The organism is Umezawaea tangerina, from assembly GCF_003002815.1.
GTDB classification, from domain to species: domain Bacteria; phylum Actinomycetota; class Actinomycetes; order Mycobacteriales; family Pseudonocardiaceae; genus Umezawaea; species Umezawaea tangerina.
Map to the genome: position 1 here is coordinate 113701 of NZ_PVTF01000013.1, position 113442 is coordinate 227142.

Consider the following 113442-nt stretch of genomic DNA (forward strand, 5'->3'; position numbering starts at 1 on the left):
TGGGCATCCTGCCCGGACGGAGCCAGGCGGACTGGGAGCCGCCGTCGTGGTGGTCCGATGTGGACGGCTCGCGCCCGGTCGTCGTCGTCACGCAGGGGACGCTGGCCAACCGCGACCTGTCCGACCTCGTCGAGCCCGCGCTGCTCGGGCTGGCGGACCTGGACGTCACGGTGGTGGCGGCGCTCGGCCGCGAGGTCGAGGCGCTGTCCATCCCGGTCCCGGCCAACGCGCGGGTCGCCGAGTTCATCCCGTTCGACCGGCTGCTGCCCAAGGCCGACGTGTACGTCACCAACGGCGGGTTCGGCGGCACCCAGCAGGCGATCGCCGCCGGTGTCCCGGTCGTCGCCGCCGGTGTCACCGAGGACAAGCCCGCCACGGCCGCGCGGGTCGCCTACCGCGAGGTGGGCGTCGACCTGCGGACCGGCAGGCCCACCCCGGAGGCGGTCGCCGACGCCGTCGCCATCGTCCTCAAGGACGACGGGATGCGCGACAACGCGCGCGGGCTCGCCGAGGTCTACGCCGCGCACGACGCGCTCGCCGAGATCGAACGCCTGACCCTCGGCTAGCGCGGTGCTCGGGGCCGTCCGGTGCTCAGGACCGGACGGCCCAGGCCGCGTCGGCGTGCTCGACCATGGCGTGGACGCCGAAGGTCTCGGCCAGTCCGATGAGGACGCGGGTCGGGGTCGACCAGCACCACCCGGAACCGCTCCGCCGGCGCGGGGACGACCAGCAGCCACGGGTTCTGGTCGCAGCCGAAGCCGTGCGCGAGCAGCACCGTCGGTCCGTTCTCGACACCGGTCACGACCACGTTGTCCCCGCCGAGCACGTCCACCGGGCACATCCCGCCGGTCCACACCACAGGGGACCACCGGGGGCGACTACCACCCTGGGGGTCGTCGACCGCCGACCGGTTACTCCACGGCCGTCACGGTGTCCAGCGCCGCGAGCCGCACGTCCTGGTCGTCGTGGCGGCGCAGCTCGCGCAGCAGCGCCCGCCAGTGCTCGGGCCACCCCGTGTCGTGGCCCGCGGCGGCCGTGATCGCCAGCGCGAGCAGGGCCGGGGTGGCACCCTCGCGCGTCAACGTCCCGGCGACCGCGAGCGCCCGTTCGCGCGGCATCCGCCGGACGGCGTCGTGCACACCGGTCGACAGTTCGGCCGCGGCCCGCGCGGCCAGTGCCGGGCGGTCGGCGAGCCGGGCGACGGCGCGCAGCCCCGGCAGCGGGTCGTCGTCCCACGGGACCGCCGCCACCGCGAGCGCCACGGCGGACCCGCGGTGCTCCGGGGCGTGCGCGAGGTCGTCCGACAGCGCGCCCGCGGCCGCGCGCAGCACGGCCGACGGGCGGCCGACCACCATCCGCGCGAGGGCGCCGATCCGCTGCCGGGCGGGCAGGTCGCGGTCGGGCTCCGCGTCGAAGCGGTCCTCGACCGCCAGCAGTCGCGCGGTGGCCTCGCGCAACGGTCCGATGTCGTCGGCGGCCGCGCAGACGTCGACCAAGGCGGCCAACGCGGGCGACCAGGTCGCGGTGTCGTCGAGGTCGGCCACCCGGTCCACCAGCACCGCGGTGGTCCCGGTGTCCCAGCGGGTCCACAGCGGCAGCGTCGGAGCCCTGAGCACTGTCGGGTCGCCGTGCGGAGCCGTGACGACGGCCCGGACGAGCGCCGCGTACCGGGCCCGGTGGCGCGGGGCGACGGTGAACGGCGACCGGTCGAGCACGGTCACCGCGACCGCCTGCTCGTCGGTGGTCGCCTTGGCCAGGAGGTCCCACGCGGCCTCGTCGTCGAGGAACCACTCGGCCGCCCACACCAGCGCGCGCCGCACGTCCCGGTGGCTGTGCGGACCGCCCCACGCCGACGCCAGCAGCGCGGCGGCACCCGGCACGCGGTGCTCGGCCAGCAGCCGGATCGCCTCCTTCCGCGCGGTCACCTTCGGGCCGCCCAGCAGCCGCCCCAGCTGGTCGCCGAGCCGGTCGGGCGCGGTGAACCGGGCGCACCGGGTCGCCGCGTACACCGCCACCCGCGCCCGGTCGGAGTCCACGTGGGACAGCAGGTCGGCCAGCACGTCGCCGGGCTCGTCGGTCCACGCCAGCGCGGCCAGCGCCGCCTCGGCCACCTGCACCTCGCGGTCGCCGGTGAACGCCCGCACGGCGTCGACCGTGCCGGGCACCCGGCCCAGCGCGCGCACCGCGTTCGCCCGCTCGTAGACGTTCGCGCGCCGGTCGCCCGCGAGCGCCGCCAGCTCCGCGGCGTGCGCGGCGGTCTGGCGCGGCAGCCACCGGGGGAAGCAGCCCTCGAACGGCGGCACGTACCGCACACCCCGCTTGAGGAACCGGCCGTGCAGCGGCTTGCCGATCACGTCGTCGAGCAGGTCGGTGCGCCGGAACCCGATGGCGTCGAGCACCGGGCGCAGGGTGATCGTCGACCGGTCGCGGCGGAACACCCGCTCCACCCGCTCGTTCCGGGTCGCGGGAGGGGCGAGCCACAGCCCGACGGCGCGCGTCACCACGGAGTCGTCCTTCGCCGTGCACGCCTTGGCCAGCAGCTCGTGCAGGTCCGGCATGCCCCACGCCCGCTTGCCCAGCCCGGCCGCGAGCGCCAGCAGCACCGCGTACCGGCCGCGCGCCGCGTCCGCGGCCATCCGCCCGCGCAGCGCCTCGAACACCTGGTGCTCGGCGCCGTGCGGCAGCGCCTCGTCGAGGCGGCTCAGGTCGATCCACCCCAGGTGCCTGCCCAGGCCCTCCAACCCGGCCATGCCCGCGTCCAGCAGCTCGGGGCGGCGCGACACGACGCCCTCGCGCACCAAGGCGCCCGCGAGCGTGCCGACGGCGTGCTGCGTGCTCCACGAGCAGTCCCGCGCCTGGGCGGCGTCGACCATCAGCTTGACCAGCGCGTCGGCCTCCGACGGCCGGAACAGCCACGACGGCACGGCCGCGAGCGCGGTCAGCGCCGCCGCCCGCACTGGGTCCTGCTCGTTGGGCAGCCTGGTCAGGGTGCCCAGCAGCCCGGCGAACACCTCGGGGTCGCGGCTCGCCGCCCCCGCCGCGACGTAGAGCGGGTAGGCCGCGGCGCGCTCGTCCGCGGTCGCCCGCTTCGTCGCCTCGCGCAGCACCGGACCCGCCTCCGCCCAGTCCAGCCGTGCGGTCACCGCGAGCCGCCGCGTCGGCTCGTCGGCGTTGGCGCGCAACGACAACAGCCTGCGCGCCTCGGCCGCCCTCGCGGCCCTGGGCAGCTCGTCCAGCGCGGCCAGCGGCACGTCGGCCCGTCCGCCGGCGCCCGCGTAGACCGCGGGGCGCCGCGACGGTGCCAGGACGTGCAGGAACCGCACCAGCGGAGCCCCGTCGAGCAGGCGCGCGAGACCGACCAGCTCCGCGTCGCCGAGCCCGGACAGCGCCCGCCACAGCGAGCGGCGGTCCGGGGTGCTCCCGGTGCGGCGCGGGTCGAGCAGCACCCGCACGACGCGCTCGGGGGAGTGCCGGGCCAGCACGCCCATGGCGGCGGTCAGGCTCCACGGCAGCGGCGCGTGCGGCAGCGTCCGCTCCACCAGGTCCAGCACCCGCGCCGGGCGCCACTCGGCCGCCGCCGCGATCCCACCGCCCAGCCGGGCCCACACCTTCGGCCACCACGCGGGCGTCATCGCCGCCAGCTCGGCGTCGACCAGGTCGAGCAGCTCCGCGGAGTGGCGTCGGCCGATCGCGGTCCAGTTCGCGACCGCGTGCGCCAGGTCCGGCAGCACGCCCGCGACCACCGGCGTCGAGCACGCCACCAGCAGCGCCGCCGCCTCCTGGTCCCCGAACCGCGCCCGCACCTCCGGCAGCAGCGCGTCGGCCAGCCCGGTCGCCCGGCGCCGCCGGACTCCGTTGTAGAGGGTCCGGCGCAACGCGGTCGGCAGGTGCGGCAGCCTCTCGACGAACACCTCGGCGGGCAGTCCCAGCCGGACCGCCGCGCCCAGCGCGTGCGCCACCACGGCCGTCTCCCGCGCCGCCAGGCACTCCGCCACGAACCCGCCGTGCCCGGCCACGTACGCCATCTGCAGCGCGATCCGCCGCGAGTGCGCGTCCCCGGCCAGCTCGCGCAGCAGGTCGTCCAGCTCGGCGGTCCCCGTCAGCCGCCGGGCCGTGTCGGACAGGACCTTCTGCCGGACGCCGAAGGGCAGCGGGTCGATCGTGCGGAGCAGACGTCGCGCGGAAGTGGTCACGGCCCGTGATTCTCGTGTCCGGACGGGCCGGTCGCCAGTCGTTTACCCGGACCCACCAGTCCCGCGGTCGCTCACAGCACGGCAGGTGTGGGAGTCAGACCCCGGTACCGCAAGAAGTACGCCAAGCACTGGAGGTGACGCCGCCGCGCCCGGCCCGCGGGAGCGGACCGGGCGCGGCGGGTGTCGGGTACGGGTCAGCTCGGACCACCCGCCTTCGCGGGGCGGCCGGCAGCCGAGGCGCCGCCGGTGATCACGAAGCCCGAGCCCGGCTCGACCAGGATGTCGCCCTGTGCCGAGTTGGTGATCGTGACGTTCGTGAGCGTGGCGCTGCCGCGGGCGCCGCTCATCGCGAGGATGCCCGAGCCGTTGTTCGACCTGTCGATCCTGACGTTGCTGATCGCGACCCCCGGCATGGTGCCGCCGCCGGTCTTGAACTGGATCCCGTCGTAGGTCGAGTCGGAGATGTCGGTGTCCCGGATGGTCACACCGGTGATGTCCTTGCTCGCCGCGAACAGGGTGAGCGCCCCGAACTCCTGGTCCTCGCCCCAGAACACGCCGCCGCAGCGGTACAGGGCGTTGTTGGCGATCAGCGTCGTGCCGGAGAACGGCAGCGGGTCGTGGTCGGTCGCCAGCATGATGCCCGGGTAGTTCATCGTGTCGTACACGAGGTTGTTCTCGATGGAGTTGCCGTAGCCGCCGTAGATCGCGATGCCGGTGGCCCGCCACGGGAGCTGGACGGTGTTGTTGACGAAGTGGTTGTCGTGCCCGATGTCGACGTTGGGGTCCTTCACGTACCGGTTGGCCCACACCGCCATCGCGTCGTCGCCCGTGGTGCGGAACGACGAGTCGAACACCTTGGAGTTCCTGGTGCCGTTGGAGAAGTTGATGCCGTCGGCGTAGGTGTCGCGGATCCGCATCCCGCTGAACTCCAGGCCGTCGGCCGGTCCCCACAGGTCGGGGATGTTGTCGTAGTCGCGGCCGACCCAGACGCCGACGTTGGCGTGCTCGATCCACACGTTGGAGATCTTCGTACCGGTGCCGAACCGGCCGTTGAGGCCGACCCCGCCCTCGGCGTTGCCGTCGCCACCGCGGATCCGGCCGGAGCCGAAGATGGCGATGTCGGAGATCTGGGTGTTCTTGTCGATGTCGAAACCGAAGTTGCCCTCGTGCGGGTGGTTGATGCTGCCGACCGCGTTCTGCGGCTCGGTGAGCGTGTAGAGCTGGGAGCGCCACATGCCCGCGCCGCGGATCGTGACGTTGCTGATGCCCACCTGGTTGTACTGGCCCCGGTTCAGCGGGTCGTCGGTCAGGATCTTCTTCTCCTGCCGCCACTGCCCTTCCGGGATCCACACGCAGCCGATCACGCCGTTCTGGTCGTCGGTCACGGCCCGCTGGATGGCGTCGGTGTCGTCCACGCCGTCGTTGGGCACCGCGCCGTAGGACGTGATCGACGTGCAGCCCGCGGGCTGGCTCGTCGCGGGCGCGACCTGCTCCAGGTCGACCAGGTCCAGGATGTAGAACGACGCGGTGTCCGTCGCGTCGCGCTGGAGCTTGAACCTGGTGCCGGGCGGGTAGCTCGTGGACAGCAGCGCGTGCGACTCGTCGAACAGCCGGCGCGCGTCGGCCTGCGGGGTGTTGGTCAGCGCCTCGGGGCCGTCCACGTTGCCGTAGAGCCAGCTGTGCCTGGACGACAGCGTCAGCTTCTGCGCGAACACGTCGTTGACGTAGAGGCTGATCGTGGCGTCGATGCCGCCGCCACCGGGGGCGTCGGGGATCGAGTTGCGCACCACGATCGAGTTGGCCTGGTTGGTCGAGGTGACCTCGACGAACTGGCCGGTGCCGGTGAGCCGCACCGACTGGCGGCCCGACGACTCGGTCGCGAAGTTGGTGTGCCCGAACGTGCGCACCGCGTCGGCCGTCAGCAGGGTCCCCTGGTAGCGCCCCGCCTCCGCCTCGTACTCGGTGTAGGGCACCGCCGCGCCCCGACCGACCACGATGGACCGGGTGAACGAGTTGTTGTTCTCGTTGGTCTCCGCGACGGTGTTGGTGGCGTCCGCCGTGGCCGTGATCGTGGCCCCGCCGGAGGTGGCCGTCCAGGTTCCGCTGACGGCCACGGTGACCGTCGCACCCGCGGCGACGGCTCCCGCGGTGCCGTTGAGCGTGGTGCCGCCGACCGCCACGCGGGTGACCGTCCCCGCGGCGACCGCGCTGGTGCCGCGGTTGTTGACCGCCACGGTGAACGAGACCTGGGCACCGACGGCCGGGTTCGGCGGGGTGGTGGTGACGCCGGTGACCTGGAGGTCCGGCCCCGGTGCCTGCGCGACGACCAGCTGGGTGGCCGCGGTGAACCGGTTGTTGGTGTCGTCCTGCTCCACGACGGTGTTGGTCGGGTCGACCAGCGCCGAGACGCTGTAGCTGCCCATCGGCCGAGTGCCGACGGCGGCCGAGACGGTGGCCGAGGCTCCCGCCGCGAGCGCGCCGACCGGCGTGCTGCCGACGACCGCACCCGCCAGGCTGAAGTCCACCGTGGTGGCCGCGGCCGCCGCCGTGCCGTTGTTCTTCACGGTGGCGGACAACGAGATCGCGCTCGTCTCGTTCGGCGACGCCGGTGTCCAGGTGGTCGCGGTGACCACCAGGTCCGGGTTGGGCGCCGGGGTCCCGACGACCTGGAGCTCGGCGACCTGCGCGCCCGGAGCGCCGCTGTTGGCGGTGAAGCGCAGCCGCAGGTCGGCGACCCGGCCGGTGACCGGGATCGTCACCGTGTTCTGCGAGGCGGGGGTGAACGTGTAGGTCGCCAGTGCCTTGAGCGAGCCGAACGACGTGCCCGACTGCTCGCGGCCCAGCACCTCGAAGCTCTGCGTGCGTGTGCCCCACGCCGAGTCCGGGTTGAGCTTGACGACCACCGACGAGACGTCGGCGTTCGACCCGAGGTGCACGGTCAGCGTCGACTCGAAGCCCGCGGACTCCCAGTAGGTGGTCGTGCTGTCGTCGTTGGCGTTGGCGGCGACGAACGAGAACGCCGTGGACGACGCCTCGATCGCCTTGCCGCGGGCCAGGTTCGAGCCCGAGCCGACCTGGCCGGTGCGGGTCACGTGGTTGCTGTCGGGCGACTGGTTGCCCGCCGCGTCGCGCGCTCGGACGTAGTACTCGACCGTCGCGGTGGTCGGCTGGGTGTCGGTGAACGTCAGCTGGGTGCCGGCGACGGAGGTGGCCTGGCCGTTGACGAAAACGTCGTAGCCGGTCACTCCGACGTTGTCGGTGGACGCGGTCCAGGTGAGCCTGATCTGCCCGGTCGTGGGCTGGGTGAAGGCGAGGTTGCCGGGTGCCGTCGGGGCGGTCGTGTCGCCGCCGCCCTGGCCCGCACGGGTCACGTGGTTGCTCTCGGGCGACTGGTTGCCCGCGGCGTCGCGTGCCCGGACGTGGTACTCCACCGTCGAGGTGACCGGTTGGGTGTCGGTGTAGGTGAGCACGGTGCCCGCCACGGTGCCGCGCAGCTGGCCGTTCGCGTAGACGTCGTAGCCGGTGACGCCGACGTTGTCGGTCGAGGCGACCCAGGTGAGCTTGACCTGGCCGCTCGTCGCCTCGGTGAAGCCCAGGTCGCCCGGCGCGGTCGGCGCCTGCTGGTCACCGGAGGTCGGCCCGTAGACCTCGAGCTCCGAGACTTGGCCGCCCGGCTGCACGGAGTTGGCCGTGATGGCCACCCGGACGTAGCGGGTGGTCGTGGCGGTGAACGGGATCGTCACCGCGTTGCCGTTGGCCGGGGCGAAGCTGTAGGCCGCCGAGCCGACCAGGTCGGTGAACGACGTCCCGTTCGCACTGCCCTGCACGGCGAGGTTCTGGGTGCGCGACCCCCAGGAGGCGGGCAGCCGCAGCACGACCCGGTTCACCCCGACCGAGGCGCCGAGGTCGACCTGGAGCCACTGCGGGAACGCGTTGTTGGTGCTCTCCCAGTAGGAGTTCTGGTTGCCGTCGCCCGCGTTGGAGGCCGGGTACTCGCCGTGGGAGCTGCTGGCCGACATCGGCCTGCCCGCCGCGAGGTTGCCGGTGGCCGCGTTGGCCCCGTGGACCTCGAGCTCGGAGATCTGCGCGGCGGGCCAGCCGGTGTTGGCGGTGACGTCCACCCGCACGTAGCGGACGCTCGCGGCGGTGAAGTCGATCGTGGTGGTGTTGCCCGCGGCCGGGTCGAACACGCGGGCCGCCGATCCGGCCAGCGCGCTGAACGCGGTGCCGTTCGAGCTGCCCTGCACGCTCAGCGTCTGCGTCCGGGCACCCCACGACGAGGGCAGCCTCAGGACGACCTGGTCGACGTCGACGGAGCCGCCCAGGTCGACCTGGACCCACTGCGGGAAGGAGTTGGACGGGCCTTCCCAGTACGTGTCCTGGTTGCCGTCGTTGACGTTGGACGCGGGCTGGTTGGGGTTGGCCGCGCTCGCCGCGGCGGTCTTGCCCGAGGCCAGGTTCGGGCCTCCCGCGGCGACCGCGGTCGGGGGCGAGATGCCAAGGGTGACCAGGCCGACGGCGAGGAAACAGCCGATCAGCCGCCTGCTGACTTGCTTCCGGATCATGGCGTCTTCGTCTCTGTCGAAACGGCAGGGTGGGTGCCGCGGCACCCGTCCCGCGTGACGCGTTGGGCGGATGGGCGCGGCGTTGCGCGTGCTGTCGTGCGCCGGGTGGGCGGGAGGTCAGGGGCGCCGTCCGGCGGCGGGGTGGGGGTTCTCGCAGGTGCGGGCCTTCGCTGGGCCTCCTGGTTCACGGAATGGTGACCAGGATGCAACAGGACGTGAACTGAACGCAATAACTTGACTGGATGACGTAATTTTGCGACTGCCCGGCTGGCGGGTGCGCTCCTCCGTTCGCCGTCGCGAAAATTGTCGGACCCCGTCGGTAGCTTCCGTGCCATGCCGACCGCGTCCTCCGCCACGCCCTTCGCCGACCGCTCCGACTTCGACCGAGCACGACGTGCTGGTGCAGCGGGATGACCACGAACCTCGACCAGGGAGCCTCGCTCTGCCTGTCGTCCCCATCTAGCGCGGACGGCGGGCAGAGCGGGCGGTCGCCGGTCGGGGATCCTGGTCGACAGACTGGCCTCGTCGCAGCGGCGGACAGCCCGTCCCGCCCCCGTGTGGTCGTCTCGGTCGTGGCGACCGCGGACGGGCGGGTCGCGCTGAACCGCGCGGAGCGGCTGCTGGACGAGGCCGTGAATCGGCGGTGGAGTGGTGCGTGGCCCGCTGACGCCGCACAGTTGGTGGCGGCGCGGTCGGCCGCGATCGAGCGGCGGCACCACCCGACCGTCGTCCTGGAGGGCAGCGGCACCTTCGTGGGGGACCACGAGGAACCGCCGCCCCTGCCGTCGACCACGGCGCCCGCCGCGGAGCTGCGAACGGACTTCCTCCCGTTCCGCACCCCGCGGTGGTTCGTCGTGGTCGACGGCCGAGGACGGATGAGGTGGACCCGCAAGGGCGACGCGGAGACCAGCCTGCTGGTCCTCGTCTGCGGGTCCACGCCCCTGCCGTACCTGGCCTACCTGCGCGCGGAGCGGATCCCGTACCTCGTCGCGGGCACCGCGCGGGTCGACCTGGCGGCCGCGCTGGGCAGGCTGAGGTCGGAGCTGGGCGCCGGGTGCGTCGTGTCGCAGGCGGGCGGTGGCCTCAACGGCGCACTGCTGCGCGCGGGCCTGGTCGACGAGCTGCACGTGGTGACCATCCCGGCGCTGGTGGGCGGGCTGGGCACACCGTCCGTCGTGGACGGGCCGCCGCTCGCACTGGGGGAGGCACCGGTGCGGCTGCGCACGGTCGACGTCGTGGTGGGTGACCACGGCACCGTCTGGGCGCACTACGAGGTCTCCGGCTGATGCGATGATCCCCGCCGTGCAACGACTGGCGGAGTTCGTCGAAGCGGAGGTCGCGGCCGACCGGCTGCCCGGCGCGGTGGTGGGGGTCGTGCACCGCGGGCGCGAGGTCTTCTTCGAGGCGTTCGGCTTCCGGGACAGGGCGAGGGGAGTCGCGATGACGACCGACTCCCTGTTCTGGGTCGCGTCGATGAGCAAGCCGATCACCGCGGCGGCCGCACTGCTGCTGGTAGAACGCGGCAGGCTGGCGCTGGGCGACCCGATCGGCGCCTACCTGCCCCAGTTCGCTGGCCGGTCCGTGCAGCCGACGGTCCTCGACCTGCTCCGGCACACCGCGGGCATGCCCGAGGGGCTGCTCGGCGACTCGCCGGTGCACGAGCTCTACGCGGACGCCGTCGGCGACGGGATGACGGACCTGACCGGCGCGGAGTTCGTCGACCGGCTCAGCCGCTTGCCGCTGCTGCACGTACCGGGCGCGGTGTGGCACTACGGCTGGGGCGTCGACCTCGTGGGGCTGATCATCGAGTCGCTGGTGGGCACGTCGCTGGGCGACTTCCTGCGCGACGAGGTGTGCGGGCCGCTCGGCATGACCGACACGACCTTCGGCGTCCCGGACGGGCACCGCGACCGGTTCGCCCGCCCGTCGCCGCCGCACGTGCTGCCCGACCTGTCGGTAGCGCGGTTCCACTCCGGTGGCGCGGGTCTGGTGAGCACGGCGGGGGACTACCTGCGCTTCGTCCGGATGCTGCTGGCCAAGGGCGAACCGCTGCTGGGCCGCAAGACCGTGGAGTACATGCTGTCCGACCAGCTCGCCCCCGGCACCGACACCAGCCGCCTGGAGCGGCCCGGCTGGAACCCCGGCCACGGCTTCGGCATCGGGCTCGCGGTCCGGCGGCGGGTCGGCGGCGTCCCCGTCCCCGGATCGGTGGGCGAGGTGACCTGGCCGGGTGCGGGCGGCACCACGTGGTGGGCCGACCCGAGCGAGGACCTCGGCGTCGTCGTGATGGCGCACACCACGGCCGACATCGAGCCCCGGATCCAGGGCACTCGTGCTCGGCTCCCTGCCGTAGCCGCGTCCGACCTGATGCGGCACCACCCCGCCTGCCGACAACGTCCCGGCACGCGGCGGCGTGCGGACACGGGGCCGCACACCACCGCGTGGCGAGGTCAGACCTGGTTCTCGCCGCCGTCGACGTACAGGTTGGCGCCGATGACGAAGCTGCTGTCCGCGGAGGCGAGGAACGCCACGGCGGCGGCGACCTCCGCCGGGTCGCCGACCCGGCCGATGGCGATCGAGGCGCCCGCCTGGGCGGTGAAGTCGGCGTAGTTCTCCTCGCCGACGAGCTCGGAGACCCCCGAGGTGCCGATCGGTCCCGGTGAGATCGCGTTGACGCGGATGCCGCGGCCCGCGAGCTCGTTGGCCCAGGTGCGCGCGAACGAGCGGACGGCGGCCTTGGACGCCGCGTACGCGCCGAACGCCGCCCGACCGTTGTCGGCGGCGGTGGAGGCGTTCAGGATGACCGATGCGCCCTCGTTGAGCAGGGGCAACGCCTTCTGCACGGTCAGCACCGTGCCCTTGACGTTGACGCCGAAGATCTGGTCGTAGTCCTCCTCGGCGAGGTCCTCCAGCGTCGCGAACGAGGCGGTGGCCGCGTTGGCGAACAGCACGTCGAGGCCTTGGCCGCGCTCGCGGACCGCGTCGTAGAGCCGGTCGAGGTCGGCCGGGTCGGTGATGTCGCCGGGCACCGAGGTGACGCCGGGGCCGATGAGCTCGACCGCCTCGTCCAGCTCGGCCTTGCGCCTGCCGGTGATGAACACGTGCGCCCCCTCGGCGACCAGCCGCTTGGCGGTGGCCCGACCGATTCCCCGCGTGCCGCCGCCGGTGACGACGGCGGTCTTGCCTTCCAGCTGCCCCATGCTTCCTACCTCCGTGAACTTTCGTACCGAACGGTACCGAAAGCGACCGTAGCACTTCCGGACCGTTCGGTGCGGAAGGGGTAGGCTCGGTGCCGTGGACACCAACCGGAAGGCGCCGATAGGCAGACCGAGGGGGTTCGACGTCGACGAGGCCCTCGAGCGCGCCGTGGTGGTCTTCTGGGAGCGGGGCTACGAGGGCGCCAGCCTCACCGACCTCACCGACGCCATGGGCATCACCCGGACCAGCATGTACGCGGCCTTCGGCAACAAGGAGGAGCTGTTCCGCAAGGCGTTGGAGCGCTACACCGAGGGGCCTGCCGCCTACGGTGCCCGAGCCCTGGAGGAGCCGACCTCCGAAGCCGTCGCCACCGCCCTGCTGAACGGCTCGGTCCGGGCCGCCACCAGGCCCGGTTTCCCCGCGGGGTGCCTGGGCGTCCAGGGCTCGCTGGCCGCGGGTGATCCCGGCCGGGCCGCCCGCGACGCGCTGATCGACTGGCGCAACGTCGGCTGGAGCCGCCTCGACGAGCGGTTCCAGCGGGCGGTGGACGAGGGGGACCTGCCCCCGCACGCCGACGCCGGGGTGCTCGCGCGGTACGTCATGACCGTGGCGAACGGCATCGCCGTCCAGGCCGCCAGCGGCGCGACCCGTGAGCAGCTCCAGCCCGTGGCCGACGCGGCACTGCGGAACTGGCCGCCCGTCTGAGCGTCCCGGTCGGACCTACGATCGGGTTCCACCCCGCCCGGTCGTGGGCGGGTCGAGGAAGTCGGGGTGCCCCATGACGACGTTGGCGGACGCGGCCGCGCTGTGCCGGGCGGACGAAGGGCTCGCGGTGGTCTCCACGCTGAGCGCGGACGGCGGGATCCAGTCGACGATGGTGAACGCGGCGTTCACCCGGCACCCGCTCGACGACACCGAGGTGGTCGCCTTCGTGACCTACGGCCGGGTGAAGCTCGCGAACCTGCGGGCCAGGCCGCGGATCAGCGTGACGGTCAAGTCCAGCTGGCAGTGGGCGTCGGTCGAGGGCGAGGCCGAGATCGTCGGGCCCGACGACCCGGACGAGCGGATCGACGCCGAGCGGTACCGGCTGCTGCTGCGGGAGGTGTACACCGCGGCGGGCGGTGTCCACGACGACTGGGAGGCCTACGACCGGGTGATGGCCGAGCAGCGCCGGGCGGTGGTGTTCGTGCGGCCCCTGCGGGTCTACAGCAACCGGTGACCCACGCCTCCACTGGTTGACTATCTCCATGAACTGCTCAATCATTTAACTGAGCAACTCAAGCATGTGGGATGGAGCCGTGGTGGACCGGAGTGGTGTCGTGCTGGTGGAACGGACGTCGGTGCGGGTGGACGGTCGGGACCGGACGTTCACGGTGGTGAGCCCGCACGAGGTCGTGCCGGGCGCGCCGGTCGTGCTCCTGTTCCACGGCTCCAACCAGACGGCGGAGGTCATGCGGGCGTTCGCGGGCGGGACGCTCGACCGGTTCGCCGAGCACGGCGGCGCCGTCGTGGCCTACCTCGACGGGTACCGGAGGAACTGGAACGACGCTCGCGTGTCCTCGGCGTTCCCCGCCCGCCGGGACGGCGTCGACGACGTCGCCTTCACGCGCGCGGTGGTCGCACACCTGCGGGAGCGGTTCGCCGCGGACCCGGCGCAGGTGCACGCCGTCGGGTTCTCGGCGGGCGGCGCGATGGTGATCCGGCTCCTGCACGAGGCCCCGGCGCTGCTCGCCGGTGCGGGGCTCATCGGGGCGACCCAGCCGGAGCCCGCGAACCTCATGGCGTTCGACGTCGAGCCCGAACCCGTGCCGGTCGTGCTGTTCCACGGCACCAAGGACCCGCTCGTGCCCTACGACGGCGGCATGGCCAGCCTGTGGGGGTTCCGGCCGCGCGGCCTCGGCCTCTCGGCGCGGGCGACCGCCGCGTACTTCGCCGCCCGCAACGGCATCACCGCCGAGCCGGTGTCGCACGACCTCGGCCACGGGCCCGAGGACGCGAGGACGACCGTCGAGCGGACCGACTACCGGCAGGACGGCCGGTCACCCGTCGCGCTCTACACCGTCCACGGCGGCGGCCACGTGATCCCGAACCCGAAGAAGGCGGTGCGGATCATGGGCCGGTCCACCCGCAACCTCGTCGCGGCCGACGCGCTCGGCGAGTTCTTCGGCCTCAAGACCGGCTGACGGTCAGCGCACCGCCTCCGCGGGCCGCTCCGCCGCGGGGGCGGCGCGCCTGCCGGAGGCGGCCATGACCGCGAGGACGACCAGCAGCAGGGCCGACACGACCAGCACCGGACCGTTCGTGCCCCGCCAGCCGAGCAGCAGGAACACCGTGCTCGCGCTCACCGACGCCGCGACGCTGCTCAGCGACGTGAGGCCCTCGGCGACCGCCTGGATCCGGCCGCCGCGGCCGGGCGGGTAGCAGCGGACCAGGAACGCGGTGCCCGCCAGGTAGAGGAAGTTCCACCCGACGCCGTTGAGCGCCAGGCCGACCAGGAAGTTGACGAACGCCTCGCCCGCGAGCCCGACCAGCGACCCGACCAGGAACAGGGCGGTGCCGATGGCGCTGGTCCACCACGGCCCGATCCGGCTCAGCACGGCGCCGCTGACCACGGCGGGCGCGAACATCCCGACCAGGTGCCACTGGATGATCGCCGCGCCCAGGCTCTCGGAGTGCCCGGCGTGCTGGCTGCCCAGCGGACCGACCGCCATGATCATGGTCATCAGCGCCCCGGACCCGGCCAGCGCGAGCAGGGCGGCCACGAAGTCCTTCGACCGCCGCACCCGCGCGAGCGGCACCGGCTCGGGCTTCTCGGCCTCGACGTCCGGGCGCACTTTCCCGGCCCGCAGCGCGAGCAGGAGCGGCACGTTGGCCAGCGCGTACACGCCGACCATGAGGTAGGCGCCCGCGTACCGGGCGCCGAGGAGGTCGGAGCTGAGGGTGGCGACGAACGGGCCCGCGAACGCCGCGACCAGCCCGCCGTAGAGGATGAACGACAGCGCCCGCTCGCGCTGCCCGTCCGGCGCGCGGTCGGCGGCCATGTACCGGATGTACCCGCCGGTCGACCGGTACGCCCCGACCAGCCCGGTGCCCACGCAGAGCAGCCAGAACGAGTGGGTGGACACCGCCGCCACCGACAGCCCCGCCCCGGCCACGGCGGTCACCGCGCCGCCGACCATGACCGCGATGTAGCCGAACCGGGCGGCCAGCAGCCCGGCGGCGACCGAGCACAGCGTGCCCACGACGGTGATCGCGGCCAGCGGGAGCGTCGCCAGCGCCGGTGTCGGCGCCAGCGACAGGCCGACGATCGCGGTCAGCGTCAGGTCGATGCTGACACCCATGAAGTAGAACGCCTGGCACACCACCAGCAGCCAGGTGCTGCGCCCCACCCTGAACCAGTCCCCGCCCACCGCGTCCCCCGGATCGTCCTCGCCCCTCCCGAAGACCCTTCCACGTCACTCGGACGGGTGATTCGCGGGGGCTTGGTCCGCGTGCTGTGCTGGCGGCCTCCGAGCACAGTGGACGGTGGCCCGATGAGCAGCGCCGGATTCCTCAGCACCCCCGAACCCGACGAGGCGGCGCGGCGCCTGTTCGACGAGGACGTCGCCGACGTCGGGTACGTCATGAACGCGTCCAGGCTGTGGGCCTACCAGCCGGCGACCATGACCGGCCTCTTCGACCTGCTCGGCGAGACGGCGCACGGCCTCACCTTCCGGCAGCGCGCGGTCATCGTCTCGGCCTGCGCGTCCGCGCACGGCGACTCCTACTGCTCGCTGGCCTGGGGCAGCAGGCTGGCAGGCGCCACCGACGCCGAGACGGCGGCAGGCGTGCTGCGCGGTGACGACGGGGGACTGACCGACGCCGAGCGGGCGCTGGCCGCGTGGGTCCGCAAGGTCGTCCGCGATCCGAACAGGACGACCGAGTCCGACGTGCGGGCGTTGCGGGACAACGGCTTCACCGACCGGGAGGTCTTCGCCGTCACGGCGTTCACCGCGCTGCGGTTGGCGTTCTCCACCGTCAACGACGCGCTCGGCGCCCGTCCCGACGCCGCGTTCCGCACCAGTGCGCCCGCGGCCGTCCTCGACGCCGTCACGTTCGGCCGCCCCCTCGACGACGCGTGACCGCGAGTACCCTCCTCCGATGACACCACGTGCACGGACCCGCGGGTGAGCGCCCGGTTCGAGGAGCTCGACTGGCGCCCCACGCCCCTGGGCGAGCTGGTCCTGCGCCGCAGGCGCGACCCGGTGGACGGCAAGGACATCCACGAGATCAAGCTCGGCGGCGAGTTCCTGATGTCCAGCCTCTTCACCGTCGCCGAGGAGGAGCTGTCCCGCCTGGCGCTCGCGGAGCTGCCCGGTACCGACCTCGACGTCGTCGTGGGCGGCCTCGGTCTCGGCTACACCGCCCTCACCGTGCTGGAGCACCCGGCCGTCGGGTCCCTGACCGTGATCGACGCACTCGGCGAGGTGATCGAGTGGCACGAGCGCGGCCTCATCCCGGCGGGCACCACGCTGACCGCCGACCCGCGCTGCGCCCTGGTCAACGGCGACTTCTTCGCCCTCATGCGGTCCCCGGAGGGCCTGGTCCCGGCCGATCCCGGCCACCGCTTCCACGCGATCGTCGTGGACATCGACCACTCGCCGAGGCACCTGCTCCACCCGGACAACGCCGACTTCTACGAACCCGCCGGGCTGCGCCGCATCGCGGCCCTCCTGCACCCCGGCGGGGTCTTCGCGCTCTGGTCCAACGACCCGCCGGACGACGAGTTCACCACCGCGCTCGGCGGCGCGTTCGTCGACGTGCGGGCCGAGGTCGTCAGCTTCCCCAACCCGTTGCAGGACCGCGAGGCCACGAACACGGTCTACCTGGCCAAGGTGCCCTGAGGGCAGACTGCGGGGCATGACCACGTCGAAACCGAAGTCGGACCTCCACCGCTACCTGCAGACCGGGCGCGACGCGCTGGTGTGGAAGCTGCAGGGCCTGTCCGAGTACGACGTCCGCCGCCCGCTCACCCCGACCGGCACGAACCTGCTCGGGCTCGTCAAGCACGTGGCGAGCTGCGAGCTGGGGTACTTCGGCGACACCTTCGGGCGGCCCTCCGGCGAACCGCTGCCGTGGTACGAGGAGGGCGCGGAGACCAACGCGGACATGTGGGCCACGCCGGACGAGTCCCGCGAGGACGTGGTGGGGCTCTACCACCGGGCGTGGGCGCACGCCGACGCGACCATCGAGGCCCTGGACCTCGACGCCCCAGGCCGGGTGCCGCACTGGCCGGACCACCGCGCCGACGTCACATTGCACCAGGTCCTCGTCCACATGATCGCCGAGACCCACCGGCACGCCGGGCACGCGGACCTCGTCCGCGAGCTCGTCGACGGGGCGGCCGGACTGCTGCAGGGCAACGACAACATGCCGCCCGAGGACCAGGCGTGGTGGGCGGACTACCGCGCCAGGCTGGAACACGCGGCGAAGCGGGCCGACGGCCGCTGACCCGCCGTCCCGGCACGCCGCGGCCGGCAGGCGGAACGGGTGCCGGGGCGGAGCCGGTCCACCTCTCCCGCGGCGGACCGCCACGTCGGCGGGCCCACCGCGGGGGTGCACCGGGCCCACCCCGGCGGACCGCCGGTGCCGCGGGGGCGGGAAGCCCTCGCGGCACCGGGACCCTAGGGCGTGTGTCGAAGTCCGTGTTCGCGGTAGCCGGGCCTCAGGCGCGACTCCCATCGAACGAGACTTCGACACACGCCCTAGGAGACGGGCTCGATCCAGATGTTGCGGAACCGCGGGTTCTCACCGGCGTCGCCGTGGTCCTGCAACCTGATGGGACCGGGCGAGGCCTCCTCGGGGGAGCTGTCGCCGGTGGTCCCGTTGATCTCGATGTTGTCGTGCACCACCGTGCCGTTCCACACGACGGTCACGCGGGCGTTGTCGGTCTTGGTGCCCGCGCTGTCGTAGCGGGCCGCCCGGAACGTGACGTCGTAGGTCTGCCACGTCAGCGGCGCGGTCGCCATGTTCCGGTCCGGGGCCTTCTTGGTGTAGATCGCCCCGGCCTCGTCGTTGGCGAGGGTCGTGTCCCCGAAGGAGTCCAGGACCTGCAGCTCGTACCGCTCCTGGAGGTACACGCCGCTGTTGCCGCGCGCCTGCCCGGTGACCTCGGCCGGGTAGTTCGGCTCGTACCACTCGACGTGCAGGCGGAAGTCGCCGAACTTCTGCTTGGTCCGGATGTCGCCGCCGTTGGACTCCATCGAACCGCCCGACACCGGCCAGGTCGCGGCGCCGCCCGCGCGTTTCTCCCAGGCGTTCAGGTCGGTCCCGCCGAAGAGCTGGATCCGCTGCACCGCGGTGACGGTGATGCTGTCCAGGTTCACGTTGCCCGCGTCGGCGTCGTCGAACCGGTACGCGACGGTGTTGGCGCCCGCGTTGAGGGTCACCGTCTCCGGCTGCGCCAACCACGTGTCCCAGTTCGTGGTGCCGGCGAGCCGGACCTGCCTGATCCTGGTGCCGTTGACGTACACGCTCAACGACTTGGCCCCCGGTGCCGGGTCGGGGCCGTTGGAGTAGCGCAGGGCCACGTTGTAGGCGCCCGCCGTGGGGGCGTTCACCGAGAACGTCGTGGTGGCGCCCTTGTTCCAGTAGCCGTCGACGAATCCGGTCGCCGAGTAGCCGGCGTGGTTGGTGTTGATCCCGGCGCCACCGCTGAGCGCGGCGCGCTCGGCCTCGTAGGTCACCGCCGTCGGCACGCCGCCGACCTGCGAGTTGAGCGTGTACCAGGCTTCCGTGCTCCACAGCGGCGTCCCGGCCTCGGAGGAGAACGGGCGCGGCGAGCGGACGTGCACGACGCGGCCCGCCAGCAGACCGGGGATCTGCAGCGTGACCGTCTTGCGGTCGGCGGACACGGTCGCGGAGCTCACCGACAGGGTCTGCTCGTCGACCTTGGGGCCGCCGTAGGCGACGGTCGGCGTGTAGCGCCACTGCCTGACCTGGTACTTGTTGACCAGGTCCTGCACGGTCGCGGCCGACAGCGGCTGGGTGTACTCCAGCTGGAACCCGCCCGCCACCGCCCGCATCGCCAGGATGTCGAACGCGGTGGTGCCGTTCGGGGTCAGCTTCTGCAGGCCGTAGGCGAGCTTGCCGGGCTGGCCCCAGTTGCCGCCGCCGTCGATGCCGCCGGTGTAGATCGCGCCGTCGGGACCGACGCTGATGCGGCTCACGCCGGACTCGAGGCCCTGCGTCATCCGGAAGACGGCGCCCTGGTACTCGCCGTTGACCTTCTCCATGAACACCCGCTGCAGACCGCCGTAGGTCACGTCGCCGTAGACCATCTGACCGGCGAACGGGCCCTGCGTGAGCTGCACCGGGTTGCTCGGCGAGTTCGCGATCTCGTTGTGCGGCAACCACACCACCGGTGCGGTGACCGGCTGCGAGTCGAACGGGCCCGCCGGGTTCGTGTAGTGGTTGAAGAACCTGTTCTGCTTGACCCGCACCAGCTTCGACGCGGGCAGCCAGCCGCCCTGGTTGTCGGTGACGAAGACGTCGCCCTCGGGACCCCACCCGATGCCGTGCGGGGTCCGCAGACCACCGGCCACGTAGGACACCGCGCCGGTGTTCTTGTCGATCTTCAGCGAGGTGCCGCGGTTGGCCGCGGGCTGCGGGTCGGTCGTCGCGCCGCCCAGGTTGATGGCCACGGACAGGTTCAGGTAGAAGAAGCCGTCCTTGTACAGCAGCCCGAACGCGAACTCGTGGAAGTTCCCGGAGAACGGCCACGTCGCGACGGTCCGGTAGCTGTCGGTCACCCAGTCGCCGTTGGTGTCGTTCAGCTCCACGAGCCGGTTCTTCTCCGACACGTACAGCTTCCCGTCGACGTACTTGATCCCCATCGGCTCCTTGAGCCCGTTGGCGATCCGCTGCGTCTGCACCCGCGACGGGTCCGTGCCGCCCGTCGCGTTGGTGACCAGGTACACCTCGCCGACCGTCTTGTCCGAACCGCCCCAGGTCGCGATGGCCAGCCTGCCGTCGGGCAGCCAGTCCATCCCGGTGACCTGCGGCTGGAAACCGCTGGGCCGCAGGTCGGTGAGGGTGAAGCCGGGGTAGACGCCGTCGAGCGGGAGGCCGTCGCCGGGGGAGTCGGTACCGCCGACGCAGTCCTTCTTGCCCGGCGCGGTCACCCGCACCACACCGGCGTCCGTGCTGAGCACCGACGCGGGCACCAGCACGAAGCCCGACGAGCCGGGAGGCTGCCAGTCCAGGGTGATCTGCTGACCGCCCACGTTCTCGAACTGCTCGATCCGCAGCGAGTGGTACCCCGTGGCGAGGGTGACCGTCCCGGTCACCGCGGTGGGACCGTGCAGACCGTCGTTGTCGATCACGATGGTGCCGTCGACCGACAACCGCGACCCGTCGTCGCTGGTCAGCCGGAACTGGTAGGAGCCTGCGGTGGTGATGTTGATGTTGCCGGTCACCTCGGACACGAAGTAGTCCTCGATGCCGAACTCGCCCGAGGTGGACCAGTTGATCGTCGACATCAGCTTGTCGACGTTGGGCGTCTGGCCGGTCTTGAGCGTGCACAGCCGGCTCATGGCGGTCTGCAGGTCGAAGACCCGCAGCGTGACTCCGGGTTCCTGGGGCGGGACGGCGGCGTGCGCGGTTCTGGGGACGACCAGACCGAGCAGCGCCGTGAGCAGGACTACCAGCAGGGAGAGCGGCCGACCGAGTGGTCGGGCGCGTGTAGCGGCACAAGGAAGCATCGTCGCTCCTCAAGGGAAGGCAGGGATCGCCGCGGCCAGGCTGAAGTTACGAATACTTTCGCTGGAAGTCAACGAAAGTCGGTTGGATCTGGCACAAAGTTGCGGCAAACGGGGCATGCGGAACCGAGGGAGTTCGGCTACCCAGTGAACTAAAAGGCAGGTGCCGGTTCAGGCACCTGAACGGGAGGGCCGCTCGGTCGCCCTCGGCTCCGGTGTCGGAGTGCTTCGCGCTCGCCGGGGTCGGGTGGTCACGGGTGGGCGAGCAGGGCGCGGGGGAGGGTCTCGGCGAGCCAGGCCTCGGACTCGTCGAGCGACCAGCCGAGGTCGTCGGTGCGGATGAAGTACGCCGAGTTGCACAGGTGCAGCCAGAACAGGTCGGTCGCCCGGTCGACGTCGACGTCCTCGCGGAGCGCTCCCATCTCGGCCAGGCGCCCGGCGGCGTAGCCGAGTCCGCCGCGCATGCTCTCGTGGGCGATGCGCTGGGTCTCCCGCACGGTCGGCTCCTGCGGGGCCGCGGCGGCGACCTGGCGCATCAGGTCGGCCCACCGCTCGAACGTCACCCTGGTGGCCCGGACCATGAACAGGACCAGCTCGCGGGGCTCCTCGATCGCCTTCATCGTGGCGAGGATCCCGGCGATGTCCTCGGCCGTCGTGCCGGACTCGATCAGCGTGCGCAGCAGGCCGTGCTTGCCGCCGCCGACCGCGTACACCGTCGCGGGCGCGACCCGCGCCGTCCGGGCGATCTCCTCGACCTTGGTGCCGAAGTACCCCTGGCGCACGAACAGCTCGCGGGCCGCGTCGAGGATCGCCTGGCGCGTGGCCTGCGCGTATTCGGCGCGCCTGAGGACAGGGGTCGCTTCTTCCGGACGAGGGGCCACGCGGTGGATCTTAGCTGCTAGGGTTCATCAGAGTTGACTCTGACGAATCAACCCGACTCCGACGAGTCGACCGCGGTGTGCCGGGAGGCGCCGCCCGCCGCACCGCCCCCATCCGTTCGCGTCGCGTGGTCGACGCACGTCATCCAGGGCTGGCAACAACAATGCGAATGCTCTTCAGCGGAGTTCCCTCGGCCGGTCACGTCCTCCCGATGATGCCGATCGCGGACGCCGCCGGAACGGCCGGGATCGAGACGGCGATGCTGACCTCGGGCGCGCTGGCGCCGATGGTCGCGCCCATGCGCCTGCTGCCCGCCGGACCGTCCACGGAGGACCTGATCGCCGAGACCATCGCGCGGACCGGCTCCGACCCCGCCCAGCCGGGTCCCGGCGCGGTGGAGATGTTCGCCGGTGTCCGGGTCGCCCTGAGCTTCGACGAGGCGCTGCGCCAGGCCGAGGAGTTCGGGCCGGACCTGCTGGTGTGCGAGGAGTTCGACTACGTCGGCCCGATGGTCGCCGCCGCGCTGGGCGTCCCGTGGGCCGCGCACGGCATCTCCGGCGCCGTGCCCGAGGTGCTGCTGGACGCCATGCGGGAGCGCTACTCCCGCGAGTACGACAGCCGTTCGCTCGCGCAGGTGCCCAGGATCGCCGTCGTCGACCCGTACCCGGACGTCCTGCGCTCGCCCGGCGAGCTGCCCGCCGCCGACCGGATCACCCTGCGACCGGTGCCCAACGCGCACGGTCCGGAGCGGACCCCTTGGCAGGCCGTCGAGTCCGACCTCCCGCACGCGCTCGTCACGGTCGGCACCACGGTCCTGGACGACGCCGCGCTGTCCGCGCTCGCGTCGTCGGTCGCCGCCGCGGGCTTCGCCGTGACCGTCACGGCACAACCGCACCAGCTGGCCGCGGACGTCGACCGCGACCGGGTGCGCCCGGTCGGCTTCGTCCCCCTCGCCGAGCTCCTGCCCACCGTCGACCTGGTCGTCACGGCGGGTGGCACCGGCACGCTCCTCGCCGCCCTGTCCCACGGCCTGCCCATGGTCGTGCGCCCCTTCCTCGCCGATCAGCCGTGGAACGCCACCCGGCTCGCCGACCTCGGCGCGGGCATCACCGTCGACGACCCGGCCGAGGCGGGCGACGCCGCCCGGCGCCTGGTGGACGACCCGAAGTACCGCGAGGCGGCACGGGCCGCCGCGGCGGAGCTCGCGTCCATGAGCTCGCCGGAGGCGGCACTTCGCCAACTCCTCACCCGTGCGGGCCTTGCCGTGGACTGACCCACCGCGCTCCGGGCGCCGGTCGACCACTGCGGTCGACCGGCGCCCGAGTGTCAGGGGTCCCGGAGGGTTCCGGGCGTGCGGGCACCGCGCCATGATCGGGGAAGCGCTTCCCCGACCGGTGCCGAGCCCTGCCCCCTGCACACGAGGAGTCGAACCACCATGGACACACCTGCACGCGAGGCGTACACACGACGGCAGATCCTCGGCACCGCGGTCGGCGCGGGAGCGGTCGTGGTGCTCGGAACCGGCACCGCGGTGGGACAGCCCGGTGGGCAGGCTCCCGTGGTGGCGGGGATCGAGCCGTACGAGCCGCTGCACGGCGGTGCGGCGAGCGGACCCGCCGTGCCCGCCTCGCCCGACCCGCTCGTCCGGTACCGGTGGGACGACCCGGTGGCGGCGGACGCGCTCCAGGTGTACTCGCTGCGTCCGGTGGCCGTGCGGGTCGACACCCCCGCCTCCTTCGGCGACGCGGCGTCCGCGACCACGGGGAGGTGCGCCGTCGCGGTCCTGGGCACGGGGTCGATCCGGTTCGACTTCGGCGTGGAGAGCCCGGCGTGGCTGGAGATCGACTCGCCGGACCTCTCCGGGGCCGTGGAGATGAGCATCAGCGAGTACAACGAGCCCGGCGTCGTGTCGCCGGGCCCGGCGCACCCGGTCAAGACGGCCACCCCGGTCCGGTACGGCGGCACGTACCGGCTGGAGCTGAACGCGGAGCTCTACGAGGGCGTCCGGTTCGGGTGGGTCCACGTCCGGGCGTTCGACAAGCCCTGGCGGATCACCGCGGTCCGCGTCGTGTGCCAGGCGAAACCGGTCAACTACAACGGTTCCTTCGACTGCAGCGACCCGATGTTGACCCGGATCTGGTACACCGGCGCCTACATCGTCCGCGCCGGGTTCCTGGCCGGTGCCATGTCGGCGATCCTGATGGACCGCGGCGACCGGTTCGCCTGGGCGGGGGACTGCAACCCGATGCAGTCCGCGGCGCTCGTGGCGTTCGGGAACTGGGACTACGTCAAGAAGAACATCGCCGAGATGGTGAACGCCCACTACGACATCGAGAGCTACGCGCTGTACTGGGTGCTGAGCCTGCTCGAGTACCACCTGCACACCGGGGACGCGGCCACGCTCACGTCGTACCTGGACACCGTGACGGCCCGGCTCGACCACGGCGATGCCGTCTACGCCGACCCGACGATCACCTTCTACGGGTGGGACGAGCGGCTCGGCGCCGGGTTCGAGGCGGGTGACCGGCCGGAGACCAAGCAGGCGTACCGGATGCTGTTCATCAGGACCTGTAGGGAGTTCGCCGACGCGGCCGCCTCGCTGGGCCGGGCCGACCTCGCCGACCGGTACCGGTCCGTCGCCGACCGCAGGACCGCCGAGCTCCACGCCGACCCGGACTGGTCCACGCGGTTCGGCCTGCACTCGCTGGCCGACGCCGTCAACGCGGGCTGCGTGCCCCGCGAGGACCAGGAGCGGATCACCCGCGCCGAGTTCTCCGACCGGCTCAACCGGTTGTCGTTCTCGCCGTTCAACCAGTTCTACGTGCTGCAGGCGATGGGGCGCCTGGGATCGCACGACGACGCGCTCGTCACGGTCGGCGACACCTGGGGCCGTCAGATCGACTACGGCGGCACCACGTTCTTCGAGGTGTTCCGGCCGGACTGGCTCGACGTCCTCGGCCCGAACGACCCCGTCCCCAACAGCCAGTCCGGCTGGACGAGCCTCGCGCACCCGTGGGGCGCGGGCGTGACGTCGTGGCTCAGCGGCGAGGTCCTGGGCATCAGGCCGACCTCGCCGGGGTTCGCGACCGTCGACGTGTTCCCGCACCTCGGCCGGACGCTGACCTGGGTCGCGGGCAGCGTGCCGACCCCGACGGGCAAGGTGAGCGTGCGCCTGGACGTGCGGACCGGGCGCGGCGAGGTGGTCGTCCCGGCCGGGTCCGTCGGCCGGGTGGGCATCCCGTCGGCGGACCGGGGCATCGGGTCCGTCCGGGTCGACGGGCGCGTCGCCCGGCCCGGCGCGCGGCCTCCCGCCGGTGTCGCGAACGTCGTGCAGGACGGTGGGACCGTCGTCTTGGAGGGAGTGCGACCGGGCAGGTACCGGCTGGAGGTCGAGTACCGCCGGCCGGCCCCGCCCGCGTTCGAGGCCGGGTCGCTGGACTACCCGATGCGGTTCGTCGGGCGGGACACCACGACCTCCGGCGACTGGGGAGGTGTGCACGGTCGCGACGGGTACGTGCTGTTCGACTACGACACCCCCGGGCGGCACCGCACGTCGTTGCCGTCCTACGTCACGTCGGTGGTGCCCACGCGCGACGGGGGCGGCGGTGGCTTCGGCAACTGCCTGGACTGCGTCTGGGAGGTCGGCACCCAGGACCGCCGCGCCCTCGCCCCGGACCGCTCCAACAGCGGCCCCCGCAACGCCGGGTGCCTCTACACCGCGACCCCGCAGGCACCGGGGATGACCATGTCCCTCGACCTGACCGTCGCGCCCGGCAGCGCGTACCGGTTGGCGCTGTACTTCGTCGACTGGGACTCCACCGCGCGCCGGTCCCTCGTGGAGGTCTTCGACCACGACACCCGCAAGCGGGTGGTGCCGGTGCAGCTGGTCGACGCCTACCACGGTGGCCAGTACCTGGTCTTCGACTGCGACCGGTCGCTGCGGATCAGGATCGCCCACGTCCGCGGTGACAACGCCGTGCTCAGCGGCCTGTTCTTCGACCCGGCGGGCCGGTAGGACCGTCCGGTGCGGCGGGAGGTGTGAGGCGTGGCGCGCCCCTCCCGCCGCACCGGACGTCGACCTCCGCGCCGGGTTCCGGCAGCACCCCGGCGAGGTCGGCACGGTGGTGGCCGCGACGACGGTGTGCGTCGCCGCCGGGGTCCACCTCGTCCGCCACGGACACCCCGGTCGCGGGGAACCCCTTGGCCGGGCACCCCCTCGGCCCGGTCGTCGGTGACGTCCTCGCGCGGCCTGGGGAACCGCGCTCGGCCTGCGGGTCCACTGTGGACTTCCGCTGTCGGGCAGTGCCAGGTTAGGACGGGCCGACCGGGCCCGGAACCGGTCGATTCCGGATGGGGCCCATCGACCGGCTCGATGGTCGCCGGACCTGCGCGGACGTCCGCGCGACCGTCTCGACAGGGCGGTCGGCACTCCCGGCCGGTGTCACCTGCCGAAGTTCGCCTGGCAGGCACGTAGTCCGCATCTCGAACGTGCGACCCGCCCTTCGTTCGGATTATCGTCACGACCTCCGCCGTGTGGATCGATGGTCCACGGTGGTCGCATTCCGATGAGAGTCCGCTGAACAGGCGTCTTGGTTGCGTCGAGTGGTCGGGTCGTGTCTCCGGCGGTCCCGTAGACACCGCCACTAGCAATCCGTATGCTGAACTCACTGTTCACAGTCCGCACGTTACGGAGGTTCGCCCATGGATTCAGCAGGGGAAGCGCAGCCGGTCACGCCGGCCCTCCTGAACGTCCTGAACGGTGCCGTGGACCTGCACTGCCACTCGGGGCCCAGCCCGTTCCCGCGACGGCTGAACCACGTCGAGGCCTCCTACGACGGAGCGCGCATCGGCATGCGCGCGATCCTCGTGAAGTCGCACCACCACAACACGGTGATGGACCTGCTCGCGATGGGCCCGTGGCTCGCGGACGCCCCCACGCCGGTGTACGGTGGCGTCGCGCTCAACAGCGAGGTCGGCGGCATGAACCCGTCGGCCGTGGCGATGAGCCTGCGGATGGGCGGGCGCTGCGTGTGGGCGCCGACCACGTGCTCCCGGCAGCACATCGACCACCACAGCCACGGCGGCGACTTCCCCGCGGCCGCGATCGACCTGGCCGAGACGGAGGTGTCGATCTTCGACGAGTCCGGCGACGTCTCCGCGGGCACCGTCGGGGTCGTCGACATCGTCGCCGAGACCGGCGCGCTGCTCACCGGCGGCCACCTGGGGGGCGAGCCCGCCAAGGCGTTGTTCAAGGTGGCCGCGGACAAGGGCGTCCGGCGGCTGCTCCTTCAGCACCCGGACTTCATCGTGGGCGCGTCGAACTCGGACATCGAGGAGCTGGTGGCGCTCGGCGCCTACGTCGAGCACGAGATCGCCATGTACCACCCCGAGGTGACCGCGATCGGGTGGCCGATCAAGCAGCTCCTGGACTGGATCGACCGGGTCGGTCCGGAGAGGACGGTCATCTCGTCGGACCTCGGGCAGAAGGGCAACCCGCTGCCCGTCGACGGCTACCTCTACCTGGTCGGTGCGCTGCTCGACCACGGCGTGCCGGAGAAGGACGTCCGGCGGATGATCGCCGACAACCCCGCGTTCCTGCTGGGGCTGGAGGAGAACCCGTCGTGAGGAAGGCCGACCGCGTGATCATCAGCACCGCGGTGACGGGCTCGGTGCACGTGCCGTCGCAGAGCGACCACCTCCCGATCACGCCCGCGGAGGTCGTCGCCGAGTCCCTGGCCGCGGCGGAGGCGGGCGCGGCCGTCATCCACCTGCACGCCCGCCACCCCGAGGACGGCAGGCCCGCGTTCGAGCCGAGCGTCTTCGAGGAGATCATCCCGCCGATCGCGGCGGGCTGCGACGCGGTCGTGAACATCACGACCGGCGGGGCGTCGTCGATGACCATCGAGGAGCGGCTGGCCGCGGCGACCCGGTTCAGCCCCGAGCTCGCCTCGCTCAACATGGGGTCGATGAACTTCGTGTACTCCGGCATCGCCGAGAAGGTGACGAGCTGGAAGCACGCGTGGGAGAAGCCCTACGTCGAGAACACCTACCGCACCCCCTTCGTCAACTCCTTCGAGCAGATCGAGTACGCGCTGCGGGAGCTGGGGGAGCGGGGCGGCACCAGGTTCGAGTACGAGTGCTACGACATCGGCCACCTGTACTCCCTGGCCCACTTCGCCGACCGGGGGCTCGCGAAGCCGCCGTTCCTCGTCCAGGGCGTGTTCGGGATCCTCGGCGGGATCGGCGCCGACCACGCCAACCTCACCCACATGGTGACCATCGCCGACAAGCTCTTCGGCGACGACTACCACTTCTCCGCCTTCGCGGCGGGCCGCCACCAGATGGAGTTCTGCACCCACAGCGCGTGGCTGGGCGGCCACGTGCGGGTGGGGCTGGAGGACAACCTCTACATCGGCAAGGGCGAGCAGGCCATCGGCAACCGCCAGCAGGTGGAGAAGATCCGGGAAGTCCTCGTCGGACTCGGCAAGGAGATCGCGACGCCCGCCGACGTCCGCCGCATGCTGGCGCTCAAGGGCGCGGCCAACACCACCACGCAACGGTCACGAGAGGTGTCGACATGACGATGTACGCCAAGGACGACCTCAGGTCGCAGCTGGCGAGCGTCCCGTCGGAACGGGTGGCGGTCGACCCGTCCACGCCCGTCTCCCCGGCCCAGTACCTGGAGCTCACCCGGCGGCCGCCCACCGCCGTGAGCCCGGCGGGCAGCCGGACGTGGGTGGCGCGCGGCCAGAACGTCGTGTTCGCCTACACCGAGGCGGTCGCGGGCGACTGCTTCATCCGCGACGACCAGCCCGACGAGTACGCGGTCCTGCAGTACTCCGACAGCGCCTCGATCCGGGTGGTCGCCGGGGGCGAGCAGGCCAAGGTGGACGAGGAGGCGTTCGTCGTGGTGCCGCCGGGCGACAGCGTCCTCGAGGCGCTGACCGCGGGGCCGGTCATCCGGGTGTTCTCCTCCGTCGCCGAGGACCTGCGCGACGCCGCGTTCAACGCCGACGCCTACGCCGAGCCCGATCCCCGGTGCGCCCCGCTCGAGCCGTGGCCCGACCCCGCGGGCGGCTTCAGGCTGAGGGTGTACCCGCTGGCGGAGACGCCGATCGCCGAGGGGAGGTTCGGCCGGATCTTCCGGACCACGAACCTGATGGTGAACTTCCTCGCCGAGGAGCGGACGCCGCGCGACCCGCTCAAGCTCTCCCCGCACCACCACGACGACTTCGAACAGCTCTCGCTCGCGCTCAAGGGGGAGTTCATCCACCACATGCAGTACCCGTGGGGGCCGGACTCGACCGCCTGGCGACCCGAGGAGCACGGTCGGGTCGGCTCGCCGTCGATCACGGTCATCCCGCCGCCGAGCGTCCACACGACCCAGGGCGTGGGGCCGCACCAGCAGCTGGTGGACATCTTCTCCCCGCCGAGGCAGGACTTCTCCGCCCGACCCGGCTGGGTGCTCAACGCGACCGACTACCCGGCCCGATGACCGCGCCGCGCAAGAGCCTGTTCCGCGCCGCGCTGGCCCGCCCCGGCGGTCCCGCGCTCGGCACGTGGGTGAAGCTCCCGGTGATGGAGAGCGTCGAGCTGCTGGCGCTGGCGGGCTTCGACTTCGTGGTGGTCGACCTCGAGCACTCGCCGATCGACCTCGAGACCGCCTACCGGCTGATCGGCACCGCCACCCACCTCGGCGTGGCACCGGTCGTGCGGATCCCCGCCCTGGACGCGGGCGTGGTCCAGCGGATCCTCGACGCGGGCGCCGAGGGGATCATGCTGCCGCACGTCGACTCCGTGGCCGAGGCGGAGGCGGCCGTGCGGGCCATCCGCTTCCCGCCGGTCGGCGCGCGCGGTGTCGGCGCGACCAGCCGCGCGGGCGCGTGGGGTGCGATGGACCGCGCCGAGTACCTGCGCTTCGGCCAGGAGGAGGTGGTGTTCATCGCGCAGATCGAGAGCGCGGGCGCCGCCAGGTCGGCGAAGGAGATCGCCTCGGTGGACGGGGTGGACGCGCTGCTCGTCGGCGCGGCGGACCTGAGCACCTCCGAGTCGACGACCGAGGGCGACCCGCGCGTCGTCGAGCTGATCGCGCTGGCCATCGCGGGCGCCACGGCGGCGGGCAAGCCGATCGGCAACGCCGGTGGGGCCACCGAGCAGTCCGTGCGGGCCGCGGTCGCGGCCGGGTACACGTTCACGATGCTCAGCAACGACGCCAGCCTGCTCGGCGCGGCGGCAGCCGCGGCGGTCCGGGCGGGGCGTTCGGTCGGCAGTGGACGGTCCACCGAGGAGCCGAGCTGACGGGCACGACCCCGCGCGCCGTGCCAGGGTCGCACCGGGACCACACCGAGAACCAGGAGGCGGACACCTTGTCCGACAACGCAGGGGCGCGCAGGCCGTCGGGGACGGGGCTGCTCGCGGGCAAGGTCGTCCTCGTGGTCGGTGGGAGCACCGGCATCGGGGCCGACGCCGCGCGGGTGTTCGCCGAGGAGGGCGCCTCGGTCATGATCGCCGCCCGGTCGGCCGACGCGCTCGCGGCGCTCACCGACGAGCTCGCGGGGGAGGGGCACGACGTGGCCCACACCGCGGGCGACGTCAGCGTGGGAGCGGACGTGGCGCGGTTCGTCGAGGCCACCCTCACCCGGTTCGGGCGGCTCGACGGCGCGTTCAACAACGCGGGCGTCAACCAGTACGGCAGGCTCGACGACGTGTCGGAGGAGGACTTCGACCGGATCATGGCGGTGAACGTCAAGGGCGTCTGGCTGTGCCTGCGCGAGGAGATCCGGGCGATGCGCGAGTCCGGCGGGTCGATCGTCAACACGAGCAGCGTGGGCGGGTTCCGCGGCAACACCGGGCTCGGCGCCTACCAGGCCACGAAGCACGCGGTGATCGGCCTGACCCGCACGGCGGCCCACGACAACGGGCCGCTGGGCATCCGGGTCAACGTGATCGCCCCCGGTCCCACCGAGACGCCGATGTTCACGAAGTGGCGGGCGGAGGACCCGGCCGCGGTGGAGCGCAGGCTCGCCGCGGTCCCGCTGCGCAAGGCGGGCTCGACGACCGAGACCGCCAACGCCGCCGCGTGGCTGCTCAGCGACCGGGCGAGCCACGTCAGCGGCGTCGTCCTGCCGGTGGACGGCGGCTACAGCGCCTAGGCGGGTTCGGTATGCGGAACGGATGATTCCGGTCGTCACCGCAGGCCACCCGCACACGACCCACCTGGTGTTCGCGATACGAACGTCGCGATTGCGACCTGAACAACGGCTTGCTTTACTAGCCGTCAGCTTCGAGCCGGAAGGGGACGAGGATGTCCTCGAACAAGATCAGATGGTCGGGTTGGCTCCCGCTCGTGCCCGCGCTCGCCCTGCTGGCCGGTGTCCTGCTGGTGCCGCTGGGCAAGACGTTCGTCCGCAGCGTCTCGAACCCCGACCTCACGCTCGCCAACTACGAGCACCTCTTCACCGACGGCGTCACCATGACGGTGTTGGGGCGGACGGCGCTGACCGCCGCGACGGTGACGGTCGCGGCCCTGCTGCTCGGCTACCCCTACGCCTACCTGATGACGCGGGTGGGCCCCCGTGCGCGCGGCATCCTCCTGGTGGTCGTGCTCATCCCGTTCTGGACGTCGGTGATGGCCCGCAACTTCGCGTGGATCATCATCCTGCAGGACGGCGGACCGGTGCAGAGCGCGTTCGAGCTCATCGGCGTGCACGACGTCGTCCTCTACGGCACGAACGCGGGCGTCACGATCGCGATGACCCAGGTGATGCTGCCGTTCATGGTGCTGCCGCTGTTCAGCACCCTCGGCTCGATCGACCGGAAGCTGCTGCTCGCCGCGAGGGGCCTCGGCTCGTCGCCGACGGCGGCGTTCTGGAAGGTCTTCTGGCCCCTGTCGCGCGGCGGGGTGATGGCGGGCGTGATGCTCGTGTTCACCCTGAGCCTCGGGTTCTACGTGACGCCGGCGCTGCTCGGCTCGCCGCAGCAGTCGCTCGTCGCCCAGCTGCTCGCCCAGCGGACCACCCTCCTGCTCGACTTCGCCGCCGCGGGGGCGCTCGGCATGGTCGTGCTGGTCATCACCCTCGTGCTCGTCGCGTGGGCGAACAAGGTGGGCGGCACGGTCTCCGCCCTCGGCGTGGTCGCGACCGGACAACCCAAGGAGCGCGTGTGACCAGCCAGGTGAAGACCCGACGGCGGCCGGTGGCGGTCGACCCGGTCCCGTGGTGGCTCAAGGTCTTCGGCGGCCTCGTCGTCGCCTTCTTCATCCTGCCGACGCTGTTCGTCATCCCGATGAGCTTCAGCTCGGCGACCACGTTCCAGTTCCCGCCGCCGGGCTTCTCGTGGCGGCTGTACGAGAACTTCTTCACCAACCCCGTCTGGCTCGACTCGCTCGGCAACTCCTTCCTGGTCGCCTCGCTCACCGCGCTGCTGGCCACGACGGTCGGCACGGCGGCGGCCGTGGCGCTGTCCAGGTTGGACGGCAAGGCCGCCCGGTTCGCCCGCACGGTGCTGATGGTGCCGATCGTGGCACCGTCGATCGTCGTCGCGGTCGCGGTGTACATCTCGTTCCTGGGCTGGCGGCTGACCGGCACGGTGGGCGGGTACGTGCTGGCCCACACCGCGATCGCCGTCCCGTACGTGCTCGTCTCCGTCACCGGCGCGCTCGGCGGCTTCGACCAGCGGCTGCTCAAGGCCTCGGCGTCGCTGGGCGCCTCGCCGCTGCGCTCGTTCGTCCGCGTGACGATGCCGCTGATCAGCCGGGGGATCCTGACGGGCGCGATCTTCGCGTTCATCGTCTCGTTCGACGAGGTCGTGATCGCGCTGTTCCTGCGTTCGCCGCTGTTCCAGACCATGCCCGTGCAGATGTACAACAGCGTCACCGTCGAGATCGACCCGACGATCTCGGCGGCATCGAGCCTGATGGTCCTGGCCGTGACCATCATCTTCATCCTGCCCCAGCTGCTGCGCGGCAGGGCGGGCCGCCGACAGGAGCGCCGACCATGACACGTCAGACCACCGTGGAGGCCACCGGATCCCGGCTGGGGACCGGCCTCGGCACCGAGATCCGGCTGGAGGGCGTCACCAAGGACTACGGGCTCGCCGCCCCGGCGGTCGACGACATCTCGTTGACGATCGAGCCCGGCGAGTTCATGACGCTGCTCGGGCCGAGCGGGTCGGGCAAGACGACCACCCTGAACCTGATCGCCGGGTTCGAGACCCTCACCGAGGGCACGATCTCGCTCGACGGGGCCGACGTCAGCGCCGTGCCGCCGCACCGCCGGAACCTCGGCATGCTGTTCCAGAACTACGCGCTGTTCCCGCACATGACGGTCGCGCAGAACGTCGCGTACCCGCTGCGCGAGCGCAAGGTGCCCAAGCCGGAGATCGCCAGGAAGGTCGCGGAGGTTCTGGAGCTGGTGCAGCTGACCGGCCGCGACGACACCCACCCCTCGCGGCTGTCCGGCGGGCAGCAGCAACGGGTCGCGCTGGCCCGCGCGATCGTGTTCGAGCCGAAGGCGCTCCTGCTGGACGAGCCGCTCGGCGCGCTCGACCGCAACCTGCGGGCGGCGCTGCAGACCGAGATCCGGCGGATCCACCGGGAGGTCGGGTCCACGTTCGTCTTCGTGACGCACGACCAGGAGGAGGCCATGAACCTCGCCGACCGGATCGCGCTGTTCAACAACGGGCGCATCGAGCAGGTCGGCACGCCGCAGCAGCTCTACGCCGCGCCCGAGACCCTGTTCACGGCCCGGTTCCTCGGCGACTCGAACGTGTTCGAGCTCGGCGCGGTGGGCACGGGCGGGACGGTCGCGTGGGAGGGCGAGAGCTGGGGCGTCGACCCGGAGACCGTCGCCGCGCACCCCGGCGTGCGGGCCGCGGGCGCGATCGTCGTCCGGCCGGAGGACGTCGAGGTCGCGGGCAGCCGCGACGCGGTGCCGGTCGGGGCCAACGCCGTGCGGGCGAGCGTCCGCGACGTCGAGTACATGGGCTCCTACCGCACGCTCCTGCTCACCGTCGGCGAGCGCGGGCTCCTTGGCCGCGCCCGCGTCAGCGCCCTGCGCGGCGAGTACGCCATCGGCGACGAGGTCGTGCTGTGGTGGCGGCCGCGGGCGCAGCGGATCGTCGCGGCCTGACCCCGGATCGGGGTCCCCACCCCCGTCGGACGCGCGTCCGTCCTCGGTCGCGCGTCCCGTCGGCATGCCCTCGGAAACCCTTGTTGCGCGGTGCTGACTCCGGGCCTCGATTCGGCCACGAAGAGGCCCCGGACGCTGTACCTACCAGGCATTATTAGGTACCGTGTTCACATCACGGAGTCATATGGTCGGATGGTGAACAAGTTCGGAGCTACCGGCTCGGAAGACTTCCCACGAGAGGTTGGACAATGGTGTCTGGATCGAGAACCGCCCTCGCGGGCGCCGCCCTCGTCGCCGCGGCGACGCTGCTGGCGGGCTGCGCGAGCGCCGACGACGGCAGCACGAGCGGTACCGGCGCGCCGGAGAAGCTCACCTTCGTGTCCTACGGCGGCTCCGGGCAGGAGGCGCAGATCAAGGCCTTCCAGGAGCCCTACACCGCCGCGCACCCCAACGTGACCTTCGCGAACTCCTCGCCCGCCGACGTCGCCCAGGTGAAGGCGCAGGTGCAGGCGGGCGTCGTGCAGTGGGACGTCATGTCGGTGGCGCCCGCCGCGGCCAAGCAGAACTGCGGCACCCTCTTCGAGAAGCTGTCCGTGCCGAAGCTGGACCCCAAGGACCTGTCGCCGCAGGCGGTCGGGGAGTGCTACGTCGGCAACTGGTCGAACGCCACGATCTTCGGCTACAACGCTGCCAAGTACCCCGAGGGCCCCAAGTCGCTCAAGGACTTCTTCGACACCGCCAAGTTCCCCGGCAAGCGCGGCGTCATCACCAACCTGCAGAACGGGATCCTGGAGTTCCCGCTGCTCGCCGACGGGGTCGCGCCGGACAAGCTCTACCCGATCGACGTCGACCGCGCGCTGCGCAAGTGGGACACCATCCGCAAGGACACCCTGTTCGCGGCGAACGTGGGCGCGTTGCAGCAGGCGGCGAGCGCCGACCAGGTCGACATGTTCCTGCTGCCCGACTCGCGGATGATCTCGCTGCTCAACGACAAGAAGAACGTGAAGATGGTCTGGGACACCACCGTGATCACCCTCAACGCGCTGGCGGTCCCGCTCGGTTCCAAGCACAAGGCCGCCGCGGAGGACTTCCTCCAGTCGCTGGTGCAGCCCGAGCCCGCGGCGAAGATCGCCGAGGCGCTGGGCGTGGTGCCGGTCAACGTGAACGCCAAGCCGAACCTCTCCGAGAACGCCAGGCAGCTCGAGGTCAACGGGCCGGTCAACACCGGCAAGTCGGTGACCCAGGACATCGACTGGTACTCGCAGAACTTCGACGCGGTCACGACCAGGCTGGGCAACTGGCTGGTGGGCTGAGGTGTGGCACCCAAACCCGCATCTCGCACCGATTCAGTTCTCGATGTGAACTACAGTTCTGCCATGACGAACGTTGACTCGAGCGGCGACGCATCCGGCTCGGACATCCAGGCGGTCCAGCGCGTCGGCCAGATCTGCTCGCTCTTCGGCCCGCACACCACCGAGCTGACCGCGGCCGACGTGGCCGAGCGCCTCGGGCTGAACCGGACGACGGCCTACCGGTACTGCACCTCGCTGGTCACCGCGGGCATCCTGGAGCGCGGGCACCGGCGCGGAACGTTCGTCCTGGGCGGCATGATGCTGCAGCTCGGCATGCACGCCCTGCAACGGCGGGTCATCAAGATCGCCCCGCCGTACCTGGCGGAGCTCAGCGCGGCGGTCCGCACGACCACCGTGCTCGCCGTCTGGGGCGCGCACGGCCCCGTCGTCGCGCTCGTCAACGAGGACCTCAGCCGCACCGTCGTCGTGACCGTGCACGCGGGCACCCAGCTCGACCTGAGCTCGGCGCAGATGCGGGTGTTCCTGGCGTGCCAGGACGAGCAGGCCTTCGAACGGGCGACCGAGGGCATCTCCGACGCGCGTCGGGCGGAGGTGGAGGCCGCGGTGTTCATGGCCCGGCGCAACGGTTACGGCATCGTCAGCCACTCCGACGGCCTGTTCGCCGCGGCGGCGCCGGTGTTCGACGAGTACGGGATCTGCGCCACCATCGCGCTGCTCGGGGCCGACCAGATGGCGGACCTGTCGTCCGGGTCGCCCACGCTCGCGAAGCTGGTGGGCACCGCCGCCGCGATCAGCGACGAGCTGGGCGGGAGCAGGGAGAGGAGTCGGGTTGCCGAGCTATGACGACCTGTCCAAGGCCGTGACCGCCGGGTCGAGCTGGGACGTCTTCGGACGCGGCGACCAGCTCGGCACGGTGAACCTCCTGACCCCCCAACGGGTCGCCGCCGCGGCCCGGCTGGTCCGGACCGGGCGCCGCTTCAACCTCGACTACCCGGTCAACGCGTTCGACCCGTACCCGACCGGGACCAGGCCCCGCACCGAGCACCACGTCTTCGCCAACAACGAGTTCCACCGCGACGACTGGCTCGACTCGTTCTACCTCCAGTCCACCTCGCAGCTGGACTCGCTGCGCCACATCGGACATCCGGAGCACGGCTTCTACGGCGGCCTCCCCGCCGCCGACAACAACGAGGGCTCCACGGAGCTGGGCATCCACCACTGGGCCCAGTCCGGCATCGCGGGTCGCGGCGTCCTGCTCGACGTCCCCCGCCACTTCGCGGCGCGGGGCCTGCCCTACGACTGCGAGCAGACGATCGCCATCGACGACACGGCCCTCGACGCGATCGCGGCGGAGCAGGGCGTGGTCTGGCGGGGAGGCGACATCCTGCTGCTGCGCACCGGGTGGGCGGAGAACTACACCGCGAAGTCCGTCGCGGAACGCGTGGAGTTCAACAAGCGCAACAGGTCTCCGGGGCTGGCGCAGCGGGAGTCCGTCCTGCGCTGGCTGTGGGACCACGAGATCGCGCTCGTCGCGAGCGACAACCCGGCGGTCGAGGCCGACCCCGTGGTCGAGTCGGACTTCCGGTCCGCCGCCGACCGGCCCCCGGAGCGCGGTGTGGACCACAGCGGGATGCTGCACCGCCCGCTGATCGCGCTGCTGGGCATGGCGGTGGGCGAGCTGTGGAAGCTCGACGACCTGGCGGCCGACTGCGCCGCCGACGGCGTGCACGAGTTCTTCCTGACGTGCAAGCCGTTGAACCTCGTCGGCGGTGTGGGCTCGCCGCCGAACGCGCTCGCGTTCAAGTAGGGCCCTACACCGCCGCCAGGGCAGGAGGACGATGAACCACGTCACGACCGGGACGCTGCGGCTCCCGACCCGCGTCCACTTCGGCTACGGGACGCGCGGGCAGCTGGGGGAGGTGCTGGGCCTCAGCGGGCGCCGCGTGCTCGCCGTCGTGGACCCGTTCCTGATCGGCACCCCGGTGTTCGGCGAGATGGTGGCCGGGCTGCGGGAGGGCGGGTTCGACGTCGCCGTGTACAGCGACGTCCTCCCCGAGCTGCCGATCGCGTCGCTGGACGCCGCCGCGGCGTTCGCGCGGGAGTTCCGGCCCGACGTCCTCCTTGCCGTCGGCGGCGGCAGCGCGCTGGACGCCGCGAAGCTGGTCGGGCTGCTGGTCGCGCACGGCGGGCCGTTGAGCCGGTACTACGGCGAGAACCTGGTGCCGGGGCCGTCGCTGCCCCTCGTCGCCATGCCGACGACCGCCGGGACGGGGTCGGAGGTGACCCCGGTCGCCGTGGTGTCCGACCCGGAGCGCGAGACGAAGGTGGGGATCTCCAGCCCCCACCTCGTCCCGACCACCGCGATCGTCGACCCGGAGCTCACCCTCGGTGCCCCGCGGGGCGTGACCGCGTTCGCGGGCATCGACGCCCTCGTGCACGCGGTCGAGTCGTTCACCGCGGCCGAGCTGGAACCCGCGTGGGACACCGTGCTCCCCGTCTTCACCGGGCGGAACGCGTTCTCGGACGTGCTGGCGCTGCGGGCGGTGGAGCTGCTCGGGTCCTCGTTGGCGGTGGCGGTCGACGAGCCGGGGAACCGGCGGGCCCGCGAGGAGGTCGCCTTCGGCAGCCTGCTCGCGGGAGTGTCCTTCGGCGCCACCGGGACGCACCTCTCGCACGCGCTGCAGTACCCGATCGGCGCGGCCACCAAGACCCCGCACGGCCTCGGCACCGGCCTGCTGCTGCCGTACGTGCTGCGGGCGTGCCTCGCCGACGCGGGGGCGGCCGAGCGGATCGCCGCGGTGGGCGGAGCCCTGGGGTCCGCCGCGTCCACTGTGGACGAACGTGCTCGCGACGCCATCTCGTCGATCGTCGCGCTCAACCGCGCGATCGGCGTGCCCGCCTCCCTCCGGGAGATCGGGATCACCGCGGCGCAGCTGCCCCAGCTCGCCGAGCTGGCGTCGCGTTCGGCGCGGCTGGTCGCCATCGCGCCGATCCCGGCACCGACCGCCGTGCTGCTCGACATCCTCGCCGACGCCCACGCGGGCGGCCTCTCGGAACGGAGCGACCGATGACCTACCTCGCCGACCTCTTCATCGACGGCGTGTGGCGCCCCGGCAGCGGCGGCGAGCGCTTCGACGTGGTCGACCCGGCCGACCTGTCCGTCATCACCCGGTTCGCCGTCGCCACCGAGGCCGACTGCATGGCCGCCGTCGACGCGGCCGCCGCCGCGCAGGAGGGCTGGGCCGCCACCGCTCCGCGCGAGCGGGGCGAGCTCCTGCGCGCCGCCTACGACGTGCTCACCGCCGAGGTCGACCAGTTCGCCGAGATCATCGTCCGCGAGAACGGCAAGTCGTGGGTGGACGCGGTCGGGGAGGCCAACTACGCCAAGGAGTTCTTCCGCTGGTTCGCCGAGGAGGCCGTGCGGATCCCCGGCGAGTACCGGCTCTCGCCCGCGGGGGACAAGCGCATCGTCGTGGACCGGCAGCCGATCGGCGTGGCACTGCTGATCACCCCGTGGAACTTCCCCGCCGCCATGGCGACGCGCAAGCTCGCCCCCGCGCTGGCCGCCGGGTGCACGACGATCCTCAAGCCCGCGCGGGAGACCCCGCTGACGGCCGCGTACATGGTCGAGGTGCTGCGGCGCGTCGGCGTCCCGGACGGCGTCGTGAACCTGGTGACCCCGGTGCCGACCGGACCGCTCGTGGCGAAGATGATCGACCGGCCGGAGGTGCGGAAGCTGTCGTTCACCGGGTCGACCGAGGTCGGCCGCGACCTGCTGCACGCCTGCGCCGACAGCGTGGTGAGCGCCTCGATGGAGCTGGGCGGGAACGCGCCGCTCATCGTCCTGCCCAGTGCCGACATGGACGTCACCATCGAGGGGACCCTCACCGCCAAGATGCGCAACGGCGGCGCGGCGTGCACCGCCGCCAACCGGATCTACGTCCACAGCTCCCGGCACGACGAGTTCGTCGGACGCCTGGCCACCGAGCTGGCGGCGCTGTCGGTCGGCCCCGGCCTCGACCGCTCCCGGCAGGTCGGCGCGCTCGTCTCCACCGCCGAGCGCGACAAGGTCGCGGCCATCGTGGACACCGCCGTCGCCGAGGGTGCGACCCTCGTCCAGGGCGGCAAGTCCTCGGAGCTGGGCGCGTTCTACGACGTCACCCTCCTGACCGACGTGCGGCACGGCTCCTCCGTCAACACCGTCGAGATCTTCGGTCCGGTCGTGGCGGTCGTGCGGTACGACGACGTCGACGAGGTCGTGCGGATGGCCAACGACACCATCTACGGCCTCATGGCCTACGTCTTCGGCGAGGAACGCGAGGCCGTCGCCGTCGCCCGCCGCCTGGAGGCCGGCATGGTCGCCGTCAACCGCGGCGTCGTCAGCGACCCGGCGGCCCCGTTCGGCGGCGTCAAGCAGAGCGGCCTCGGCCGGGAGGGCAGCTCCGACGGGATCCTGGAGTTCCTGGAGGAGAAGTACATCGCGCTGAGCGCGGGCGCGTAGGGCGTTCTAGGGAGTTTCCCCAAAGCAGGTGTGTGTGATCTGCTTTGATCTTGTGTCGTGGTGCGTAGGTATGAGTTGACCGACGAGCAGTGGCACACCATCGAGCCCTTGCTGCGACCGTCAGGCGTGAAGGGGCGTCCGAGGGTAGATGTCTGTCGGGTTCTCAACGGGATGCTGTTCAAGGCCAGGACCGGTGTGTCCTGGCGTGACCTGCCGGAGCGGTACGGGCCGTGGAAAACGGTCTGCACCAGGTTCTGGCGCTGGTCGCGGGACGGCACCCTCGCCATGCTCGTGACGAAGGTCCGAGTGGTGGCCGAGGCGGTCGAGGAGTTGGATCGCGAGGTCTCGGTGGACTCCAGCAGTGCCCACCGGCACGCCGCGGGTGCCCGTCGCACGAGCATGTCCCTCACAGGGGGCGGGCCGGTCGTGCGGCGGGCGCAGCAAGCCAGGTGATCATGCCATCGGCCGCTCCCGCGTCGGACCCAGTACCAAGATCCACCTGGCCTGCGACGGCCACGGCCGACCGCTGTCGGTCGTGCTGACCGGCGGCAATGTCAACGACTGCACCATGTTCGAGCAGGTCATGGCCGGAATCCGATTCCCTCGTCCCGGCCCCGGTCGCCCACCGGTGTTCGACCGGACCGCCTACAAGCGCCGCAATGTGGTGGAACGCTGGTTCAACCGGCTCAAGCAGTTCCGCGCCATCGCCACGCGTTACGACAAGACCGCTCTGTCCTACCGGGCGGTGATCGACCTGGCGACCCTCACCCTCTGACATTGAGGACAGGTCCTACGGCACCAGGAGGATCTTGCCGAGGTTGGTGCGGCCGGAGGACTCGGAGAGCTCCATGGCGGCGGCGACCTCGGTGAGGGGGTAGCGGGCGGCGATCTTCGCGGTGAGCACGCCGGTGCGCAGCAGGTCGAAGACGTGGGCCAGGTCGGTGCTGGTCCGGGCGCGGAACGCGTCGCGCTTGGCGGAGCCCGGTGCGCCCGCGCCCGCCCACACGTCGTAGAAGCTCGCGTGCCTCCCGGTCGGCAGGTGGTCCCAGAACGCGAGCTTCGCGAGCAGGCGCAGGAAGCTGAGCAGCACGGGCGTGGAGTCGTCGAGCTTGCTGGCGATGCTGTAGCAGACCAGGGTCCCGGTGCGGTTGAGCAAGCGGTAGGACGTGGTGGTGCCCGCGCCGCCGAGGTGGTCGAACACGGCGTCCACGCCGTCGGGCGCGAGCTCCCGGACCCTGGCGGCGACGTCGGGGTCGCGGTAGTCGACCGGTTCGACGCCGAGCTCGCGCAGGGCGGCGTGGTGGCGCGGGTTCGCCGTGCCGATGACGCGGGCGCCCGCGTGCCGGGCGAGCTGGGTCAGGACGGTGCCGACACCACCGGCGACGCCGAGGACCAGGACGGTCTGGCCCGCCCGCACCTTCGCGGTGCGGTGGAGCATCTGGTAGGCGGTGAGCCCGTTGACGACCAGTGTCTCCGCCTCGTCCGCGCCGACGCCCGCGGGCACCTCCACGAGGTCGGCGGCGGGGAGCAGGACGGCGGTGGCCCAGGCGCCGGTCTTGGTGAGCGCGGCGACCCGCGTGCCGACCAGGGCGCGGTCCACGTCGGGGCCGACGGCCTCGACGACGCCGACGAGGTCGTAACCGGGCACGAACGGGAACGCGGGCTGGCCGTAGTAGCGGCCTCGGCGCATCGCGCTCTCGGCGAAGGAGACCGCCGTCGACTCCACGCGCACCAGGGCCTGACCCGCGGCGGGCGGGGGCAGGGCGCGCCGGGTGGCGAGCAGCCCGGACGGCGGGACCTTGCCGGGCAGCACCATCTCGGTCGCGGTGGTGATGGGGGTGTGCGTCTCGCTCATGACGGGCTCCTCGGGCCTTGCGTGACGATGCGTCGCTGAGTTAATGACCGTAACTATGTATCGATGTGTCATACTGTGTCAACCCGTTGCTCGAGATGAGGTGGCCCGATGACCGATCACCGGCCGAACCGGCGCGAGAGGATCCGGCGCCAGACGGTGGCGGAGATCAAGGCGACGGCGATGGCCCAGGTCCGCGAGGTCGGCTCCGAGCTGTTGTCGCTCAACGGGGTCGGCCGCAGCATGGGCATGTCCACGGCGGCGCTGTACCGCTACTTCGGCAGCCGCGACGAGCTGATCGCCGAGCTGGCCGTGGACGTCCACCTGGAGCTGGCCGACGTGCTGGAGGCGGCCGCGGGCCGGGTCGCCTCGCCCGCGGGACGGGTCCGCTCGGTCGCGAACGCCTACCGGGACTGGGCTTTGGCCAACCCGCACGCCTACCGCCTCGCCTACGGGCCCGCCCACGGTGCGGACCGCGCCCCCGTGGACGACCGGGTCGCACCGGCCGCGCAGCGGAGCATGGGCGTGCTGCTCGCCGTGGTCACCGAGGGCGGGCAGCCGTCGACCGAGCCGGTCCCGCCCGAGCTGGCGCGGCAGATCCGGGTCTGGAGCGGCGGCGACCGGACCGACCTCCCGGTCGAGGTGCTGCGCTTCGGGCTGGTCTGGTGGAGCAGGCTGCACGGCCTGATCAGCCTGGAGCTGGGCGCCCACCTGACGGCCACCGGGATCGACCCGGCCCTGCTCTACCAGGGCGAGGTCGACGCGATGCTCGCCGGACTGGGCCACCGGTACCGCGCCACGGCGTGACCATCCGATCCCAGCGCTACGGGGCGTAGCACTACGCGATACCCGTCCCGCCTCGCACGGGCCGTTACGATGCGACGATGAGCGACCAGGCACCCGTGATGAACCGGCGCGAGCGGCTGCGGGCCCAGACGCTCCAGGAGATCGTGGACTCGTCGTTCGCGATCATCGACGCGGACGGCGTGCACGCGCTGTCGATCGCCGCGCTCGCCAGGAGCATGGCGATGTCCGCGCCCGCGGTGTACCGCTACTTCCCCTCGCGGGACGCCCTGCTCGCGCACCTGATCCTGCTGTCCTACGAGCAGCTGACGGCGGCGATGACCACGGCGGTGGAAGCTGCCGCGCAGGTGCCGCGCACGCTCGTGGGGGTGCTGGTCGCCGCGTACCGCGACTGGGCGCTGAGCCACCGGCGGCGCTACGGGATGCTGTTCTCCGACCGCGACGACAACGTGCTCGCGGGCAAGAGCGTGGAGACCCCGATGCACCAGGGGATGGCGATGCTCGTCGACCTGCTGGTGGCCATCCAGGGCGACGCGCCGGGCTCCACCAGCGGCGACCGCACGCTGGACGGGCAGCTGACCCACTGGGTCTCCTCGAAGCGGATGCCCGAGTCCTCGGCGGGCGCGGCCGCCGCGGCGATCCTGATCTGGACGCGCGCGCACGGGATCATCAGCCTGGAGCTCTCCGGGGTCTTCGAGAACTCCACGATCGAGGCGCGGCGGCTGCTCGACCTGGAGATCGACAACGTCGTCCGCGGCCTGGCGGGCTGACGCACCGGCCGGGATCGTGCCGAGTGGACGGTCCGGCCGGGCCGAGGGCTCCTTCCCGGTGGTGCGACCACGGCAGGCGGTCTCCCCGCTCCGCGGACCCTCCACTCGGCACGGTCGCGGGCCGGGGGACACGCCGACACCACGCCCGGACGCGCGCGAGGACGCGGTGGTGCTGCCAGGCTGGGGCGCGTGACCGAACTGCTCGTCGTGATCGTGACCGCGTTCGTGGTGATCGCCGCCGCGACCCTCGTCGGCCCGCGCCTGCGGATCGCGGCACCGCTGGTGCTCGTCGCGATCGGCGTCGCCGCGAGCTTCCTGCCGGTGTTCGAGTCGGTGCACGTCGATCCCGAGTGGATCATCGAGGGCGTCCTGCCGCCGCTGCTCTACTCGTCCGCGGTGTCGATGCCCGCGATGAACTTCCGCCGCGAGTTCGGGGCCATCAGCGGCCTGTCCGTCGTCCTGGTGGTCGGCAGCGCGCTCCTGCTCGGCCTGTTCTTCACGCTCGTCATCCCCGGCCTCGGCTTCGCGTGGGGCGTGGCGCTCGGCGCGATCGTCAGCCCGACCGACGCGGTGGCGACGTCGATCGTCAAGCAGGCACCGGTGTCCAAACGGGTCGTGGCGATGCTCGACGGGGAGAGCCTGCTCAACGACGCGACCGCGCTCGTGCTGCTGCGCACCGCGATCGTCGCGACGGCCGCGACGTTCTCGTTCTGGGGCGCGGTCGGCACGTTCGCCTACTCGGTCGTGGTCGCGGTCGTCGTCGGCGGCCTCGTCGGGTGGCTCAACCTGGCGGTCCGCAAGCGGGTGGCGGACCCGGCCGTCAACACCGTCATCTCGTTCGCCGTGCCGTTCGCCGCCGCCGTGCCCGCCGGGCTCCTCGGGGCGTCGGGTCTGGTCGCGGCCGTGGTCGCCGGTCTGGTCACGGGGGTGCGCGCGCCGCGCGACCTCTCGCCGCAGAACCGCCTGTCGGACTGGCAGAACTGGCGCACGGTCGAGCTGGTCCTGGAGGGCGCGGTGTTCCTGACGATGGGCGTGCAGATCAAGTCGGTCCTGGCCGACGTCGAGCACGACCACGCCGGGGTCGGTACCGCCGTGCTCGTCGCCGCGGGAGCCCTCGCCCTGACGATCGTGGTGCGCGCGGCGTACATCGCCCCGCTGCTCGGCATCCTCGCCGCCCGCTCCCGGCGCGGCGAGAGGATGCAGACCAAGGTGCAGGACATGCGGGAGCGCATGGGCACGCCGGAGGGCAAGCAGGAGACCTACCGGCAGGTGAGCCCCCGCCGGAGGTCGGTGTCGGAGCGGGAGCTGGACCGGTTCGCGCTGCGGCTCACGCGGGTGCTCGCCGACATCGAGTACTTCCTGCGCGAGCCGCTCGGGTGGCGCGAGGGCACCGCGGTCGTGTGGGCGGGCATGCGCGGCGCGGTGACCGTCGCCGCGGCGCAGACGCTGCCCGAGGACACCCCGCAGCGCTCTGTCCTCGTGCTCGTCGCGTTCGCCGTCGCGGCGATGTCCCTGGCCGTCCAGGGCGGCACCATCGGCCCTCTGCTCCGACTCCTCACGCCCAAGGCGGACGACCCGGCGCAGGACGGGCAGGCCACCGCCGAGCGCACCCGGATCATGGACCTGCTGAAGACGAGCGCGCAGACCGTGCCGGACGCTCCCCGCCCCTCCGGCGACCCGACGCCGGAGGGGTTCTCGGTCGCGAAGCGGCACCGGCTCGACGTCATCGCGGCGCAGCGGTCGGCGCTGCTCGACGCCCGCGACAACGGCACGTTCGACGCGGACGTCCTGGCCACCGCGCTGGCCAACCTCGACGCGTCGCAGATCGCCCTGGAGATGCGCGGCAAGCTCGCGGGCTGACACCGGGCCCGGTCCCGGCCGCCCACGGGCCTGGAGGGCTCAGGTCGCCGGGCGCCAGAACTGGCGCGGGGCGAAGCCGTCGCGGCGCAGCCAGTGTTCGGTGTAGACGATCCTGGTCGCCTCGACGACCACCAGCGGGCCCGCGGGCGGCTCGTCCAGCGGCAGCGAGCGCTCGACGTGGTCGGACTGCCAGCGGAACGCCGACCAGTGGTGCTCGAACCCCTCGTCGCCCCGGTCGAGCAGCCGGGCCTCGCCGAACACCTGCGCGCCGCGGCTGCTGGCCTGCCCCACCAGCGGTGCGAAGACGCCGAGCGAGGCGCGGGGGTCCGCGGCGATGTTGCGCATCTTCGGCGACCGCGGCGCCGCGGTGAACATGAGCGTGAAGTCGAGGTGGTGGTAGCGGACCGGGGTCGCCAGCGGACCGTCCGGACCGGTGGTGGCGAGCACGCACATGTTCTGCGACGACAGCAGGTTGAGGATGCGTTCGGACAGCCGGTCGTGGTCGAGGCGCCGGGTGGGGGCGGGACCTGCGAGCCAGGGGTTCGTCACGGGCATGGGTCACCTTACCGGGGTGGTCGCCGCTCCCCGTCGGCGAGCAGCGACACGATCCGCGCGACCTGGGCGGCGTACCGCTCGCCGAAGTCCGGGGCGTCCACGTCGAGACCGAGGGCGCGGGCGATGTGCGGGAAGCCCACCGGGGCGGCGGCCATCGCGAAGAGGGCCAGCCCGACCGACGCCGGGTCGAGGTCGGCGGCGAGCTCACCCGCGTCCCGCCGCCGTCCGAAGTCCGCCGCCACCTCGCGGAACCGCGCCCGCAGCGCCTCCTCCTCGCCCGCGCTGCCACCCGTGCCGTCGATGCCCTGCCGCAGCACCAGCCGGGTCAGGTCGGGGGAGCGGGCGCTCTGCCGGGCGTACTCGCGCACGACCTCCGACAGCTGGGTGTCCGGGCCCGCGAGCCCCTGCTCGTCGCGGCGCCACCGGTCGCTGATGGCGTCGAACAGCCCCTGTTTGCCGCCGAAGTAGTAGGAGATCAGCTGCTTGTTGACCCCGGCCCTGGCGGCGATGTCGCCGACGCGCGCACCGCTGAAGCCGTGCGCCGAGAACTCGGCCACGGCGGCCTCCAGCAGGACGTGCCTGGTGCGCTCGGCGTCGCGCTGCCGGTCGCCCGGCTCCGGCGAGCGGCGCGGGGCCGCCTTGTCGGTCATGCGCGCACTATAGCCGTGTCATCCGGACAGGTGATATTGTCAACCGTATGGTTGATTGAGGGGGGTGGCCATGGACGGGCTCGAGGTGGTGGTCGTGGGCGCGGGTGTCGGGGGACTCGCGCTGGCGCAGGGACTGGTCGCCAACGGTGTCCGCGTGCGGGTGTACGAGCGGGACCCCGGTCCGCGGCAGCGCGACCAGGGGTACCGGATCCACCTCGACGCCACCGGTGGACGGGCGCTGGCCGAGGTGCTGCCCGCGGAGGTGCGCGGGCGGGTGGTCGAGACCGCCTGCCACCCCGGCGACCTCCTCGCGGGGTTCGACAGCGGGCTCACCCCGCTGTTCGAGCAGACCTTCCCGGTGACCGACCCGGACGCCGTCAACGCCGTCGACCGGTTCGCGTTCCGCCGTGCGCTGATGACCGGTCTGGACGACGTCGTCCACTTCGGACACGAGTTCGTCGACTACACCGAGATGGGGGACGGCCGGGTGGAGGTCCGCTTCGCCGACGGTCGGACCACGACGGCCGACGTGCTCGTCGGCGCGGACGGCGTGGGGTCGCGGGTGCGGGCGCGGCTGCTGCCGGACTTCGAGGTCGTCGACATCGGGATCCGGTGCGTGTACGGCAAGGTGCCGCTGACCGACGCCGTGCGCGCCCGCGTCCCGGACGCGTTCCTGCGCGGCTTCTGCTTCGCCTCGGACGGTTCCGGGCGCGGCGCCGCGTTCGCCCCCGTGCTGTTCCGCGAACCGCCCGCGGAGTACGGCGACTACCTGATGGTCGTGTTCACCGGCACCCCGGAGGCGCTGGGCCACTCCGACGACGAGCTGTTCGCGCTCGACCGGGACGCGTTGTGGCAGGTCGTGGTGGCGGGGACGGAGGGGTGGCACCCGTCGATCCGCGAGCTCGTCGCCGCGGCGGACACCGCTTCGGCGTTCCCGATCACCCTGCGCTCGTGCACCCGGATCGACCCGTGGCGCACCGGCCGGGTCACGCTGCTCGGTGATGCGATCCACCCGATGACGCCGGCCGCCGGTGCCGGGGCGAACACCGCCCTGCACGACGCCGCCCTGCTCACCGCGGCGTTGTGCGGGGGCGGTCGGCTTGTCGAGGCGCTGGCCCGGTACGAACAGGAGATGATCGGGCACGCCAAGGAGGTCGTCGCCGACTCGCTGCGCCGGGCGGCGCGGCTGTTCGGCACGACCCCGCCGGTGCCGGCCGCCGCCGCGGACCGGTCGACTGACGCCCCCTGACGGGGCAGGACGGACGTACTCATGGGCACGGTGTACTGCGACCTCGCGATCTCGTTGGACGGCTACCTGGCAGGGCCCGACCAGACGCCGGAGACCCCGTTGGGCGAGGGCGGGATCAAGCTGCACCGGTGGAAGTTCGACGAGCCGGAGGCGCACGTCCAGGAGATCGCCGCCATCGTCGACGCGGGCGCGTTCATCATGGGCCGCAACATGTTCGCCGGACCGGGGCAGGGGCCGTGGGCCGCGGACTGGACCGGCTGGTGGGGAGCCGAGCCGCCCTACCACGGGCCGGTGTTCGTGCTGTCCCACCACGCCCACGAGCCGATCCCGATGGAGGGCGGGACGACCTTCCACTTCGTCACCGGCGGCATCACCGAGGCGCTGGACCGGGCCCAGGAGGCCGCGGGCGACCGCCCGGTGTCGATCGCGGGAGGGGCGGCGACGGCCAACCAGTACCTGGCCGCGGGACTGGTCGACGAGCTGCGCCTGCACGTGGCGCCGGTCCTGTTCGGACGGGGCGAACGGCTCTTCGAGGGCGTCGCGCCCACCGACCTCGTCCAGGTCGACGGCCGCGCCACGCCCGTGATCACCCACCTGCGCTACACCCGCAAGCCGTCGTGAGCGAGCTGGTCTGCCTGCACGCCGCGGGCAGCGGCCCGGACACCTGGACGACGGTGGCGCCCGTGCTCGGCGCGCTCGGCCACCGCGTCCACTGCCCGCCGCTGCTCGGGCACCACGCGGCGGACCGGCGGCCGACCTACCCGCTCGACGCCTTCCGCGACGCCGTCCTGCACGACCTCGACCGGCGCGGACTGGACCGGGTCACCCTCGTCGGGCACTCCCTCGGGGCCTTCGTCGCCACGACGGTCGCGGCCGGGGCGCCCGACCGGGTGGACCGGCTGGTGCTGGAGGAGATGCCCGTGCCGCCGCGCGACGGGGCCGACGGGCCACCGTCGCGGCGGCGGATCCCCGCGGTGGCACACGCCCTAGCGGGGTTCCTGGGCCGTGGCCGGGTGGACCCTGCGGTGGTCCGGGAGGTCGTCGCCGAGCTCCGGGAGCCGCGGCCGCGGTGGTGGGAGGGGCTGGCGTCGGTCACCGCGCCCACCCTCCTGCTCGCGGGCGGGCCGAAGAGCCACCTCGACCAGTCGCGCCACGACCTCGTGGCGCGCGCGATCCCGGACGCGACCGTCGTCCGGCTCGACACGGGCCACCGCGTCCACTCGACCGCGCCCGAGGCCTGGCTCGCCGCCACCACGCCCTTCCTGGCCACCCCCTGACAGCACTGGAGCCGACCACCCGATGACCCCGTCCGTGCACGTCGTCCGCGTCTTCCCCGCGGGCCCCGGCGGCGGCAACCCGGCGCCGATCATGATCGACGCCGACGGTGTCGCCGACACCGACATGCGGGCGCTCGCCCGGCAGCACGGCCACGAGAGCGGCTTCGTCCTGCCCGCCCCGCCGGGCAGCGGCTGCGACCACGCGCTGCGCTTCTGGGTACCCAACCACGAGATGTCCATGTGCGGCCACGCCACCGTCGGTGCTGCCTGGCTGCTCGACCGCCTGGGCGGGCTCGACGGTGACGAGGTGGTGTTCCACACCCGGAGCGGCCCCGTGACCGCCCGCCTCACCGGGCCAGCCGACGACCGCACCGTCGAGATCGACCAACCACCCGGCCGCGTCGACCCCGTGGACGACGGGGTGGTGCCGTCGATCCTCGCCGCACTCGGGCTCACCGCCGACCAGCTCGCACCGCACCCGATCCGCAACGCCGCCACGAGCCGGGTCAAGACCCTCGTGCCGGTCGTGACACCGTCCGTCCTGGACGGACTGCGTCCCGACTTCGCCCGGCTGACCGAGGTCTGCGACCTGCTCGGCTCGACCGGCCTCTACCCCTACGTCCCGTCCGACCCGGACAACCAGGTGTTCGACGCCCGCCAGTTCCCCCGTTCGTCGGGTTACCCCGAGGACGCCGCCACCGGCATCGCCGCCGCGGCGTTGTCCTTCGGCCTGCTGGAGGCGGGCCTGGTCGCGCGGGACGACCGCCCGATCCGGGTGCGGCAGGGGCGGGCGATGGGACGGCCGTCGGAGATCGTGCTGCGGTTCGCCGTGCGCGACGGCGGGATCGACGGCGTGTGGCTGGGCGGCCGGGTGGAGCTGTGAGGAGCCGCTGACGACGGGGCGGCCTCACCCCGAGGGGGACCTCCCGGCCCGCGCGGCTCATCCCGCGGGCGATGTCGGGCGTCCTGGCGGATGGCGAGCATTGGGGGCGACCGCTCGAACCGCAGGACGGACCACGGAGGCAGCATGAGTCGCCACGAGATCGGCCCCAGCTCACCGGCACCCCGACCGAGGAGCCTCGCGAGAAGGGTCGCGGTGCTGCTGACCGCGGTCGCGGGGATGCTCGCCCTGTCCACCGGTGCGGCCGTGGCGGGTCCCGAGCACCACAACACCGACCCGCTCAACACCGGGTGCGCGGCGAACGCGACGACCATCACCAGCGGCACGGTCGGCGGGATCTTCTACGAGATCCGCTACTCGGCCGCCTGCGGCACCAACTGGGTGCGGGTGCCCGCGCTGAACGGCACGGTGTACATGGTCATCAGGTCCGACTGGGGTGGCGGTGCCGTCGGCGGCCAGCAGACCGGGAGCGGCGGGTCGCACTGGACCCCGCAGGTCTACGCGCCCGGCAGCACGTGCGTCACCTACTGGGTGCAGCGCGTCGGCAACGGTGACCCCGCCACCGGCAACGTCCGGCTCTGCTGACGGCTCCACCCGCCTGACGTGCCGCCGGGGCGAGGGGTCCCGGCGGCACGTCCGCGCGGACTACTCCGCGCGCAGCGAGGTCACCTTGGTGACGCCTCGCAGGAACGGCAGCGTCATCGCGGTGACCGCGAGGGTCACCAGCGCCGCGCCGCCGGAGAGGGCGGCCACGCTGGGCCAGTCGACGGTGAGCGGCAGGTCCAGCATGCGCAGGACCAGCGTCGCCATGCCGAGTCCGGTGAGCACCGCGACCGCGACACCGAGCACGATCGGCACCGCCACCTGCCAGAGCAGGGAACGGGCGAGCACGCCGAGGCCGACGCCGCTGGCGACGAGCATCGCCAGGGGCTTGCGGCGTTCCTGGATCTGCTCGAACGCGAGCACCAGCAGGCTCAGCCCGGCGACCAGCAGCGTGACCGTCGAGCCGGTGTAGAGCGCGTCCTGCAACGCGCCCATGGACTGCTGCTCCACGATCCGCTCGAACGGCCCGCCGGGGTAGACGAACGTCTGCCACGGGTGCGCGGCGAAGGCGTTGCGGATCTGCTCCAGCTGGTCGGCGGTGGGGCGGTCCACCTGGGCCTGCACGGTGGCGCCGACGTCGGCGGGGAGGTCGGGGATCGCGCCCGGCGTGGCGATGATCGTCGCCCGCGAGGAGGAAGCCGGTCCGCTGCCCGCCGCCGTGCCGGAGGCGGGTGGTGCCAGCTCGGTCTGGTCGAGCCGGTCGGGCACGGTCCACGTGCCGACCACCTCGAAGTCCGACCTGTCGCCGCGGGAGTGCCGGAACTCCGCCGGGGAACCGGGACGCAGCACCGTGCCCGCCACCGCGAACGCCTGTCCGTCGGTGCACTCGCGGGTGGTGGTCAGCCGGGTGATGACGGCGCAGTCCGCGACCAGGACGCTGTCGGGGGACGACTGCCCGGACCCGGCCGGGTAGGCCTCGACCAGGCGCGTGGCGCGCACCTCGCCCACCGCGGGCGTGGTGGCCAAGCGGGCCAGGACGTCGTCGAGCACCTTCGCGTCGACCGAGGCCAGCAGGGTCGACGACGGCGAGCCGGGTGCCTCGGCGCGCGCCTGGTCGGCCACCACCGTCAGCACGGTGAGCAGGGCGATCGCCCCGGTGAGCACCACCGCGATCCCGCCGACGACCCGTGCGGACGTGCCGCTGTCGAGCTGGAGGCGCCGGATCGCCAGCTGCCAGGACGGCGCCCCGCCGCGGATGCGCCCGGAGACGCGTTCGACCAGCCACGGCAGCATCACCGGCACGCCGATCAGGAGCAGTGCGGAGCCGAGGACGACCACGGTCGTGGAGTCGGTGTTGTCGGGGTCCATCGACCCGGCGGCGACCATCAGCCCGACGCCCGCCGCGACCAGCAGCAGCCGCCACCACACCCGCCTGCGCACCGGTTTGCCCTGGCGCACCACGCCGAGCGGCTCGACGATCGTGCGGCGCAGCGCGGCCAGCGTCGCGAGCAGCGACACCGCCGGGACGGCGAGCACGACCAGCGAGGCTCCCAGCAGGTCGGGGGTGAGGTCGCTCGCGTAGAAGCTCGTGCCGAACAGCTCCACGCCCTCGATGAGCTCGCGCACCACCAGGAACGCCGCCGTGCCCACCACGAGCCCGGCCACCGCGCTCACCAGCGACTCCGCCGCGGCGATCCGGTGCACCTGGCGGGAGTCGGAGCCGACCAGCCGCAGCGCGGAGAGCCTGCGGTCGCGCTGGGCGCCCGCGATCCGGGCGGTGGTGGCCACGAACGTGAACACCGGCAGCAGCAGCACCACCGCGCCGAGCAGCGCGAGCAGCATCAGCTGCGGCGGCCGCTCACCGCCTCCTCCTCCTGGACCCTGCGCCACGCCGAAGCGCTCGACGCGTTCGGCGCTGGTCGACGGGTCGACCAGCGAGGCGTCCGCGCCGACGTAGGCCTTGAGGGAGGTCGGCTCGCCCAGCACGACCTTGGGCAGCTCGCCCACCCGCTTCCCGGTGAACCGCGGCCGCAGCAGCTCGCCCTGCGGGGAGTCCAGCAACCGGGCCAGCGCGGGGGAGAGCACCACCTCACCCGGTCCGGGCAGCCGGTCGGTCCCCGGCGGCAACGGGTGGTCGCCCGCCGCGGTCGCGTAGAGGTAGGTGACGACGACCTCCTCGCCGCGGAACGAGCCCTTGTCGGTCCACCCGTAGAGCCCCGCGGGCCGCTGCCCGTCCGTCCTGGTGGTGACCAGCTCGTCGGCCGTGCGGCGTTGCTGGCTGTCCTCCAGGACGGTGGTGGTGGACGCGGCTCCCAGCAGCGCCACGACCGCCACCGCGACGCCGATCGTGCCCAGCGCGAGCCTGACCATCGCGGACCTGCCGCCCCCGATGGCGAGCCGGACGCCGATGGCCAGGTCGTTCACCCACTGCCCGACCCTCATGCGAGCGCCACCTCCCTGGTGCGGCCGTCGCGCACGACGACCTCGCGGTCCGCGTACGCGGCGACCCTCGCCTCGTGGGTGACCAGGACGACGGCGGCGCCGGTGTCCCGCACGGCCTGCGTCATCAGGTCCATCACCCGCTCGCCGGTGAACGAGTCCAGCGCGCCGGTCGGCTCGTCGGCGAAGATCACCCGCGGACCGCTGACCAGCGCCCGTGCGATGGCGACCCGCTGCCCCTGCCCACCGGACACCTCGCCGGGCCGCTTGTCGGCTAGCTCCTCGACCTCCAGCCGTACCAGCCACTCGCGCGCCTGGGCCTCGGCCTTGCGGCGCCTGCGGCCGTCGAGCCGCAGCGGGAGGGCGACGTTCTCCACGCAGGTCAGCTCGGGCACGAGCTGGCCGAACTGGAAGACGAAGCCGAACTCGGTGCGGCGCAACGCGCTGCGCGGGACGTCGGCCATGCCACCCAGGTCGCGGCCGTCATAGGTGACGGTGCCCGAGTCGGGGGCGATGATGCCCGCCAGGCAGTGCAGCAGCGTGGACTTGCCGGACCCGGACGGCCCCATCACCGCCACGACCTCGCCCGCGCCGATCGCCAGGTCGGCCCCGGCCAGCGCCGCGGTCGGGCCGAACGCCTTCACGACCCCCTTGGCCTCCAGCAGTGCCCCGGTCATGGCCGCACCAGCTTCCCCAGGTCGGCGAGCCGGGCCTCGGTGAGCTCCAGCCAGCGCAGGTCCGCGTCGAGGTGGAACAGGGCGTGGTCGCAGATCAGCTTGTCCGCGAGGTCGCCCTCCCGCTTGCGGGCGGTCAGCTCGCGCATGCTCCGCAGGTGCGCCGCGCGCTGGGTGTCCACCACCTCGCTCGCGTCGAGTCCCGCCATCAGCGCGATCACGACCTTCGAGTACAGGGTGCTCTGCAGGTACAGCTCCGGCTTCTCCGGCCGCCCCAGCCACTGGTCCACGTCCGTGACCCCGTCGGCCGTGATCGCGTACCGCTTCCGGTCCGGCCCGTTCCCCGGCCGCACCCCGCTCTCCTCGATCAGCCCGTTCTTCAGCAGCCGCGACAAGGTCGCGTACACCTGCCCGTACGGCAACACCCGCCCTTGCCCGAAGTGGTCGTCGTACGCCCGCTTCAGGTCGTACCCGTGTCGTGGCTCTTGCCGGAGCAGGCCCAGCAGTGAGTGTCCGATTGACATGCGAGGCACTATACACATCGCGTATACGCACAGCGTGTACTCGGGTGCGGGGGTGGGTGAGCAGGTGTTTTCCGGGTGGGGGGCGATTCTCGAGCTGGAACGCTCTGGTGCCTACGCCTCGGACGCCGTGGTCACCGGTCCGCCGCGGCGGATTCCAGGGCGTGGAGGAACGAGTCGGTGGCGGTGTCCCAGTCCATGGTCGCGGCGGTCCGCAGCCCCTCCTCGACCAGCCGTCCGCGCAGGTCCGGGTCGTCCAGGAGGCGCAGGACGGCGGCGGCCATGTTGGTGGCGTCGCCGACGTCGACCAGCAGCGAGTCGCGGCCGTCGACGCAGAAGTCCTCGACCCCGCCGTTGCGGGTGCTCACCACCGCCGTGCCGCACGCCATGGCCTCCGCGACCGGGAACCCCCACCCCTCCTGCACGGAGGCGCACAGGTGGATCGCGCTCGCGCGGTAGGCGGGCCCTGCCTGCTCGCGGCCGTTGCGGGCCCGTGCGTACCGGATCCAGCGGGGGAGCAGGGCGGGGCGCTTCTCGGGGCCGAAGGCGTTCACGACGAGGTCCGGGTGCTGCTCGCGGACGCGTTCCAGGGCGGCGACGGCGGTGGCGGAGCCCTTCTGCGGTCCCGATCCCACCAGGAGGCTGACGCTCGGGCCGCGCGGTCCGTCCGGTTCGGGCGGTCGGTAGGCGGCGTGGTCGAGTCCGTTGTGGACGACCGACACCCGTTCGCGGGGCACGCCGAGGTCGTGCAGCAGCCCCGCCAGGTAGTCGGACACCACGACCTTGGGCAGCTCCGAGCGCAGCACGTCGTCCACCTGGGACGGGTCGTCGACGCCCCAGACCTCGTAGCCCTGCACGAGGTGCACGGGACTGCCCTGCCGCGCGGAGATGCCGGAGAGCAGGCGGGCGGTGGTCCAGTAGGTGGCCACGACGACGTCGGCATCGGGCAGCAGGGCGGCGTCGAACCTGCGGACCATGGTCATCCGGACGCCCGCGTCGACCGCCATCCACCGCAGCCACCGGGACAGGCCGTCGGGCCGCCGGGTGTGCCAGCGGTCCCGCGCGATCTCGTACAGGTGCTTCACCGGCCGGTGCGGGCCCTCGTACCACTGCTCGTGCACGACGGTCACCTGGTGGCCCCGCCGGGTGAGCCGGTTCGCGTACTCGTACACCACCCGGAAACCGCCGCTGGGCAGCCTGGAGAACACCGGCAGGACGAACGTGACCCGCATGGCCCCGGTCATCCTCCCGCGAGCTGTTCGAGCCAGGACTGCCAGGCGGCCGTGCGCGCCGCGCGGTCCACGGGGACGCCGTAGAAGTACTGGCTCGTGGTCACCATGTGGTGCCCGTCGTCGACCACGAAGCGGTAGAAGCCGTGCTCGGTGCGGATGCCCAGCAGCGCGTCGTCGCGCAGGTCCACCACGCCCTCGATCGGCTCGAGACCGTCCGGGGTGAGGCGCACCCGCTCGCCGAGCGCGGGGTGGGCGCCGAGCCGGGCGACCAGGTCTTCCCACACGGCGCCGCCGGGCCGGGTGGTGAACGCGAACGCGACCACGTTGGCCACCGGCAGCCCCGCGAAGTGCCGGAAGTACTCGACGAGGTTGTGCAGGAACATGTCCCAGCCGCGGCCGAAGCCGTCGTACTCGGCCTCCCAGTCGTCGCCGAAGAACCCGCTCTGGACGAGGCGGAGCACGGTGGTGCCGCCCTCCTTGCCCTCGACCAGGAACTCCATCGTCATCGGCGGCACGCCGTCCGGTCCGGGAGCGCCGTAGACGACGCGCCTGCCCGGCTCGACCTCCAGGGCCCGCCCGGACTCGGTGTTGCCGCCGCCGAAGTCCGCCTCGACGTCGCCGTCCACCTGCTCGTGCGGCACGAACCACACCGACATGCCCTCGGGGGTGGAGATCGCCCGCCACACCTGCTCCGGGGTGGCGGTGAGCTCGACCTCCTTCGCCAGGTCGCGGCGCTCGTCCACGCGGTCAGCCCTGCTGGGTGAGGACGATGAGGTTGCCGCAGGTGTCGTCGAACACGGCCATCGCGCCGAAGTCGGTCTTCGTCGGCTCCTGGGTGAACCGGACGCCGTGCTCCTTCATCCGCTGGTAGTCCTTGTCCAGGTCCGTGGTGCCGAGCATGGTGTACGGCACGCCCGCGTCGTAGAGGACCTTCTTGTACACCTGCGCGGCTGGCTTGCCGTCGATCTGGATGCCGGGGTTGCCGTCGGGCTCCAGCAGCAGTTCGACGCCGTCCGGGGCGTCGGGCGACACGACGGTCAGCCACTTGGCCTCGCCCACCGGGATGTCGGTCTTCTTCACGAGGCCCAGCGCCCCGGTGTAGAACGCCAGGGCCTTCTCCTGGTCGTCCACCGGGATGCTGGTCACCGGAACGAACACGCTCATGTCGTCTCCTCCTGTCGAACCGTCGGGTGCACGGCGACCACGACCCGGTGCGACCTGCCACCCGGCGCGGACTCGTCGTGGTACTTGGCGATCAGCGACGTCACGGCCCCGGCGAGCTCCTCGGCGAACGCGGCGCGGTCGGCCGCGGAGCCGAACCGGACCTCGCCCGCCATGGCGAACGTCGCGACCCGCTTGCGGACCCTGGCCGCTCCGGTGACCAGGTCGCCCACGTCGCGCACCAGCCGCGCGGCCACGGCCAGCAGCCAGCGCGCGGACAGCTGGTCGGGGGACCGGGCGGGGTCGGGGGCGACGGCGGCGAGCGCGGTCGGCGAGATCACGTACGACGCCGCGGTCGCCCGCAGCACGCGTTCGGTCAGGTTGCCCCTGCGCCGCTCCTCGACCAGTTCGAGCAGGCCGTGCCGCTCCAGCGCGCGCAGGTGGTAGTTGACCTTCTGCCTGGTCAGCCCGACCCGGCGCGCCAGCGTGGTCGCCGAGCCGGGTTCGGACAGCTCCGCGAGCAGCCGGGCGCGCACCGGGTCGAGGGCGGCCTCGGCCGCACCCGGATCGTCGATCACCGCCACGTCGTGCACCGGCACACCGTCGCACCGACAACTTTTCTTGTCAAGGAGACCCGCCCGCCCGACGGGGTGAAACCCGATGGCGCTCCGGCCAGGACACCTGCCAGGGTGCCCGTGTGACACGAGCGTTCCTCCCCGGTCTGGAGCTGTCCGGGCTGTTCCACGACGAGGTCGTCGCCCCGATCGTGGCCAAGGCGCTGGCCGGCGTGCCGTACTCGACGGCGTTGATCGGTTGGGGCTCGGACGTGCAGGGGTTCGACACGGAGCGGTCCACCGACCACGCCTGGGGGCCGCGGCTGCGGCTGTTCCTGGACCACGACGACTTCCTGGCCCGCGCCGACGACCTGGACGCCCTGCTCGACCGCGAGCTGCCCGCCGAGTTCCGCGGTCACCCGGTCCGCTTCGCGTTCCCCTCGGACGCGCCCGCCCGGCACTGGGTGCACGTCGAGGACCTGGACGAGTACTTCGCGGGTCAGCTCGGCGAGGTCCCCGCGGACGGCCTCACGACGTCGGCGTGGCTGATGACCCCGACCCAGGTGCTGCGGGAGCTGACCGGTGGCGCGGTCTTCCACGACGGGCTCGGCCTGCTGGAGCCCTACCGGGAGCGGCTGGCCTGGTACCCCGACGACGTGTGGCGGCACGTCCTGGCCGCCCAGTGGACGCGGCTGTCGCAGGAGGAGCCGTTCGTCGGCCGCTGCGGCGAGGTCGGCGACGACCTGGGCTCCGCGGTGGTCGCCGCCCGCCAGGTGCGCGACCTGATGAGGCTGTGCCTGCTGATGGACCGCGTGTACCCGCCCTACGGCAAGTGGCTGGGCACCGCCTTCGCCGCCCTGCCGTGCGCGGCGGAGCTGACCCCGCTGCTGTCGGGGGCCTTGGCGGCGCGGAGCTGGCCGGAACGGGAGCGGCACCTCTCGCCCGCCTACGAGGTCGTCGCCGGGCTGCACAACGGGCTCGGCCTCACCGAGCCGGTGGACGTCGCGGTCCGCTACTTCCACGACCGGCCGTTCCGCGTCCTCGACGCCCACCGCTTCACCGACGCCCTCGTCGCGACGATCGCTGACCCGGCCGTCCGCGCGCTGCCCCCGGTCGGCGCGGTCGACCAGTACGTCGACAGCACCGACCTCACCGACCGGGCGTTCGCGGACCGGCGCCGCCGCTACCTCGCGGGCCCCGGCCTGTGACGGCCTAGGCGGTGAGCACACCGCTGCCGAGCAGGGCGAAGAGCAGGACGCCGATGAGGATGCGGTAGACGACGAAGGCGTTGAAGGTGTGGTTGGCGACGAACTTGAGCAGCCAGGCGATGGAGGCGTAGGCGACGACGAAGGAGACGAGGGTGCCGACGACCAGTGGTGCGGTGTCGACGCCGGCGCCGAGGGCGTCCTTGAGCTCGTAGAGGCCCGCGCCGGTGAGGGCGGGGATGCCGAGGAAGAACGACAGGCGGGTGGCGGCGACGCGGTCGAGGTCGAGGATGAGGCCGGTGGACATGGTGGCGCCGGAGCGGGAGAAGCCGGGGAAGAGCAGGGCGAGGATCTGCGAGGAGCCGACCAGCATGGCGTCCTTGAACGTGGTGTCGGCCTCGCCGCGGGTGCGCTTGCCCATCCGGTCGGCCGCCCACATCAGTGCGCTGCCGACGATCAGCGACCCGGCCACCACCCACAGCGAGGCCAGCGCGCCCTCGATGAGCGGTTTGGCGGCCAGCCCCACGACCACGATCGGGATGGTGGCGAGGATGACCCACCAGGCGAACTTGTAGTCGTGGTGCTGCCGCTGGTCGCGGTTGGCCAGGCCGCGGCCCCAGGCGCCGACGATGCGGACGATGTCCTTGAAGAAGTACACGAGCACGGCGGCGATGGCGCCGACCTGGATGACGGCGGTGAACGCGACGACGGCCTTGTCGTCGACCGGGATGTCCATCAGCCCTTCGGTGATCTTGAGGTGTCCGGTGGAGGACACGGGGAGGAACTCCGTCACCCCCTCGACCACTCCCAGGATCACGGCTTGTCCGATGCTGATCGCGCTCACGTGCGCTGCCTTTCCAAGGGGGACCGCGGTGCCGGGGTGTCGGCACCGGAGCAGGATGAAGAAGATCGCGCGCAGGGTAGCGAGCCGCCGCGGACGACGGCCGCCCGCGGTGCGGAACCCGCCCGCCGCGCACCGGGTTCCGGTGGAATGTCCGAAAAGGAGGAAGGCCGCGCCCCGGCGGGAACGGCCGGACGTCAGCGCTGGTAGCGCGGCATCGCCGTCCAGTCGCCGGTGCCGCCCACCCGAGGGTCGTAGTTCGGGTCGTCGGTGCCGCGGATCTCACCCTGCCGGTTCACCCAGTAGAACCGGTACTGCGTGCTCAGCTCCACCGGGCGGTTGCCGTCGTACGGGTTGACCCGCGTGTCGACGTTGCCCAGCGCCTCCCGGAACTCGGAGTTGCGCCGGTCGTCGGACGCCCAGCGCTGGTCGACGACCTCCTGCCACTGCCGCGCGCCGTGGTCGTTCACCTCGCGGAACCTGTTGCCGAGCGCGATGGAGTTGTCGAGGTTCTGCCGCGCGAGCGCCCCCGCCATGAACGTCTGCGACCCCGCGGGCGTCACCTGCGCGGCGACGTCGGGCAGCCAGTCGCGGTAGGCGGGCCACGACGGCACCTGGGCGGCGGCGAACGTCATCGTCGCGTTGCACTGCCCGTAGCCGTGGGTCACGTGCGAGACCGCGACCGCGAGGCAGTGCACGCCGCCGCTGGCGTAGCCGATCTCGAACAGCCCGGACGCCGTGACACCGGGCGGGGGCGGCACCGGCCGTCCGGAGTGGAACGCGGTGATCTGCAACCCGTGCATCTGCATGGCGTACTGGAGGAACTGGTCGGGGGAGAACGGCTGGAACATCCCGACGAGCCCGACCATCATGATCGCCGCCTGCTGGTCGGGCGAGTTCAGGCAGATGAGGTTCGAGTTCTCCTGCACCGCCCACCCCGCGGGCAGCGCGTAGCGGAAGTAGGTCCCGACCTGGTGGCTGAGCTGGGGCTGGACGGTCATGGCGGAGGCCTCACAGGACGCGGGTCGACGGTTCTCCCCGGATGATCGCCGCCACGCCGTCCGCCGTTTCAGGGTCGTGGGCGCCGTTGTCGGTGGAGTCGCCCGCGAGGCACCGGCGAGCTCTCGAACGGTGGTCGGCGGGGCCGCGACCAGGGGAGTTCAGGAATCCGCAACGGATCCGTCCGATCGGGCGCCCACTCTCGTGGCCGAGGCGGAGCAGGGGAGTCCGCCTCGCTCCGGCCCCGCCAGGGCAGGAGTCCACACCCGACGGTCGTGCGAACGGCCGCCGGTGGAGCGCAAGGGGATCCTGATCATGCGAGACACGAGGAAGCGCCTGTCCACGACCGGATCGCTCGCGGTCGTCGGCGCGGTCGTCGCGAGCCTGTTCGGCATCGCGTCGGCCGCGTCCGCCGCGCCGGGGGCGACGCCCGTCGACCCGTTCGCGGCGTGCAGCCAGCCGGTGAACCCCGTCCACGCAGGCGCGGCGCTGGTGCACCTGTTCAGCTGCTCCGACGGCTGGCACGGGCAGATCACCGGGGCCACCCCCGGCGACGAGATCTGGGTGACGAACGCGTCGGGCCGGGTGACCGCGTGGCGCACCGTGCCCTTGGGGGCGACCTCGGCGAACAGCGGCTCGGTCGGCACGTTCGGGTCGCCGTGGCGCGCCTGCGGCAAGGACATCAGCGCCGGCGCCATCGGGTGCACCGCCTACAACTGACCGGAACGGATCGAACGGCCCCTCCGCCACGGCTCCCGCGGCGGAGGGGCCCTCCCGTCAGGTCAGCCACCTCCGGGCGGCGTCGGCGCAGTCCTCGGGGGAGCTGTTGAAGGCGATGGCCGCGTCGGGCGCGTGCCGCCGGACCAGGTTGACCACCTGCTCGAACAGGTCGAGCAGCGGCTCGTGCGTGCGGATGCCGCCCCCGATGACCACGCACGCGTGGTCCGCGCCGGTCAGCGCCGCCGTGATCGCCCCCACGGGGTCCTCGTCGAGGTCCACGAGGCACCAGTCGGCCTCGATGCCGTGCTCGTCGAACCGTGCGCGACCCCGTGCCAGCGCCGCCTGGACCGGCTCCGGGTCCCAGCCTTCGAGTTTCGAGGGATCGACCCCGATCACCAGCACCCGCGCCACCTCACGCCTCCTCGGGCGGAACGCCGCTCGGGGCGGAGAGGGCGCGGAGGTCGTCGAAGGCGCGGGCAAGGTGCTCGTCCAGGCTCCGCGAGGAGTCGTCGACCCAGTCCTGGGCCGCGTGGTGGAAGGCGGCCCAGCCGGTGTGGGCGGCCAGGTCGGCCAGCCGGTCGGCCACCCCGCGCTCGCGCAGCGCGTCCGCCACCGCCTCGGTGAGCGCGGCGGCCTTGGCCAGCTCGCGTTCCCGCAGCGCCGGTGTCACGGCGATGAGGGCCAGTCGCGGTTCGGAGAACGGGCGGGTCTCCTCGAGGACCCGGCCCGCCTTCCGGAAGGCGGACAGCAGCACGTCGAGGGGTTCCAGGCCGTCCGGCGCCTCGGCCACCGCCTGCGTCAGCGCGTCGCGCAGGGTGGGCTCGCCGTCGAAGAGCACCTCGCGCTTGTCCGGGAAGTGCCGGAAGAACGTGCGCTCGTTGACACCGGCCCGAGCGGCGATCTCGGCCGTCGTGGTCTGGTCGAACCCACGTTCCCGGTAGAGGTCCAGCGCCGCCTCCCGCAGGCGGCGGCGCGCTTCGACTCCGCTGCGTGGCACGGCCCGAGACTACCGCACGCGCCAGTGACCGGCGTTACGTTGCGCCAGTGACTGGCGCTACCCGTAGAGTCAGTGACTGGCGCTAAGTAGTGCCAGTCGCTGACTCCAAAGGGAGCTCCCATGCACGTGTTCGTCACCGGCGGGTCCGGCCTCACCGGGCCCGCCGTCGTCACCGAGCTCATCTCGGCGGGCCACACCGTCACCGGCCTGGCCCGCTCGGACGCCGCCGCCGCGCGGCTGGAGTCGTTGGGCGCCACCCCGCTCCGCGGCTCCCTGGACGACCTCGACGTCCTGCGGACCGGCGCCGAGTCGGCCGACGGCGTGCTGCACATGGCGTTCGGCGGCGACTTCGCCGACCCCGAGCCCATGACCAGGCGCGACCGGACCGCGATCGAGGCGATCGGCCGGGTGTTGGAGGGCACGGGCAGGCCGTTCGTCAGTACTTCCGGCACCTTGGTCATGCCCGCCGGACGGGAGACCACCGAGCAGGACGCCCCGGACCCCGACGGCGTCGCCTCCTTCCGGATCCCCGGCGAGCGGGCCTGCCTTGACCTGGCGGACAAGGGGGTGCGCACGAGCGTGGTCCGGCTCGCGCCGACCGTCCACGGTCCGGGGGACCACGGCTTCATCGGCATGCTGGTCGCCACCGCGCGCAAGACGGGCGTGTCCGCCTACGTCGGCGACGGCACCAACCGCTGGCCCGCGGTGCACCGGCTCGACGCGGCGACCCTGTTCCGCCTCGCCCTGGAGAAGGCGCCCGCGGGCAGCGCGCTGCACGGCGCGGCCGAGAGCGTCACCCTGCGCGGCGTCGCGGAGTCGATCGCCGACGCCCTCGGCCTGCCCGCGGTCCCGCTCTCACCGGTCGACGCCGCGGGTCACTTCGCCAGCCCCTTCATGGCGATGCTCTACGGCATGGACGCGCCGGTGTCCGCCTCGCGCACCCGCGCCCTGCTCGACTGGTCGCCCGTCCACCCGACCCTGCTCGAGGACCTGGCGCACGGCGACTACTTCGCCACCCCGGCCGCGGTCTCCTGACCGTCGCGGTCGGTGCGCGCGAGGATGTCCGCGGCCACCCGCGCCGGGTCCTCGACGTGGGGGCAGTGGCCGAGGTCGGGGTACTCGACGAGATCGGCGCCGGGGTCGCGGCGGCGGATCTCGCGGGCGACCAGCGGGCCGGACACCGGGTCCCGCATGCCCCACAGGAACGACAGCGGGACAGCGGTGTCGGCGAGGGCCCGTTCGAGGCGGTCGCGGTGCGCGGCGCGTTCGGGGATGTAGTCCAGCAGCCGCGCGGCCAGACCGGGCTCCGGGTCGCCCGCGTGCAGCGCGCGGTGGTGCAGCCGGGCGAGATCGGGGTCCAGCGGGTGCTCCGGGGAGAAGATCCGGGACCAGGACCGGACGAACACCGGTTCGGTGAACGCGCGGGCCAGCAGCGGACCCACCCCCGGCACCAGCATCGCCCGCTGCGCCAGGCGCGGCCGGTACTGGTCGGCGTACAGGCCCGCGTTCAGGAAGACGCACCGCCGCACCGCGAACGGCAGCTCGCGGGCCAGCAGCTCGGTCGCGACGATGGCCCCGTAGTCGTACGCCACGAGCGTCACCCCGGCCGCGCCGAGCGACCCGATTACCCGCTGCGCCAGGTCCGCCTGCTCGAACACGCTGTAGCGGTGGCCGCGCGGCTTGTCCGACGCGCCGAAGCCCAGGAAGTCGAACGCGACGACGGTGTGCCGCCGGGCCAGCGGCGGCTCCACCCCGGCCCACTCGAACGAGGACGCGGGGAAGCCGTGCAGCAGCACCAGCGGGCTCCCGGTGCCGGTCACGCGGGTGAAGACGCCGCGCGGCGTGCCGCGCACCGGGACCCGCGTCGTGGTGCCCGACCCGTGCCACGTCTCCAGTCGGTCGGTCATCGGCGCGCTCCCGGCTCGGGTAACCTAGTGAGCGTTAGGTTGTAGTCGGGTCCCGTGGATGTCAAGGGGTGAGCCGGTGACCGCGCCGAAGAGGACGAGGATGCCCGCGGCCCGGCGGCGCGCCCTGATCGTCGAGCGGGCGGCCGAGGTCTTCGCCGAACGCGGCTACGACGGTGCCTCGGTCGACGAGATCGTCCGCCGGTCGGACATCTCGGCACCCGTGCTGTACGACCACTTCCCGTCCAAGCTCGCGCTGTTCCGCGAGGTGCTCGACACCGAGTACGCCCGGCTGCGCGGGACGTGGAGCGGCCTCGGCGACGGCGGGCCTGCACGGGAGCGGTTCACGGCCGCGCTCGACGCCTGGTTCGCCCACGTCGAGGAGCGCCGCGGCTCGATCCCGGTGCTGTTCCACGGTTCCGCGGCCGACGAGGACGCCCGCCGGGCGCAGCGCGACGCCACCCGCGCGAGCCGCTCCGCCCTGGTGCCGCTCGTCGCGGGGGTGCTGGTCGAGGCCGAGCCCGACCAGGTGGAGATGCTGGTCGAGGTCATCGCGGGCTCGCTGGCCTCGCTCGCCCTCTGGTGGCACGACCACCCCGCCGTGCCCCGCGCCAGGCTGGTCGCCGCCGCGTTCGACGCGCTGTGGTCCGGCGTGGGGGCACGCGTCCGGCCGTGAGCCGCGGACGGGCCGCCGTCACAGCCTGGTGGTCACCAGGTCGTCGCGGAGCAGGGCCGCCTCCGGCAGGCCGAGGTCGGTGTACAGGGTGAGGGCGCGCCCGTAGTGGTGGCGGGCGTCGAGCGGCTCGTCGAGGGCCTGGTGGGCGCGGGCGAGGCCGGCGTGGGCACGGGCCTCCTGCTGGCGGTGGCCGACGGCGGCGGCGATGGTGCCCGCGGCGGTGTGGTGGGTGACGGCCTCGGCCGGGCTGCCCGCGGCCAACTCGGCGTCGCCGACCCCGTTGAGCGCCCACGCCTGCCCCTCGCGGTCGCCGGTCTCGCGGTGCAGGGCCAGCGCCCGCCGGTGGTTCTCGGCCCCTCGGCCGGGCCTGCCGAGGCGGGTGTCCACGGTGCCGAGGCAGTCCAGCGCGTACGCCTCGCCGGTGCGGTCGCCGGTCTGCCGGAACAGGTCGAGCGCCCGCCACTGGTGGTCGGCCGCCCGCGCGTGGTGGCCCAGGCGCAGCTGGACGACACCGAGGTTGCCCAGTGCGCGGGCCTCGTTGGCGACGTCGCCGCTTCGCCGGAACAGGTCGAGGGCCTGCCCGTGGTTGTCGGTGGCGAGCCGGTAGCGGCCCAGCCACAGGTCGACCAGGCCGAGGACGTTGAGCGCGCGGGCCCGTCCGGTCCGGTCGTCGGTGTGCCGGAACAGGTCCAGCGACCGCCGGAGGTGTTCGCCCGCCCGCGCGTACAGCCCCGACCGCAGGTGGGTCAGGCCGAGGTCGGCCAGCGCGCGGGCCTGGCCCGCGGGGTCGCCGGTGGCGCGGGCGACCCGGTGGGCGTGGCCGTGGATCGCCAGCGCGTCGGCGTGGTGCCCGCCCGCGAGGTAGCGCCACAGGGTCGCGGACAGCCGGGTCGCGTGGGTCGGCCAGCCGCGGGCCGCGGCGTGCCCGGCCACGGCGACCAGCGCCGGGCGTTCGGCGTCCAGCCAGGACAGGGCGTCCGCCCGGTCGACGAAGGCGGCCCGGTCGACGAGGGCGGCACGGGGTCGTCCGTCGTCATCGACCGGGAACGCCGTGGCGACGGCCGCGGCGGCGGTGTCCAGGTAGTGGTCGAACAGCCGGGTCAGCGCGGCGCGGTGCGCGCTGGGCGGGTCCTCGTCGTCGGCCCGGCCGACGGCGTGCGCGCGGACGAGGTCGTGGAAGGCGTAGCGGTCCGGTGCCGGGGTCCGCAGCAGGTGGTCGCCGCCGAGCCGGTGCAGCCGCCCTCGGGCCACGTCCGGCGCGGTGCCCGCGAGGGCGGCGGCCGCGGCCCCGTCGAAGTCGCGGCCGGGATGCAGCGACAGCAGCCGGAACAGCCGCCGTGCGGGCGCGGGCAGGTGCCGGTAGGACACGTCGAGGGCGAGCCCGACGGCGGAGTCCAGCCGCCGGTCCTCGTGGCGCTGGTCCAGCCGGTCGGCGTGGTCGGTCAGCGTCCAGCCGGACAGGCCGCCCATGTACCCGGCGACCAGGCCGAGCGCGAGCGGGAGGTGTCCGCACCGCCGCGCGACGCGGGCGCGCGCCTCCGGGTCGGGCCCGACGGCGATCCCCGGCGCGGCCCGCCGGAGGAACGCCTCGGCGTCCGACGGCGGGAACACGTCCAGACCGAGGTGGACGGCGCCGTCCACGCGCCTGCGGCCGGTCACCAGGGTGAGGCAGCCGGGGACGTCCGCGACCAGCGGCCGGACCTGGTCGGCGTCGGCGGCGTTGTCGAGCACCACCACCGCGTTGGTGTCCGCGAGGCGGTCGCGGTAGGCCGCCGCCCGACCCTCGGGGTCGCGCGGGAGCCGTCGGGCGGGCACGCCCAGCAGGCGCAGGAGTGCACCGAGCACGGCGTCGGGGTCGGCGGGGGAGAGGTCGGGGTCGAACCCTCGCAGGTCGACGAAGAAGACCCGCCGCCCGTCGGCGAGCAGCCGTCCGGCGTGCACGGCGAGCGCGGTCTTGCCGACGCCCGCCATGCCCGAGATGGCGACGACCCGCTGTCCGTCCAGGACCGCCCGGCGGATCCGGGCCAGCTGGTCGACCCGACCGGTGAACCAGGGGACGTCCCGCGGCAGGCCGTCCCGGACGTGGACCTGCCGCGCCGCCGCGGAGTCGTCGCCGACCACGCGCAGGGCCCGGCGCCACCGCGCCGCGTAGTCGGGGTCGGGGTGCAGCACCTCGACGACCGCGAGCACCAGATCGGTGTTCAGCCGCCGCCGTCCCGACCGGAAGCAGTCCGCCACGGTCGACTTGCCCGCGAGCTCGGCCGCCGGCCTGCCCGCCGCGGCCCAGGCGCCGTTGACGCGGTCCTTGATGGACTCGTACGAGGGGTCGCCCGCCCAGACCTTCAACCGCCGCAACGCGGTCGCGAACTCGTCCAACGAGCCGCACCCGCCGGGATCCGGCAGGTCGCCGGACTTCCACGTTGGCAACTCGGACTCACATCCCCGGACCGCTTCGACCTTCGGAGCACCGAAGGATAGCGACACCGGCTTCGGGCCGGGCCGACGTGTTCCCGCCGGCATCCGGATTCGTCCGGGATCCGGCCGTCGCGACCCGGTCGCCGCTAGCTTCCTAGCCGCCCGGTCCGCGGCCGTGAACCGCTCGCCCGGACCCCAAGCCAGTCACCACCGAACGAAGGCCGATACGTTGCTGTCCACTGGTTCCCGATCGCGCACCGCGCTCACCCTGTCCTGCGTCGCACTGGTCGGGTCTCTCCTCGCCGCCTGCGACGAGGAGTCCGAGGCCGCGCCGCCGGAGACGTCCGCCGCGTCCACCGTCGAGAAGCCGGTCTCCGGCACCGCGAAGATCACGGTCGAGGGGTACTCCGTGACCGTGGACTGCGCGGGTGAGGCCGCGGGCGGCCCGACCGTCGTGCTGCTGGCCGGGCTGGGGGACCCGCTGGAGAAGCTGGCGGACCTGCGCAAGGCGCTCGGCACCGGGAACCGCGTCTGCGCCTACGACCGGCTCGGGGAAGGCGCGAGCGACCAGCCCAAGGACCCGCAGGACGCGGAGTCCAGCGGCAAGGTCCTGACCGGTGTGCTGGCCGCGGTCGCCGGTGGCGGTCCGGTCGTGCTCGTCGGCCACTCGCTGGGCGGTCTGATCGCCGCCCGGTACGCGCCCGACCACCAGGACAAGGTCAAGGGGCTGGTCCTCCTGGACGCCACGTCGCCCACGGCCGTCGCGGACACCTCGACCCTGATCCCCGAGTCGGAGACCGGCCCGGCGGCCGAGGTGCGGGCCCAGCTGGTCGCCACGAGCAAGGGGGACAACCCCGAGAAGTTCGTCATCACCGACGGCGAGGTCCGCTCCGCCGGTGCCATCCCGGTCGAGGTCGTCGAACACGGCAAGCCGGTCTTCGCCGAGCTCCCGGTCTACGGCCCCGACCTGGACCGGCTGTGGGCCGAAGGTCAGCGCAAGTGGCTGGCGGTGTCGACCAGGGCGACGCTCACCACGGCGGCCGAGAGCACCCACTACGTCTACGTCGACCAGCCGGACGTGGCCGTGCAGGCCGTCCAGCGCGTGGTCGCCCAGGTGAAGTGACGCCTACGCGGCACCGGTGAGGTGGGCCCGCGCCGACTCGCGGAAGACGTCGACCAGCGGGTTCGGGTCGTCGACGCGGGTGGCGAGCACGACCTGGTACGGCTCGTCGTCCTCGATGGGGACGGTCGTGACGTCGTGGCGCAGGGTGCTGCGCCGGTCGCCCGCGGGCACGACCGCCACCGCCAAGCCGCTCGCGACGAGCTCGAGCTTGTCCTCGAAGCGCTCGACGGGCGGACCGGCGGGCCCGCCTTCGGGGGACCGGGGCGGGCCCCACGCGGCGGCCGTCCCGGTGCAGGAGACCAGGCCCTCGTCGACCAGGTCGCCCGCGCTGATCGACTCCTTGCCCGCCAGGCGGTGGGACGTGGGCACCAGCAGCACCCGCGGCTCGTCGTAGAGCACGGTCACCCGCAGGCGGTCGGTCGGGAACGGCAGCGGCACCCGTGCGACGAGCGCGTCCACCCGCCGCTCCGGCAGGGCCAGGGCGTCGGTCCAGTCCAGGTGGTGGGTGCGCACCAGGGCGTCGGGGTGGCGGTGGCGCAGCTCGCGCACCGCGGGGGTGATGACGAGGTCCTCGACGTACCCGATGGAGATCTCGTGCGGCGGCGCGGCGGCCCGCGCGGTGAGCGCGGCCTCGTGGGCGGCGTCGAGCAGCGCCCGCGCCCGCGGCAGGAAAACCCGGCCCGCCTCGGTGAGGCGGCTGCCCTGGGGCGTCCGGTCCAGCAGCCGGACGCCCAGCTGCTCCTCGAGCCGTTGGATCTGGCGGCTGAGCGAGGGCTGGGCGACGCGCAGCACGGCGGCCGCCCGGCCGAAGTTCAGGTGTTCCGCGACGACCGTGAAGTAGCCGACCAGCCTCAGGTCGAGGTCCGAGCCGAGCACGTGCCCCGTGGTCGGATGGGCGTCCGTCATGGTGTCGAGCCTACTCGTCCCGACCGTCATGCGCGGGGCGCATGACGGGGTGCGGAACAGGTCTTGGACAGCCGCTCCGAACCGGTCCTGAATGGGATCACCGCCTTGGTGGCGGCTGTTCGGATCACGTTTCGCAGTGGGAAAAGGGGCTCGACATGGGCAGGTACGACGGAAAGAACGTCGTGGTGACGGGAGGGAGCAGCGGGCTCGGCCTGGCGACGGCTGCGTTGCTGGTGGAAGGGGGTGCGCGGGTGCTCATCACGGGTCGCCGCCAAGAGGCGCTCGACGCCGCGGCGGAACAGCTCGGGAAGAACGCGGTAGCCGTTCGCAGCGACGCCTCCTCGCTCTCGGACATCGACGCGCTGGCCGGTCGGGTGGAAAGCGAACTGGGCTCGGTCGACGCCCTTTTCGCGAATGCGGGGATCACCGATTTCGTCCCGTTCGAGGCGATGAGCGAGAAGGTGTACGACGAGCTGTTCGAGGTGAACGCGAAAGGGCCGTACTTCACCGTCCAGAAGCTGGTCCCGCTGTTGACCTCGGGCAGCGGTGTCGTGCTCACCACGTCGGTGGCGAACGTGCTGGGCATCCCCGCGATCAGCGCCTACGCGGCCACCAAGGCGGCGCTGCGGTCGATGACCCGCGGCCTCGCCCGCGAGCTGCTGCCGAGGGGGATCCGGGTCAACGCCGTGAGCCCCGGCCCCATCGACACCGGGATCCTGGACCGGGCGATGCCCCAGGAGGCCGCCGACCGGACGAAGGCCGAGATGGCCGCGCAGAACCCGATGCTGCGCTTCGGCGACCCGGCGGAGGTCGCCAGGGCGGTCGCGTTCCTGGCGTTCGACGCCACGTTCACCACCGGCGCCGAGCTCGCCGTGGACGGCGGCGGTTCCCAGCTCTGAGCAGCGGGGTGGTGGTCGGCGTGCCGACCACCACCCCGCTCACGCCAGGCGCGTGGTGGCGTCGGTGATGGCCTGGTCCAGGATCTCCAGGCCGAGCGCCAGTTCCTCCTCCGTCGCGGTCAGCGGCGGCGCGATCCGGAACACCCCGCCCATGCCGGGCAGCTGGACGATGTTCATGTGCAGCCCCAGTTCCAGGCAGCGGCGGGTGACGGCCGCGCCCAGCTCGTCGGAGCTCTGCTTGGTCTCCCGGTCGACGACCAGCTCCAGACCCGCCAGCAGGCCGCGGCCCCGGACGTCCCCGACCACCTGGTGGCGCTCGGCGATCCGGTCCAGGCCCTCGCGCAGCACGCGGCCGAGCACGAGCGCGCGGTCGTCGAGGCGGTCGCGGGTCAGCACGTCGAGCACCGTGTTGCCGACCGCGGCGACCAGCGGGTCGGAGATGTGCGTGGTGAAGAACAGGAAGCCGCGGTCGTGCGCCTCCTGCTCGATCTCGGCGCTGGTCAGCACGGCCGCCAGCGGCAGGCCCGCGCCGAGGGTCTTCGACAGCGTCAGGATGTCCGGGACGACGCCGTCGCGCTCGAACGCGTACCAGGTCCCGGTGCGGCACAGGCCGGTCTGGGCCTCGTCGAGGATCAGCAGCATCCCGCGCTCGCGGCACTTGTCCCGCAGCGCGGCGAAGTAGCCCGGCGGCGGTTCCAGGACACCGCCCGAGGACAGGATCGGCTCGACCAGGCACGCGGCCAGGCTGCCGACGGACTGGGCGTCGACCAGCTCGAACCCGTGGTCCAGCTGGCGCCGCCAGTCCAGCGAGCCGTCGGGGTTCGTGAAGTCCGGCCGGTAGGTGTTGGGCGCGGGGATCGCGAAGCTGCCCGGCGCGGACGGCCCGTAGCCCTTGCGGCCCGCGCTGTAGGTCGCGCTCGCCGCGGCCTGCGTCATGCCGTGCCACGACCGCGCGAACGACACGACCTCGTACTTGCCGGTGACGAGCTTCGCCATCCGCAGCGCGGCCTCGTTGGACTCGGCGCCGGTGGTCAGCAGCATCGCCTTCTCCAGCGGCGCGGGCAGCGTGCCCGCCAGCCGCCGGGCCAGGTCGACCACGGGGCGGCTGAGCATCCCGCTGAACAGGTGGTCCAGCGTCCCGACCTGCCGTCGCACGGTCTCGACGATCTCGGGGTGCGAGTGGCCGAGGATCGCGCTCATCTGGCCGGAGGTGAAGTCGAGGATCCGCCGACCGTCCTCGGTGAACAGGAAGCTCCCGACGGCGCGGTCGATGATCTCGGGGGTGAACCCGCCGCCGTAGCGGACGAGGTGCCGTCGGGCGTCGGCCCAGAAGTCGGTGGACGTCGGTCCTGTGATCGCTTCGGTGATCGGTGCGGCCATACAAGCGAAGCTAGGTCGGCCCGAGCGACACGTCCATCTCACGATTCCGGGTGTGCTGTTCGGCGGAACCGCACAACAATGGCCCCATGCTCAACCCCTGGCGGCTGCGGCTGCTGAGCCAGCTGGAGATCCTGGGCACGGTCCGCGCGGTCGCCGAGGCGGCCAACCTGAGCGCGTCGACGGTGTCCCAGCAGCTCGCCGTCCTGGAGGCCGAGACCCGCACCCAGCTGCTGGAGCGCACCGGCCGCCGGGTCCGGCTCACGCCCGCCGGGCTGATGCTGGCGCGGCGGGCCAGGGCGATCCTCGACCACATCGAGACCGTCGAGGGCGAGCTGCGCGGGCTGGGCGAGGAACCGGCCGGGCTGGTCCGGGTGGGCGCGTTCCAGAGCGCGATCCACACCCTCGCCGTCCCGGCGGTCACCGCTCTGGCCCGCACCCACCCGCACATCGACGTGGAGCTGCTGGAGCTGGAGCCGCACGAGAGCATCCCGGCGCTGCGCGTGGGCGACGTGGACCTGATCATCACCACGCCCGACTTCGTCGAGCTGCCGCTGGGGCCGGACGTCGACGTGGTCCCGCTGGCGGCCGACTCGATCGTGCTGGTCGTGCCGTCCGACCACGCGGGCCGCGGGCCGATCGACCTCGCCGCGTACGCGGGCGAGCCCTGGGCGTTCGACATCCCGCAGTCCTACCTGGCCACCCTCGCCACCCGGCTGTGCCGCCAGGCCGGGTTCGAGCCGAGGGTGGTCTGCCGGTTCAGCAACTACATGCTGACGCTCCAGCACGTCGAGGCCGGGCTGTCGGTCGCGCTGCTGCCCGCGCTGGCCGTCGACCCCCGCTACCGGGTCGCCACCCGCGAGCTGGCGCCCGCCGTGACCCGCACGATCACGGCGGTGACCCGCCGCGGGGTGCGGCCGCGCGCGGCGGTCGACCTCGTGCTGGAGACCGTGCGGCGGCTGCCGGTGCCGGCCGCCGCCCCCGGTTGAGCACGGGGGCGGCGGTACCGGTCAGCTCGTGTGGTGCACCTCCGGCAGCCCGTACACCGGGGTCGGGATGCCCTCGTGGCGCGCCTTGAGCTGCAACGCCAGGTAGAGCGAGTAGTGCCGCGACTGGTGCAGGTTGCCGCCGTGGAACCACAGCGCCTCCTGCCGGGTCGGCTTCCACATGTTGCGCTGCTCGCCCTCCCACGGGCCGGGGTCCTTGGTGGTCGCCGAGCCCAGGCCCCACACCTTGCCGACGGCGTCCGCGACCTCCTGGGAGATCAGGTCGGCCGCCCAGCCGTTCATCGAGCCGTACCCGGTCGCGTACACGACCAGGTCCGCGGGCAGCTCCTCCCCGGTGGACAGCACGACCGAGTCCTCGGTGAGCCGCACGACGTCCACACCGGACCGGAGCTTGATGTCGCCGTTGGCCACCAGGTCCGAGGCGCCCACGTCGATGTAGTAGCCGGAGCCGCGGCGCAGGTACTTCATGAACAGCCCGGAGTCGTCGTCGCCGTAGTCGAGCAGGAACCCGGCCCGCTCCAGCCGGGCGTAGAACTCCGCGTCCACCTTGCGGATCTCGTCGTACACCGGGATCTGGAACTCGTGCATGATCCGGTACGGCAGCGAGGCGAACGTGAGGTCCGCCTTCTGCGTGGTCATCCCGGCGGCCACGGCCTCCTCGGAGTACAGGCCGCCCAACGCGATCCGCATCAGCGAGTCCGACCGCACGATGTGCGTCGACGTCCGCTGCACCATCGTGACGTCGACGTCGTTCTCCCACAGCGCCGCGCAGATGTCGTGCGCGGAGTTGTTCGACCCGATCACGACCGCCCGCTTGCCGCGGTAGGCGTCGGGTCCGGGGTGCGCCGAGGAGTGGTGCTGGTCGCCGCGGAACACGGCCGCGCCCTCGAACACCGGCACGTTCGCCTTGCCCGACATCCCGGTGGCGAGCACCAGCTCCTTGGGGCGCAACGTGATCTCCTCGCCGTCGCGCCGCACCACCACCGTCCACTCGTGCGCCTCGGCGTCGTAGGACGCGCTCAGCGCCTCGGTCGACGTCCAGTAGTTCAGCTCCATCACCCGCGCGTACATCTCCAGCCAGTCGCCGATCTTGTCCTTCGGCGCGAACACCGGCCAGTTCTTCGGGAAGTCCAGGTAGGGCAGGTGGTCGTACCAGACCGGGTCGTGCAGGCACAGCGACTTGTAGCGGTTGCGCCAAGCGTCACCCGCGCGGGCGGAGCGCTCCACGACGATGGTGGGCACGCCGAGCTGCCGCAGCCGCGCGCCCAGCGCGATCCCGCCCTGCCCGCCGCCGACCACCAGGGTGTGCGGCTGCGTGGTGCGCCCGAGCTGCTCGGCCTCCTCGCGGCGCTGTTCCAGCCAGGTCTTCCGGTCCGGGTTCGCCCCGTGCTCGGCGCCCTTGGGCCGCCTGCCCGCCAGCGGCTCCTCGTGCCCGATCAGCTCGTTCATCGTCGTCAGCAGCGTCCACGCCACCCCGCCGCGCAGCCGCAGGTGCCCGACGCACCGGCCGACGGACGTCTCGAACGCGATCCACGACTCCACCACGCCGTCGCCCTCGGCGGCACCGCCCAGGTCGTCGGCGATCCGGAAGTCGTGCGCCCGCACCCGTCGAGCGGTCTCCGCGACCAGGTCCCGCACGCCGTCGCGGCCCTCGACCGTGACGATGTTCCAGGTGAACGCGACCAGGTCGCGCCAGTAGCAGTCCTCGCCGAACAGCCGCGCCACGGCGTCGGCGTCGGCCGACTCCAGCGCCGACTCGAAGTCCGCCAGCCACGTCGTGGCAGTGGCGGCCGCGCCGGTCTGCTTGAGGGTCTCGGTCATGAGGCGACTCCGGTTTCTCTCGGGGGAGCGGTGGCGGCCCGGAGTCGCCGCACGGCCGGGGCCGTGGACGCGGGCAGGAGCTGGTCGGGGGTCGACGGGTGGCGCACCACGACGTCCACCCAGTCGGCGAACCGGTACGGGCGGTGCAGCAGCAGACCGCCGAGGTGGCGGCGCAGCCGGGAGATCTCGGCGCGCACGGCGAGCACGTGGTCGGGGGAGCCGAACAGGTCCTGCGACAGCTGGGCGCCGCTGCGGCCGTCGCGCGCGAACGCCAGCAGCAGCACCAGCTCCGCGTGCCGAGGGGTGAGCCGGTGCGACCACCGGCCGGACGCCGACACGACCTCGACCCGCGGTTGCCGGGGGTCGTCCAGCGCGATCTCGACACGGGTCGGCGCGGGCTCCGCGGCGTCGTCGGACAGCACGCGGACCAGCCAGCCGCCGGGCACCGGCTCCAGCCCGCAGGCGCCGTACTCCGGGATCCACACGTGGTCGCTGTCCCGTTCGGCGGGCAGCGCGATCCGCGCCACCGGCGCCACCCCGACCGCCGCGGCGACCCAGCCGTGCGGATCGGTCACCAGCACCGGGTCGCGGGTTCCGGCCAGCAGCGGCGACGCCGTCGCCCGCAGCGCGTCCAGCACCCCGTGGTGCTCCTCGCGCAGGAACGACTCCGCCATCCGCGCCGCCGCGTCCACCAGCGCGAGCGTGCTCGGGTGCACGGTCGCCGCCGCCCCGCTCACGTCGACCACTCCCAGCAGCCCGCCGTCGACCGGGTCCAGGATCGGGGCGGCGGCGCAGGTCCACGAGTGGTGCGACCTGACGAAGTGCTCGGCCGAGTAGATCTGCACCGGCCTGCCCACGGCGAGCGCGGTGCCGATCGCGTTCGTGCCGACGTGCCGCTCGCTCCAGTTCGCCCCGACCGCGAACCCCAGCCGCTCGGCGTGCCGCTGGATCTTGCGCGGCCCGTCCCGCCACAGCACCACGCCCTCGGCGTCGACCACGACCATCACGTGCCCGGCGTCCTCCGCGGCGGGCAGCAGCACGTCCCCGAGCACCGGCAGGGCCCGCGCGAGCTTCCCCCGGTGCCGCCGGTGCTCGACCTCGTCGGGGCCGACCGCCTCCGGCTGCTCCTTCCCGCGGTCCGGGTCGACCCCGAACCCGAGCGTCCGCCGCCACGACTCGCCGACCAGCGACCTCGGTGCCGCGGGCGGCCGTTCCCCGGCCAGCGCCGCGTCCCGGATCCGGCGCAGCAGGTGGGCGTACCGACCGGGGTCCTCGCCCGCGGGCACCGCGGCCTCGAACGGCCCGGCAGGCGGCACTGTGTCGTGGGTCACCCGTCGAGTGTCACCCCGCAGCGCGGCGGGCACCACGGTCGTCGTACCCCCAGGAGCCGTCGCGCCCATCGTCACCTGACCTCGTCGTCGGGTACCGGCCGTGCGGGACGACCGTGGCGCATCGGAGGGTGCCCGCGGAACCGTTGCAGCGGGGTTGCAACGGCGCTCCGGCCGTGTCCGCGGGCGGCCCGCCAGCACCGGGGTCGGACAAACGGAGGGGGTCGTCCACTTCGGCTACGCTGGGCACGTGACCACCGAGGCACCTCCCGCGGCCACCCTCCGGACCGACGCGCGGCACAACCGCGACCGCATCGTCGAGACGGCCCGCCGCCTCTTCGCCGCCAAGGGCCTCGACGTCACGCTCGCCGAGGTCGCCCGCCGGTCCGGCGTGGGCATCGCGACGCTCTACCGCCGCTTCCCCACGAAGGAGGCGCTGATCATCGAGGCGTTCACCGAGCAGTTCGCCGAGTGCGCCTCCGTGGTCCACCGGGCCCTGGACAAGCCCGACCCCTGGCAGGCCTTCTGCTCGGTGGTCGAGACGGTGTGCGCCATGCAGGCCGTGGACAAGGGCTTCGCCGCCGCCTTCGTCTCCACGTTCCCCGACGCGATCCCCCTCGACGACGAACGCCTCTACCTGGACAGCGGCTTCGACGAGCTGGTCCAGCGCGCCAAGGACGCGGGCAAGCTGCGCCCGGACTTCGACCGCAACGACCTGGCGCTCCTGCTGATGGCCAACGGCGGCATCACGGCGGAGTCCCCGGAGGCCGCCGTGGCCGCGTCCCGCCGCCTGGTCGCGTTCCTCCTGCACTCCTTCCGCGCGGACCTGGTCGACCCCGAGGTGCCGCTGCCCCCGCCCGCGCCGCTGGACCTCCGCCACCTGGTCTGCCCGCCACCCGACTGATCCGCTTCCGACTGGTGGGCCTTCCTGTGACGCGCGCCATCACGAACACGTTCGCTACGAACTTGTTCGGAACGAACATGTTCGTTATCTTCGGCCCATGGCACTTGCCCCGGAAGGACCGCGCAGCCGTCGCGACCGCCCGGCGAAGCCCGCGCTCTCCCGCGCAGGCATCGTCGCCCTCGCCGTCGACCTGGTGCGGGCCGAAGGCCTGAAGCGGGTCACGATGCGCAGGCTGGCGCAGGAGCTCGACACGGGCGCGGCCTCGCTCTACGTCTACGTCCGCAACACCGCCGAGCTGCACGCGGCGGTGCTCGACGAGCTGATCGGGTCGGTCGACCTCTCGCCGGTCACGGCCGAGGGCGACTGGCGCGACCGGCTGGCGCAGGTCGTCACCTCCTACACCTGGCTGCTCTTCCGGCACCCCGGCCTCGCCCAGTCCGCACTGGTGGCCCGGCCGTCGGGGGACAACTACCTCGCCCTCATCGAGGGTCTGCTCGCGCTGTTCGAGCAGGGTGGTGTCCCGTCGGGACAGGCGGCATGGGGTGTCGACGTGCTGATGCTGCACTCCACCGCGAGTGCCGCCGAGCACGCCTCCGAGGACAAGGACGAGGCCGCGGACGCGAGTGCCTGGGAGACGCTCACCAGCAAGGTGCTCGGTGCTTCCGCCGAGACCCACCCGCACGTCGCCGCCGTCGGCGCCGACCTGCTCTCCGGCCCGCCCACGGCGCGCCGCGACTGGATCCTGCGCGCGCTGGTCAACGGCATCGCGACCACGCCCAGGACCGCGACCGACCCCCACTGACGGAGGACCAGACATGTCCGCACACCACCCGATCACGATCGTCGGTGCGGGACTCGGCGGCCTGACGCTCGCCAGGATCCTGCACCTCAACGGCGTCGAGGCCGCCGTGTACGACCTCGACGCCTCGCCCACCGCCCGTTCGCAGGGCGGCATGCTCGACATCCACGAGGACACCGGTCAGGTGGCGCTGCGCGCGGCAGGCCTGGTCGACGAGTTCCGGGCCGCGATCCACGCGGGCGGCGAGGCGACCCGCGTGCTGGACCGCTCGGCCACCGTCCTGGTCGACGAGGGCGAGGACGGCGACGACCGGGGCAGGCCCGAGGTCAACCGCCGGGCGCTGCGCGACATCCTGCTCGCCTCGCTGCCCGACGGCGTGATCCGCTGGGGCGCCAAGGTCACCGGCGTCCGCGCGCTGTCCGACGGCCGCCACGAGGTGGCGTTCGCCGACGGCTCGACCGTCACCACGGACCTGCTCGTGGGCGCCGACGGCGCCTGGTCGAAGGTGCGGGCGCTGCTCACCGACGCCACCCCGGTCTACTCGGGACTGTCCTTCGTGGAGGCGAACCTGGACGACGCGGACGTCCGCCACCCCGGTGCCGCCGAGGTCGTCGGCTCCGGGATGCTGTTCGCCCTGGGCGAGGACAAGGGGTTCCTCGGCCACCGCGACCCCGACGGCGGCCTGCACGTCTACTGCGCGCTGCGCACGCCGGAGGGCTGGTCGGCCGACTTCGTCGACTCCCCGGAGGCCAGGATCGCGCTCCTGGACCACTTCGAGGACTGGGACGACCGGCTGCGCTCGCTGGTCACCGACGCCGACGGCACGCTGGTGGCGCGGCCCGTGCACGCCCTGCCGGTCGGGACGAGGTGGGACCGCGCGCCGGGCGTGACGCTGATCGGCGACGCCGCGCACCTGATGTCCCCGTTCGCCGGGGAGGGCGCGAACCTCGCCCTGTTCGACGCGAGCGAGCTCGCCGCCGCGCTCGTCGAGCACTCCGACGACGTGGAGAAGGCGCTGGCGGCCTACGAGGAGTCGATGTTCCCGCGCGCCGCGCGGTCCGCGCAGGAGTCGGTCGAGGGCCTGGACCTCTGCTTCCGGGCCGACGCCCCGCACGGCCTCGTGGCCGCCTTCCAGGGGATGGGGCAGCGGTGACCGACGTGCTCGTGCTCCACGACGACCTCGCGCTGACCGTCACCGAGACCGGCGAGGGCAGGCCGTTCCTCGTGCTGCACGGCGGTTCCGGTCCCGACAGCATGACCCCGGTGGTCGAGCACTACGCCTCGACGCACCACGTCCTGGCGCCCGTGCACCCCGGCTGGGACGACACCCCGCGGCCGGACTGGTTCAGCGGCGTCGACGACCTCGCGACGACCTACCTGGACCTGCTGGAGGACCGGGGGCTGGCCGACGTCGTCGTCCTCGGCTGCTCCTTCGGCGGCTGGGTCGCCGCCGAGATGGCGGTCCGCGACCGCGCCCGGCGCATCGGCCACCTGGTGCTGGTGGACGCCGTCGGCCCCGAGGTCCCCGGCATCGCGGTACGCGTCCCCGGCGGTCGGCCGCCCGGAGCGGGCGGCCCTCCCGGTGGTGGCCCGCCGGGTGGTGGCCCCTCGGCCGCCGCCATGGCCGCGGTGCGCGCCTACGGAGGGCCGACGATGTCGGACCCGAAGCTGCTGCGCAGGCTCGCCCGTGTGCACACGCCGACGCTGGTCGTGTGGGGCGAGGACGACCTCGTCGTCAGCCCCGACTTCGGCCGGGCGTACGCGGCCGCGTTCCCCGACGCCCGTTTCGAGCTCATCCCCGGCGCGGGCCACGTGCCCACGCGGGAGGAGCCGGAGGCCACCCTCGCCGCCATCGACACCTTCCTCACCGCGGAGACCCCATGACCACGATCGCCGTAGTCCTCGCCAGCACCCGCCCCGGCCGCAACGGCGAGGCCGTCGCCCGCTGGGTGCTCGACCGGGCGCGGACCCGCACCGACGCCGAGTTCGGGCTGGTGGACCTCGCCGAGGTCGACCTCCCGCAGGTGGACGAGCCGGTGCCGCCGATGGCGGGGCGCTACACCCACGGGCACACCAGGCGGTGGGCGGAGACCGTCGCCGGGTACGACGGGTACGTGTTCGTCACGCCGGAGTACAACCACGCGGTGCCCGGAGCGCTGAAGAACGCCCTCGACCGCGTCTACCGCGAGTGGAACAACAAGGCCGCGGCCTTCGTGTCCTACGGGCACTCCGGCGGTGTCCGCGCGGTCGAGCAGCTGCGCCAGGTCATGGGTTCGCTCCAGGTCGCCGACGTCAGCGCTCAGGTCGAGCTGACCTTCGCGGCCGACTTCGCGAACCGGGGCGAGTTCGCCCCGGCCGAGCGCCAGGCGGCCGCGCTCGCGACGACCCTGGACCAGCTGGTCGCGTGGAGCAAGGCGCTCGCCCCGTTGCGCGCCGGGGTCGCCGGATAATTCGGATGCGCCTTTCCGGTGCCGTGCGCGAGAATGGATCAGGTCCGACACCCCGCGTTTCCTCCGACTGAGAGGGGGGTTGATGTCCGATCCCGTCACCGTCAACATGCACTGGATGCTGACGCACAAGAGCCGGTCCCAGATCCGGGCCGAGGAGGAGTCGGCAGGCCGGTTGGCCGCTGCTTTGGCCGGGTGCCTCAAGCGTACCCGCAGTGCTCTGAGCAGGGCATTCTTCGAGCAGTAACACCGTCGACCGCTGCCTGGGGGCGTCGGCTGGTCGCATTCCGGTCGTTCTCCGGAATGCGGGTTCCCGAAATTGGTTCGCGCACTCGCCACGAGGTGCGCTATGAGGCGTGCGGCGGGGAGAATTCCACATCTCCCCGCCGCACGCGTTTTCCGGGAATCGTCAGGCCGCGAACGGCGCGCGGTCGATTCCGCACGTCGTGCCGACCGCGGGCAGGGTGCCCGAGATCAGGTACTCGCGCTTCGCGCGCTCGGCGCACGCGGAGTGCACCAGCATCGTGCTGTGGCCGGACCCCTCGACCGTGAGCACGCGGGTGCGGGCCAGCTCGGCCGCGCCGTCGAGCGCGCCGTGCAGCGGCGTCGACGGGTCGTACCGGTTGTTGATCACCAGGATCGTGGCGGACGTGACCTTGTCCCACGGGCCGGTGTACCGGTCGGCGTCGGCACGCCGCCAGGTGGCGCACGCCATCATGTCGAACACCGCGATGCGCCCCCAGTACGGCACGCGCTGGTCCTCGGAGGCGCCGTACTGCGTGTAGGCCGACTGCGTGCGCGGGAAGGTGCTGTCCGCGCACTGGATCGCGTTGAACGCCTCGGTGCGGTTGCTGGTGTACGGCTCGCCCGCCACCAGCGTCCGCGCGGCGGGCGCGGTGTAGAGCGCCTGCAGCGTGCTCGCGGTGTCCTTCCACACCTCGGGCGTGGCCAGGTCGCCGTTCACCCTGGCGATCAGCGCGGTGTAGTCGTAGGTCTCGCCGTCCACGGTGATCGGCGCGGCCTTGACCCGTGCCACCAGCGCGGCCCACTTGGCGTTCAGGTCGCCGCCCGCGAACGCGCAGTCCGCACCTGGCGCGGCGCACTGCCGCAGGAACGAGGCGAACGTCTCCGCGGCACCGCGCGGCACGTCCTGCCGGGTGTCCAGCGGCACCGCGGTGCCCTGGTCGCCGTGGCCGGTGGCGTTGCCCTCGAAGTCCATCGAGCCGTCGAACGCCATGGCGCGCACCCGGTTCGGGTACAGGTTTGCGTACACCGCGCCGAGGTGCGTGCCGTAGGAGATGCCGTGGTAGGTCAGCTTCGCGTCACCGACCGCGCGCCGCAGCAGGTCCAGGTCCCGTGCGGTGTTGGCGGTCGACACGTGCTCCAGCAGCGCGCCGCTCTTCTCCGAGCAGCGCCGGGCCAGCTCGTCGTACCCGGCGTAGAAGGCGGGCTCGTCCGCGGCGGTCGCCGGGAAGTCCCGGAGCCCGCCGAGGAACGCCTGCTGCTCGGCCACGCTGTCGAAGCACCGCACCGTCGCGCTGGCGCCGATGCCCCTGGGGTCCCAGGACACCAGGTCGAAGCGGGCCCGCAGCTCGGCCGAGAACAGCCACGGCCACTGGCCGCGTTCCCGCAGCCTTTGCAGACCGGACGCGCCGGGTCCGCCGAAGTTCACGAACAGCGTGCCGATCCGGTGGGCCTGGTCGGTCGCGGGGAGCTTGATGAGGGCGAGGGAGGTCTGCGTGCCCGTCGGCTGGTCGTAGTCCAGCGGCACCCCGGCCGTGGAGCACTGGAATCCGCCCGCGCAGTCGGTCCAGGACAGGACCGGGGTGGGGACCTGATCGGTTCCGGCGACCGCTTGGGGCGTCGCGGTGAGCAGTGAGCACACCACACCCGCCACGGCGGCGAGAACCGTCCATCGAGTTGTCTTCACCGCGCGGATACGCCGCGGTGCCGCGATCGGTTGCCTTGATCATCCGAGGGACTTCGGTGGTCCGCACCGATGCGGACCACCCCCTGGAGTCGTTCGCCCGAGCCGGGTGGAAAGCCCCGCTTCAGGCGAGGTGGGCGCCCAGCCCGGTCGAACCGGGCACCACGTCCGGCCGCAGCACGAGGTTCCCGTCGTAGTCCCCGCCCCGCCGCGTCCGGTACGGGATCGGCTCGGTCGTCGGCATCGCGAGCAGGCGCTCGCGCAGCGCGTCGGCCGCGTGCCCGCCCTCCTCGGGGGTGAACCGGTCGGCCCCGTGGACCACGACGGGCGGAAGCACCCGCGCACCCGCGTAGAACAGCGTGCCGTGCTGCAACGGGAACAGCAGCTCCTCGACGGCACCGTGGATGCCCCTCCCGCCGTAGGACCAGGCCGGACCGCCCGTCGTCACCACGACCAGCGCGCGCTTGCCCGCGAGGAACCCGTCCCCGTACCCGAGCCACTGCCCGCCGGGGCCGCGCAGTCCGTAGGCGTAACCCCGGTGCCAGACCCGGTCGAACCAGCCCTTGAGGATGGCGGGCATCCCGAACCACCACATCGGGAACTGCACGACGATCGTGTCCGCCCGGTCGATCTTCTCCTGCTCGGCCCGGATGTCGGCGCTCAGCGCGCCGCTGTCGAGGGCCCGCTCCGCCGCGGGGGCGACCTGGAACCGCTCCGCGGCGTCGTGGGCGTAGTCGGCGATGTCGACGACGGGGTTCCAGCCCATCGCGTGGAGGTCGGACACCTCGACTTCGTGACCGGCGGCACGAAGTGCGCGCAGGCCCTCTTCGGCGAGGAAACCGTTCAGCGAGCGGGGTTCGGGGTGGGCGGTGATCCACAGGACGTCCATGCCGTCCATCGTGGAACGGCCGGGCCGCCGCGACGACCGGCCCGAACGCCAACATGTGCGAGGATCGGGCCATGTCCGCGTTCGCAGACGACGGCCGCCACCGCGTGGCCGTCCTGGTCCGGGACGGGGTGCTCCCCTTCGAACTGGCCATCGTCCACCGGATCTTCGGCCAGGCCCGCGCACCAGGGGGCGCCGCGCTCTACGAGGTCGTGACCTGCGCCCCCGTGCCCGGCCCGATCCACACGGACGCCGATTTCACCATCGCCGTCACCCACGGGCCCGAAGCGCTGGCCGAGGCGGACACGGTCGTCGTGCCCGGCTCGGAGGCCGACCACGACCCGGCGGACGGGCCGCTCGAACCACCGCTGGCCGCCGCACTGGCGAACATCCGGCCGGGGACCCGGATCGCCTCGATCTGCACGGGATCGTTCGTGCTGGCCGCGGCGGGCCTGCTGGCGGGTCGGAGGGCGACCACGCACTGGCGCTCGTCCGCGCGGAACCGGGAGCGCTTCCCGGACGTCGAGTTCGACCTCGACGTCCTCTACACCGACGACGACGGCGTCCTCACCTCGGCCGGCGCGGCGGCGGGCATCGACCTGTGCCTGCACATCGTCCGCACCGACCACGGTGCCGCGGTCGCCAACGAGGTGGCCCGCGGCACCGTGGTCCCGCCGCACCGCGACGGCGGGCAGGCCCAGTACGTCAACCAGCCGGTGCCGGATCCGCGGACCACCTCGACGCGACGGGCGCGCGAGTGGGCCCTGGAGAACCTGCACCGGCCCGTGACGCTCCGGGAGCTGGCGGCCCGCGAGTCGACGAGCACGCGGACGTTCACCCGGCGCTTCCGCGACGAGATCGGGACCTCACCGGGGCGGTGGCTCGTCCGGCAGCGCGTGGAACGGGCGTGCGCCCTCCTCGAGCGCACCGACCTGCCCGTCGAGGCCGTCGCCACCGCCGCCGGGTTCGGCACCGCGGGGTCGATGCGGTTGCACCTGCAGTCCGTGCTGGGGGTCTCGCCCAGCGCCTACCGCGCCACGTTCCGCGGCCGGTCGGCGGGCTCGTGACGACACCGCCGCACCCGTGCGCGGTGCGTCGGCTCAGTTCTCCTTGAGCCAGTCGGCGAACCCGGTCGTGCCGAGCAGCGCGCCGTCGCCGGGGACGAGGGTGCGCTCCTCCAGCGGGGCGCCGAAGTACCCGGCGTCGGGGTCCGCGACCACCTCGCGCGGGTCGTGCCGGGCGGCCAGGCCGTCGCGGACGAAGTCGTCGAGCCGGAACACCTCCGGCCCGGCGATCTCGACCACGCCGTCGAGCGGGGCACCGACGGCGACCCGGCCCAGCGCCGCGGCGACGTCGGCGCCCGCCATGGGCTGGACCAGCACGGGGGAGAGCCTGACCTCGTTCCCGACCGTGCCGACCCCGGCGATGCTCCCGACGAACTCGAAGAACTGGGTGGCGCGCACGATCGAGAACGGGATCCCCGCCGTCCTGATGATCTCCTCCTGTGCCGCCTTGGCCCGGAAGTAACCGCTTTCCGGCCACCGGCCCGTGCCCACCACCGACAGCGCCACGTGGTGGCCGACGCCCGCCGCCGCCTCGGCGTCGAGGAGGTTGCGGGTCGATGTCCGGAAGAACTCCAGCACGGCCGCGTCCTCGAAGGACGGCGAGTTCGACACGTCCACCACCACCGACGCCCCGTCCAGCACCTCGGCCAGCCCCGCCCCGGTCAGCGTGTCCACTCCGGAGCTGGGGGAGGCGGCCACCACCTCGTGCCCCTGGCCGTCCAGCCCGGCGACGAGCTTCGACCCGATGAGCCCGGTGCCGCCGATGACCACGATCTTCATGATGTCCTCCGCCTGTGTGCGATCCGATCACCAGGTATGACCGGACAGCCCTCAGATCTGTGACACGGCCGCCGAGATCGCGCGGAGCTTCGCCGGGTTCATCACCCACAGCAGCCGGTCGACACCGTCGGCGGACGCGTCGAGGGTCACCAGGGCGACCGCGTCGCCGTCCCGCGCGACCAGCACGGACGCCTGCCCGTTGGTCTCGACCGGGGTGAGCGCGGTGTCCGTCCAGAAAGTCCGCGCGAACGCGGCGACGAACCGCGACACGTGCGTGCGGCCGACCACCGGGATCCGCGACGCCCGCACGGCACCGCCGCCGTCGGACCAGCTCACGACGTCCGCGGCCAGGATCTCCTCCAACGCGGCGAGGTCGCCCTTCCTGGCCGCCGCGAGGAACGCCGTCAGCAGCCGCCGCTGCTCGGCCGACCCCACGGACTCCCGCCGCCCCGCGGTGACGTGCCTGCGCGCCCGGCTGACCAGCTGGCGGGCGTTGGCGTCCTTGACCTGGAGGACGCCCGCGATCTCGGGGTAGGAGTAGTCGAAGGCCTCCCGCAGCACGTAGGCCGCGCGCTCGGTCGGGGTGAGCCGCTCCAGCAGCACCAGGATCGCGAGCTCCAGCGCCTCGCCCCGTTCGGCGCCGAGCGCGGGGTCGGCCGAGGTGTCCACCGGTTCGGGCAGCCACGGCCCGACGTAGGTCTCGCGGCGCGCGCGGGCGGACTGGGCGGCGTTGATGGCCAGCCGGGTCGTCGTCGTGGACAGGAACGCGGGCGGGTTCAGCACGGCGGCGCGGTCGCAGGCCTGCCACCGCAACCACGCGTCCTGCACGACGTCCTCCGCCTCCGCGACGCTGCCGAGCATCCGGTAGGCGATGCCGAACAGCCGCGGCCGGACCCCGTTGAACACCGCGGCGGCGAGGAAGAGATCGGTGTCTGGTCCGGTGGGCACGTCCGCCACCCTAGTGACGCGGACGCCGCTACCCGGTTCCCGTCGGGTGGTTTCCGGTGCGACTCAACCCCGGAGGGGGTCGGCTCCGTTGACCAGGTGTGGCCGCACGACGCCGGAGGTCCGCTTGAAGCGCTCGGACGAAGCCGAGTACCGCGACTACGTGACGACCAGGATGGACCCGTTGCGGCGCACGGCCTACCTCCTGTGCCGCGACTGGCACCTGGCCGACGACCTGGTGTCGATCAGCATCACCAAGCTGTACCGGCACTGGCCGCGCGCGAAGGGCATGGAGCACCTGGACGCCTACGTGCGGCGCATCCTGTTCCGCACCTGGCTGGACGAGAAGGAGCGGCCGTGGCGGCGGGAGGAGCCCGCCGAGGACGTGCCCGAGGGGACGACGACCCCCGCCATGGGCGTCGAGGACCGCGACGGGCTGCTGGACCTGCTCGCCGCGCTGCCGCCGCGCCAGCGTGCGACCGTCGTGCTGCGCGTCTACTGCGACCTCTCGGTGGAGGCCACCGCCGAGGTCCTCGGCTGCTCCACCGGCACGGTGAAGAGCCACACCGCGCGAGGGCTGGACGCCCTGCGGGCACGGGCCGCCGGGGCCCGTGCCGCCGACTGAGGGAGCGGGGATGGACAAGACGCTGTTCGACGAGGCCATCGGGACGGTGCCCCCGTCCACCGTGGACGTGGAGGGCATCATCGCCCGGCAGCGCCGCGCGGAGCGGTTCCGGCTGTCGGCCCACCCGTGGGCCGCCGCGGCGGGTCTCGCCGTCGTCGCGGTCGGCGCCGCCGCCGTGCTGGCGCCGGGCGGCACGACCGACGCAGGTGGCGGTCCGCCGGGCGGGTGCGGGAGCCTGCTGCCGACCGCGCCCCCGCTCGCCGAGGACGAGACGGCCGTGTCGGCCCGGCTGTCCCGCGTGTTCGCCAAGGCGGTGGAGGGGATGGTGCCGCTCGGCAGCACCGGGTTCGGCCCGACCTCGGCGGCCGACTACCCCGTGGGGACCCGGCACCGGCCGTTCGAGTTCTACCACGCCTTCTCGCCCATCGCGGACGACGACCAGGGCGGCTGCAGCGGCGGTGAGGACCACTTCGCGGGCGGGGCCGCCCTGAGCGGCAAGGTGGTGAACGGCAACGTCACCGCGGTCGTCAGCAGGCTCGGCGGCCACGCCACCCCGATGGCGGAGTGCGCCGCCGGGTCGGTGGAGCTGACCGGGTGCGAGCGGAGCACGCGGTCGGACGGCACCGTCGTCGTGGTCACCACGATCGCGGGCGCCACCGGTGTGCGCACCTTCCGCGCGGACGTGACGAAGCCCGACGGGACCGGCGTCATCGTGCAGGCGGCCAACGTCACGACCGACGGCAAGTCCGCCGGGGCGCCCGAGGCCGCCGAGCCGCCGCTCACCCACGACCAGCTGGTGCGGGTGGCCCTCGACCCCGGGATGACCCTCTACCCCTGAGCCCGCCGGGTGGTCCGGCCGCGGCCGGACCACCCCGCTCAGGACAGCCGGACGTTCTGGAACTGCGCGGTGGAGTTGTACACGTTGAGCCCGAACCGGCCGGACGCGTACTGGGAGTCGGTGGCGTCGATGACGGGGTTCGCGCCGTTGTCCAGGTACACCTTGATGGTCGTCCCCTTGGCGACGACCTTCAGGTGGTAGGTGGTGCCCTGGGTGACCGCGACGGGGAACGTGGCCACGTCGCGGCCCGGCCGCCACAGCTTCACCACGCCCGCGCCGCTGTCGACGTTGGCCGTGTACCCGGCGCCCTGCTGGTCGGCCCGGAACGTGATGCCCGCGGCGACCCCGTTCACCAGCTTGACGTCGCCCTCGTAGGTGAAGTCCGCGCCGGTGTGGTCGCTGACGTAGAACGCGTCCCCGGTGGAGGCGCCCTGCTTCCCGGCGGTGACGTCGGTCCACAGTCCGCCGGCCGCCCGCCACTGGCCGGGCAGGTTGTGCACGAGCGTCGGCTCGCCTAGACCCCAGGCGGGGGCGAGCTCGTGGACGTTCAAGGACACCACCCGCACGTCGCCCTCGGAGAACAGCGCGAGCCCCCGGCTGTCCGAGCGCTGGTCGAAGACCGGGTTGTCGCTGCGGGAGAACAGCCCGTCGTTGCCGAACACCTCCAGCTGCGCCCGGTCGACGAGCATCCGCACCTTCACCCGGTTGCCCACCGGGGCCAGGGGAGTGCCCATCAAGGTGCCCGCGCGCGCGTCGTAGGCGACCTCCGCGCCGTTCGTGCCGTCGGGGCGGACGTCGAGCCGGAACCCGAACCGGGTGGTCGACGGCTTCAGCTCGAACTCCGCCTCGACCTCGTAGGTCTCCACCGACTGCGACCTCAGCAAGGCGGCCGCGGCGGCCGGGGTGAGGTCCAGGTCCCGGAACGACGAGGTGCGATATCTCAATTGGGAGATCGCCGGGATCGGGTTCCTGGTGATTCTCGGACCGTTGTTCGTCGACCGCAGTCCCAGGGTCGCCGGGAAACTCGCGTTGCCCGTCCAGGAAGCGCCGTGATTGCCCGGCATCCACGCCATTTGGACCACCTGGCCCTGTGGCGCGTTCGAGAACACCTGGGCCGCGTAGAACGTTCCGCCGGGATCGGTGCGGCCGTAGTCCATTCGCTGCGGCCCGGCCCAGTCGGTGCGGAACGTGGAACCGTCGAAATCGCCGACGACGTATTCCGAGGTGGCGGTGGTCAGCACCCATTTCACCTTCGAGGCGTCCCCGTCGACGGGCAGCGCGAAGAAGTCCGGGCATTCGAACACCCAGTTCGCGGCGAACCTGCTGCGGAACGTCCAGTCGCGCAGGTTCGGCGAGCTGTAGATGTTGACGCCGCGCCCGCCGTCGTCGGACCAGACGACCATCGTCCACCGGTTGCGGGCGGCGTCCCAGAGCACCTTGGCGTCCCGGCTGGTCCCTCCCGGCCGGACGACGGGGGTGCCGTTGTCGTACGTCTGGAAGGTGCGTCCGGCGTCGTTGCTGTAGAACATCGTGACGCCGTTCGTGCCCGAGAACACCACCAGCGGGTCCTCCGACCCGGTGCGCAGGCCCGAGGTGTTCGCCGAGTCGACCACACCGGCCCCGGACCACAGGTCACCAGGGTGGATGCCCGGTTCCAGCGCGATCGGCTTCTGCGTCCAGTGCACCAGGTCGGTGCTGGTCGCGTGCCCCCAGTGCATGGTGTCCCAGGCCAGCCCGTGCGGGTTGTGCTGGTAGAAGAAGTGGTAGGTGCCCTTGTAGTAGAGCAGCCCGTTCGGGTCGTTCATCCACCCCGCCTGCGAGCTGAAGTGGAACTGCCCGCGGTAGGGCTCGCTGTAGGTCGTCGGCGGGTAGGGGAAGTCCGACTGCACGGGCGCCGCGGCCGTCGGCCCCTGCGAGGCGGAGGCCATGGCGACGGAGGTCGTGAGCACCAGGAGTGCGGCGGACAAGCGCTGGACAGCGGTCACGGGCACCGGCCTCCCTCGACGGGGCGGGATATTCCGCTTTGCTACAGCCACGTGACGACAACGGGCAAGAGATGAGGCCGATCCTGTCCACAAATGGCCTGTTGTCGACCATTTTCCCCCTTCCGTACCGCCGACTGGAGGAATTGTCGCGGGCTGTTCCGGTGCGCGTTGCTTTTGGGTAACGGCGCTTGTCCGGAGGACCCGGTACGCGAAACATCGAGGCGAACTCGAATACGCCTGGTTAGCGCATTGATCGACAGATCCCTGATGACGTCGAACAACGTTCGGGAGGCGAAGATGGCCAAGCGGGTGCACGGGCGGTCCACGGGCACGGCGGTGGTGGCGATATCCCTGCTGGTGGCGGTCGCCGGGTGCGGCGGAGGTTCCTCGAGCGGCGGTGGTGGCGACGTCCTGGTCGGGTTGGTCACCAAGACCGACACCAACCCCTTCTTCGTGAAGATGAAGGACGGGGCGCAGCAGGCCGCGGGCACGACGGGGACCAAGCTGCAGTCGTTCGCGGGCAAGCAGGACGGTGACAACCAGTCCCAGGTGGACGCCATCGAGAACCTGATCGGCGCGGGCGCCAAGGGCATCCTGATCACGCCGAACGACTCCAAGGCGATCGTGCCGTCGGTGGACAAGGCCCGCCAGGCGGGGCTGCTGGTCATCGCGCTGGACACCCAGCTGGAGCCCGCCGACGCCGCCGACGCCACGTTCGCGACCGACAACTTCCAGGCCGGTCTGCTGATCGGCCGGTGGGCGAAGGCCACGTTCGCGAAGTCCGGCAAGCAGCCGAAGATCGCGCTGCTCGACCTCAACCCGAACCAGGTCTCCGTGGACGTCCAGCGGGACCAGGGCTTCCTGCAGGGCTTCGGGGTCGACGTCAAGGACAAGGCCCGCATCGGCGACGAGTCCGACCCGCGCATCGTCGGCCACGACGTCACCGACGGCGCCCCCGAGGGCGGCCGCACGGCGATGGAGAACCTGCTGCAGAAGGACTCCGGCGTCAACCTCGTCTACACGATCAACGAACCCGCTGCCGCGGGCGCGTACGAGGCGCTCAAGGCGGCGGGCAAGGAGAAGGACGTCGTCATCGTGTCGGTGGACGGCGGCTGTCCCGGCGTCGGCAACGTCAAGTCCGGGGTGATCGGCGCGACCTCCCAGCAGTACCCGCTGAAGATGGCGCAGATGGGCGTGGAGGCGGTGGCGAAGTTCGCCAAGGACGGGACGAAGCCCGCCAACACGGCGGGCAAGAGCTTCGTCGACACCGGCGTCACCCTGGTCACCGACCAGCCCGCCACCGGTGTGGAGTCCAAGGACTCCGCCTGGGGCCTGCAGAACTGCTGGGGCTGAGCCATGACGACCACCACCGGCAACCCCGTGGGCGAGGAGCACGTCTCCCGCTCGCCGCTGTCGCGGTTGCAGCACCTGCTGCACGCGCAGGCCACCATCGGCCCCGCGGTCGTGCTGCTCATCGCGATCGTGGTGTTCGCCCTGCTGTCCGACCGCTTCCTGCAGCCGGGCAACATCTCGCTGGTCCTCCAGCAGGTCGCGGTCGTCGGCACGCTCGCGGTCGGCCAGACCATCGTCATCCTCACCGCGGGCATCGACCTGTCCTGCGGCGCGATCATGGTGCTCACGTCCATCGTGATGGCCAAGATCTCCGCCGAGACCGGGCTGCCCGGCGTGCCCGCGCTCGTCCTGGGGTTCCTGGTGGGCACGGTCTGCGGGCTGCTCAACGGCCTGCTGGTCACCCGGCTCAAGCTGCCGCCGTTCATCGTCACCCTCGGCACGCTGAACGTGTTCTTCGCGCTGAACCTCTGGTACTCCCACAGCGCGACCATCCGCGGCACCGACATGCCCAGGCTGCTGCTGTGGACCGGTGAGACGTTCACGATCGGCGGCACGCGGGTCACCTACGGGTCGGTCATCATGGTGCTGCTGGTCGCGGCCATGGCGTTCGTGCTGAAGAACACCGCGTGGGGCAGGCACGTCTACGCCACCGGTGACGACCCGGAGGCCTCGCGGCTGTCCGGCATCCGCACCGCGCGGGTGCTGTTCAGCGTCTACGCCGCGGCGGGCGCGGTGTACGCGCTGGCGGCGTGGATCCTGATCGGCCGCATCGCCTCGGCGAGCCCGCAGGCGGGCCAGTTCGAGAACCTCGACTCCATCACCGCCGTCGTCATCGGCGGCACCAGCCTGTTCGGCGGCCGCGGCGCGATCGTGGGGTCGCTGATCGGGGCGCTGATCGTCGGGGTGTTCCGCAACGGCCTCGCGCTGGCCGGGGTGGACGTGCTGTGGCAGACCTTCGCCGTCGGCGTGCTCATCATCGCCGCGGTCTCCATCGACCAGTGGATCCGGAAGGTGAAGCCATGACCGAGCCGATCCTGCAAGCCAGGGGACTGGTCAAGCGGTACGGGCGGGTCACCGCCCTCGCGGGCGCGGACCTCGACCTGCTGCCCGGCGAGATCCTCGCCGTCATCGGGGACAACGGGGCCGGGAAGTCCAGCCTCATCAAGGCGCTGTGCGGTGCCGTGGTGCCCGACGAGGGCGAGATCCTGCTCGACGGGATCCCGGTGTCGTTCTCCACACCGGTGGACGCGCGCACGGCGGGCATCGAGACCGTGCACCAGAGCCTCGCGGTCGCGCCGTCGCTCGACATCGCCGCGAACCTGTTCCTGGGACGGGAGCTGCGCCGCAAGGGCGTGCTCGGGTCGGTGCTGCGGATGCTCGACCGCAACGGGATGCGCGAGGAGGCGAAGAAGCAGCTCGACGCGCTCGGGATCATGACGATCCAGAACCCCGGTCAGGCCGTGGAGACGTTGTCCGGTGGGCAGCGGCAGGCCGTCGCGGTGGCTCGGGCGGCGGCGTTCGGCAGCCGGGTGGTGATCATGGACGAGCCGACGGCGGCCCTGGGGGTGCGCGAGTCGCGCGCGGTGCTGGACCTGGTCCTCCAGGTCCGGGAGCGGGGGCTGCCGGTGATCCTGATCAGCCACAACATGCCGCACGTGTTCGAGGTGGCCGATCGGGTGCACATCCAGCGGCTGGGGCGCCGCAAGGCCGTGGTGGACCCGAAGTCCATCTCGATGTCGGACGCGGTGGCGATCATGACGGGGGCCATGGAGGTGCCCGAGGAGGCGGCCTGACCCGCCCCGCTACCGGGCCGCGAGCGCGGCGCGGACGACGGCCAGGTCCTGGTCGCCCGTGCCGCCGCTCGCGGCCATGCCGCCGACCGTGCGTCCGTCGACCGTGATCGGCAGGCCGCCCTTGCCGAGGGTGAACCGGCCCCGGGTCGCGACCTGGATCGAGGTCGTGAACTGGGTGCGGTCCTTGAAGTGGGTGGCCAGGTCCTCCGTGGGGAGGCCGAAGCTCGCGGCCGTGTAGGCCTTGCCGATGGCGACCTCGTTGAGCACGAACGGCGTGCCGTCCATGCGGGCGAGGCTGACGAGGTGGCCGCCGCTGTCGACGACCGCGATGGTCATGGGCACTCCCAGCTGACGGGCAGCCTCGGAGGCCGCCGCGGACAGCCGCTGGGCGTGGGTGAGGGTGAGCGTTGACATGGGCCCATCCCAGCACACGGGTGGCTCGAATTGCAACATTGTGGTGAAATATCGATATTATTGCCCAATGTTGAAGAGGTCACGCGATGGAGCTGGGACTTGCGGGTAGGTCGGCGATCGTCTGCGGGGCGTCGTCGGGACTGGGGCTCGGGGTCGCCACGGCGTTGGCGGCGGAAGGCGCGCGGGTCACGATGGTCGCCCGGCGGGAGGACCTGCTGACCGCACGGGCCGAGGAGGTCGGCGGACTGCCGGTGGTGGCGGACCTGTCGGATCCGGCGACCGCCGAGCGCGTGGTCGACCGGGCCGTGGCGTGGGCCGGTGGGCTGGACATCGTGGTGTGGAACGGCGGTGGGCCGTCGCCGGGGAAGGCGGCCGAACTGGGGGTCGAGGACATCCAGGCGGCGTTGGAGCTGCTGTACCTGCCCGCCGTGCGGCTGGTCCGGGCCGCGTTGCCGCACCTGCGGGCGAGTGCGGCCGGCCGGATCCTGGCGATCACGGCCGGTGGGGTGAAGGAGCCCATCCCGGTGGTCGCGCGGTCGAACGCCATCCGTCCGGGCCTGGCGGGGTACCTGAAGTCCTTGGCAGGCGACCTCGCCCCGGACGGGGTGACGGTCAACTGCGTCGCGCCGGGGCGGATCCTCACCGACCGCGCCCGGCAGCTCTACCCGGACGGCCCGTCGGCCGAGCAGGTGGACGACATCCCGATGGGCCGGTTCGGCAGCCCCGACGACATCGGCGCGGTCGCGGCGTTCCTGGCCTCGGACCGCGCCTCCTACGTGACCGGTACGACGATCAACGTCGACGGCGGTCTGGCCAGGTCGATCTTCTGAGGGGCCGGAGCCCCGTGCGGGGCTCCGGCCTCAGGGCGGGGGTCAGCCGACCATCTCGCGGTCCTCGGTGGAGCGGCGGGCCTGCGGGATGATCGCGACCTGCTGCGGGACGGTGCCGTCGGGGGCGGCGTGCACCGGGGGGAAGTTGCGGCGGATCCAGAGCGGGCCGAGCAGCAGGAGCAGCAGGCCCGTGACGGGGAACAGGGAGGCGATGACCTGCTGCCACACCGCGAGGTCCATGGGGCGCGGCGGGGACTCCTGGATGCCGACGATCATGAAGACGCGGACGGTGAACACCACGGAGAGCAGGGCGGTGCCGATGGCGACCCCGACCGCGCGCTTCTGGTAGGCCCAGACGGCGAGCCAGATCATCAGCGGGATGACGTAGACCCAGTGGTGCTCCCAGCTGACCGGGGACACGAGCAGGCCGGTGATGGCGGCGGCGGAGAAGCCGAGGAAGTCGGCGCCGCGGCGGAACGCGAGCGTGGCGACGAACAGGCCGTAGAGGGCGACCAGGCCGAGCAGCGCGAACCACCAGGGGGCGAAGACGTCCGTCCGCAGCACCCTGGACATGGCGCCGACCATGGACTGGTTGGGGGTGTCGAAGACACCGCCCGCGCGCGAGGCGTGCAGGACCAGACCACCCCAGTAGGTCGCCGAGTCCGACGGCTTGACCAGGAAACCGACGAGCACCGTGCCGAGGAAGGCGAGCACCGCGGTGCGGGCGGCCTTCCAGCGCTTGGTGAACACCAGGTAGCCCACGAAGATCAGCGGCGTGACCTTGAGGCCCGCGGCGATGCCGATGCCGATCCCCATCCACCGGCCGAACGGCTTGCGGAAGTCCAGCAGCACCAGCAGCAGCAGGAACATGTTGATCTGGCCGGCGATGAGCTGCACGCGCACCGGCAGCAGCCACGCGGTCAGCACGAGCAGCACGACGGTGAGCACGACCTTCGCCCGGCTGTCGCGGATGCCCGCGATGCCGAGGGTGATCCACACGACCGCGCCGAGCGCCATCAGCGAGACGGCGTTCCAGACGAGGCTGGCGGCCCCGATCGGGAGCAACGACAGCGGGACGAAGAACAGTATCGCGGTCAGCGGTGGGTACATGTAGGGCATCGGGCCGTACAGCGGCGACTGGACGACCAGGTCGTAGAGCGACTGGCCGTCGCGCACGGTCTGGCCCGCGGCGAGGTACACCTTGAGGTCGACCGTCCACCGCAGACTCCAGTAGGGGTCGCGCAGGAAGACGTAGGCGGCGAGCACGGCGAGCGCCACGGAGGTGAGCACGACGGCTGCCGTGGCGATCACCCGCGGTCCGAACCGCGGTCCCGCCACTGGGGAACTGGACATGGTCATCCTCTCGACGTGCGGGTGAACGTCCCGACCGGACGGTCCGACCGGGACGGTGGGGTGGGCTCCCCGGTGAGGGAGGCGGGCAGGGGCAGGGGGCCGACGAGCAGGTCGTCGCGGCCCGCCAGGCTGATCCGGGCGTCGTGGACGCCCAGGCGGTCGAGCACGCCGAGCGCGTCGAACTCGTCGCACCCGTTGAGCAGCACGCCGACCTGGCCGTCGGAGACGACGACCTCGTCGGTCGCGCGGAGCAGGCCGGCGACCGCCGGTGCGGCCCCGTCGGGGAACCGCACCACCGTGGCGATGTCGGAGCGGGCGTAGCGGCGCTGTCCCGTGCCCCCGCGCTTCGAGCGCACGGCGCCGATCTGGTGGGTCACGACGTCGGCGAGCAGCCGGGCGGCGCGGTCCCAGTCGAAGCGGTCGGCCCACGCCCGGCACACCGCGGAGGTGCGGTCGGCCAGCTCGGGGTCGGTGAGGTCGGCGAGCACCCCCTCGACGGTGTCGCCGAACCGGTCGGCGGTCTCGACGACCCGGCCGGTCCGGCCGTCCCGGACGAAGTCGCGCACCCCCGGCACGGCGAGGCACACGTGCGGGACCCCGTGCGCCGCCGACTCCACCACGGTGCAGCCGCACGCGTCGGCGGTGGCCGTGGAGGCGGTCAGCCAGGCGCGGCGCAACCAGGTCCGGCGCACCTCGTCGGGCTGTCGACCGTGCAGCGTGACCGAGTCGGCCACCCCGACGTCGGCGGCGAGGCCGCGCAGCCGGGACAGCTCCGGGCCTTCGCCGAGGATCTCGACGCGCAGTCCGGGCACCCGTGCGACCACCGGGGCGAGCTTGGTCAGCAGCAGGTCCAGCCGCTGCTCGGGCACCAGGGGCGCCACGACCACGACCGTCGGCTGGGCGGTCCGCTCCGGGCGTCCCCGTTCCGGCGTGGTGCCTGGGGGAACGACGAAGATCGGCCCGCGGAAGCCCAGGTGGCGCCTGAGCTCGTGGCGCGAGGACACCGACGGGACGGCGATCGCGCGGTCGCCCCGCGTCCACCGGGCCAGCGGACCGGCCAGGAACCGGCCGACCGCGCTGGTGGGGGAGAAGCGCTGCGCGGGCGCGAGCCGCGGGACGCCGTGCACGACCTGCACGACGGGCACCCGCCTGCCGGTGATCACCGACACCGCGAAGCACATCCGGCTCGTGCCGTCGACCACGGCGTCGTACCGGGCACCGCGGCGCAGCAGCCGCAGCGCGGTGCGCGGGAACATGCCCCACGACCCGCCTGAGCGCAGCACCTCGACGCCGTCGACGACCTCGCGCGCGGCGGCGCCCGGCGGCCGGGTCACCACCCAGGTGACCTCGGCGCCGTCGGCCACCCACCGCCTGGCGATCTCGTGCAGGTACCGCTCGGCGCCACCGGCGCTCGGGTGCCGCACGTCCCACCTGCTCACGACCAGGATCCGGCGACCGGCGCTCATGGCAGGTCCGCCCGGTAGAGCCGGAGCAGGTCGGCGAACGCGGCCCGGCCGTCGTGCACCGGGCGGAACGTCGAGCGCTCGTCGTCGGTCCAGGCCACCGCGATCTCCGCGATGCGCCCGCCCGCCGACCGGATCTGCCGCAGCAGCTCCACGTCGAACGCGAAACCGTTGACCCGGCAGCGGTCCAGGGCGTGCTGGACCGCCTCGCGCTCGAACACCTTGAAGCCGCACTGGGTATCGTGCACCTCGGGCACGAGCGGCCGGGCGAGCATCCGGAACGCCGCCCCGCCCATCCGCCGCCCCACGGGCTGCGGGTGCACGAACCGGGCACCCGGCGCGTGCCGGGACGCGATGGCGGCCGCGGCACCGGACCGCAGCTCGGCCATCACCCTGGTCAGCGTCGCGATCGGCGTGGACAGGTCCGCGTCGACGAACCCGACGAACCGGGACGTGCTGCTGCTCAGGCCGCGGCGGACCGCGGCGCCCTTGCCGGGGCGCGCGCAGCCGATGGCGACCACGTCGACGCCGCGGCGGTCGGCGGCGGCCACGACGGCGGTGGTCTCGTCGGTGCTGCCGTTGTCGACCACGACGACCCGCGACCGCCAGTCCTGGTCGGCGAGGAAGTCGGTCAGCGCCCGCAGGGTGTCGGGGAGCCGACCGGCCTCGTTGAACGCGGGCACGACGAGCTCCAGGTCCACCGGGACGCGGGCGTGCGGGACGTGGTGGACGGCGGGGGACTCCGTCCGCGGGTGGGGGACGGTGCGGGCTTCGGTATCGGGGATCTCTCTCTTCATGGCCAAGCCTCCGGGCAGGACGGGTGGTCGGCGGGTCACGCCCTGGTGGCGTCGAGCACGAGCGAGCCCTTGGCCGTGGTGTCGCGGCTCTCGAACAGGCGCGGGTGCGCCGCCCGGATGCCGTTCACGACCATGTCGTAGGGGACGTCGTCGAAGTCGCCGTGCGCGCGCAGGAACTCCATGTGCTGACGCCCGTTCTCGTCGAACGGGTGGTACATGCTGTCGGTGCGGCCGTCGAACTCCAGCGGCTTGATCTTGTAGAGCTTGCAGAGCATCTTGTTGAACACCGGCGTCGCCCTGACCCACTTGCCCTCCAGGAACACCGTGGTGAGGCTGTGGAAGGTGAACACCTTGCCGCCCATCAGCTCCTCGAGCCGCGGCGAGGCCAGGTGGTTGCGGACGTCGCCGTAGTAGATGCGGCTCGGCACGCCCACCGCGCGCACGGCCGCGGCGTACACGATGGACTTGTGGACGCAGAAACCCATGCCGCGCTTGATGGTCGAGCTGGCCTTGAGGCCGTCGCGGGACATGTCCGCCCCGTAGACCTCGTAGTGGATGCCGTCCCGGACCGCGTAGTAGAGCGCGAGCGCGCGGTCGATCTCGGACACGCCCTCGATCCCGTCCGGCAGCGCCTTGGCGACGAACTCGCGCACGGTGTCGCTGTCGTGGTCGAGGAACTCGGTGGTGTCGAGCAGCGTCGAGTCGACGGAGTTGACTGTCATCGGAGTTGTCTCCCTCAGAGGCCGATCATGCTGGCGATGCGCTGTCGCTGGATGTCCGAGGTCCCGGAGTAGATCGTCCCGGCGACCGCGTTGCGCAGGTCCTTCTCGAGGCCGTACTCGGCCGTGTAGCCGTACCCGCCGAAGACCTGCACGGCGGCCAGCGCGGAGCTCACGTTGCCCTCGCTGGTGACCAGCTTGCTGATGGCGATGTCGACGGTGACGTTCTCGCCGTTCTGGAGGCGTTCCGCGGTGTCGTAGAGCCACTTCCGCGAGTTCTCCACGGCGATCTTCATCTCGACGATCTTGTTGGCGACCGACTGGTACTGCCCGATCGGCTTGCCGAACTGGGTGCGGGAGTTGGCGTACTCGACGCACCGCTCCAGCCGGTGCCGCATCTCGCCCGCGTTGATGACGAAGGAGCAGAGGATCTCCCACTTCATCACGTGGTCGAGGATGAGGAACCCGGCGCCGACCGAGCCCAGGACGTTCGCCTTGGGCACCCGGCACCCGTCCAGGAACAGCTCGCACAGCGGCGAGGTGCGCAGGCCCATCTTGGCGATCGGCCTGCCGATCGACAGGCCGGGTGTGTCGCGGTCGACCAGGAACGCGGTGATCGCGGCCGGGCTGCCGCGCTTGCCGGTGCGGGCGTAGACGACGAACACGTCGGCGATGGGGCCGTTGCTGACGAACGCCTTGCTGCCGTTGAGCACGAAGTGGTCGCCGTCGGGGGTGGCGGACGTGCGCATCGCCATCACGTCGGACCCGCCCTCGGGCTCGGTGATGGCGTGCGCGCCGATGGCCGACCCGTCGCAGATGCGCGGCAGGTAGCGGTCCTTGAGGTCGGTGGACCCGAACCGCTGCAACGGCACGCCCGCGCTCACCACGTGGGTGGAGGTGGAGAAGTTCAGCCCGCCGTCGCGGCAGCCGTAGCCCAGCCCCTCCAGCACGTACATCGTGGTGAGCAGGTCCTGGCCGAGCCCTCCCCACTCGGGGTCGAAGGGCAGCCCGAGCAGCCCGGTGTCGCGGACGCGCTTCCACGCGTCCTCGCCGAACTCGCCTCTGCCGTCCCGCTCGACGTGGTCCTTGCTGAGCTCCTCGCCCAGGTCCTCGATTGCGGCGCGCAGTGCGCGCTGATCCTCGTTCCACAGCATGGGGGACACCTTCGGTAGTGGGCGGAGTCGACCGTCACGACGCCTTGTCGACGTTGTGCCGCAGGGAGTTCCGGTCGACCTTGCCGGTCGACGTGCGCGGCAGCGCGTGGTCGACGATCTCGATCACGCCGGGGATCGCCGTCCTGGGCAGACCCGCGGCGCAGTGGACGCGAAGCTGGAGGCTGTTCACCGTGGACCCCGCGACGCGGCGGATCACGGCGTGCAGCACGGCTCCCGCGGTCTCGTCGGGTACCGCGATCACGGCGGCCTCCGACACCTGCGGGTGGGCCAGGACGACCTGCTCGACCTCCTGGAGGTTGGTGCGCACCCCGCGCACCTTCACCTGGTGGTCGTTGCGCCCCAGCAGGAACACGAGCCCCTGTTCGTCGCGGCGCACCAGGTCGCCGGTGCGGAAGTAGCCGTCGCGCCACTTCTCGCCGTTGAGGCGCCGGTCGAAGTAGCCGCGGGACCGGAAGGGCGTGGACACGACGAGCTCGCCGCTCCCGGCGCCGGTCAGGACCTCGCCGGACTCGTCGACGACGAGCGCGTCGACGCCGTCGATCGGCGTGCCGATCGGGACGACTCCGTGCCGGGCGACCTCGGAGGGCACGACCTCGTGCAGGAAGCTGTCGTTGGTCTCGGTGCACCCGTAGACGTTCCACATCCGGGCGTCCGGGAACGCGGCGGCGACCCGGTCGAGCAGGCTCGGCGGCATCGCGTCCCCGGTGAAGATCAGGTGCCGGACCCCTGGGAACACCCGGCCGGTGGCGGCCTCGACCACGAGCCGGAAGAACATCGGCACGGCCTGCACCACGGCGGGTGCGCGTTCGGCGCACAGCTGCGCCAGGTGGGCGCCGTCGACCGCGCGCTCCGGGTCGACGAGCTCGACGCAGGCGCCCACGGACAGGGCGGCCCACACGTCGAGCAGGCACAGGTCGAAGTTCAACGGCGCGTAGTTGAGCACCCGCGTCCCCGGCCCGATGTCGAACCTGCCGGTGGCCCAGGACAGGAAGCTGTCCACGCCCTCGGAGGCGAGGACCACCATCTTCGGCGTCCCGGTCGACCCGGAGGTGGTCAGCACCAGCCCCGGTTCGGCCGGGTACCGGGTGCGCCCGCCGAGGCCGGTGCGCCGGGCCGAGGCGGGCTCGTCCTCGGTCGCGCTCAGCACGTGGGTGCAGCCGAGCTGCGCGCACAGGTCGGCCAGTGCCGCCTCGCCGAGCCCGGTGGAGGGCAGGAGGACCTGCCTCCCGGTGCGGACGCAGGCGATGACCAGGGCGATCGTGTAGGGCGACTTGCGGGCCGGGACGCAGACCGGCACGCCGTCGCCGATCCCGAGCGAGACGAGCGACTCGTGGGCGGACTCGACCATGTCCGCGAGCCCGGCGTAGTCGACGACGCGGTCGCCCCAGGACAGGGCTGGCGCGTCCGGCCGCGTCCGCGCCATCTCGGCGAACGCGGTCACGAAGGAGCTGGACGGCATCGGATTCCCTTCTGTCGGCACGGCGAAGGCCCGCGCTCGGGGGGTGAGCACGGGCCTTCGGGGTGGCGTTGACGCGGTCAGGTGTTCAGCAGGCGGCCGCCACCCCGGACGGTGGCCTCGACGCCCGCGAGGTCGAGCAGGTGCCACAGGCAGGCCTGGTTCGACGTCACCACGGGCACGCCGAGCCGCCGTTCGAGCTGCTCGATCGCCTCCCAGGAGCGGAACCCGCTGCCGGGGATGAGGATCCCGTCCGCGTCGGCCGGGAACCCGGCGGCGACCTGGCGGCACACCTCGTCCGGGTGCACCTCCCAGCGGCCGCCGCGGTCGAACAGCTGGTGCCGCTGGACGTCCGCCCAGCGGGAGTCGAGCTGGAACTGCGTCAGCCCGGCGACGTCGAACCCGGCCGAGGTGAGGTAGTCCTCGGTGGCGGTGAAGGTCGGCCTGGTGAACCACGGGGGCAGCACGACGAGCGGGCGGCCCACCCCGGTCGCGGCCAGCGCCGAGCGGATCGCCTGCGCCGCCGTGTACACGGGGGTGCCGCCGGTCAGCCCGACCGCGGCGGCCACGAACCCCTCGTCGAACTCCAGCCCGCCGAAGAAGCTGGCCGAGCCGAAGCACAGGCAGATCGCGGACAGGTCCATCTGCCCCAGCTGCACCAGCCCCCGCCGGACGTCCGGCGCGTCGACCATCCGCCGCCACGACTCGCCGGTGTACTCGGCGCCCGTGCTGGTGGGGCTCTCGAACCGGGCGGTGTGGACGGTGACGCCGGGGGGCGCCATGGCCCACAGCTCCGCCTCGACCACGGGGTCGTTGTGGATGACCAGGATCCCGAGCTGCGCGACCCAGGTGTCCCGGTTCACGACCGCGACCCCGATGCCTCCGGGACCGCCGCGGCGGCCGACCGGCGGGCCAGGCCGAACCAGGCCAGCGCCGCGCCGAACGTCGCCGCGGTGGCGGTCGTGACGAAGGCCCAGCCGAAGCTCGTCTGGCCGGGGTTCGGACCCAGCACCAGGACCAGGACGGCCACGCCGAGCGCGCCGCTCATGTACTGCGCCGTGGTCATCATGGCCCCGGCGACGCCCTGGTTGCGGTCCTCGACGTCGGCGGTACCGGCGATGAACATCGCCACGTAGGTGACGCCGTGGCTGAAGCCGGTGATCAGCAGGCCGGGCAGCAGGTCGAGCACGTAGCTGTCCCCGGAGGTCTGGAACGCGAGCAGCAGCAGCCCCACCGCGTCGGCGACGAACGCCAGGGTGAGGGTCAGCCGCACGCCCAGCTTGGCGACGATCCGGGCCGACACCGAGTTCGCCACCGCGATGGCGACGGCCATCGGCAGGAACGCGAGCCCCGCCGCGATCGGGCCGTACCCGCGCAGCTGCTGGACCAGCAGCGTGACGACGAAGAACTGGTTGCCGACGCTGCCCATGTAGAACGCCGTGGCGCCGCAGCCCACCAGCAGCGACCGGGTGCGCCGCAGCAGCGGGTCGACCAGCGGGTGGGCGCTTCGGCGCTCCTGCCAGACGAACGCGACCAGCAGTGCCGCGGCCACGCCGAACCCGGCGAGCGTGCTGGCGTCCGTCCAGCCCCGGCTCGACGCCTGGGTCAGCGCGAGGGCCGTGGACAGCACGGTGGCGGTGCACAGGACGGCGCTGGGGACGTTGAGCGAGGTGTGCTTGCGGATCGTCTCGTCGAGCCTGGGCAGCAGCTTCGGCGCGGCCAGCGCGCAGACCACCGCGAGCGGCAGGTTGATCAGGAACACCCAGCGCCACGAGACCGTGGTGAGCAGACCGCCGATCATGACACCCGCGGCCAGGCCGGACGCGCCGACCGTGCCCCACACCGACAGCGCCTTGTTGCGCAGCGGTCCCGCGGCGAACGAGGTGTTGATCAGGGCGATGACCGCGGGTTGCAGGATCGCCGCCGCGATGCCCTGCGCGGCGCGGGCCACCATGAGCACCGGCGTGCCGGGGGCGAGCCCGCCCGCCAGCGAGGCGATGCCGAACAGCAGCATGCCGACGATGAAGAGCGTCCGCGGCCCGAAGCGGTCCGAGGCCCGTCCGCCGACGACGAGGAAGCCCGCGAAGAACACGGCGTAACCGCTGACGACCCACTGGACCGAGCTCTCGGTCAGCCCGAGCTCGTCGCCGATGCTCGGCAGCGCGATGTAGACGATGGAGTAGTCGAGCGCGATGAGGAACTGGGCGACGGCGAGGATCGCCAGCGCGGCGTTCGCCGAGCGGGGTCGCACAGCGGGAACGGTGCCCGGTAGGGCCATGGGAATCACCCTCGTGTGAGCTGGTGTTCGGAGTTACCTGTCGGAGGTGTGCAGCCGCCGCGGGGCGACGGCGTCGTGGAGCTCGGCCACGCTGCCCACGACCCTCGACGCCCCGGCGGCCACGAGCTCCGCCCGTGTCGCCACGCCGAAGTCGACGCCGCAGGCGTCCATCCCGGCGGCCGAGGCCATGCGGACGTCGTCGACCGCGTCGCCGACGACGACGCACCGCCGCGGCGGCACGCCGAGCGCGCCCGCGGCGAGCAGGGCGAGGTCGGCGTGGGGCTTGCCGCGGTCGGCCATGCCGTGGCACGACAGCGTGTCGAAGGCGTCGAGCAGACCGGCCGCGCCCAGCAGCTCCACGGCGCTGGGCCGGACCTTGCTGGTGACGACCGCCAGCGGCCTGCCCTGCGCCCGCAGCTCCGCCAGGAGCTCGGGGATGCCGGGGAAGACGAGGTCGGCGGCCGACGGGATCACCGTCTCGGTGAACAGCGCGCGGGCGCGGGTCACGGCGTGCGCCACGTCCGGGTGGTCCTCGGGGAGGAAGAGCAGGCCCGCGAACGAGGCGGCCAGCGGCCGTCCGATCGTCCGGCGCACCAGGTCGTCGGCCACCGCGTGACCCGACTCCTCGAGCACCGCGCGCAGCACGCCGAGCATGCCGCCGGGGGTGTCCACGAGGGTGCCGTCCACGTCGAAGAGGACCGCGCGGTCGTCGGCGCTCACGAGACGCCGACCAGTGCCGACCGCTTGTGCATGGCGACGGCCAGCTCGGCGGCGACCGCGCTGGTGGACAGCAGCACCGACCGGTTGGCCGCGCCGGTCCGGCCCTGCGTGGCCGCCGAGACGGCCTTGAGGATGTGCGGCGTCAGCGACGGTCCGCTGACCCCGGCGCGCTCCGCCTCGGCCTGCTTCTGGTGGATCAGCTCGTACATCTCGGCCGACGGCAGCGCGTCCTGCTCGGCGATCGGGTGCGTGACCAGGAACCCGCCGCCGTTGCCGACCTGCCAGTGCAGCCGGATCGCGGAGGCGAGCACGTCGAGGTCGTCGACCCGGCGCGGGTTGGGCTGCCCGCTGGAGGTGCTGTAGTAGGCGGGGAAGTCGTCGCAGCGGTACCCGACGACCGGGACGCCCTGGGTCTCCAGGTACTCCAGCGTCAGCGCGGGGTCGAGCAGCGACTTGGCCCCGGCGCAGACGACCGCGATCCGGTGCCGGGTGAACTCGATGAGGTCGGCGGAGATGTCGAAGCTGCGCTGGGCGTCGAAGTGCACGCCGCCGATGCCCGCGACCGCGAACACGTCGATGCCGACGTGGTCGGCCGCCACCAGCGCCGCCGAGACGGTGGTGCCGCCGTGGCCGCCGGAGGCGAGCGCGGACCCGATGTCGCGGGTGCTGATCTTGGGCACGCTGGGGGTCGTCGCGAACAGCTCCACCTGCGCTTCGGACATGCCGACGACGAACCGGCTGTCCACCACACCGGTGCGGGCGGGCACGGCGCCGTTCGCGCGGATGGTCTTGTCGATGTCGAGAGCCGTCTCCAGGTTCAGGGGGTACTTCAGGCCCTGCACCACACCCGACGACTCCAGTGCCACGACGGGGTGGCCGGACGCCAGGGCGTCGGAGACCTCCTCGGAGATCGAGAACAGCTCGGTTCGGTCGCGTGCGGACATCGGTCGCTCCTCCTTGTGACTGGACTGGCTGGTCGCCTTCGCCCGCGTGGACGGGGGCCTGGCCGCCGGCCGGGGTGCGCGGGCCGCACCCCGGCCGGCGACCGGGCTAGTAGTGGGAGAACTCGTCGGAGTCGAAGTTGTGCCGCTCATCGCCCTGCAACGGCGGGTTGAACACGCTGATGAGCTCCATGTCGCCCTCGGGGGCGGCGATCAGGAAGTGCTCGTCGTGGTTGTCCAGCGCGTACATGACGCCGGGCTCGATCTCGTGGACCGTGCCGTCGGCGGCGATCACCTGGCCGCTGCCGGAGATGCAGTAGCAGGCCTCGAGGTGCCTGCGGTAGTGCAGCGGCGACTTGGAACCGGCCTTCACCACCGTGTGCGCCACGGTGAACCCCATTCCGTCGGTTTCCACGAGGAAACGGAAGCTGAGCCCGTTGCCCCAGTCGACGCAGTTGACCTCGGACTTCTCGCGAACGATCATCGCTTGCACCTTTCCCGTCGTAAGTGGGGGTCGAACAGGGTCAGACGAAACTGCGCGTCTCCCGGATGAACCCCTGGATGGAGTCCACCGAGCTGAACTGGAGCGGGGAGATGTTCATCTCGTCCACCGGGATGTCGTACTTGTCGCCGACCCACGCGATGAGCCGCAGCAGACCGAGGCTGTCGACCACGCCGTTGTCCAGCAGGTCCAGGTCGGAGGGCAGCTGGTCGGGCGGCACGTCGGGGGCGAAGCTGGACACCACGTACTGCTTGATCTCGACTTCGATCGTCACGGGATTTCCTCTCGTGGTTACAGGAGGACGTCGTTCCGGCCGCGAACACGACAATGGGCCCCAGATCGCACGGTCGGACACGTGCGACGATTTCGCAGGAAATCCCGGAACGATCGGGAGGGGGTAATTCGATGTGGGCACAGCGGTGCCGTGCTCAAAGCGTGACAGCCGACCGCGCCTCACGTCAATCCTTTTCCATGGAGTTTTTCGGACGTCTTCCGACGCCTTTTTCCGGGCATGCGAATGAGGCCCTCATTCGCACAAGGGCCTCATTGATTCGCAAAAGACGCCAAGTAATCGGTAACGCTGGCGGTGGGTCAGGCGCGCCCGTTCACCAGGTCGCACACCTCGTCGAGGTCGTACTCGGCCCTTCCGGGTCTGCCGTGGCGGGTGAGCTTGCCGCGGCTGGCCCACTTGCGGATGGTCGCCTCCGAGACACCCGCGGCGAGCGCGGCCAGGTCGGTGGGCACCGTGCGCCGCCTCGGCCCGGCGCTCACGCCGCGCTCCCGGCGGCCGCGCGCCTGCTCAGCAGCAGCCAGCGGCCCGGCGACCAGGTGTGCCCGGCGGCGCAGGCCACCTCGGCCGCCCGGCCCGTGCGCAGCGTCGCGAGCACGACGTGCGGGCATCCGGGCTCACCACACGGCCCGAGTTCCTTGCGCCGCACGGGATCGGGCTCCAGCACCGCCTTGGCGGCGGCGACCAGGTCCGCGACCTCGGTGACGAAGTCCGCCGCCGCGTCGTGCCCGAGCAGCCAGTCCAGCTGCCCGGTCAGGAACCCCACCAGCCGCGGCACCGAACGCCCGCCGGGTCCGGGTGTCCCGCGCTCGGCGGCCACCATCCCCGCCCACGAGACCAGCGCGTCGAGCACGTCGGACCGCACCGACACCGCGGTGTCGTCCAGCGCGATCCCGGCGGGCCGGTGCCCGCCGACCCGCTCGGCCATCGGCCGCCTGCCGGGCGTCAACGCCTCCGCGCACGCCTCGTGCAGGTCGGCCAGGAGCGCCAGGTCGCCTGCGACGGCGTCCCGGCACCCGGAGCACACCCGCGGACCCGGTCCGCTCACCTGCCGTGCGCAGGAAGGCGCCCGGCACAACGACTTCGTCATGACTCACTCCTCGTGGCGGTGGTCGTGGACGGGGGAGCGGCGGGCCCCTCGGTGACGAACCCGCCGAGGCCGAGCACCAGCGCGGCCCGGTGCACCAGGCTCGCCAGAGCCAGGTCCAGCGCGGTCGTGCCGAGCAGTTCGACCAGCAGCACGTGGTCGAGCCGGGTGCGGCCGGGGTGCGCGCCGGTGAGGACGGTGCCGAGGTCGGACTCGATCCCGCGCTCCCGCCGCGCCCCGTCGTGCCTGCGCGCCCCGCACACCGTGTCCTCCGTGGACGGACGCCGCCGCGCGAAGTGGCGGTGTCCGGCGGAGTCCAGCAGGGCGGGGTCGTCCACGTAGACCTGGTTCGCCCCGTCCACCAGGTGCTCCGGGAGGTCGTTGCCGGTCGCGTTGACCAGCACCGCCCCCTTGGCCAGGTGGTCGATGCGCATGACGTCGGCGTCGAACCCGGTGACCGCCACCAGGTTCGCGCCGAACACGGCCTCGTCGACGTGGGTCGTCACGGCCAGCCCGATGCCCGCGTGGTCGAGCTGGTCGACCACCCGAGTCGACACCGGGAGACCGCGGTCGCCGGTCAGCGCGCACACCGCGACGTGGCTGACGTCCGGCACGTGCCGCGCGATCACCATCAGCTGCAGCTGCGCGGCCAGACCCGAGCCGATCACCGACGCGGTCACCACCCCCGGCGCGAGCAGCTGCCGGGCCGCGAGCGCCGTCAACGCCGCCGCCCGGTAGGCCCTCAGGGCCACCGCGGGCAACGCGCACCGCTCGCCGGTGGCCGTGTCCTCCAGCACCGCGAACTCCCCGCGCGCCTCACCCCACCGCACACCCGACACCGCGCCCGCGTCCCCGCGCGCCGCCATCAGCTCCGCGGCGAGCACCGGCACCGGGTCGACCCCGGCGATGGCCGTGCACAGATCGTCCGCACTCAACCGGAGCATCGGGCCGTCCATCCCGGACCTCCTCCCATGTTCGCGTGTATCACCTGCGAACACTGTGCGGCCGCCCCTTGTCGACCCTCTTTCGATCGGCTATCGGCCGACCGAAGGCGCACCGACAGCGCGCGGAAGGCCGACCGATGGCGACCCCCTGTCAACTGATCCCAGACCAGGAGCAGCCAGCAGAAACACCGGAGGAAACCATGTTCGTCAGCCGCAAGCTCGCCGCCCCCGCCCTCGTCTCCCTCCTCTCCGGCACCGCCCTCCTCGCGGCGATCGCCTCGGGCCAGGCGACGACGGTCAGCGCCGAGGACACGCACTGGGGGACCGTGACGTCCGACTGCCCCGCCGACACCCACTGGAGCACCGACCTCAACGCCTGCGTCCCGAACGTCGAACGCTGACAACAGATCAAACAAGGCAAGGCAACAAGGCACGCAATACCGCTCAAGCACGACAACACAGCAACGAACACACAGCAATGAACACACTGGGGCCAACAACCACAGCACCGAGCGAACCTGCCTGATCACCACAACGGCAGTGACCACCCCCGCTCACCACGCTGGAAGTGAGCAGTACCCGTCCGCCGTGCGGCCGGCTTGACTTGGGGTTTTTGGGCTTAAAATTGGTCGGCGGGCAGGCTCTACCACCTGCCCTTTTTCGCCCGACGAAGCCCAAAAAAGGGGCCCCAAGTCAAGCCGGCCGCACCCGGAGTCCGCGGCAGCGACACCGGGCGGGACACACGGCGGCTCGCACACCCGGTGTCAAGTTCGGCGGATCCAATACCCGTTGTCAAGTTCAACGGACCCCATACCCGGCGTCGACCAACCACCCGGCACCAACGCACCCAAAACCCCACAACCACGACACACAGGGCCCGCCAGCCCCGCCGCCGCCCCCTAAGAACTCCTAACAAAACCTGATCTTGGAATAGGTTGTTCACTTGAGTTGTTGATCAGGATGTGAGGAAGGGTCAGCGGCCACCCTGGATCGTGTCCGACGAGTTGTGGGCACGTATCGAGCCTCTACTACCGGTCGTTCCGCACGATCCTCGTCACCCTGGACGTCCTCGACTGGATGACCGCAAGGTGTTGTGCGGCATCCTGTTCGTGCTCTATACCGGCATTCAGTGGGAGTTCCTGCCCCGGGAACTGGGCTTCGGCTCCGGCATGACCGCCTGGCGACGACTCCGGGACTGGAGCGCCGCCGGGGTGTGGGAACGACTGCACGAGACCCTGCTCGCCGAGCTGCACGCGGCCGGCGCACTGGACTGGTCGAGGGCGGTGATCGACAGCTCTCACGTTCGGGCCATGAAAGGCGGCCCAAAACCGGACCGAGCCCGGTCGACCGTGCCCGAACTGGCTCGAAGCACCATCTGATCACCGAAGCGCACGGTATTCCCTTGCAGTTCTCGCTGACCGGCGGCAACCGCAACGACGTCACTCAGCTGATGCCGCTGATCCAGACGATCCCACCGGTGCGCGGTCGCCGTGGCCGACCGCGACGGCGGCCCGACACGCTCTACGCCGACCGCGGCTACGACCACGACAAGTACCGCACACAGGTGCGCCACCTCGGGATCACGCCGTTCATCGCCCGACGCGGCGAGGAACACGGCTCAGGGCTGGGCGTGTACCGCTGGGTGGTCGAGCAGAGCATCGCGCTGCTGCACTGGTTCCGGCGACTGCGGGTTCGCTGGGAGATCCGCGACGACATCCACGAGGCCTTCTTGCGCTTGGCATGCGCGATCATCTGCTTCCGCCGACTGGCCAGCCTCGGACTTTGTTAGGAGTTCTAGGCCCCCGGCACCACCGCGTCCCGCGAAGATCGCAGCCCCGCCAACAGCTGCGCCGACTCCTTCGAGTCCACCTCCGCCAGCAGCCTCGCCGCCTGTTCGATCTTCTCCCCGGCCAGCGCCGAGTCCCCGTCGTTCGTGTGGATCTCCGACAGGAGCACCAGCGTCCGCGCGTGCCACAGCGCCGACCCCAGTTCGTCGAACAGCCTCCGCGCCTCCACCAGGTGCGTCACCCCGGTCGAGTCGCCGCCCCGCGCCAACGCGATCTCGCCCAGCCCGTACAGCGCTTTGGCCTCGATCAGCTGTTCGCCCACCCGCCGCGCCAGGTCCAGCGCGTGGACGAGCGTCGTCTCCGCGTTGTCGAGCCGCCCTTCCCGGTGTCGCAGCAGGCCGAGCCCGTACAGCGCGTGCACCTCCCCGATCCGGTCACCGGTGTCGCGGACGATGCGCAGCACCCGGTGCAGCGCCTGCCGCGCCTCGTCGATCTGGCCGGTGGCCAGGTGGAGCTCGGCGAACCGGTGCACGACCTGCGCCTCGGTGCGCAGGCAGTGGACCTCCTGGCAGATGGCCAGCGCGTCGTCGAGCAGCTCGCGGGCCGTCGCGGTGTCGCCCTCGTCCATCCGGAACTTCGCCATGCTGCGCAGGATGTGCGCCTCGCCGACCCGGTCGCCGACCACGCGCATGGTGGCGAGCGACTCGGCGTACTTCTCGAGCATCGACCTGATGTCGCCGCGCAGCCCGTCGATGTGGGCGGCGTTGCGCAGCACCAGGGCGCAGCCGTGGGCGTCGCCTTCGGCGCGGAAGATCCCCAACGCGGTGGTGAAGCACTCGTCCGCCTCGGCGAGCCGGGTCTGGAACATGTGCAGGGTGCCCAGCGAGTAGCGCATCGCCGCGTGCCCCACCCGGTTGCCCGCCGCCGCCGTCACGTCGAGCGCGGCCCGCGAGCACTCCAGCCAGTCGTCGAAGTACCCCTTCGCCTCGAACAGCGTGACCGAGGTCAGCGCCAGGTCCCAGCACATCTCGTCCAGTCCCGCGTCGGCCGCCTGCCGGACGGCGGCCACCAGCGCCCGCCGTTCGCCCTCCCACCAGTCCATCGGGTTGCCGATGGCCTCGGCGGCCGCGCCGTCGGGGTCGCGCCAGCGCGGTGCGGTGCCGTGCAGGATCGTGTAGTCGCCGCCGTACTCGCGGCGGTGCGCCTCCTCGGCGAGCGCGAGCCACGCTCCGAGCACCCGCGTCAGCGCGGCGGCCCGGTCGGCCTCGCTCTCCACCTCCAGCAGCTTCTCCCCGGCGTAGACCCGGATCAGGTCGTGGAACCGGTAGCGCACGTGCACGGAGTCCGGGTACTTCACGACGTCGAGCAGCTGCGCGTCGACCAGGCTCTCCAGCACGTCCTCGGCCTCGACCAGGCTGGTGTCCAGCAGCGCCGCGGCCGTCCAGCCGGGGAAGTCCGGCGCCTGCACGAGCGAGAACAGCCGGAACAGCCGCTGCTCCTCGGGGTCGAGCACCTTGTAGGTCAGCCCGATGTTGGACCGCAGCTCCAGCCCGTGGTGGGCCAGCTCGTCGAGCCTGCGGGCCTCGTCGCGCAGCCTGCGCACGAGCCCGTCGACCCGCCAGTGCGGGCGCGACGCCAGCCGGGCCCCGGCGATCCGCAGCGCCAGCGGCAGGCCGCCGCAGAACGTCACCAGCTCCACCACCGCGGCCTGCTCGGCCTCGACCCGGTCGCGGCCGACGATCTTGGCGAGCAGCTCGACCGACTGGTCGACGTCGAACATGCCGACGTCGATCCAGTGCGCGCCGGACAGGCCGCTGAGCCGGGCGCGGCTGGTGGTGACCACCGCGCACGTCGGGCTGCCCGGCAGCAGCGGGCGCACCTGGTGCTCGTCGGACACGTCGTCGAGCACCAGCAGCAGCCGCCTGCCCGACAGCCTGCTGCGGTAGAGCTCCGCCCGCTCGTCCACGTCGTCGGGCACCGCGGTGCCCGCCACCCCGAGCGCGCGCAGGAACCGCGCGAGCAGGTTGGCCGTGTGGTCGTCGCCGTGCGGGGTCCGCAGGTCCGCGTACAGCTGCCCGTCGGGGAACCCGCTGCTGAGCTCGTGGGCCACCCGCACCGCGAGGCTGGACTTGCCGACGCCGCCCTTTCCCGAGATCGCCACGATCGGCATGCCGTAGCCGTCCGCCCCGCCGGACACCAGCTGCCGGATCTCGTCCAGGTGCCCCTCCCGGCCGGTGAAGTCGGAGATGCTCGCGGGCAGCTGCTGGGGGACCACCGGCTGCTGCTCGGCCACCGGCGAGGCGGACGGGCGCTTGGCCACCGGGGCGGTGCCCGCGGCGGGCAGCGAGAGCTTCGGGTCGCGGTTGAGGATCGCCCGCTCCAGGTCCTGCAGCTCCTGGCCCGGCTCGATGCCCACCTCCTCGACCAGCGTGCTGCGCGCCCGGCGGCACACCTCCAGCGCCTCGGCCTGCCTGCCCGCCCGGTACAGCGCGAGCATCAGGAACCCGTGCAGCCGTTCGCGCAGGGGGTGCTCCTCGACGAGCGTCCCCAGGTCGCCGCTGATCTCCTCGTGCCTGCCCAGCTCGAGGTCGAGCCGGATCAGCTCCTCCACGGCCGCCAGCCGCCGGTCCTCCCACAGCGCGGCACCGCGCTGCACGAGGTCGCTCGGCACACCGGAGAGCGCGGACCCCCGCCACAGCGCGAGCGCGCCGCGCAGCGTCGTCGCGGCCTCCTCGGGGCGGCCCGCGTCGGAGTGGGCGCGCGCCGCGGTGACCAGCGCGGTGAACTCCAGGCTGTCCAGCTCGCTCGGGGCGATCTCCAGCAGGTAGCCGGGCGGGCGGGTCTTGATGGCGTCGCCCTGGCCCGCGTCGGCGAAGATCCGGCGCAGCGCCGAGATGCAGATCTGCACCTGGCCGCGGGCCGTCGACGGCGGGGACCTGTCCCACACGGCGTCGACGAGCTGGTCCACCGGGACCACCCGGTTGGCGTTCAGGCCCAGCATCGACAGGACGATCCGCTGCCGCGGGCCGCCGAGGTCGAGCGAGCGCCGGTCGAGGACGAGCTCGACCGGCCCGAGAAGTCTGAGTCCCACTCTGCGTCCTCCCAGATACGCGATGAGACGTGTCCGCCGCGTTTTTTCGCGCGGCGGACCGGTCTTTCCTCAAGGACGCGGTAACGCGCCCGGTCCGGGACCGGGCGCGCCCGGTCCGCGATTCGTGAATTCCACCGGTCCTGTTCCTCCCCACCACTTGCGCACTCCGAAGCGAGGAGTGTCGCGTGCGGTGACTTCCCGTGCCTCCACCTGCGGCGTCCGGATGACCTGTACTCACCCAGTCGGTCAATTTCCGTTCGCTCGCGGTAGTGCGGTGGTGACGTCAAAGAAACCCAATTCTTACGTACTAGCACGGTGCGGGCGGTCCCACCCCCGCTTGACTTCGTGGAACCGCATTCTTGCGCTACCGGGCGCTCACGTCGTGGGACGCCCTGGTCCAGAGCCGCGCCTGTTCGGTGAGCGTGATACCGAGGCCGGGCCGGTCGGGCACGTGCATCCGGCCGTCCCCGGTGCGCAGCCGCTCGGTGAACAGCGGCTCCAGCCAGTCGAAGTGCTCGACCCACGGCTCGTGCGGGTAGGCCGCCGCGAGGTGCAGGTGGATCTCCATCGCGAAGTGCGGTGCGAGCTGGAGCTGGTGGTGGTCGGCCAGCGCGGCGAGCTTGAGGAACTGGGTGATGCCGCCGACGCGCGGGGCGTCGGGCTGGATGACGTCGACCGACCTGTGCCGGATCAGCTCCCAGTGCTCCGCGACGCTGGCGAGCATCTCCCCGCTGGCGACCGGGGTGTCCAGGCTCGCGGCGAGCGCGGCGTGGCCCTCGGCGTCGTAGGCGTCCAGCGGCTCCTCGATCCAGGTCAGGTCGAACTCCTCCAGCGCCCGGCCCATCCGCTGGGCGGTCGGCCGGTCCCACTGCTGGTTGGCGTCGACCATGAGCGGCACGCCGTCGCCCACGTGCTCGCGGACCGCGGCGACCCGGCGCAGGTCGGCGCCGCGCTCGGGGTCGCCCACCTTGATCTTGATGCCGCCGATGCCCGCCGCGAGCGTCGCGGTCGCGTTCTCCAGGACCTGCGCGGTCGGCGTGTGCAGGAAGCCGCCGGAGGTGTTGTAGCAGCGCACCGAGTCGCGGTGGGCGCCGAGCAGCTTGGCCAGCGGCAGGCCGGCCCGCCGGGCCTTGAGGTCCCACAGCGCGATGTCGAACGCGGCGACGGCCTGGGTGGCCAGCCCGCTGCGCCCGACCGAGGCGCCCGCCCAGACCAGCTTCGTCCAGAGCCTGCCGATGTCGTTGGGGTCCTCGCCCAGCAGCACGGGCGCGATCTCCACGGCGTGCGCGTAGAGCCCCGGCCCGCCCGCGCGCTTGGAGTAGCTGAAGCCGATGCCCTCGTGCCCGTCGGAGGTGGTGATCTCGGCGAACAGGAACACCACCTCGGTCATCGGCCGCTGCCTGCCGGTCAGGACCTTCGCGTCGCTGATGGGCGTGGCCAGCGGCAGGTGGGTCCGCGACAGCCGGATCCTGGAGATCCGGTCGCGTCCGGTGGGGTCGGCGCCCGGCGCCTCGTGAGCGGTCATGACCACCACTCTGGCCTGTCGACGCGCGCCGTGTCGTCCACAACGGACGAGGACTCACGATCGCGCGTTCCCACCTGGTACGGGGCTCGACATGAGATGCTGCACCCCGCGTGAAGATCTGGCAGGCGAGAGGCGACAAACGGTGACCACCTGGTCCGAAGTGATCAACTATGTCCGGGTCCGGTACGAGGTGCTGGAGGAGACGGACGACTGGCTGCGGTTCCGGCTCGACACCGCGGCGGACCGCACCCAGCAGGTGTCGTTGCACCACGTGCCCGACGGCGACGGCGTGGCGTGGGTCGAGATCTCCTCGCCGGTCGGCCGGGCGGACGCGGTCGACGCCGCGCGGCTGCTGGAGCTGGCGGGCACCACGCTCGTGGGCGCCGCGGCGGTCGTGGACGGCGTCGCGCTGCTCAAGCACACCGTGCCGTTGGAGGACCTGAGCGTCCAGGAGGAGTTCGAACGCCCGTTGCGGCTGGTCGTGGCGCACGCGGACGCCTTCGAGCACGAGTTGACCGCGGCCGACGACTTCTGACGTCCGGTGACCCCGTGTTCCGGGGTGTGCGCGGTCCGTCGCGACCTCCCCGGAACACGGCGATTCGACCGCGCGTCGAATGTCCACTCGCGAGCGCAGCTCGCTATACTCGCTGATCAGAAGCACCGTCGTCCGCCGGTAACAGGCTGGACACAAGCGCTTGACACCCCTGTGCGGCACAACACACACTCCCTGTCTGGGAGCGCTCCCAGCCCCGGTTCCCCGGCAGAGGAGTCCGCAAGTGCCGCACCACCCGCTCAGACGTGTCCCCGCCCTGCTCTGCGTCGCCCTGCTCGCCGCCACGACCGCCTGCGGCACGGGTGACGGGGCCGACGCGGCCACTGCCGACATCGAGCTGTCCGTGGCGACCTTCAACGAGTTCGGCTACGAGGACCTGCTCAAGCAGTACCAGGAC

Annotated in this window: 104 protein-coding genes and 2 pseudogenes (2 of these 106 cut by a window edge); 56 read left to right on the forward strand and 50 right to left on the reverse strand. The window is 72.6% G+C overall.

The annotated features are described in order from the left end of the window. On the forward strand, positions 1-566 hold the final stretch of the coding sequence (locus CLV43_RS36105) for a nucleotide disphospho-sugar-binding domain-containing protein (RefSeq protein WP_106193205.1). 706 nt of this gene lie to the left of the window's left edge; 566 of the gene's 1272 nt are visible here — the last part of the coding sequence; its start codon lies beyond the left edge, outside the window; the stop codon is at positions 564-566. On the opposite strand, the gene CLV43_RS49715 is transcribed toward CLV43_RS36105, so the two are convergent. The 3 genes from CLV43_RS49715 to CLV43_RS36120 form a co-directional block, all read right to left on the reverse strand. After that, a complete protein-coding gene (locus CLV43_RS49715) occupies positions 563-841 on the reverse strand; it encodes an alpha/beta fold hydrolase (protein WP_245887221.1) in 279 nt (92 codons plus the stop codon). The two genes, CLV43_RS36105 and CLV43_RS49715, sit on opposite strands and share 4 nt — an antisense overlap. A 70-nt stretch (positions 842-911) precedes the next feature. Then, positions 912-4193, reverse strand: coding sequence for a hypothetical protein (locus tag CLV43_RS36115; RefSeq protein WP_106193206.1), 3282 nt, complete (start codon positions 4191-4193; stop codon positions 912-914). Between the two features lie 194 nt (positions 4194-4387). Next, positions 4388-8758, reverse strand: a complete 4371-nt coding sequence (locus CLV43_RS36120; protein ID WP_106193208.1) for a discoidin domain-containing protein — start codon at positions 8756-8758, stop codon at positions 4388-4390. Positions 8759-9168: 410 nt separating this feature from the next. On the opposite strand from CLV43_RS36120, the gene CLV43_RS36125 reads away from it, so the two are divergent. Together CLV43_RS36125 and CLV43_RS49720 are read left to right on the forward strand one after the other, a co-directional pair. After that, entirely contained in the window at positions 9169-10044 is an 876-nt protein-coding gene (locus CLV43_RS36125; RefSeq protein WP_106193210.1) for a RibD family protein, read from the forward strand. Between the two features lie 4 nt (positions 10045-10048). Then, positions 10049-11095 (forward strand): annotated as a pseudogene (locus CLV43_RS49720) (serine hydrolase domain-containing protein); the annotation flags it as partial. Between the two features lie 113 nt (positions 11096-11208). Here the strand turns inward: CLV43_RS49720 and CLV43_RS36135 are convergent. Next, positions 11209-11958 (reverse strand): SDR family NAD(P)-dependent oxidoreductase, encoded by a 750-nt coding sequence (locus tag CLV43_RS36135; RefSeq protein WP_106193213.1) that lies wholly within the window; start codon positions 11956-11958, stop codon positions 11209-11211. A 94-nt stretch (positions 11959-12052) separates the two neighbouring features. Between CLV43_RS36135 and CLV43_RS36140 the strand changes: the two genes are divergently transcribed. The 3 genes from CLV43_RS36140 to CLV43_RS36150 all read left to right on the forward strand — a co-directional run bounded on the left by CLV43_RS36140 (position 12053) and on the right by CLV43_RS36150 (position 14139). Then, positions 12053-12661: a TetR/AcrR family transcriptional regulator gene (locus tag CLV43_RS36140; RefSeq protein ID WP_106193215.1), complete on the forward strand. Its 609-nt coding sequence runs from the start codon at positions 12053-12055 to the stop codon at positions 12659-12661. 73 nt (positions 12662-12734) lie between these two features. Beyond that, positions 12735-13175, forward strand: coding sequence for a TIGR03618 family F420-dependent PPOX class oxidoreductase (locus CLV43_RS36145; RefSeq protein WP_106193216.1), 441 nt, complete (start codon positions 12735-12737; stop codon positions 13173-13175). A gap of 82 nt (positions 13176-13257) precedes the next feature. Continuing rightward, positions 13258-14139, forward strand: coding sequence for a CE1 family esterase (locus CLV43_RS36150; protein WP_245887222.1), 882 nt, complete (start codon positions 13258-13260; stop codon positions 14137-14139). Positions 14140-14142: 3 nt separating this feature from the next. Here the strand turns inward: CLV43_RS36150 and CLV43_RS36155 are convergent, their stop codons facing one another. Continuing rightward, positions 14143-15345 carry an MFS transporter gene (locus CLV43_RS36155; protein WP_146175032.1) on the reverse strand — a complete coding sequence of 401 codons (1203 nt, stop codon included), beginning with the start codon at positions 15343-15345 and terminating at the stop codon, positions 14143-14145. 144 nt (positions 15346-15489) lie between these two features. On the opposite strand from CLV43_RS36155, the gene CLV43_RS36160 reads away from it, so the two are divergent. The 3 genes from CLV43_RS36160 to CLV43_RS36170 are packed head-to-tail and all read left to right on the forward strand — an operon-like array spanning position 15490 to position 17446. Further along, positions 15490-16077, forward strand: a complete 588-nt coding sequence (locus CLV43_RS36160; RefSeq protein ID WP_106193221.1) for a carboxymuconolactone decarboxylase family protein — start codon at positions 15490-15492, stop codon at positions 16075-16077. 45 nt (positions 16078-16122) lie between these two features. Further along, the gene (locus tag CLV43_RS36165) at positions 16123-16839 is read left to right on the forward strand and encodes a spermidine synthase family protein (RefSeq protein ID WP_106193223.1); all 717 of its coding nucleotides are present in this window, start codon (positions 16123-16125) and stop codon (positions 16837-16839) included. 16 nt (positions 16840-16855) lie between these two features. Further along, entirely contained in the window at positions 16856-17446 is a 591-nt protein-coding gene (locus CLV43_RS36170; protein ID WP_106193224.1) for a DinB family protein, read from the forward strand. Between the two features lie 254 nt (positions 17447-17700). Here the strand turns inward: CLV43_RS36170 and CLV43_RS36175 are convergent, their stop codons facing one another. After that, a complete protein-coding gene (locus CLV43_RS36175) occupies positions 17701-20697 on the reverse strand; it encodes a 3-keto-alpha-glucoside-1,2-lyase-like domain-containing protein (RefSeq protein ID WP_106193226.1) in 2997 nt (998 codons plus the stop codon). A gap of 248 nt (positions 20698-20945) precedes the next feature. Continuing rightward, complete coding sequence (locus CLV43_RS36180) at positions 20946-21575, reverse strand: TetR/AcrR family transcriptional regulator (RefSeq protein WP_211304715.1); 630 nt, start codon at positions 21573-21575, stop codon at positions 20946-20948. A 209-nt stretch (positions 21576-21784) separates the two neighbouring features. Between CLV43_RS36180 and CLV43_RS36185 the strand changes: the two genes are divergently transcribed. The 16 genes and pseudogenes from CLV43_RS36185 (at position 21785) to CLV43_RS36260 (ending at position 40290) form a co-directional block, all read left to right on the forward strand. Further along, on the forward strand, positions 21785-22846 hold the full coding sequence (locus tag CLV43_RS36185; RefSeq protein WP_170156166.1) for a glycosyltransferase: 1062 nt from the start codon (positions 21785-21787) through the stop codon (positions 22844-22846). A 162-nt stretch (positions 22847-23008) separates the two neighbouring features. Then, on the forward strand, positions 23009-25588 hold the full coding sequence (locus CLV43_RS36190) for an alpha-L-rhamnosidase C-terminal domain-containing protein (RefSeq protein ID WP_106193230.1): 2580 nt from the start codon (positions 23009-23011) through the stop codon (positions 25586-25588). A 686-nt stretch (positions 25589-26274) separates the two neighbouring features. Further along, positions 26275-27198: a DUF6282 family protein gene (locus tag CLV43_RS36195; protein WP_106193232.1), complete on the forward strand. Its 924-nt coding sequence runs from the start codon at positions 26275-26277 to the stop codon at positions 27196-27198. Then, positions 27195-28154 (forward strand): 3,5-dioxohexanoate:acetyl-CoA acetone transferase, encoded by a 960-nt coding sequence (kce, locus tag CLV43_RS36200; RefSeq protein ID WP_106193234.1) that lies wholly within the window; start codon positions 27195-27197, stop codon positions 28152-28154. Before CLV43_RS36195 ends, kce begins: the two co-directional genes overlap by 4 nt. Further along, positions 28151-29068 carry a cupin domain-containing protein gene (locus CLV43_RS36205; RefSeq protein ID WP_245887223.1) on the forward strand — a complete coding sequence of 306 codons (918 nt, stop codon included), beginning with the start codon at positions 28151-28153 and terminating at the stop codon, positions 29066-29068. Before kce ends, CLV43_RS36205 begins: the two co-directional genes overlap by 4 nt. After that, positions 29065-29871: an HpcH/HpaI aldolase family protein gene (locus CLV43_RS36210; protein ID WP_106193237.1), complete on the forward strand. Its 807-nt coding sequence runs from the start codon at positions 29065-29067 to the stop codon at positions 29869-29871. Before CLV43_RS36205 ends, CLV43_RS36210 begins: the two co-directional genes overlap by 4 nt. Before the next feature lie 68 nt (positions 29872-29939). Next, on the forward strand, positions 29940-30725 hold the full coding sequence (locus CLV43_RS36215) for an SDR family NAD(P)-dependent oxidoreductase (protein ID WP_106193474.1): 786 nt from the start codon (positions 29940-29942) through the stop codon (positions 30723-30725). 152 nt (positions 30726-30877) lie between these two features. Then, positions 30878-31738: an ABC transporter permease gene (locus CLV43_RS36220; protein ID WP_106193239.1), complete on the forward strand. Its 861-nt coding sequence runs from the start codon at positions 30878-30880 to the stop codon at positions 31736-31738. Further along, positions 31735-32571, forward strand: a complete 837-nt coding sequence (locus CLV43_RS36225; RefSeq protein WP_245887224.1) for an ABC transporter permease — start codon at positions 31735-31737, stop codon at positions 32569-32571. The genes CLV43_RS36220 and CLV43_RS36225 overlap by 4 nt, the downstream gene beginning before the upstream one ends. Further along, entirely contained in the window at positions 32568-33701 is a 1134-nt protein-coding gene (locus CLV43_RS36230; RefSeq protein ID WP_106193241.1) for an ABC transporter ATP-binding protein, read from the forward strand. Before CLV43_RS36225 ends, CLV43_RS36230 begins: the two co-directional genes overlap by 4 nt. Positions 33702-33952: 251 nt before the next feature. Further along, positions 33953-35014, forward strand: coding sequence for an extracellular solute-binding protein (locus tag CLV43_RS36235; protein WP_170156167.1), 1062 nt, complete (start codon positions 33953-33955; stop codon positions 35012-35014). 63 nt (positions 35015-35077) lie between these two features. After that, positions 35078-35857 (forward strand): IclR family transcriptional regulator, encoded by a 780-nt coding sequence (locus tag CLV43_RS36240; protein WP_106193245.1) that lies wholly within the window; start codon positions 35078-35080, stop codon positions 35855-35857. Beyond that, the gene (locus CLV43_RS36245) at positions 35844-36821 is read left to right on the forward strand and encodes a cyclase family protein (RefSeq protein ID WP_106193247.1); all 978 of its coding nucleotides are present in this window, start codon (positions 35844-35846) and stop codon (positions 36819-36821) included. Before CLV43_RS36240 ends, CLV43_RS36245 begins: the two co-directional genes overlap by 14 nt. A 31-nt stretch (positions 36822-36852) precedes the next feature. Next, positions 36853-38085 (forward strand): iron-containing alcohol dehydrogenase, encoded by a 1233-nt coding sequence (locus CLV43_RS36250; RefSeq protein WP_106193248.1) that lies wholly within the window; start codon positions 36853-36855, stop codon positions 38083-38085. Then, a complete protein-coding gene (locus tag CLV43_RS36255; RefSeq protein ID WP_106193250.1) occupies positions 38082-39515 on the forward strand; it encodes an NAD-dependent succinate-semialdehyde dehydrogenase in 1434 nt (477 codons plus the stop codon). Before CLV43_RS36250 ends, CLV43_RS36255 begins: the two co-directional genes overlap by 4 nt. A gap of 57 nt (positions 39516-39572) precedes the next feature. Then, positions 39573-40290, forward strand: a pseudogene (locus tag CLV43_RS36260) (IS5 family transposase). A gap of 15 nt (positions 40291-40305) precedes the next feature. Here the strand turns inward: CLV43_RS36260 and CLV43_RS36265 are convergent. Then, on the reverse strand, positions 40306-41370 hold the full coding sequence (locus tag CLV43_RS36265) for a medium chain dehydrogenase/reductase family protein (RefSeq protein WP_106193251.1): 1065 nt from the start codon (positions 41368-41370) through the stop codon (positions 40306-40308). 108 nt (positions 41371-41478) lie between these two features. On the opposite strand from CLV43_RS36265, the gene CLV43_RS36270 reads away from it, so the two are divergent. The 3 genes from CLV43_RS36270 (at position 41479) to CLV43_RS36280 (ending at position 44801) form a co-directional block, all read left to right on the forward strand. Continuing rightward, positions 41479-42174: a TetR/AcrR family transcriptional regulator gene (locus tag CLV43_RS36270; RefSeq protein ID WP_106193253.1), complete on the forward strand. Its 696-nt coding sequence runs from the start codon at positions 41479-41481 to the stop codon at positions 42172-42174. Between the two features lie 77 nt (positions 42175-42251). Continuing rightward, positions 42252-42941, forward strand: a complete 690-nt coding sequence (locus CLV43_RS36275; protein WP_106193255.1) for a TetR/AcrR family transcriptional regulator — start codon at positions 42252-42254, stop codon at positions 42939-42941. Between the two features lie 189 nt (positions 42942-43130). After that, positions 43131-44801: a cation:proton antiporter gene (locus tag CLV43_RS36280; protein WP_106193256.1), complete on the forward strand. Its 1671-nt coding sequence runs from the start codon at positions 43131-43133 to the stop codon at positions 44799-44801. A gap of 39 nt (positions 44802-44840) precedes the next feature. Here the strand turns inward: CLV43_RS36280 and CLV43_RS36285 are convergent, their stop codons facing one another. Both CLV43_RS36285 and CLV43_RS36290 read right to left on the reverse strand, forming a co-directional pair. Continuing rightward, on the reverse strand, positions 44841-45356 hold the full coding sequence (locus CLV43_RS36285; RefSeq protein ID WP_106193258.1) for a pyridoxamine 5'-phosphate oxidase family protein: 516 nt from the start codon (positions 45354-45356) through the stop codon (positions 44841-44843). Positions 45357-45364: 8 nt separating this feature from the next. After that, positions 45365-46006: a TetR/AcrR family transcriptional regulator gene (locus CLV43_RS36290; RefSeq protein ID WP_106193260.1), complete on the reverse strand. Its 642-nt coding sequence runs from the start codon at positions 46004-46006 to the stop codon at positions 45365-45367. Positions 46007-46076: 70 nt separating this feature from the next. On the opposite strand from CLV43_RS36290, the gene CLV43_RS36295 reads away from it, so the two are divergent. The 5 genes from CLV43_RS36295 to CLV43_RS36310 all read left to right on the forward strand — a co-directional run bounded on the left by CLV43_RS36295 (position 46077) and on the right by CLV43_RS36310 (position 50018). Continuing rightward, a complete protein-coding gene (locus tag CLV43_RS36295; RefSeq protein ID WP_106193261.1) occupies positions 46077-47255 on the forward strand; it encodes an FAD-dependent oxidoreductase in 1179 nt (392 codons plus the stop codon). Positions 47256-47276: 21 nt separating this feature from the next. Further along, positions 47277-47876 carry a dihydrofolate reductase family protein gene (locus tag CLV43_RS47315; protein WP_146175033.1) on the forward strand — a complete coding sequence of 200 codons (600 nt, stop codon included), beginning with the start codon at positions 47277-47279 and terminating at the stop codon, positions 47874-47876. Continuing rightward, a complete protein-coding gene (locus tag CLV43_RS47320; RefSeq protein ID WP_146175034.1) occupies positions 47873-48532 on the forward strand; it encodes an alpha/beta fold hydrolase in 660 nt (219 codons plus the stop codon). The genes CLV43_RS47315 and CLV43_RS47320 overlap by 4 nt, the downstream gene beginning before the upstream one ends. Before the next feature lie 22 nt (positions 48533-48554). Further along, the gene (locus CLV43_RS36305; RefSeq protein ID WP_106193263.1) at positions 48555-49415 is read left to right on the forward strand and encodes a PhzF family phenazine biosynthesis protein; all 861 of its coding nucleotides are present in this window, start codon (positions 48555-48557) and stop codon (positions 49413-49415) included. A gap of 144 nt (positions 49416-49559) precedes the next feature. Continuing rightward, positions 49560-50018 (forward strand): DUF2690 domain-containing protein, encoded by a 459-nt coding sequence (locus tag CLV43_RS36310; protein ID WP_170156168.1) that lies wholly within the window; start codon positions 49560-49562, stop codon positions 50016-50018. A 60-nt stretch (positions 50019-50078) separates the two neighbouring features. On the opposite strand, the gene CLV43_RS36315 is transcribed toward CLV43_RS36310, so the two are convergent. From CLV43_RS36315 to CLV43_RS36345, 7 genes are all read right to left on the reverse strand, one after another. Further along, a complete protein-coding gene (locus CLV43_RS36315; protein ID WP_106193266.1) occupies positions 50079-52418 on the reverse strand; it encodes an FtsX-like permease family protein in 2340 nt (779 codons plus the stop codon). Next, positions 52415-53092, reverse strand: coding sequence for an ABC transporter ATP-binding protein (locus CLV43_RS36320; protein ID WP_106193268.1), 678 nt, complete (start codon positions 53090-53092; stop codon positions 52415-52417). Before CLV43_RS36320 ends, CLV43_RS36315 begins: the two co-directional genes overlap by 4 nt. After that, positions 53089-53613 carry a PadR family transcriptional regulator gene (locus CLV43_RS36325; protein WP_106193269.1) on the reverse strand — a complete coding sequence of 175 codons (525 nt, stop codon included), beginning with the start codon at positions 53611-53613 and terminating at the stop codon, positions 53089-53091. The genes CLV43_RS36320 and CLV43_RS36325 overlap by 4 nt, the downstream gene beginning before the upstream one ends. A gap of 131 nt (positions 53614-53744) precedes the next feature. Further along, complete coding sequence (locus CLV43_RS36330) at positions 53745-54842, reverse strand: glycosyltransferase family 4 protein (protein WP_170156169.1); 1098 nt, start codon at positions 54840-54842, stop codon at positions 53745-53747. An 8-nt stretch (positions 54843-54850) separates the two neighbouring features. Next, a complete protein-coding gene (locus CLV43_RS36335) occupies positions 54851-55585 on the reverse strand; it encodes an SRPBCC family protein (protein WP_106193273.1) in 735 nt (244 codons plus the stop codon). A gap of 4 nt (positions 55586-55589) precedes the next feature. Further along, complete coding sequence (locus CLV43_RS36340) at positions 55590-56006, reverse strand: VOC family protein (protein WP_281262193.1); 417 nt, start codon at positions 56004-56006, stop codon at positions 55590-55592. Then, entirely contained in the window at positions 56003-56596 is a 594-nt protein-coding gene (locus CLV43_RS36345) for an ArsR/SmtB family transcription factor (protein WP_211304716.1), read from the reverse strand. The genes CLV43_RS36340 and CLV43_RS36345 overlap by 4 nt, the downstream gene beginning before the upstream one ends. A gap of 104 nt (positions 56597-56700) precedes the next feature. On the opposite strand from CLV43_RS36345, the gene CLV43_RS36350 reads away from it, so the two are divergent. Next, complete coding sequence (locus tag CLV43_RS36350) at positions 56701-57765, forward strand: DUF4037 domain-containing protein (RefSeq protein ID WP_106193275.1); 1065 nt, start codon at positions 56701-56703, stop codon at positions 57763-57765. A gap of 4 nt (positions 57766-57769) precedes the next feature. Here CLV43_RS36350 and CLV43_RS36355 read toward each other — a convergent pair whose 3' ends face one another. Beyond that, positions 57770-58606, reverse strand: a complete 837-nt coding sequence (locus CLV43_RS36355; RefSeq protein WP_106193276.1) for an undecaprenyl-diphosphate phosphatase — start codon at positions 58604-58606, stop codon at positions 57770-57772. Between the two features lie 194 nt (positions 58607-58800). Then, the gene (locus CLV43_RS36360; protein ID WP_106193278.1) at positions 58801-59604 is read right to left on the reverse strand and encodes a hypothetical protein; all 804 of its coding nucleotides are present in this window, start codon (positions 59602-59604) and stop codon (positions 58801-58803) included. 313 nt (positions 59605-59917) lie between these two features. Between CLV43_RS36360 and CLV43_RS36365 the strand changes: the two genes are divergently transcribed. Further along, positions 59918-60322, forward strand: a complete 405-nt coding sequence (locus CLV43_RS36365) for a hypothetical protein (RefSeq protein ID WP_146175035.1) — start codon at positions 59918-59920, stop codon at positions 60320-60322. A 57-nt stretch (positions 60323-60379) separates the two neighbouring features. Here CLV43_RS36365 and CLV43_RS36370 read toward each other — a convergent pair whose 3' ends face one another. Beyond that, a complete protein-coding gene (locus tag CLV43_RS36370; RefSeq protein WP_106193281.1) occupies positions 60380-60733 on the reverse strand; it encodes a hypothetical protein in 354 nt (117 codons plus the stop codon). A gap of 1 nt (position 60734) precedes the next feature. Further along, the gene (locus tag CLV43_RS36375) at positions 60735-61319 is read right to left on the reverse strand and encodes a TetR family transcriptional regulator (RefSeq protein WP_106193282.1); all 585 of its coding nucleotides are present in this window, start codon (positions 61317-61319) and stop codon (positions 60735-60737) included. A gap of 120 nt (positions 61320-61439) precedes the next feature. Between CLV43_RS36375 and CLV43_RS36380 the strand changes: the two genes are divergently transcribed. Beyond that, positions 61440-62354: an SDR family oxidoreductase gene (locus CLV43_RS36380; protein ID WP_106193284.1), complete on the forward strand. Its 915-nt coding sequence runs from the start codon at positions 61440-61442 to the stop codon at positions 62352-62354. On the opposite strand, the gene CLV43_RS36385 is transcribed toward CLV43_RS36380, so the two are convergent. Next, positions 62324-63226, reverse strand: coding sequence for an alpha/beta fold hydrolase (locus tag CLV43_RS36385; protein ID WP_106193285.1), 903 nt, complete (start codon positions 63224-63226; stop codon positions 62324-62326). The genes CLV43_RS36380 and CLV43_RS36385 overlap by 31 nt on opposite strands. A 76-nt stretch (positions 63227-63302) precedes the next feature. On the opposite strand from CLV43_RS36385, the gene CLV43_RS36390 reads away from it, so the two are divergent. Beyond that, a complete protein-coding gene (locus CLV43_RS36390; RefSeq protein ID WP_170156170.1) occupies positions 63303-63899 on the forward strand; it encodes a TetR/AcrR family transcriptional regulator in 597 nt (198 codons plus the stop codon). Between the two features lie 18 nt (positions 63900-63917). Here the strand turns inward: CLV43_RS36390 and CLV43_RS36395 are convergent, their stop codons facing one another. Then, positions 63918-66326: an ATP-binding protein gene (locus CLV43_RS36395; RefSeq protein WP_245887225.1), complete on the reverse strand. Its 2409-nt coding sequence runs from the start codon at positions 66324-66326 to the stop codon at positions 63918-63920. 217 nt (positions 66327-66543) lie between these two features. Here CLV43_RS36395 and CLV43_RS36400 point away from each other — a divergent pair, with 217 nt between their 5' ends. Next, complete coding sequence (locus CLV43_RS36400; protein WP_245887226.1) at positions 66544-67437, forward strand: alpha/beta fold hydrolase; 894 nt, start codon at positions 66544-66546, stop codon at positions 67435-67437. Positions 67438-67440: 3 nt separating this feature from the next. Here CLV43_RS36400 and CLV43_RS36405 read toward each other — a convergent pair whose 3' ends face one another. Further along, positions 67441-68343 (reverse strand): LysR family transcriptional regulator, encoded by a 903-nt coding sequence (locus CLV43_RS36405; RefSeq protein ID WP_106193290.1) that lies wholly within the window; start codon positions 68341-68343, stop codon positions 67441-67443. A 155-nt stretch (positions 68344-68498) separates the two neighbouring features. Between CLV43_RS36405 and CLV43_RS36410 the strand changes: the two genes are divergently transcribed. Then, the gene (locus CLV43_RS36410; protein WP_106193292.1) at positions 68499-69242 is read left to right on the forward strand and encodes an SDR family oxidoreductase; all 744 of its coding nucleotides are present in this window, start codon (positions 68499-68501) and stop codon (positions 69240-69242) included. Between the two features lie 39 nt (positions 69243-69281). Here CLV43_RS36410 and CLV43_RS36415 read toward each other — a convergent pair whose 3' ends face one another. Then, complete coding sequence (locus CLV43_RS36415) at positions 69282-70622, reverse strand: aspartate aminotransferase family protein (RefSeq protein ID WP_106193293.1); 1341 nt, start codon at positions 70620-70622, stop codon at positions 69282-69284. An 86-nt stretch (positions 70623-70708) separates the two neighbouring features. Between CLV43_RS36415 and CLV43_RS36420 the strand changes: the two genes are divergently transcribed. Further along, entirely contained in the window at positions 70709-71608 is a 900-nt protein-coding gene (locus CLV43_RS36420; protein ID WP_106193295.1) for a LysR family transcriptional regulator, read from the forward strand. Positions 71609-71629: 21 nt separating this feature from the next. Here the strand turns inward: CLV43_RS36420 and CLV43_RS36425 are convergent, their stop codons facing one another. Together CLV43_RS36425 and CLV43_RS36430 are read right to left on the reverse strand one after the other, a co-directional pair. Beyond that, entirely contained in the window at positions 71630-73447 is a 1818-nt protein-coding gene (locus CLV43_RS36425; protein WP_106193296.1) for an NAD(P)/FAD-dependent oxidoreductase, read from the reverse strand. After that, the gene (locus tag CLV43_RS36430; protein ID WP_245887227.1) at positions 73444-74778 is read right to left on the reverse strand and encodes a GAF domain-containing protein; all 1335 of its coding nucleotides are present in this window, start codon (positions 74776-74778) and stop codon (positions 73444-73446) included. The genes CLV43_RS36425 and CLV43_RS36430 overlap by 4 nt, the downstream gene beginning before the upstream one ends. Before the next feature lie 247 nt (positions 74779-75025). Here CLV43_RS36430 and CLV43_RS36435 point away from each other — a divergent pair, with 247 nt between their 5' ends. The 5 genes from CLV43_RS36435 to CLV43_RS36455 all read left to right on the forward strand — a co-directional run bounded on the left by CLV43_RS36435 (position 75026) and on the right by CLV43_RS36455 (position 78928). Then, the gene (locus CLV43_RS36435) at positions 75026-75679 is read left to right on the forward strand and encodes a TetR/AcrR family transcriptional regulator (RefSeq protein ID WP_106193297.1); all 654 of its coding nucleotides are present in this window, start codon (positions 75026-75028) and stop codon (positions 75677-75679) included. Between the two features lie 97 nt (positions 75680-75776). After that, on the forward strand, positions 75777-76481 hold the full coding sequence (locus tag CLV43_RS36440; protein WP_106193298.1) for a TetR/AcrR family transcriptional regulator: 705 nt from the start codon (positions 75777-75779) through the stop codon (positions 76479-76481). 13 nt (positions 76482-76494) lie between these two features. Next, entirely contained in the window at positions 76495-77631 is a 1137-nt protein-coding gene (locus CLV43_RS36445) for an FAD-dependent oxidoreductase (RefSeq protein ID WP_106193300.1), read from the forward strand. Beyond that, complete coding sequence (locus CLV43_RS36450) at positions 77628-78362, forward strand: alpha/beta fold hydrolase (protein WP_106193302.1); 735 nt, start codon at positions 77628-77630, stop codon at positions 78360-78362. The genes CLV43_RS36445 and CLV43_RS36450 overlap by 4 nt, the downstream gene beginning before the upstream one ends. After that, positions 78359-78928, forward strand: a complete 570-nt coding sequence (locus CLV43_RS36455; RefSeq protein WP_106193303.1) for an NADPH-dependent FMN reductase — start codon at positions 78359-78361, stop codon at positions 78926-78928. The genes CLV43_RS36450 and CLV43_RS36455 overlap by 4 nt, the downstream gene beginning before the upstream one ends. Before the next feature lie 406 nt (positions 78929-79334). Here CLV43_RS36455 and CLV43_RS36460 read toward each other — a convergent pair whose 3' ends face one another. Further along, positions 79335-80855, reverse strand: coding sequence for an alpha/beta hydrolase (locus tag CLV43_RS36460; RefSeq protein WP_106193305.1), 1521 nt, complete (start codon positions 80853-80855; stop codon positions 79335-79337). 121 nt (positions 80856-80976) lie between these two features. Further along, on the reverse strand, positions 80977-81741 hold the full coding sequence (locus tag CLV43_RS36465; RefSeq protein WP_106193485.1) for an NAD(P)H-dependent oxidoreductase: 765 nt from the start codon (positions 81739-81741) through the stop codon (positions 80977-80979). 71 nt (positions 81742-81812) lie between these two features. On the opposite strand from CLV43_RS36465, the gene CLV43_RS36470 reads away from it, so the two are divergent. Beyond that, positions 81813-82805, forward strand: a complete 993-nt coding sequence (locus tag CLV43_RS36470) for a GlxA family transcriptional regulator (protein ID WP_106193307.1) — start codon at positions 81813-81815, stop codon at positions 82803-82805. A gap of 33 nt (positions 82806-82838) precedes the next feature. Here CLV43_RS36470 and CLV43_RS36475 read toward each other — a convergent pair whose 3' ends face one another. Next, positions 82839-83582, reverse strand: coding sequence for an SDR family oxidoreductase (locus CLV43_RS36475; protein ID WP_106193308.1), 744 nt, complete (start codon positions 83580-83582; stop codon positions 82839-82841). 51 nt (positions 83583-83633) lie between these two features. Further along, entirely contained in the window at positions 83634-84530 is an 897-nt protein-coding gene (locus CLV43_RS36480) for an RNA polymerase sigma-70 factor (RefSeq protein WP_211304717.1), read from the reverse strand. 124 nt (positions 84531-84654) lie between these two features. Between CLV43_RS36480 and CLV43_RS36485 the strand changes: the two genes are divergently transcribed. Beyond that, on the forward strand, positions 84655-85152 hold the full coding sequence (locus CLV43_RS36485; RefSeq protein WP_106193311.1) for a SigE family RNA polymerase sigma factor: 498 nt from the start codon (positions 84655-84657) through the stop codon (positions 85150-85152). 10 nt (positions 85153-85162) lie between these two features. Next, positions 85163-85990: a hypothetical protein gene (locus CLV43_RS36490; RefSeq protein ID WP_106193313.1), complete on the forward strand. Its 828-nt coding sequence runs from the start codon at positions 85163-85165 to the stop codon at positions 85988-85990. Positions 85991-86028: 38 nt separating this feature from the next. Here CLV43_RS36490 and CLV43_RS36495 read toward each other — a convergent pair whose 3' ends face one another. Next, on the reverse strand, positions 86029-87975 hold the full coding sequence (locus CLV43_RS36495; protein ID WP_211304718.1) for a glycoside hydrolase family 32 protein: 1947 nt from the start codon (positions 87973-87975) through the stop codon (positions 86029-86031). 267 nt (positions 87976-88242) lie between these two features. Here CLV43_RS36495 and CLV43_RS36500 point away from each other — a divergent pair, with 267 nt between their 5' ends. From CLV43_RS36500 to CLV43_RS36510, 3 genes are read left to right on the forward strand one after another with little or no spacing between them, the layout of a single operon-like run. Beyond that, positions 88243-89328, forward strand: coding sequence for a substrate-binding domain-containing protein (locus CLV43_RS36500; protein WP_245887228.1), 1086 nt, complete (start codon positions 88243-88245; stop codon positions 89326-89328). Between the two features lie 3 nt (positions 89329-89331). Beyond that, the gene (locus tag CLV43_RS36505) at positions 89332-90351 is read left to right on the forward strand and encodes an ABC transporter permease (RefSeq protein WP_106193314.1); all 1020 of its coding nucleotides are present in this window, start codon (positions 89332-89334) and stop codon (positions 90349-90351) included. Next, complete coding sequence (locus tag CLV43_RS36510; RefSeq protein WP_106193316.1) at positions 90348-91121, forward strand: ATP-binding cassette domain-containing protein; 774 nt, start codon at positions 90348-90350, stop codon at positions 91119-91121. The genes CLV43_RS36505 and CLV43_RS36510 overlap by 4 nt, the downstream gene beginning before the upstream one ends. A 9-nt stretch (positions 91122-91130) precedes the next feature. Here CLV43_RS36510 and CLV43_RS36515 read toward each other — a convergent pair whose 3' ends face one another. Continuing rightward, entirely contained in the window at positions 91131-91535 is a 405-nt protein-coding gene (locus tag CLV43_RS36515) for a GlcG/HbpS family heme-binding protein (protein ID WP_170156171.1), read from the reverse strand. An 86-nt stretch (positions 91536-91621) separates the two neighbouring features. On the opposite strand from CLV43_RS36515, the gene CLV43_RS36520 reads away from it, so the two are divergent. Beyond that, a complete protein-coding gene (locus CLV43_RS36520; protein ID WP_106193319.1) occupies positions 91622-92365 on the forward strand; it encodes an SDR family oxidoreductase in 744 nt (247 codons plus the stop codon). Positions 92366-92407: 42 nt separating this feature from the next. Here the strand turns inward: CLV43_RS36520 and CLV43_RS36525 are convergent, their stop codons facing one another. The 15 genes from CLV43_RS36525 to CLV43_RS36595 form a co-directional block, all read right to left on the reverse strand. Continuing rightward, complete coding sequence (locus tag CLV43_RS36525) at positions 92408-93718, reverse strand: glycosyltransferase 87 family protein (protein ID WP_170156172.1); 1311 nt, start codon at positions 93716-93718, stop codon at positions 92408-92410. 2 nt (positions 93719-93720) lie between these two features. Further along, complete coding sequence (locus tag CLV43_RS36530; protein ID WP_106193323.1) at positions 93721-95184, reverse strand: glycosyltransferase family 4 protein; 1464 nt, start codon at positions 95182-95184, stop codon at positions 93721-93723. Beyond that, positions 95181-95978, reverse strand: a complete 798-nt coding sequence (locus CLV43_RS36535) for a glycosyltransferase (protein ID WP_106193325.1) — start codon at positions 95976-95978, stop codon at positions 95181-95183. Before CLV43_RS36535 ends, CLV43_RS36530 begins: the two co-directional genes overlap by 4 nt. Before the next feature lie 35 nt (positions 95979-96013). Beyond that, a complete protein-coding gene (locus tag CLV43_RS36540) occupies positions 96014-96700 on the reverse strand; it encodes a transglutaminase-like domain-containing protein (RefSeq protein ID WP_106193326.1) in 687 nt (228 codons plus the stop codon). A gap of 14 nt (positions 96701-96714) precedes the next feature. Next, a complete protein-coding gene (locus CLV43_RS36545) occupies positions 96715-97851 on the reverse strand; it encodes an acyl-CoA dehydrogenase family protein (protein WP_106193327.1) in 1137 nt (378 codons plus the stop codon). Between the two features lie 34 nt (positions 97852-97885). Next, complete coding sequence (locus tag CLV43_RS36550; RefSeq protein WP_106193329.1) at positions 97886-99331, reverse strand: AMP-binding protein; 1446 nt, start codon at positions 99329-99331, stop codon at positions 97886-97888. Between the two features lie 77 nt (positions 99332-99408). Then, positions 99409-100191 carry a maleate cis-trans isomerase family protein gene (locus tag CLV43_RS36555; RefSeq protein WP_106193330.1) on the reverse strand — a complete coding sequence of 261 codons (783 nt, stop codon included), beginning with the start codon at positions 100189-100191 and terminating at the stop codon, positions 99409-99411. Beyond that, positions 100188-101579, reverse strand: a complete 1392-nt coding sequence (locus CLV43_RS36560; RefSeq protein ID WP_211304719.1) for an MFS transporter — start codon at positions 101577-101579, stop codon at positions 100188-100190. The genes CLV43_RS36555 and CLV43_RS36560 overlap by 4 nt, the downstream gene beginning before the upstream one ends. Before the next feature lie 60 nt (positions 101580-101639). Continuing rightward, positions 101640-102326 carry an HAD family hydrolase gene (locus CLV43_RS36565; protein ID WP_106193333.1) on the reverse strand — a complete coding sequence of 229 codons (687 nt, stop codon included), beginning with the start codon at positions 102324-102326 and terminating at the stop codon, positions 101640-101642. Beyond that, a complete protein-coding gene (locus tag CLV43_RS36570; RefSeq protein WP_106193335.1) occupies positions 102323-103270 on the reverse strand; it encodes a pseudouridine-5'-phosphate glycosidase in 948 nt (315 codons plus the stop codon). Before CLV43_RS36570 ends, CLV43_RS36565 begins: the two co-directional genes overlap by 4 nt. Positions 103271-103376: 106 nt before the next feature. Further along, positions 103377-103751, reverse strand: a complete 375-nt coding sequence (locus tag CLV43_RS36575; protein WP_106193337.1) for an ectoine synthase — start codon at positions 103749-103751, stop codon at positions 103377-103379. Positions 103752-103791: 40 nt separating this feature from the next. Beyond that, on the reverse strand, positions 103792-104043 hold the full coding sequence (locus tag CLV43_RS36580; protein ID WP_106193338.1) for an acyl carrier protein: 252 nt from the start codon (positions 104041-104043) through the stop codon (positions 103792-103794). A gap of 317 nt (positions 104044-104360) precedes the next feature. Beyond that, positions 104361-104540 (reverse strand): hypothetical protein, encoded by a 180-nt coding sequence (locus CLV43_RS36585; protein WP_106193340.1) that lies wholly within the window; start codon positions 104538-104540, stop codon positions 104361-104363. Then, entirely contained in the window at positions 104537-105148 is a 612-nt protein-coding gene (locus tag CLV43_RS36590; protein WP_146175037.1) for an OvmZ protein, read from the reverse strand. Before CLV43_RS36590 ends, CLV43_RS36585 begins: the two co-directional genes overlap by 4 nt. Beyond that, positions 105145-106101, reverse strand: coding sequence for a hypothetical protein (locus CLV43_RS36595; protein ID WP_106193343.1), 957 nt, complete (start codon positions 106099-106101; stop codon positions 105145-105147). The genes CLV43_RS36590 and CLV43_RS36595 overlap by 4 nt, the downstream gene beginning before the upstream one ends. Before the next feature lie 188 nt (positions 106102-106289). Between CLV43_RS36595 and CLV43_RS36600 the strand changes: the two genes are divergently transcribed. Together CLV43_RS36600 and CLV43_RS36605 are read left to right on the forward strand one after the other, a co-directional pair. Continuing rightward, positions 106290-106490, forward strand: coding sequence for a hypothetical protein (locus tag CLV43_RS36600; RefSeq protein WP_106193345.1), 201 nt, complete (start codon positions 106290-106292; stop codon positions 106488-106490). 588 nt (positions 106491-107078) lie between these two features. Beyond that, positions 107079-107878, forward strand: a protein-coding gene (locus CLV43_RS36605; RefSeq protein WP_425445792.1) for an IS5 family transposase whose coding sequence is annotated in 2 segments (ribosomal slippage) — positions 107079-107412 and positions 107412-107878 — 801 coding nt in all. Because the reading frame shifts where the segments join, the coding sequence is not laid out codon by codon here. 5 nt (positions 107879-107883) lie between these two features. On the opposite strand, the gene CLV43_RS36610 is transcribed toward CLV43_RS36605, so the two are convergent. Beyond that, positions 107884-110967, reverse strand: coding sequence for an AfsR/SARP family transcriptional regulator (locus CLV43_RS36610; protein ID WP_106193346.1), 3084 nt, complete (start codon positions 110965-110967; stop codon positions 107884-107886). Between the two features lie 364 nt (positions 110968-111331). After that, on the reverse strand, positions 111332-112492 hold the full coding sequence (locus CLV43_RS36615) for an L-talarate/galactarate dehydratase (RefSeq protein WP_106193490.1): 1161 nt from the start codon (positions 112490-112492) through the stop codon (positions 111332-111334). 142 nt (positions 112493-112634) lie between these two features. Between CLV43_RS36615 and CLV43_RS36620 the strand changes: the two genes are divergently transcribed. Both CLV43_RS36620 and CLV43_RS36625 read left to right on the forward strand, forming a co-directional pair. Continuing rightward, entirely contained in the window at positions 112635-113027 is a 393-nt protein-coding gene (locus tag CLV43_RS36620) for a hypothetical protein (RefSeq protein ID WP_106193348.1), read from the forward strand. A gap of 241 nt (positions 113028-113268) precedes the next feature. Further along, positions 113269-113442, forward strand: the 5' portion of a protein-coding gene (locus CLV43_RS36625) for an ABC transporter substrate-binding protein (protein WP_106193349.1). The gene runs 1116 nt beyond the window's last position; the window shows 174 of its 1290 coding nt (coding positions 1-174); it begins with the start codon at positions 113269-113271; its stop codon lies beyond the right edge, outside the window.

What these genes read in the sequence shown, in the direction of transcription:
- CLV43_RS36195 (WP_106193232.1), top strand. Translation starts at nt 26,275, where the DNA reads ATGGATTCAGCAGGGGAAGCGCAGCCGGTCACGCCGGCCCTCCTGAAC.
- CLV43_RS36175 (WP_106193226.1), bottom strand. Translation starts at nt 20,697, where the DNA reads ATGCTTCCTTGTGCCGCTACACGCGCCCGACCACTCGGTCGGCCGCTC.
- CLV43_RS36295 (WP_106193261.1), top strand. Translation starts at nt 46,077, where the DNA reads ATGGACGGGCTCGAGGTGGTGGTCGTGGGCGCGGGTGTCGGGGGACTC.
- CLV43_RS36145 (WP_106193216.1), top strand. Translation starts at nt 12,735, where the DNA reads ATGACGACGTTGGCGGACGCGGCCGCGCTGTGCCGGGCGGACGAAGGG.
- CLV43_RS36540 (WP_106193326.1), bottom strand. Translation starts at nt 96,700, where the DNA reads ATGACAGTCAACTCCGTCGACTCGACGCTGCTCGACACCACCGAGTTC.
- CLV43_RS36135 (WP_106193213.1), bottom strand. Translation starts at nt 11,958, where the DNA reads ATGGGGCAGCTGGAAGGCAAGACCGCCGTCGTCACCGGCGGCGGCACG.
- CLV43_RS36210 (WP_106193237.1), top strand. Translation starts at nt 29,065, where the DNA reads ATGACCGCGCCGCGCAAGAGCCTGTTCCGCGCCGCGCTGGCCCGCCCC.
- CLV43_RS36515 (WP_170156171.1), bottom strand. Translation starts at nt 91,535, where the DNA reads ATGTCAACGCTCACCCTCACCCACGCCCAGCGGCTGTCCGCGGCGGCC.
- CLV43_RS36445 (WP_106193300.1), top strand. Translation starts at nt 76,495, where the DNA reads ATGTCCGCACACCACCCGATCACGATCGTCGGTGCGGGACTCGGCGGC.
- CLV43_RS36120 (WP_106193208.1), bottom strand. Translation starts at nt 8,758, where the DNA reads ATGATCCGGAAGCAAGTCAGCAGGCGGCTGATCGGCTGTTTCCTCGCC.
- CLV43_RS36270 (WP_106193253.1), top strand. Translation starts at nt 41,479, where the DNA reads ATGACCGATCACCGGCCGAACCGGCGCGAGAGGATCCGGCGCCAGACG.
- CLV43_RS36310 (WP_170156168.1), top strand. Translation starts at nt 49,560, where the DNA reads ATGAGTCGCCACGAGATCGGCCCCAGCTCACCGGCACCCCGACCGAGG.
- CLV43_RS36505 (WP_106193314.1), top strand. Translation starts at nt 89,332, where the DNA reads ATGACGACCACCACCGGCAACCCCGTGGGCGAGGAGCACGTCTCCCGC.
- CLV43_RS36160 (WP_106193221.1), top strand. Translation starts at nt 15,490, where the DNA reads ATGAGCAGCGCCGGATTCCTCAGCACCCCCGAACCCGACGAGGCGGCG.
- CLV43_RS36340 (WP_281262193.1), bottom strand. Translation starts at nt 56,006, where the DNA reads ATGAGCGTGTTCGTTCCGGTGACCAGCATCCCGGTGGACGACCAGGAG.
- CLV43_RS36475 (WP_106193308.1), bottom strand. Translation starts at nt 83,582, where the DNA reads ATGAAGATCGTGGTCATCGGCGGCACCGGGCTCATCGGGTCGAAGCTC.
- CLV43_RS36365 (WP_146175035.1), top strand. Translation starts at nt 59,918, where the DNA reads ATGCGAGACACGAGGAAGCGCCTGTCCACGACCGGATCGCTCGCGGTC.
- CLV43_RS36250 (WP_106193248.1), top strand. Translation starts at nt 36,853, where the DNA reads ATGAACCACGTCACGACCGGGACGCTGCGGCTCCCGACCCGCGTCCAC.
- CLV43_RS36205 (WP_245887223.1), top strand. Translation starts at nt 28,151, where the DNA reads ATGACGATGTACGCCAAGGACGACCTCAGGTCGCAGCTGGCGAGCGTC.
- CLV43_RS47315 (WP_146175033.1), top strand. Translation starts at nt 47,277, where the DNA reads ATGGGCACGGTGTACTGCGACCTCGCGATCTCGTTGGACGGCTACCTG.
- CLV43_RS36520 (WP_106193319.1), top strand. Translation starts at nt 91,622, where the DNA reads ATGGAGCTGGGACTTGCGGGTAGGTCGGCGATCGTCTGCGGGGCGTCG.
- CLV43_RS36510 (WP_106193316.1), top strand. Translation starts at nt 90,348, where the DNA reads ATGACCGAGCCGATCCTGCAAGCCAGGGGACTGGTCAAGCGGTACGGG.
- CLV43_RS36530 (WP_106193323.1), bottom strand. Translation starts at nt 95,184, where the DNA reads ATGAGCGCCGGTCGCCGGATCCTGGTCGTGAGCAGGTGGGACGTGCGG.
- CLV43_RS36385 (WP_106193285.1), bottom strand. Translation starts at nt 63,226, where the DNA reads ATGACCGACCGACTGGAGACGTGGCACGGGTCGGGCACCACGACGCGG.
- CLV43_RS36315 (WP_106193266.1), bottom strand. Translation starts at nt 52,418, where the DNA reads ATGAGGGTCGGGCAGTGGGTGAACGACCTGGCCATCGGCGTCCGGCTC.
- CLV43_RS36240 (WP_106193245.1), top strand. Translation starts at nt 35,078, where the DNA reads ATGACGAACGTTGACTCGAGCGGCGACGCATCCGGCTCGGACATCCAG.
- CLV43_RS36425 (WP_106193296.1), bottom strand. Translation starts at nt 73,447, where the DNA reads ATGACCGAGACCCTCAAGCAGACCGGCGCGGCCGCCACTGCCACGACG.
- CLV43_RS36330 (WP_170156169.1), bottom strand. Translation starts at nt 54,842, where the DNA reads ATGCGGGTCACGTTCGTCCTGCCGGTGTTCTCCAGGCTGCCCAGCGGC.
- CLV43_RS36615 (WP_106193490.1), bottom strand. Translation starts at nt 112,492, where the DNA reads ATGACCGCTCACGAGGCGCCGGGCGCCGACCCCACCGGACGCGACCGG.
- CLV43_RS36320 (WP_106193268.1), bottom strand. Translation starts at nt 53,092, where the DNA reads ATGACCGGGGCACTGCTGGAGGCCAAGGGGGTCGTGAAGGCGTTCGGC.
- CLV43_RS36185 (WP_170156166.1), top strand. Translation starts at nt 21,785, where the DNA reads ATGATGCCGATCGCGGACGCCGCCGGAACGGCCGGGATCGAGACGGCG.
- CLV43_RS36190 (WP_106193230.1), top strand. Translation starts at nt 23,009, where the DNA reads ATGGACACACCTGCACGCGAGGCGTACACACGACGGCAGATCCTCGGC.
- CLV43_RS36220 (WP_106193239.1), top strand. Translation starts at nt 30,878, where the DNA reads ATGTCCTCGAACAAGATCAGATGGTCGGGTTGGCTCCCGCTCGTGCCC.
- CLV43_RS36590 (WP_146175037.1), bottom strand. Translation starts at nt 105,148, where the DNA reads ATGACGAAGTCGTTGTGCCGGGCGCCTTCCTGCGCACGGCAGGTGAGC.
- CLV43_RS36285 (WP_106193258.1), bottom strand. Translation starts at nt 45,356, where the DNA reads ATGCCCGTGACGAACCCCTGGCTCGCAGGTCCCGCCCCCACCCGGCGC.
- CLV43_RS36405 (WP_106193290.1), bottom strand. Translation starts at nt 68,343, where the DNA reads ATGACGGACGCCCATCCGACCACGGGGCACGTGCTCGGCTCGGACCTC.
- CLV43_RS36380 (WP_106193284.1), top strand. Translation starts at nt 61,440, where the DNA reads ATGCACGTGTTCGTCACCGGCGGGTCCGGCCTCACCGGGCCCGCCGTC.
- CLV43_RS36600 (WP_106193345.1), top strand. Translation starts at nt 106,290, where the DNA reads ATGTTCGTCAGCCGCAAGCTCGCCGCCCCCGCCCTCGTCTCCCTCCTC.
- CLV43_RS36500 (WP_245887228.1), top strand. Translation starts at nt 88,243, where the DNA reads ATGACGTCGAACAACGTTCGGGAGGCGAAGATGGCCAAGCGGGTGCAC.
- CLV43_RS36525 (WP_170156172.1), bottom strand. Translation starts at nt 93,718, where the DNA reads ATGTCCAGTTCCCCAGTGGCGGGACCGCGGTTCGGACCGCGGGTGATC.
- CLV43_RS36230 (WP_106193241.1), top strand. Translation starts at nt 32,568, where the DNA reads ATGACACGTCAGACCACCGTGGAGGCCACCGGATCCCGGCTGGGGACC.
- CLV43_RS36575 (WP_106193337.1), bottom strand. Translation starts at nt 103,751, where the DNA reads ATGATCGTTCGCGAGAAGTCCGAGGTCAACTGCGTCGACTGGGGCAAC.
- CLV43_RS36490 (WP_106193313.1), top strand. Translation starts at nt 85,163, where the DNA reads ATGGACAAGACGCTGTTCGACGAGGCCATCGGGACGGTGCCCCCGTCC.
- CLV43_RS36455 (WP_106193303.1), top strand. Translation starts at nt 78,359, where the DNA reads ATGACCACGATCGCCGTAGTCCTCGCCAGCACCCGCCCCGGCCGCAAC.
- CLV43_RS36125 (WP_106193210.1), top strand. Translation starts at nt 9,169, where the DNA reads ATGACCACGAACCTCGACCAGGGAGCCTCGCTCTGCCTGTCGTCCCCA.
- CLV43_RS36255 (WP_106193250.1), top strand. Translation starts at nt 38,082, where the DNA reads ATGACCTACCTCGCCGACCTCTTCATCGACGGCGTGTGGCGCCCCGGC.
- CLV43_RS36465 (WP_106193485.1), bottom strand. Translation starts at nt 81,741, where the DNA reads ATGGACGTCCTGTGGATCACCGCCCACCCCGAACCCCGCTCGCTGAAC.
- CLV43_RS36325 (WP_106193269.1), bottom strand. Translation starts at nt 53,613, where the DNA reads ATGTCAATCGGACACTCACTGCTGGGCCTGCTCCGGCAAGAGCCACGA.
- CLV43_RS36170 (WP_106193224.1), top strand. Translation starts at nt 16,856, where the DNA reads ATGACCACGTCGAAACCGAAGTCGGACCTCCACCGCTACCTGCAGACC.
- CLV43_RS36595 (WP_106193343.1), bottom strand. Translation starts at nt 106,101, where the DNA reads ATGGACGGCCCGATGCTCCGGTTGAGTGCGGACGATCTGTGCACGGCC.
- CLV43_RS49715 (WP_245887221.1), bottom strand. Translation starts at nt 841, where the DNA reads ATGTGCCCGGTGGACGTGCTCGGCGGGGACAACGTGGTCGTGACCGGT.
- CLV43_RS36410 (WP_106193292.1), top strand. Translation starts at nt 68,499, where the DNA reads ATGGGCAGGTACGACGGAAAGAACGTCGTGGTGACGGGAGGGAGCAGC.
- CLV43_RS36440 (WP_106193298.1), top strand. Translation starts at nt 75,777, where the DNA reads ATGGCACTTGCCCCGGAAGGACCGCGCAGCCGTCGCGACCGCCCGGCG.
- CLV43_RS36545 (WP_106193327.1), bottom strand. Translation starts at nt 97,851, where the DNA reads ATGCTGTGGAACGAGGATCAGCGCGCACTGCGCGCCGCAATCGAGGAC.
- CLV43_RS36420 (WP_106193295.1), top strand. Translation starts at nt 70,709, where the DNA reads ATGCTCAACCCCTGGCGGCTGCGGCTGCTGAGCCAGCTGGAGATCCTG.
- CLV43_RS36570 (WP_106193335.1), bottom strand. Translation starts at nt 103,270, where the DNA reads ATGTCCGCACGCGACCGAACCGAGCTGTTCTCGATCTCCGAGGAGGTC.
- CLV43_RS36290 (WP_106193260.1), bottom strand. Translation starts at nt 46,006, where the DNA reads ATGACCGACAAGGCGGCCCCGCGCCGCTCGCCGGAGCCGGGCGACCGG.
- CLV43_RS36265 (WP_106193251.1), bottom strand. Translation starts at nt 41,370, where the DNA reads ATGAGCGAGACGCACACCCCCATCACCACCGCGACCGAGATGGTGCTG.
- CLV43_RS36415 (WP_106193293.1), bottom strand. Translation starts at nt 70,622, where the DNA reads ATGGCCGCACCGATCACCGAAGCGATCACAGGACCGACGTCCACCGAC.
- CLV43_RS36550 (WP_106193329.1), bottom strand. Translation starts at nt 99,331, where the DNA reads ATGCCGTCCAGCTCCTTCGTGACCGCGTTCGCCGAGATGGCGCGGACG.
- CLV43_RS36470 (WP_106193307.1), top strand. Translation starts at nt 81,813, where the DNA reads ATGTCCGCGTTCGCAGACGACGGCCGCCACCGCGTGGCCGTCCTGGTC.
- CLV43_RS36305 (WP_106193263.1), top strand. Translation starts at nt 48,555, where the DNA reads ATGACCCCGTCCGTGCACGTCGTCCGCGTCTTCCCCGCGGGCCCCGGC.
- CLV43_RS36360 (WP_106193278.1), bottom strand. Translation starts at nt 59,604, where the DNA reads ATGACCGTCCAGCCCCAGCTCAGCCACCAGGTCGGGACCTACTTCCGC.
- CLV43_RS36535 (WP_106193325.1), bottom strand. Translation starts at nt 95,978, where the DNA reads ATGAAGAGAGAGATCCCCGATACCGAAGCCCGCACCGTCCCCCACCCG.
- CLV43_RS36275 (WP_106193255.1), top strand. Translation starts at nt 42,252, where the DNA reads ATGAGCGACCAGGCACCCGTGATGAACCGGCGCGAGCGGCTGCGGGCC.